The sequence below is a fragment of the Dokdonia sp. Asnod3-C12 genome (genome assembly GCF_045063975.1).
Lineage (GTDB): Bacteria > Bacteroidota > Bacteroidia > Flavobacteriales > Flavobacteriaceae > Dokdonia.
Window position 1 is genome coordinate 2,092,943 of record NZ_JBEFNY010000003.1, and the last position, 115,343, is coordinate 2,208,285.

A 115,343-nucleotide genomic window follows, 5' to 3' on the forward strand; every position below is an offset into this window, starting at 1 on the left:
ATATCAGCGAGTAGATGCAAAGCATCTAGAAGTAGATACAGATGCAACAAGCTTGTCTGGAACAGGTGGTAATCTTGCTATAGGTAGAGGGAGCGGTAAGTGGAGATACGAACTAGGAGGAAACTGGAGATCTCCAGGGTTAGAGCTCAACGACATAGGTTTCTTGCGTCGTGCAGATAGAATTGTACAGTTTGCGAGTGTAAGACGCTTCTGGAATAACTCAACTTCTTGGTATAGACAGGCAAATGTGGGTGTAGAGCAAACTACGCAATACGACTTTGATGGAAACTTTAACCGTATTCAATACGAAGGTAGAGCAGAGATTAACTGGAAAAATAACTGGTTTACAGAAGTAGGAGGTGCTCACAAGCCTCGCATATTTATTAACTCCTTCTTACGTGGTGGACCACGCTGGAGATTTAATGAAGAGAACTTTTACTTTGCTGCGGTAGGTACAGATCAACGTAAGAAATTAAGTGCTATCGCGATATATGTAAATTCTCAGGCAAAACAAGATAACTTCTCCTTAAATAGATATGAGTTGCGTCTCAACTACCAGCCACTTGATGCGTTGAGTTTATCACTTTCTACAGAATATGAGATGAACCCCAATAAAACACAATATGTGTCACAACAAGCTTATGCGCCTGCTACTTTTGGGACGAGATACATAACTGGAGAGATTGAGCAAGAAACGCTAAGTGCGACATTACGTATTAATTACAATATCAATCCTAACTTTACGATACAGTATTATGCGCAGCCATTTATTGCTAAAGGAACTTATACTAATTTCAATTTTGTAGCAGATAGTGATAATGAAAATCTAAACGAGCGAGTTACACTATTTAATCAGAATCAAATAAGTGAGATAGACGGAGGCTATGCCATAGATGAAGATGTAGATGGTACTGCAGACTATAGTTTTGGTAATCCAGATTTCAATTTTGTGCAGTTTCGTTCTAACCTTGTGGCAAGGTGGGAATACATCCCCGGCTCAGAAGTATTTTTAGTTTGGTCACAAGGAATAGAAGGAGGAGCGTCTTCTAGAGAAAATCTAACGGAAGCTTTTGATAGTCAGGTGCTAGGACAGCAAATTAGAAATACGTTTTTAGTGAAGTGGACGTACCGTTTTGTGTTGTAACTGTCTTTTGTCTGCTTGTTAAAGCCTTACGTCGAGTTCTTGGTTTTTTAAGTTTAAGAATTTCTTAATAAAAATTTCTATTAGTGTATAAACGTATAGCTTAGCATCAAAAGAACATTTATGAAATTCACCCCTTTATTTTTATTAATTGTTAGTTTACTAGTTAAAACTACTTATGCTCAAGTAGGTGTAGGGACAGTGTCACCTTATGCAGCTCTTGATATAACAAGTAGTAATAGTGGTCTTCTAATCCCGCGTGTGGATTTAAATTCCATTTCCGATGTTACGACTGTAGTAAATCCTAATGGACCTAATCTCATAGAAGGTACTATGGTGTACAATACAGGTCATGGTGCTTTAACTTCAAAAGGATTTTATTTTTGGCAAGATAGTCAGTGGAATCAAGTAGCACGAGTAAACCAAAGTTCGGTACGTTTTGGTAAGATTCTCATAGATGGCTCTGGAGTAATTAATGTTACAGGAGTAGGTTTTGAGCCTAGTTCTGTGGAATTTACAGCTGTAAATAGGGTGCAAGGTTTTGATGAAGGTACAGCTAGATCTGGCACCAATAATTCAAACGATATAAGAATGGCTGGAGGAATGACTACTGGTTATGCAATCAATGGAGCCTCTGGTATGATAGATCAACAAGTGATTTCTAATGCTTTTAGTGGTTCAAGTATTAATAACATAGGTACTTATGCTTCAGAAGACTATTGTATAGCAGCTTATTTTGTTAATAATAATGGATCGCCACTTTCTGATAATGGTACAAGTGGTGGGTCGAGCGGTACTAGCCAAGAAGGCTTTATAAGGGCTTCTCTAGATAGTTTTGATACAGATGGATTTACAATTAATGTAGATCGTTTTATTAGTGCAGCAACTGGCGATAGAACTAATCAGATAGTTGTGCTTTATAAAGCGTATCGATAAGTTGGACATTTAAATATTCTTTAAACAAAAACCCCAAATTCTTACTGATAAGAATTTGGGGTTTTTCTATTTATGCTTTCGCGAAAGCATAATTATTTTATGAGCACCTTTCTAGTTACAATAGTATTTTCAGATTGTAGCTTAACAACATAAATACCACTACTCCACGTCGAGGTAGGTAAGGTTGTAGCTTCAATAAACGAAGTGGAAACCACTATTTGGCCAACTAAATTATAAATGGTAAGGCTAACTTCCCTTTGTAAGTTTGCGTTCGTTTCAATGCTTAGTTGCTTTTCTTTAGCATTTGATGTAATAGAAACACTATTAGAAAAGTCATTATCATTTACACCTAAAGTTATATCGAGTGTAATAGTATTTCTAGTAAGTGTAAGGTTAGGTACCTCAATGTTTTTTACTTCACAGGTATATGCTCCAGAATCTTCAACTACAAGGCTATTTATTGTAAAATCTGCCTCTGCTGCACCATTAATTAGATTACCGTCTTTAAACCACTCATAAGTGTTTGTAGCGCTTGAAGTTCCAGTTAAAGAGAGTGTCACAGCTTCTCCTTCTGTGATTGCTAAAGTTTGCTCGTCATCAATGTTTGCTTGTCCTATATAATTGAAAATTAAAGGTCCTCCAGACGGATAGTAGTCTATTGCAGGTTCTAGGTTTTCAAAAATATACTCATTGTCATTAAGTGCAAAAAAGCTAAGTCTTGATAAATTTAATAATGGAATATCACCAGATAATTTATTGATAGCGACATCTAGTGTGCTTAAGAGCTCGAGCGCAGTTAGTGACTGTGGGATTACACCACTTATTTCATTATTACTTATCACCAAGTCTCTTAGAGCATCTAGGTCTGCTAATTCTGAAGGTATGGTACCTACAAGATTATTATCAGGTAAGTTTATGCGAGTTACTTTGTTTTGATCATCTGTAGTGATTCCAAACCAAGTATCATATCCTTGAGTCAAGTCCCAAGTAGTACTCCAGTTTTCTCCATCTGTTGCATTATATAAAGCGATGAGAGCTTCTCTGTCTGGTTCTGGTAAAGTACCTCCAGTAAGTGTTATGTTATTACGAGTAAGTATGAGGTCAGTAATTATTGAGTTACTAACCTCACATGTATAAATCCCCGCATCTAACGAGCTCGGATTTTCTATTGTAAATGAAGGAGATGTAGCGTCCTCAATAGGGGAGCCGTTTTTTAACCATTGAAATGTATTATTCATATTTGGCACCCCCGTTACAGATAGGGTAATGGGATCATTCATTATTGAGATCTCCTCTTCTTGATTTAATTTCTTTTGATTGCTGTAGGTTAGAGTTGTAGTTTCATTGTAATAATCTACTCCAGGAATTAAATCATCAAAAACATAATTATTTTCGCCTAGAGCTAGAAAATTGAAATTTGGACTCGCAATTTGCGGAATCACGCCACTTAAGTTATTCCCACTAAAAACAGCTATTTCTAAATTTGGTAAATCTTCAATGCTACTTGGTAGAGAACCTTGTAATGAAACTTCTCCTAGCCACAGCGATCTAATAATTTGCAAGTTTGAAAATGCGTCATCTGGTAAAGAAAAAGCTTCGAAATCATTGCCTGACATGTCGAGACTGAATAATTGTTCAAATTGAAATATATATTGAGGAAAAACACCAGTAAAATTATTACTTCGCAGTTTCAGTTGAGTGAGGGCGGTTAAGCTTGATAAATCAGGAACCACACCCTCTAAGTTATTTCTCTCTAAATCTAAATATTGTAATGATGTATAATTACCATAATCTTGAGGTAATGACCCTGTAAGATTATTGAAGCTCAAATCTAAACGAGCTATTTGAGCCCCATTTGTTATTGTTTCAGGTAACTCCCCTGTAAACCCACAGCCTTTTAAACTTATAAATGCTAGATTGGGCATCTCAAACAGGCCTAGAGGTAATTGTTCATTAAAATTTGCTGTATTGTCTAATGATAAGGCAATTAAATTTTGTAGTTCAAATATAGCCTGTGGAAAAGCTCCTGTAATATTCGAATTTCTACCTAAGTAGAGTTCTGATATAGCGTCAAGTTGTCCTATTTCTTCAGGGATTTCGCCAGAGAGATTATTGTTGAAAAGGGCAAGTCTTGTTACTTTATATGTTGTTTGATCATATGATACTCCGTACCATTGTGTGTAAGGAGCATCTAAATCCCATGTATTTGTCCAGTTAGGTCCATCTAATGCATTATATATTGCAATTAGTGCATCTCGATCTGGCTCTGGTATTACCTCTGTAAATGATATATTATCTATATATACCTCAAATGCCTCATCAATAAAATTACCGAGACTTATTTCAAACTGCCAGTCTTCAGTTTCTGTAACTTCTATTTCTACTTCTCTAGTATTCCAGTCAAAATTTTGAGGTATACGGCTACTTGAGGTGTAAGGAGAAAAGTCTGCTCCTCCATACTTAGTCCCGATAACCTGTTGTCCAAAATTACTAGATCCTGTTTTTACTTTAAAATCATAGCTCAAAGTATAGGTTTTTCCTGCCTCTACAGGGAAGTTTAATGCGAGAAGCCTGGGAGTAGTGTCGCCATCTACAAATAGGGCACTACTTGCGCCGCTAGTGAGTTCTACAAGTTCTTGAGAAATAGATCCCTCTTGACTTTGCCAATTGTCTAATGAAGTAGAAGACCAATTTTCTAAGTCTCCATTGGTAATTAGATTAGTTTGTGAATTTGCTAGCTGAAAGACTAACAAACAAATGATTAGTAAGTTGATTTTTTTCATGATTGATGTTTAGAAACGCTAAAGTATAATTTTATTGAGGAATTTACTTACGTATTTGAGGTTTTTGTTAGCTAGCTATTAAATGGTTTGCCGTAAGTCTTATTTTACGTAACTATGGGTTAGCATTTAAAACAAAAACCCCAAATTCTTAGTAATAAGAATTTGGGGTTTTTTCTTTTTACACTTTCGCGAAAGCGTAAAAAGAAAGCTAGTTCTTCTGATGATTAACTGGTTTTTAAAATTTATCAAGTTTTATAACTAACAGATTTGAGTAAAATGTTAAAATTATTCATGCTTACTTAATAATCTAACGATAGAACGCTATATATTTGAAATCGTAAATTTAATTATGAAACGGACTATTATTTTTTGCCTAGTATCTCTTTGCTTATCTAGCTGTGGTGATGATGATGTGAATAAGAAAGACAGCATTAAGGGAGGCGTGTACAGACAAATATCTTACGACCTTACGGTACCGTTAGACTTAAATAATGATGGTATTTTTTCTACCAACCTATTGGAAGAAAACGGAGCAGTTTTGAGTCCGCAACAGATTAATTTTAGCACAGATAACACGGTGATACCACCTTATCCTATTACTACCTGTGTTGACGATGATGGTAACGGACACCTGAATGAGTTTGTATGCTTAGTTGTAGTAAATTATGTAAGCCCTCCGTCATATATTCAAAACGAGAGAACAGTAACTATTAATAATGGTGTAGTAGGAACGCTTTCTGTAGATAGGGACACTTTAAGATTTGAAGAAACACTTACTAGGGATTTATTAAATAATGCACCTTCGGGAGGTTTTGACGATACAATGGCAATATCTACTTACGTGAGAGAGTAACTAGAAAATATAAAATAGTACAATGACAAAATCCCAAACATCGTAAGATGTTTGGGATTTTGTCATTGTAAAAAAATATTAATACTCTATTTTTCTAATATTGTAGACTAATCTATTCACTTTTTTTTAAACCTTTTAATAATTTTTCCGCATCAATAAATCCATAGGTTACAGCCTCTTTTAAATGTTTTCGGGCATTTAATGTGTCATTTAATTTGAGAAATGTTTGACCCAGCCAGCTGTGGCTATTCCCAATTTCAAATCCATATTTTATTGAGGTTTTTAAATCTTCTATGCCAGAATTATAATTATTGAGATATAAATGAGCTATTCCTCTTTCGTGTATTATTTCAAAATCTTTTACACGGTAGTCAGAATCACTGTCCCATCTACCTGCATAATTAATAAATAGTCTTATACTATCACTTTTTATGGCACCTTCTGTTTTAAGAGCTTCGTTATAATAATTTATCGCTATCTGATACTTTTCAAGGCGCTTAAAATTATTGCCAATATTGTTTAAGACCATAGTGTTTTTGGGATCAAATGCAAGAATAAGTTTGTAGTCCTCAATTGCGCCTTCAAAATCACCAATCATAGATTTGTCAGCACCGCGATTAATTAATGCTGGTCGAAAGTTTCGTCTTTTGTTAATAGCTTTATTCAGAAGCCCTATAGCTTCTTCATATTTGCCATCTTCTTCTAGATCAAAAGCCTCATCGAAGTAATCATCTGCACTTCTTATATCGCAAGAGCTGAAAACTAATAAGGTTAATAAAATAATTGAAAATCTTTGCATGTGACTTAACTCTAATGCGCCTCTAGCCAATTTTGTCCTAATCCAACCTCAACATCGAGCGGTACCGCCATTGTAAAGGCACTTTCCATTTCTGTCTTGATTAGCTCTTTAATGGCATCTAGTTCGTCATTAGGAACATCAAAAACAAGTTCATCATGTACTTGAAGAAGCATCTTTGTTTTGTAGTCGCTGTTTTCTAGTTTTTCAAAAATATTAATCATCGCGATTTTAATAATATCTGCAGCACTTCCTTGTATAGGTGCATTCACCGCATTTCGCTCGGCTGCGCCTCGCACAACTCCGTTGCTGGAGTTAATACCATTAAGGTAACGGCGACGGTCTAATACTGTTTTTACATAACCATTTTCTCTCGCAAACTCAACAAGCTCGCTCATGTAGTTGCGTAGTTTTGGGTATGATTTATAATAGTTATCTATAAGTTCTTTTGCCTCGCCACGAGATAAATCGGTCTGGTTAGAAAGTCCAAAGGCAGACACTCCGTATATAATCCCAAAGTTTACCGTCTTCGCATTACTACGTTGCTCGCGAGTAACTTCTTCTAGTGGCACATTAAAAACTTTGGCAGCCGTACTAGCGTGAATGTCTTCTCCGTCTGTAAATGCTTGGATCATGTTCTCCTCCTCACTTAACGCGGCAATAATGCGCAGTTCTATTTGAGAATAATCGGCAGCAAGTAGGGTGTGGTTTTCATCTCTAGGCACAAAAGCCTTACGCACTTGACGGCCACGTTCTGTACGAATTGGAATATTCTGTAAGTTAGGATTGTTTGAGCTCAAACGTCCCGTAGCTGCAACCGTTTGCATGTAATCTGTATGCACACGTCCATCATGAGCTACTTGCTCTGGTAGTGCGTCTACATAGGTAGATTTTAATTTTGATAAGCCGCGATAGTCTAGTACTTTCTGGATGATGTCGTGATCTTTTGCGAGGTACGATAGCACATCTTCGGCAGTAGAGTACTGCCCAGTTTTTGTCTTTTTAGGCTTGTCGACAAGTTTCATTTTGTCAAATAATATCTCACCCAACTGCTTAGGTGAACCTATATTAAATTCTTCTCCCGCTTCCGCGAAAATTTCTGATGTAAGACGCTCTATATCTGCATTGAGATCACCAGAAAGGCTTTGTAAGAAAGATACATCAAGATTGATTCCTTCTACTTCCATAGCCGCTAGCACACGTAATAACGGAATTTCAATATCATCAAATAGCTTTCGAGTACCAGCCTCATCTAGCTCTTTTTCAAAATGATGTTTAAGTTGTAAAGTAATATCTGCATCCTCTACTGCATATTCTGTTTGATCATCTATAGAAACATCGCGCATCGATTTCTGGTTCTTTCCTTTCTTCCCTATAAGTTCTGTGATAGAAACAGGTGTGTAGTTAAGATAGGTCTCCGCTAGCACGTCCATATTATGACGCATATCTGGATTGATGAGATAATGTGCTAGCATGGTGTCAAAGAGTTTTCCTCTTACCTTTACATTATACTTAGCAAGTACTTTGATATCGTATTTTAAATTCTGTCCTATCTTTTCAATTTCGGTATTTTCAAAGAAAGGTCTCAACTCTTCTATAAGTACCTGAGCTTCTTCTTTACTTTCCGGAAAAGGAATGTAGTATCCTTTTCCTGCTTCCCATGAAAAAGCAATCCCTACTAGTTCTGCAACAAGCGGATCGAGACCTGTAGTTTCTGTGTCAAAACAAACAGAAGACTGATTGTTGAGGTTTTGTATAAATAATTTTCGCGCAAGCGGACTATCAATTTTCTGATAAAAATGGTTCGTGTCTTTTATAGTCTTTCGTGTTGACGCATCTGAAACTGCCGCAGCAGTCGCTCCGCTATCACCACCAAATAATGAAAACTGACCAGCTCCAGCACTAGAAGCAACCGCTTTCTTAGCCGAAGGTGTAGAAGAAACTTGCGTTCCTTGATCTGCTTCTCCAGAAAATATTTTGATAAACTGATCCTTCATTCGGCGGAATTCAAGCTCTTCAAACTTTTTCCCCACTGCCTCGGCATCTGGTTCAGAAAGTTCGTAGTCTTTTGCGTTAAAAGTCACGTCGCAATCTAGCATGATAGTCGCTAGTTTTTTTGAAAGTAAGCCTAATTCGGCATTTTCTATAACTTTCTCCTTCATCTTACCCTTGAGCTTATCTGTATTTGCCAGTAAACCCTCCATAGATCCGTATGCAGCTATAAATTTCTTTGCCGTTTTATCACCTACACCTGGCAGTCCAGGTATATTGTCAGACGCGTCACCCATCATACCTAGGTAATCAATTACCTGTAGCGGGTTTTCTACTTCAAAACGTTTTTGCACCTCTGGAATACCCCAGATTTCTATACCGTTACCCATTCGGGCAGGCTTGTACATAAATATATTTTCAGATACTAGCTGTGCATAATCCTTATCTGGTGTGACCATGTACACCTTGAAACCTTCCTTTTCGGCTTGCTTAGATAGGGTTCCTATAAGGTCATCTGCTTCCACACCCTGACGCTCAATGATAGGTATATGCATAGCCTTAAGAATCTCTTGGATATGAGGAATCGCAATGCGTATTGCCTCTGGAGTTTCATCGCGGTTTGCTTTGTAATCTTCAAAAGCCTCAACACGTGCAGAGCTTCCACCTTTGTCAAAGGCCACTGCGAGGTGATCTGGACGTTCTCTTTTTATAACATCAAAGAGACTATTAGTAAATCCCATGATTGCACTTACATCCATTCCGGAGCTTGTGATACGTGGGTTTTTTATAAGCGCATAATATCCTCTAAAAATGAGCGCATATGCATCTAGTAGAAATAATCTCTTCTGGGTATTCTCGGTGGTATTGGTCACGTGAAGTTGTTTTGAATTACGCTTTCGCGAAAGCGTATTACGGCTAAAACTCAAATGTAAGAAGATGTGCTTAGATATAGCAGCGGTGTTGATAAATAGTAGCACCAAACTTTATTCGCTTTTAAGGAATAAAGAAAGCCAAGAAAGGAGAGTAATACATGAAACCGCTCGTTTATTGGGTGGTTGAAATTTGTAGATGCTATTTGAATTCGTCATTTTTAAGAATCAACATTTTATAGTTCGCAATTATTTTCAAAGACCTAAGCGAATTTTACGTAAAAAATGAAGTAAGTGTAGGGTTAAGCAAACTAGCGATAGCCTCACAATTATTATTTGCTAGTCATATTTCGAAGTCAGCAGAACAAGACAAAATCATCTATGGCTTTTAGTTTGCGCCGCAACGAAGGAAATTTTTAGTAAAGTTCGGTTAAGTCTAGACTTTTTTGGTTCGTTTTTTTTGTCAATGAAAAAAATGAACAACTTCTTTGAAAAGGACTCAATTAATGGAATGAAAACTATTGTTTTTAAAAACTACAATTGAATCCATAATTTTTTGAGAATTAAAATTTTAGTTCACAATTATTTTAAATGATCTAAGCGAATTTTACGTAAAAAAAATGAAGTAAGTGGAGGGTAAAGCAAACTAGCGATAGCCTCACAATTATTATTTGCTAGTCATATTTCGAAGTCAGCAGAATAAGACAAAATCATCAATGGCTTTTAGTTTGCGCCGCAACGAAAGAAATTTTTAGTAAAGTTCGATTAAGTCTAGACTTTTTTGGTTCGTTTTTTTTATCAATGAAAAAAATGAACGACTTCTTTGAAAAGGACTCAATTAATGGAATGAAAACTATTGTTTTTAAAACTACAATTGAATCCATAATTTTTGAGAATAAACATTTTAGTTCACAATCATTTTAAATGACCTAAGCGAATTTTACGTAAAAAAAATGAAGTAAGTGGAGGGTTAAGTAAACTAGCGACAGCCTCACAATTATTATTTACTAGTCATATTTCGAAGTTAGCAGAATATGACTAATTCTTTAATGGCTTTTAGTTTGCGCCGCAACGAAAGAAATTTTTAGTAAAGTTCGATTAAGTCTAGACTTTTTTGGTTCGTTTTTTTGTCAATGAAAAAAATGAACGTATCGGGTGTTGGAACTTAACCTTAATCACAGTAGAAGCCAAGCAAGATGAGTACAACATGAAACCGCTCGTTTAAAAAACGTACTAGCATTAGAGCTTGTCTACTCGCGACTCCGTTATGATTTGTTGTGAAAGCCAATCCTTGACTTTTGGGCATAAAGAAAGCCAAGCAAGAATGCTTGGCTTTCACCCCAAATCATAATTGATTATTTAAAGTCAATTACAACAGTCTTAAATATTTTTTGCCTTATAGGCTTGCGCAAATATATAACAATTCTTTAGATAGAATATTGTCTTGAAATAAAATGAAGTGCTGTTGCATGGTGTAACCTCCTGTTAATCAGTGATTGGTGAATTGTCATATTCAGCCTCAATTTTGTGATTCTTACTAAAATCACTGTAATTTGCGTAGTTCACCGAGAATAAAGGGCAATACATCTATTTTAACAAGTAGTCTAAAAATTTATGTTAATTCGTCTTGTTTTCATAATATGATGACGAAAAGTTCTCATTTTCACCATTTTGATATCTCATCATCGTAAATCCTTTATGAATGCAATGACTTCCAGTTTCGCCAGATTTATTCATAGCAATATATGCGATTTGAAAATCTTTATAACGAGCTCCCTTCTTTATTATTCTATGGATTGCCTCTTCGCAAGCAGCCTGTGGTGACATCCCGGAACGCATTAACTCTACAATTAAAAAGCTTCCTACTGTCTTGAGTACTTCTTCTCCCATTCCTGTTGCTACAGCACCACCCACTTCATTATCTACAAAAAGCCCAGATCCTATAATGGGAGAGTCTCCCACACGCCCTTTCATTTTATAACCTAATCCAGATGTAGTACAAGCGCCTGCAATATCACCACTGCTATCTATTGCTAGCATCCCTATGGTGTCGTGATTCTCAATGTTAATTTCAGGTTTGTAATTACTAGTTTTTAGCCATTCTTTCCAAGCTTCTTTGCGTTCTTCTGTGAGTAGTTTTTGTTTCGTGAACCCCTGCTCATAAGCAAATTCTTCGGCGCCTTTTCCTGCTAAGATTACGTGCGGCGTTTCTTCCATAACCTTGCGGGCTAAGGCAGCGACATTGACAATATTTTCAACTGCAAGCACAGCTCCACAGTCTCCATCAGAATTCATCACGCAGGCATCTAGCGTGACATTACCATCTCTGTCTGGTGTGGCTCCTATACCTACTGTAGTATTTTCTATATTTTCTTCTTCCACAGCAACGCCTGCTATAATTGCATCGAGTGCAGAGGTGCCATTGTCTAGCAGTTCGCCAGCTTTTGCTGTAGCTCCAGAAAAGCCCCATGTGCAAATGGCAATAGGAGATGGTTTTTTGATATTTTCTTTTTGCGCTTTCGCGAAAGCGGTATTATCCACATCACCAGTGCTTGTGCCTAGGTCATTGCATGCCATCAAACTTGCGCCTGTGGCAATCCCAGCTCCCGCAACTGCAGATTTATTTATAAATTTTCTTCTGTTCATAATGCAATATGTACTACAGTGATATTAAACAAATAGTTCTTGCTTTTCTGCCCATTCTGTCCATGAGCCATCATAAACACTGCGCTCTCTATCTGAAATTAAGGCCAAAGCAAATAAAATGATGCAGGCTGTAATTCCAGAACCGCAGCTAAAAATAATAGGCGTGTCTGCAAGATTAAGATTGTCGAAAGTGAGTTTTAATTCTTCCTTAGACTTAAACTTTCCATTATCTAAAACTTCTGTATACGGTAAGTTTAAGGAGTTTTTAATGTGGCCGCTTTGTATATGTGTCCTAGGTTCTGGATCAGTGCCATTAAACCTACCACTTGACCGAGCATCAATGAGTTGGCAGTTTGAGGTGGTGATATTTTGAACTACTTGTGCGTAGCTCTTAATAGCAGACTCATCAAGGTGAGCTTTAAAATTGCCTGGAGATCTTTTTACTTCAACAATTGTTGTAACCGGAAAATTATTTGCTATCCATTCTGGAAGGCCACCGTCTAAAATAGATACATTGTGATGCCCCATTGTTTTAAACATCCACCACACGCGCGGACTGGTAAAAATCCCTTTGTCATCATATATGATAACATGACTGTCACTATCTATGCTTAAGGTTTGGCATTCTTTTTCAAAATGTGCAGGCTGAGGAAATGTGTTAGGAAAAGCACTTTTTGTATCGCTAAAAGTGTTTTTAATATCAAAGTGTTGCGCTCCACGGATGTTTGAAGCAGTATTAAAATGAGCGCTTGCATCTAGTAATACAATATTGTCATCACTAAGATGTTTCTCAAGCCACTGTGCTGAAACTAATTGATCTACCATAATTATTCTGTTACTGAACTACAATCTCATCTACAAATACCCAGCTTTTTCCTTGATAAGGAAAACCTAAATGCCACTCTGGAAGATCTCCTAGTGTCTTTGCAATAAGCTTTATATAGCGCGCTTGTGTATCTTGTTGTTTCCCTTTAATACTTTTAATAGCAATGTCCTCATCGCGAGAAGCAGTATCAATTTGCTCTTGGTGATAGATTTCAAAATTTTCACCGTCCATAGATGTTAGGAATGTTACTTCTGTTGGGTAGAAAATCCAACTGCGTTGATCTTGTAAAAAAGCAGTTTCAATACTAGTGATGGTTTGTGCTTTACCTAGGTCTAGCGTAGCTACTGCATCCTGAGCATCATAACCCTGCCATGTTCCTGAACGGAATTCTTTTACTCCTCTTACTCCATCTATCAATGCATTATCTCCACCGGCATTATATGCATTTGCATAAGTTGCATCAAGTTTAAGAGAATAGTTTTCATTTAGTTTAAACAACGGAGTTTCTATGGTAGCACTTTGTCCATGACGACCCATCGCATAGGTGCGTAAGGTGTTGTGATCTTTAATCTTAATGGGTAGTCTGTATTTTTTGAAGTTATTACCATCTTCTTCTAATGCATAAAAAACATCCACATTTTTATCTGTGGTGGCGAGTGTGATTTCTGTGTCTTTTTTAAAGTTGGCTTCTCCTTTTGCTATAAAAGGCGCTACTGTAAATTTATTATCCTCAATACTTGTTTTAGGACTATGCGCGGGATGTTTTGCCCATCGGGAATGAGTAGCTGCCATATTAAATATGAGTTCACCGCCATCCATAATATCTTCATGTTTCAAGTATGAGTATGGGTAAGCCTTGTCGTCCATATACGCACTTTCTATGTGTATATTTTCTTCAGAAAGATTTTGTGCAACAATGGTAAAACTATTGCCATTTTCTAAATGTATGGTAGCCTTATCAAATAATGGCGTGCCAATAACATACTCATTACTTCCAGGGGTTACAGGGTAGAAGCCTAAAGAGCTTAGTACGTACCACGCGCTCATTTGCCCACAATCTTCATTGCCAGAAATTCCATCTGGAGAATTGGTGTATAATGTAGTGAGGATTTCGTGTACACGCTCTTGTGTTTTCCATGGTTTCTGGATGTAGTTGTATAAATATGCCATGTGATGACTTGGCTCGTTGCCATGAGCATATTGTCCTATTAATCCTGTGATATCTTGCTGGTGACGACCAGAAGTTGCAGTCTCGACCGTAAATAGTGTGTCTAGTTTTCTTTCAAAAGCCTTGTTTCCTCCGGTGAGATGAATAAGCCCACTTATGTCTTGAGGCGCATAGAGACTATATTGCCAGGCATTTGCTTCGGTATAGTTGAAATTTACTTCAAAGGGATCAAAAGGAGAGAACCATGTGTTGCGCATGCGACCTCGCATAAAACCAGAAGAAGGATCATATACATTTTTGTAAGACTGCGCGCGCTTTGTAAATTCTTGATAGATTTCATCATTGCCCATTTCTTGAGCCACCTGAGCGATGGTCCAGTCGTCATAAGCATATTCTAAGGTCTTTGATACAGACTCTGCTTCGTTATTTGCAGGGATAAAGCCGTATTTCTTGTAAGATGCAAGGCCAAGTTTGTCTTGTGAGGCACTATGAAGCATCGCTTCAAAAGCTTTGTCTACATCATAATCACGTATTCCTTTCATATAAGCGTCTGCAATTACGGGTACTGCATGATAACCTATCATACAGCCTGTATAATTGCCAGCTAGATCCCAAATAGGCATAATGCCACCTTCCTCATATTTGGCAAGAAAGGTGTTTATAAAATCGTTGGTACGTTCTTCTTCTATGATCGTGTATAAAGGGTGGGCTGCGCGATACGTGTCCCACAGTGAGAAAACAGTGTAGTAATCAAATGCGTCTGTTTGATGAATTTCTAGATCCATCCCTCGGTAGCGGCCATCCACATCTTGATAAAGGTTAGGGGCTAGCATGGTATGATATAGCGAAGTATAAAAATTAGTTTTGTAATCTGAGTTTTCACTTTCTACAACAATTTTTTCTAGCTGACTTTCCCAAGTACTTTGTGCTTCTTGCTTTACTTGGTCAAAGGTTTTGTTTCCTATTTCGGTTTCTAGGTTCTTTCGCGCCCCAGCTTCATCTACGGCAGATATTCCTATTTTAATGATGATTTCTTCATTCTTGGGATTGTCAAACTGCAACGCAGCTTTATGTGATGTCGCGCCATTCTTCGTCCCTTTTGGTTGTTTTAGATATTTGAAAGTATGAGATGTTTTGATATAATAAAACAACTTTTGATTGCTAGCCCAAGCCTTGGAATGTCTGTGTCCAGAGAGTTCTGTGCTAGAGAGTGTGTCTATTTTAGTACTTAGTACCTCATCACGATGCTCAAGATCTAAAATCACAAAGTTTTTTAAAGAGTCCGCTTTCGCGAAAGCGTACTTATGCACACCACTACGAGCAGCAACAGTAAGTGCTACATCTATATTTGAGTTGTCTAGATGTACGCTATAATATCCTGGTTGTGCTACTTCATTATCATGCGTAAAATGATCCCGATAACCAGGTTTTCCATCTGCACCATTATTAAACATTATGGAAGTAGAAGGCATCAAGAGGATGTCTCCATAGTCTGAAACTCCAGTGCCGCTTAGGTGTGTGTGACTAAAACCATAGATGAAATCATCATCATAATGATACCCAGAACAACCGTCCCAGCCATCTAATCGTGTGTCTGGACTAAGCTGCATCATACCAAAAGGCATGGTCGCCCCAGGGTAGGTATGACCGTGGCCACCGGTGCCAATAAATGGATTCACATAGCTTATGAGGTCTTGAGCTTTTTGAGCAGGAGTAACCTCCGTAATATGCTCGCAACTAGTGACTGTAAGTAGGAGAAGAAAAAGAGAGAGTAGGTAGCGCATTGATATGGTAGGTTTGTGTCTAAGATACAGAAAAGCAGTAATTCTTTAAACTGACTTTTGCATTAAAAGAAAGGGCACATATGGTTTAGTATCTTTAAAGGATGAAAGTAGAAATCTGTGCAAACTCGTTTGAAAGTGCGCTGGCTGCTCAAGATGCAGGAGCACATCGTATTGAACTTTGTCAAGAATTATCGCTAGGAGGGATTACTCCTAGTCATGGTTTGATAGAGAAAGTGATGCAAGAGCTTGAGATTCCTGTGTTTGTATTGATAAGGCCAAGGTCTGGAGATTTTATGTACTCGGAAGCCGATTTTGATGTGATGTTGCGAGATATCGCTTTCGCGAAAGCGCAAGGTGCACAAGGGATAGTTTCTGGAATATTAAACACAGATTTTACAATTGACGCAGAGAGGACTAAACGCTTAATAACCGAATGCGGCGAACTGCCTTTTACCTTTCATCGCGCTTTTGATTGGACGCCAGATGTTTTTGAAGCATTAGAGCTACTCATAGATATGGGCGCTCAGAGGGTTTTAACTTCTGGAATGAATGTTAATGTGAATGAAGGTTATGAAACCTTGGTGCAATTACTAGCTGCGGCTAGAAATCGTATAGGTATTTTACCTGGCGGAGGAATCTCTGTTGATAATGTTATGAAATTTAAGAACGCAGGTTTTAGCGAAGTGCATGGTAGTTTGAGTAGTAATGCGTTTGGATATAATCATCCTATAAAAATGCACTCGCTAGCAGGTCATGAAAATAACTTACTTCAAGCCTCTGATGTTTCCAAAATAAAAGCACTTTTAAATAGGCTATAAAAAAAAAGGGTGCAGTTTGTAAACTGCACCCTTTGATATTATCGTAGTTGATGATTAATCATTCAACTTTAGAACCGCCATAAACGCTTCTTGTGGGATCTCTACATTACCCACGGCGCGCATACGCTTCTTACCTTTCTTTTGTTTTTCTAGTAGCTTACGCTTACGAGAGATATCTCCACCATAACATTTAGCCGTTACATCCTTACGAAGTGCTTTTACCGTCTCACGAGAGATAATTTTAGCTCCAATAGCTGCTTGTATTGGAATATCAAACTGCTGGCGTGGTATTAACTCTCTTAGTTTTTCACACATACGTTTACCTATATCGTAAGCATTGTCTTGGTGTAATAATGCAGACAGAGCATCTACCGCTTGCCCGTTAAGAAGCACGTCAACTTTTACAAGTTTTGATGCGCGTAAACCTATAGGAGAATAATCAAAAGAAGCATATCCTTTTGATACTGTTTTAAGACGATCGTAAAAGTCAAAAACAATCTCTGCAAGTGGCATATCAAAATTGAGTTCTACTCTTTCTGTAGTAAGGTATGTCTGACTTACAATCTGCCCTCTTTTTTCAATACATAAAGACATAACAGGTCCTACAAAATCAGATTTTGTAATAATTGTTGCTTTAATAAAAGGCTCTTCTACTCGGTTTAATGAAGAAGGTTCTGGAAGATCTGAAGGGTTATTTACTAAAATAATCTCCTCAGGGTTTTTATGAGTAAAGGCATGGTAAGACACGTTAGGTACCGTAGTGATAACCGTCATGTCAAATTCACGCTCAAGACGTTCTTGTATGATTTCTAAGTGTAGCATTCCAAGGAATCCACAACGGAAACCAAAACCTAGTGCTGCAGAGCTTTCTGGTTCAAAAACTAGAGAAGCATCATTAAGTTGTAGTTTTTCCATAGAGTTACGAAGCTCTTCGTAGTCCTCCGTGTCTACTGGGTAGATACCGGCAAAAACCATTGGTTTTACATCTTCAAAACCTGCAACAGCATTTTGTGTTGGGTTTTTAGCATCTGTAATTGTATCACCCACTTTCACTTCGCGGGCATCTTTTATTCCAGTGATTAGGTAGCCTACATCACCAGTTTTTACTTCTTGTTTTGGGGCTTGCGTAAGTTTTAATGTACCTACCTCATCTGCGCCGTATGTGTTTCCTGTTGCAACAAACTTAATTTGTTGGTTTTTCTTGATACTTCCATTAATAACACGGAAGTAAGTCTCCACACCACGGAAGGGGTTGTAAACACTGTCAAAAATAAGTGCTTGAAGTGGCTCGTCTGGATTTCCTTTTGGTGCAGGAATACGATTTATTACCGCAGCAAGAATCTCCTTAATGCCAATTCCAGTTTTTGCAGAAGCAGGAATAATCTCAGAAGGATCACATCCCAAGAGATCAACAATATCATCTGTTACCTCCTCTGGATTTGCACTTGGAAGATCTATTTTATTAAGAACAGGTATGATTTCAAGATCATTTTCTAATGCTAGGTAAAGATTTGAAATTGTTTGTGCTTGTATACTTTGAGCAGCATCAACAACTAGTAAAGCTCCTTCACAAGCAGCGATACTTCGAGATACTTCATAAGAGAAATCCACGTGTCCAGGAGTATCTATGAGGTTGAGAATATAATTTTCTCCCTCATATACATATTCCATTTGTATAGCATGAGATTTGATCGTGATTCCACGCTCACGCTCTAGGTCCATACTGTCTAGCAGTTGTGCTTGAGACTCACGTTTTGTAACTGTTGCAGTCTCATCTAGTAGACGATCTGCAAGTGTACTTTTACCGTGATCAATATGGGCAATTATGCAAAAATTTCGGATGTTCTTCATAGTCTCTCAAATAGATTGCAAATATACGAGATATGAGACCATATTGTAAGTGTATTAAAGATTAGAATAATTATTATAAAAAAATGTTAAATACATTGCGCTCATTATTAGGTTTCTACCTATTTTTATCAACTTATGACAGAAATTAAGAACTCCCTCATTCTCATATTCATAGTGTTAACAGCGTTTTCCGCTTATTCTCAAGACTTTAACATTAGTGGTAAAGTGCAAGAAGTTAATGCACAACCTATTCCATTTGCAAACGTAGTGTTGCTAGATGCAGAAAAGGAAATTGTACAAGGTACTATTACAGAAGACAATGGGTCTTTTGTAATTTCTTCACTCAAAGGAGCTGATGAGTATTATATTAAAGTGAGTTTTGTAGGGTTTGAAGATGCTACAACTAGTGTGTTTTCCCTTTCGGGGAATAAAACGCTTCCTCCAATTATTTTACAAGCTAGTCAAGAAAGCTTAGATGAAGTCACAATTACTGCCAAGACACCTACTGTTGTTCGTAAGGCTGATAGACTTGTGTTTAATGTAGAAAATAGTATTCTCTCTACTGGAAGTACTCTTGATATTTTAAGGCGCACGCCAGCTGTGGTGGTAACTCAAGGAGGGATCAATGTAAGGAACCAGCCAGTCACTGTATATCTCAATGATAGAAAAGTGCAACTTAGTGTTGAAGAGATAAGAAGCCTACTAGAAAGCCTAGATGGAAATAATATAAAGTCTGTAGAGGTGATTACAAATCCTCCAGCCAAATATGATGCAGAGGGAGGAGCTATTTTAAATATCAATACTTCTAAGGCTGTTGCAGCTGGTTACAAAGGAAATGTAAGTGCTACAGGTACTTATGCGATTTACCCAAAACATACTTTTGGTACCAGCCATTTCTTTAAAAACGATAAGGTGAGCTTGTTTTTTAATTATAGTTATAATCCGCTTAAAGCTACAAAGCAGAGTGATAACTCAATTAATTATTTAGATCAAGGTATTAGTGCAATTTGGGATCAAGATTTTGAGCGCAAAACGTGGTCTAAGGCACATAATGCTAATCTTGTAGTCGATTACGAGCTAACGGAGAAGTCGCAGCTTAGCTTGTCTGTAATAGGTTTATTTTCTCCAGATGTTTTTGAATTTACAAGAGCAACGACAGATGTTGTGTCTCCCTCGCAAGATCCATTTTTTATAAGAACACAGAGTTCTATAGATAGCGATCGTAATAATATAGCTTTTGATTTAAAGCATACATATGCCCTAGAGAAAGGAGAACTTAGTACAAGCGCACACTTTACTAGCTTTAATCGCAATAAATTACAGCGACTAGGGTCAGTCTATACAAATGAAAGTGATGATGTGCTCAGTAACATAAGATTTGCAACAGATGCTACTCAAGATATTGAGATTTTTACTGGACAGGTAGATTACAATACAAGTTTTGGCGAGGTGCTTTTTGAATCAGGTGCCAAAGTTGCAATTATTGATTCTCAATCCAAAATTGATTTTTTTGATTTAAACAATGTAGAAAATACTGGACTTGAACAGGCCCAAAGCGATAACTTCTTGTATGATGAAAATGTATACGCTGCTTATGTTTCGTTTAATAAAGATTGGGAAAAATGGTCTATTAAAGGTGGTTTGAGAGCTGAGCAAACAAATAGCGTAGGGAATTCTATTGTTTTAAATACGAAGACGGAGTTAGATTATTTCGAACTATTCCCTAGTGCTTATGTGCAGTATAGTCCTTTCGAAAATCACAGCTTTGCGATAGATTATTCTCGCAGGTTAGAAAGACCACGTTATCAAGATCTTAACCCTTTTGCATATTTTATAAATGAGAATAACTTTATTATAGGGAACTCTGGGTTGCAACCATCTTTTAGCCATCAATTCAATGTGAACTATTCATTGAAAGATGAATACTTTTTTGATGTTTACTATAGAGATAATGGAGAGAACATTGTAACGGTAGCCACGCAAGATAACCAGAATCAAGTGTTAAGGTCAGACAGCCAGAATGCTTTGGGCAGTAAATCTTGGGGGCTAGATTTTAGCCATGGTCGCTCTGTAAATAGCTGGCTTTATACAAGTGTGTATCTAAGTGCTTTTCATGAGGAGGATTCATTCCTTATAAACAGATCTACAAACACTAGCTTTAAAAATGATGTAAATGGATTTTATGCCTACATAGGAAACTATCTCACGCTAGATAAGCAAAAAACCCTAACGGGTTTTGTGACCTTTGAGTATTTGTCTAGTTTTATAGTAGGTTCATACACGCAAGATGAAACTATTCAATTAGACCTTGGCCTTCGTAAATCTTTATGGAATAAGAGGGCTTCTTTGAGCTTATCGGTAGGTGATATTCTGAATAGAGCAAATGCTAACGTGAGCGCTAAGTATGAAGGGCTCGATAATCAATATTTTCCTGAATTGGAGACTCAGTTCCTTAGAGTGGGGTTCAAATATAATTTTGGCAACTATAAGTTGAAAGATAATAATCGAGATTTAGATAAGGCAGAGCGAGATAGGATTAACAATTAAGACAAGTATTCATCGATAATACTATTACAAAACCACTTCAACGAAGTGGTTTTGTTGTTTAGAGACAAATCCGTTTTACAATTACTTCTTGAGCGCTTCGTTTTATTCACTTAGAAAAAGAAAGTACCTTTGCGCTTGTTACGCTTTCGCGAAAGCGTACTAAAAAACATAATGCGTTTACAATAAAACAGTGGTGACATTTATTACCACACTTTTTAATACCGAATAATGGCAAAAATAGGAGATATAGATGTAGGAGATTTTCCGCTATTACTGGCGCCTATGGAGGATGTGAGTGATCCACCTTTTAGGGCGTTGTGTAAAGAGCAGGGGGCAGATGTGGTGTATACGGAGTTTATCTCTAGTGAGGGCTTGATAAGAGATGCTGCCAAAAGTGTCATGAAGCTTGATATTTATGAAAAAGAACGCCCTGTAGGGATTCAAATATTTGGTGCTGTAGAGGAGTCTATGCTGCGCAGTGTAGAGATTGTAGAAGCAAGTGGTCCAGATATTATAGATATCAACTTTGGATGTCCAGTGAAAAAAGTGGTTTCTAAGGGAGCTGGAGCTGGAATTTTGAAGGATATTGATTTGATGGTGAGTCTTACTAAAGCGATGGTGAATCATACCAAGCTACCAGTAACAGTAAAGACGCGTCTAGGCTGGGATCACGATAGTATAAAAATAGTTGAGGTTGCAGAGCGATTACAAGACGTAGGTTGTGCTGCCATATCTATTCATGGTCGTACGCGTGCTCAAATGTATAAAGGAGATGCAGACTGGGGTCCTATTGCAGAGGTGAAGAATAATCCTCGTATGCATATTCCTGTGTTTGGTAATGGTGATGTGAACACCCCAGAACGCGCTATAGAAATGCGTGATAAGTATGGACTAGATGGCGCGATGATAGGTCGTGCAAGTATAGGATATCCTTGGTTTTTTAATGAAGTAAAGCATTTCATGGAAACGGGAACGCACAAGGCGCCTCCTACTATGAAAGAACGTATAGAAGCCGCAAGGCGTCACTTACAGATGTCTATAGACTGGAAAGGTGAGGTGCTGGGTGTTTTTGAAACACGAAGACACTATACAAATTACTTTAGAGGAATTCCTCACTTTAAGGAATATCGTATGAAGCTTGTGACATCAGATCAGAGTGAAGATGTTTTTAGCGCACTTGATCTTATCGAAAAAGAATTTGGTGACTACCAGTTCGTTTAAGAGTCTTCTATAAGTTTTCTATTTATTCTAGTAGCTGCAAGTCTGGCTGCTAGAAAACCTAATATTAATATAGTGGCGTATACGAGCACAATATTAATTACCTCAAACTTTACAGGATAAGGAAGTTCTGCGGTGATTGGTATAAAGCCAAATTGTTGCTGCAGGACTATAAGTATTGCTCCTAGTAGAATACCAATAGCTCCACCTATCACAATCATGAGTGCGCCCTGAGTAAATATTATTTTTCTTATAGTAGGTAGTGTAGCGCCTAAGTCACTTAGTGTCTTGATGTGCTTGCGTTTATCTACAATAATCATAATTAGACTTCCTACGAAGCTAAAAAGAGCGATAATAAGCACGAGCGTACATATAAAGTATAAAGCCAGATTCTCTGTATTAAGCATTTTATAAAGAGCATCGTTAAGCTCTATTCTATTTTTAATAATAATATTATCATTAAAAATAACACTTAACTCATCTCGCAGATTATCTTCATCTGCATCTGGTTTTAGTTTAAACTCAATGGTGCTTATTTGGTTTACGGGATAATCAAGGAGAGAACCTACAAAATCAATATTACCAAAAACGTGATCGTTATCTAGTGCATCACCTGCTTGAAAGACGCCGCTTACCATCGCTTTAGAGGAGTTAAAGGCCTGTGCTGGGTCTGTAATTTGCCCTGTGCCTGGTTTTGGCGTCATGATAGTCACAAGGCTTCCATAGTCTCCTACGTTTATTGAGAGGCGCTTGCGCACGAGAAGTCCCATAGCAACCTCAGGTTCTCCTGGGCTAGGCCAGTAGCCTACAAATATGGTGCTGTCCATTTGAGTAACATCTAGGTAGTGCTCATCTACCCCTTTTAAGAACGCAAGAGAAGTCCTTCCGTCATACTCTAGATATGCACGTTCTTCAATAATTTTAGAATAAGAAGCTACGCCTTTTAAGGAGTTGAGCTGCTGTTCTTGATCTGGAGATAGGGTGATGGTCTTTCCTGAAGCTGGAGCAATTTTTAGATCTGGATCTATAATAGAAGTTATAGATAAATTAAACTCCTTAAGTCCAGAAAAAGCCGAAAGTACTATAAACAGCACTAAGGTTCCTAGTATAATGCTCACCACAGATACTAGTGTGATGATATTTACGGCATTCGTGCCGCTTTTAGAAATAAGATATCTCTTTGCAATATAATAGGGAAATTGCATTTATATCTTTTTACGTCGCGCTAGTAGGCTAGGATCTTCAAGTGGATTTTCCTCGCGTTTAAGAGAACGTTCAATACCGTCTAGATACTCTAGCGTGTCGTCTATAAAAAATTGTAACTCAGGCATACGGCGCAGCTGGTGGCGTGTGCGTTGAGATATATTGTGTCTTATGATAGGTTTTACTTGATTAACCTCTTTAAGTATATCGGCTGCTTTGTCGTTTGGGAAAACGCTTAGATATACTTTGGCAATAGAAAGATCTGTAGGAACTTTTACCTTAGTAACGGACACAATGATGCCTCCCTTACCACTGTCACGTAGTGCGTTCTGAAGAACTTCTGCAAGATCCTTCTGAAGAACTCCTGCTACTTTTTTCTGTCTGTTTGATTCCATAGACTGCAAAAATACGTTTTTTGAATTGTATTACTTTTGTGTAAGTAAGTTATCATTAAACTTTAGTAGTAATAATAGTTGTAATTACGCTTTCGCGAAAGCTAAACTTGCCTACACGATACTATTAGTATGAAACAACACATCATAAATTAAATAAACTATGAAAAAAATAGAGCATATAGGAATCGCAGTTAAAGATCTCGAGGCGGGAAATGATTTATATGAGAAGTTACTGGGTGTAGCTCATTATAAAATAGAAGAAGTAGCCTCAGAAGGAGTGCGCACATCTTTTTTTCAATCTGGGCCTAATAAGATAGAGCTTCTGGAAGCAACAACAGAGGATGGGCCTATTGCTAAATTTTTAGAAAAGAAAGGAGAAGGTATCCATCACATAGCCTTTGCAGTAGATAATATCGTAGAAGAAATGGAGCGATTAAAAAAAGGAGGCTTTATTTTATTAAATGAAAAACCAAAGAAAGGAGCTGATAATAAGCTGGTTGCCTTTGTGCATCCTAAGACTGCTGGAGGTGTTCTAGTAGAATTATGTCAAGAAATAAATAATTTGCAATAAAAACCTTTGGTTAGCTCAAGATTTGTTTTAAATTTGCAGCCGTTTTCAACCTCATCTGAGAAACATAGAAAACAACGGTCCCATAGCTCAGCTGGTTAGAGCATCTGACTCATAATCAGAGGGTCCTTGGTTCGAGCCCAAGTGGGACCACTTTTTTTAGTAAGAATACTAAATTCACAATCTTTATCGTTTTACTGTAATATATTAATTAGATAACCTATCTAATTGGTATTTCGGTATGTCCTTATATTAAATTAAAATTACAAGTAATTTGCTTGTAATTCCGTTTAAATGCGTATTATTGATGTCGAAATACACAAATACACCCAACCTAAACTTTTGAAGCTGATAAAATCAATTTACAGCCAAAGAGTATTACTTTTGAATTATTATGAGCCCCAATCTCAGAACTTTCATTGCAACTATCTTCCTGTCATTTATGGGATTATGCGCTTATGCGCAAGATGGACCGCCACCACCTGATACGCGAACTAGTTCGCTGCCAGGTCTTGTTATGCCTATAGACGATAATATTATTGTATTAGTGATTTTTGGTATTCTAGCAGGAGCTTTTTATGCTTACAAGAATAACAAAGCTAAGTCTAGTAGCCCTGCGTAAGTCGCTTTACGTATTTTCCTATCACGTCAAACTCTAAGTTTACCTCCGTTCCTACTTTAAAGTCTTTAAATACGGTGTTCTCATAGGTGTAAGGAATAATAGCTACGCTAAAACCTCCTTCTGTAGAGTCTACAACTGTTAAGCTTGTTCCATTTACAGTGATAGAACCCTTTTCAATAGTTACATTTCCAAGTGAGGTGTCATATTTAAATGTAAATCTCCAGCTTCCATCCTCTTCTTCAATGTTAGTGCAAGTTCCTACTTGATCTACATGGCCCTGTACAATATGCCCGTCAAGACGTGCACCTAGTTGCATAGCGCGCTCTAGATTTACAGTGTCGCTAGTAGCGAGGCTGTTAAGATTTGTTTTGTCAAGTGTTTCTTGTATGGCAGTAACTCTATAAGTGTCATCCTTTATGGCAACTACTGTGAGGCAAACACCATTGTGAGCAACACTTTGGTCAATTTTAAGTTGGCTAGTGATAGCGCTTCTTACGGTATAGTGTATATTTTCTTGGTCTTTTTCAATAGAAACTATGGTAGCAAGATCTTCGATAATACCTGTAAACATGAATGGATTTTATTTGGTTACTTTTGTGTTGTAAAAATACAAAACGCTAGAAGCATCACATGAATAAAGATCAAAAAGTACGTGTAGGGATTTCTATTGGAGATTTAAATGGAATAGGGGCAGAGGTTGTGATAAAGACATTTTCAGAAGTGATGATGTTTGATTTTTGTACGCCTATAATTTTTGCTTCGGCAAAGACACTTTCTTATATCAAGAAGTCTTTGAGTTTACAAGCAGAGTTTCATGGGATAGACGCTTTCGCGAAAGCGTTAGATAACAAGATAAACGTCTATAATTTATGGAAGGAGCCTGTAGAAATTAAATGGGGTGAGGCGACTGAAACAGCAGGCGATTATGCTTTGAAGTCTTTTGTGGAAGCTACCAAGGCGCTGAAAGATGGAGATATTGATGTGCTTGTAACCGCTCCTATAAATAAGGCTAATATCCAGAAAGAAGATTTTGCATTCCCGGGTCATACAGATTATCTAGCACAAGAGCTAGAGGGTGATGCGATGATGCTTATGATTACAGATACGCTTAAAGTAGGTTTACTAACGGATCATGTTCCTGTAAAAGATGTGGCTAGTGAGATAACGCCAGAGGTGATTGTTAAGAAGGTAAATACATTATATAATGCCTTGAAGCAAGATTTTGGTGTAGATAGGCCTAAAATTGCCTTACTGGGTATTAATCCACATGTGGGAGACAACGGAGTTATAGGAGATGATGATGATAAGGTATTGATACCTACGCTTGAAAAAATGCGTGCAAATGGTCAGTTAGTTTATGGGCCTTATGCTGCAGATAGCTTTTTTGGGTCAGGAAATTATAAAAATTTTGATGCTATCCTAGCTGCTTATCACGACCAAGGATTGATTCCTTTTAAGACATTGTCTTTTGGTAAAGGGGTAAATTATACTGCGGGATTAGATAAGGTTCGCACTTCTCCAGATCACGGCACAGCTTATGAGATTGCAGGAAAAGGCACTGCAGATGAAGGTTCTTTTAGGGAGGCTGTATTTTCTGCGGTAAAAATTTATAATAAAAGAAAAGAATATCAGGAGATTACAAAGGATGTACTTAAGGTTTCTCCTAGACGTGCTGGTAGAGAGCGATCAGGCAGGCCGCCAGCAAAAAGATAAGATACTAAAGAGCAATTTTAGTATTTGTAGAGAATTAAAATAAAATTGAGCTTGTGCTTTGTGATATAAAAAATTATGTATCTTTGCACGCTCCAAACGGCTGATGTGATGAAAGGATTGAAACCATACACCATACAATACGTAGGTTTAAAAGAAGGAGAGCATACATTTGATTACACGATTACAAAATCGTTCTTTGATCTTTTTGAATATGATGACTTTAATGACTCAAACATTGAGGCTACACTTCTCTTAACAAAGAAGTCTACTTTTATGGAGTTTGATTTTAAAATCTCAGGTACTATCAATGTGAATTGTGATGTTACTAATGAGCCTTATGATCAACCTGTAGAAGATGTCTACACTCTTGTAGTGAAGTTTGGTCAAGAGTTTAATAATGATATTGAAGATATTTTAATCTTGCCTTACGGTGAGTATGAAGTAAATGTCGCTCAGTATATTTATGAACTCATTATATTGGCACTGCCTAATAAGAGGGTTCACCCTGGTATTGAGGACGGGACATTGCAGTCAGATATATTAGATAAGCTGGAAGAATTAAGTATTCCAGATCAAAAAGTAAAAGAAGAAAAAGAAGATACAGATCCTAGATGGGATTCTTTAAAAAAACTATTAACAGATAAATAAGAGTACGTAATGGCACATCCTAAGAGAAAAATCTCCAAAACAAGAAGAGATAAAAGAAGAACGCATTACAAAGCTGCTATACCACAAATAGCTGTAGATCCAACAACTGGAGAGGCACACCTTTACCACAGAGCACACTGGTTTGAAGGGAAGTTGTACTATAGAGGTCAAGTAGTTATTGATAAGACGGAAGAAGTAGAGGCGTAAGCTTTGCTTTTATAAAATAGAACTCTCACGTTGTGAGAGTTTTTTTTATGCTCACAATTGATCAAAAAAAGTTAATTAAAGGCTGGTTTTGATCAATTTTTAGTATTTTTCCCCTCGTTTTTGACTATAATCGTCAATATTCGAAAAAATCTAACTGAAACAAATGAGTAAAATCTCAGCGGCAATTACAGCTGTAGGCGCTTACGTTCCAGACTATGTCTTGACCAATGAAATACTGGCAGGCATGGTAGATACTAATGATGAGTGGATAACCTCTCGCACTGGTATTAAAGAACGTAGAATCCTCAAGGAAAAGGGAAAGGGAACTTCGTTTCTAGCCATAAAGGCAGCCCAAGACCTTCTTGCAAAAAGACAACTTGACCCCTCAGAAATTGATATGGTCATAGTTGCGACTGCGACACCAGATATGCCAGTTGCATCCACAGCAGTATATACTGCAACTCAAATAGGAGCCGTAAATGCATTTGCATTTGATCTTTCGGCTGCATGTTCTAGCTTCCTTTATGGAATGTCTACAGCAGCGAGCTATATTGAGTCTGGTCGTTATAAAAAAATACTTCTTATCGGGGCAGATAAAATGTCCTCTATTATAGACTATACAGATAGAACAACCTGTATCATCTTTGGTGATGGTGCTGGTGCTGTTTTGTTTGAACCTAATCAAGAAGGATTGGGGTTACAAGACGAGCTATTAAGATCTGATGGAATAGGTAGAGAGTATCTTAAGATTGATGCCGGAGGAAGTATATTACCTCCTTCACAAGAAACTATAGATAATAAACAGCACACGGTTTTTCAAGATGGGAAGACTGTTTTTAAATTTGCAGTGTCTAATATGGCAGATGTAAGTGATAAAATAATGAAGCGTAATAACCTTACGGGTGACGACGTAGACTTCCTTATCGCACATCAAGCAAACAAGCGTATTATAGATGCTACTTCAAGACGAATGGGTCTTGATGATGATAAAGTACTTATTAATATACATAGGTATGGAAATACCACGTCAGCTACCTTACCTTTGCTGATGAGTGATTACGAAAACCAACTAAAAAAAGGAGATAATATTATATTTGCTGCCTTTGGTGGTGGATTCACTTGGGGTTCTATTTACTTCAAGTGGGCATATGACTCCAACTAAAACTAAACAAGCTAAATTCAAACACTTATGGATTTAAAAGAAATTCAAAACCTGATCAGATTTGTTGCAAAGTCTGGCGCGAGCGAAGTAAAACTTGAAATGGATGACGTAAAAATCACTATCAAGACTGGCGAAGATGATAAGGCACCTACTACTTTCTTACAGCAAATGCCTGCAATGCAAATGGCACCACAAGCGCCAGTAGCAGCAGCACCTGCTCAAGAAGCAGCGGCTCCTGTAGCACCAGCTGCTCCAGCAGAGGATGAAAATTCAAAATATATCACTATAAAGTCTCCTATTATTGGAACTTTTTATAGAAAGCCTGCACCAGACAAGCCTATGTTTGTTGAAGTAGGAAAACAAATCTCAGAAGGAGATGTACTTTGTGTTATTGAAGCGATGAAGCTTTTTAACGAGATCGAAAGTGAAGTATCTGGAACAATCGTAAAGATTCTTGTAGATGATTCTTCTCCTGTAGAGTTTGATCAACCATTATTCTTGGTAGATCCGTCATAATCCCCTACGGGTATTTTAATCATTGAGGAGGTATTGTGGTAGTATGCTTTCGCGAAAGCGTAATCTTACTGCTCATTTTTACGTACCACAATAAAAAATAAACACTATGTTTAAAAAGATACTTATAGCAAATCGTGGTGAGATCGCACTCCGTGTTATACGCACGTGTAAGGAGATGGGAATCAAAACCGTAGCGGTATACTCTACTGCAGATCGTGAGAGTTTACACGTGAAGTTTGCAGATGAGGCCGTATGTATAGGACCTGCGCCTAGTGCAGAGTCTTATCTTAAAATGTCTAATGTTATTGCTGCTGCAGAGATTACAAATGCAGATGCCATTCACCCAGGATATGGTTTCTTATCTGAAAACGCAAAGTTTTCAAAAATATGTGAGGAGCACGATATCAAATTTATAGGGGCATCTGCAGAGATGATTTCTAAAATGGGAGATAAGGCAACTGCAAAGAAAACAATGAAAGCAGCTGGTGTACCATGTGTGCCTGGATCTGACGGAATTATAAAAGACTTTGAAGAGTGCCAGAAACTAGCAGATGAAACTGGTTACCCTGTAATGCTTAAAGCTACTGCCGGTGGTGGTGGTAAAGGTATGCGTGCTGTATGGAAGAAAGAAGATCTTCTTAAAGCTTGGGAAGGTGCTCGTCAAGAAAGTGCTGCAGCATTTGGTAATGACGGGATGTATATGGAAAAGCTTATTGAAGAGCCACGCCATATCGAGATTCAGATTGTAGGAGACAGTAACGGTAAAGCGTGTCACCTTTCTGAAAGAGATTGCTCTGTACAAAGACGTCACCAAAAACTTACTGAGGAGACTCCGTCACCATTTATGACAGATGACCTTCGTGAGCGTATGGGAGAAGCTGCTGTAAAAGCTGCCGAATATATTAAGTATGAAGGAGCAGGTACGGTAGAGTTTCTTGTAGATAAGCATCGCAATTTCTACTTTATGGAGATGAATACTCGTATCCAAGTAGAGCACCCTATTACAGAGCAAGTAGTAGATTACGATTTAATACGTGAGCAAATACTTGTTGCTGCTGGAGTACCAGTATCAGGAAAGAATTATTACCCACAGTTACACTCTATCGAGTGTCGTATAAACGCAGAAGATCCTTATAACGGTTTTAGACCATCACCAGGGCGCATTACTAATTTACATGCACCAGGAGGTCACGGAGTACGTATAGATACTCACGTTTATAGTGGTTATATGATTCCTCCTAATTATGATTCTATGATTGCAAAGTTGATTACTACTGCGCAAACTAGAGAAGAGGCAATTAATAAAATGAAGCGTGCTCTTGATGAGTTTGTAATAGAAGGTATTAAAACAACAATTCCTTTTCACAGACAGTTAATGGATCACCCAGATTATATCGCTGGTAATTATACAACGAAGTTTATGGAAGACTTTGTTATGAAGCCAGAAGAACAAGAATAATTTTTAAAAAATCTCGATAGCAATATCGAGATTTTTTTGATTTAGATGGTAGCGGTAGATTACTTTAATTGGGCTCGCAATATTTTCTTTATAATCACCATTTGGCCAAAATGATAATGTGAGTGTTCTAGTAGGCCTACTAAGTTATGCTCATAACTGCCATATTTTTTCAACACAAATTCTTCTTTTAATTTCTCTTGAGGAAAACCTTTTGCTAGTTGTGCACAGCGATGTGTCGCCGCATAGAGTCGTTCTTTTTGTAATTGCCATGCTGCTTCCGTATTGATCAAGGGAGCATTAAAACTTAAAGAATCCTTAGCAAGAAGTGGTTTGCCTTCTAGTACATTTCCCACAGCATTTATGTAATAGTGAATATGAAATACTAGCTGCGCTATACTATTGAGTCCATAGAGACTCGTGATGGCTTCATCTACAGAAACATCATCTATGTGTTGCGATAGATGTGATCCCGTCAGATTAGGCCCTATAATGAGTTGCTGTAGGTGAACGCCTAGTAATTGTGAAGTAGTCATCTATGTAGTTTTATGACAAGATATTATTTATTACGCTTTCGCGAAAGCGTGCATGGTGATCATATCTTTTATGATATAAAATTTGGCTCTTATTTTGAAAACCTTGAATACAAGTTTCTCGTATACTTAGTATGAAGAATTTGTGTTATCTACTACTTATGTTATCGCTTTCAAGTCAGTATTCTTGGAGCCAAAAAATTGATAATACCACTTCTTATAGAGCAATAAACACAAATCACTATTTTAGATTTAGCTACGACAACGACTACTTTGCTGCAACAGATGAAAATTATACCCAAGGTTATAGTTTTGAATTGGTAGCACCATTCTTAGCTAAAAACCCCGTTAATAAGCTGTTTTATATACCTGAAAACACCGAGCGTCGCTATGGATTATCCATCGAGCATATAGGGTTTACACCTAATCATTATGAGCTCCCAGAAATACAAGTGGGCGACAGGCCATTTGCTGCAGCAATAATGCTCAAGAGCTCCATGATTGCGGTAGATGTTTCTGCAAAAAGTATATTTAGTAGTGGTTTAAGTATTGGAATTATAGGCCCGGGAGCGTTTGGAGAAGAAATGCAGCGAGGCATTCATGAGGCTACGGGAAATAAAATCCCGCTGGGGTGGAAAAACCAAATTAAAAATGATCTCGTACTTAACTACGAAGTAGGATATGAAAAGCAACTTTTGCGATATGAAGATCTATTTTCGCTTCAAGCGAGTGCAAATATAAAGGTAGGAACCCTTTTTACTAATGGATCACTAGGAGTAAATAGTACTGTGGGAATTATTAATAATTCATTTTCATCACTATCAGAGCGTAGCGGTTTCAAACTATATGTCTGTGCCGCTCCTATGGTGAGTGTCATTGGTTATGACGCTACATTACAAGGAGGATTGATTAATCGGGATAGTCCATACACCATTGAGTCTGGAGATGTACAAAGAGTAACGGGACAGTTTGATTATGGTCTTATTCTTAAAACAAAAACGCTCTATTTTGAATACACTCGCTCCGTAATCACAAAGGAATTTGCAACTGGTAGCTCTTATAAATGGGGAGGTATTAGGATTGGGTTTACGTTGTAATATTTTGATTAAACTATGAGTTAGGTCTCTTTTTATAAGTTCTTCCATACCATAGTAATATTCCAGTTATAGGTAAAGTGGCTGTAAGTGAACTTATTAAAAATGCTATTATTTTACCTGCGATACCGCCTATGGCACCTATATGTATGTCATAATTCATTCTCTGAATTTTATCTGCAACACTAGCATTTTTATACGTTCCATAAATACTTGGAGTAGTTAACTCTTCAAGAGTATGTTGATCAAAAAATCTAAAATCTGCATCATAATAGAGACCCTTACTGTTAGATACTTCCACATAAATACTTTCATGTGAGGCTTGAGGGTAATGTAGTTCAAAAGCTTCTGCTTCTGGATTTTCCTTAAGTAATTTTGCAATGAGTTTGTCTATAGGTAATAGTCCTACAGAGTCTTGACTACTATTTACGTTATCTGGAATTATAAACTGAACCTCCTTATCACCACCTGTTGATTTATAGACTACATATTTAAGCCAATTGTACGACATCATTGATCCTGTAAAAGCTAAAATTAATGCTAAGGAGCAAATGTAAAAACCTACGACTGTGTGTAAATCAAAGTTTTTGCGCTTCCATCTCGTTGTTTTTTTCCAGTCGAAACGTACGCGTTGTTTTATATTTTTACGCTTTTTAGGAATCCATAAGATAAAGCCCGAAATAACGATGGCAATAAATAGTAGTATGGATACCCCAACTACTTGCTCTCCTATATCTTTAGGTAGCCATAGGCGCATATGCCCTTTAAGTATAAAGGCAAAGAAACCTGTAAGGTGGTTGTCTACTTGAATGACGTTGCCAGAATAGGGGTTGAGAAATACACTTTGATAAAATTCTGGTTCGGCATCATAAAATATTACTTCTACAGCGTTACCAGCTTTTTTAAATACGGTTCCGTGCACTGTGTTTTCTGGAAATACTTCTTGTGCAAGCATCTTTGCCTCGGTGGGAGTAAGAATAGGCAAATCTTGAGGTGTGACCGTTTTATAATCATCATAAAGGTGCTCAATCTCTTCTCTAAAAGCCCAGCAACACCCTGTAATAGCAACTATAAAAACAACTAAGCCTGTAGCTAGACCAAGTATTTTATGAATTTGAAATATGATTTTTTTGTTAGTCATTATCAGAAATTTAAAAAAGAGGACATGACCAGATGGTCATATCCTCTTTAGTGGGCTAATTAAAAATTATATGAAATGTTTGCCATTACTGCTCTTGGCGTTTGTGGGTTGATGGTTGTCCAGCCTTTATAATATTCTTTATTAAAAGCATTATTAACCTTTAGACCTATCCTATATTTATCTGCCTGGTAGAAAATTGAGGCATTTGCAATGACATAACTTGGAAGTGTAAACGTTCCCGTTGATGCATAGTTTATTGCAAGTCGCTCACTAGCTCCATTAAATCCTAGGCCTATACCAAAGCCATCAAAACTTCCTTCATGAAATTCATAATTTGTCCAGAAGTTATAAAGTGTTTCGGGTCCAGCTTCTAGTGGTCTACGGTTGAGAATTTCGGCGTTATCAGAAGCTGTGGTTTCACTATCATTATTACTGTATCCGGCTCTTATATTTAATCCTTTTAGCGGATTTGCATTTATTTCAATTTCAAAACCACTACTTGTAACTTCTCCACCTTGAATTTTATTGAATGGCGAGGACGGATCAGTAATCACGCGGTCTTTTACCGTAATGTCATAGTAGCTTAGGGTAGCGTTAAGCTTATTATTAAAAAGGTTTGTTTTTAAACCAAACTCAACTTGATTAGCTTGTTCTGGGTCAAAAATTTGCAGAGTTTGCGGGCCATCTTCTGGATTTCCTACGAGTTGTGGAGCTACGTTTGTAAAACCATTCTGGTAGTTCCCAAATACGGAAAGAACATCTTTTATAGGTTGATACAATAGGCCGAACTTAGGCGAGAGCGTAGTTTGATTGTAATCATCATCTGCATTTGCCAGATCACCTTCATTATCAAAATGGTCTAATCGTAATCCCACCATCGCAGATAGCGATTCCGTTAGGTGAAGTACATCAGATGCGTATAGACTGTAGATGTGATATTTTGATTTGATGTTACTTACACCTTGAGTTGCAATAGCTGCATCTATGGCAGATGTAGATAATGGAAACGGAGTGTCTTCAACATCTGCCGTAAATGGATTGTCATTATTAATTCCGCCATCTGGAGTTACATTACCATAAAAAGCATAACCTGAGCTATTGTTAGTTTCGGTTGCATTGAAGTAATCAACACCTATTACCACTCTGTTTCTAAGAGATGCTACTTTAAAATCACCCACAAAATTCTGTTGTATATCTGTAGTTTGGGTGTTTGCATTTTGTTTATTGATAAATCGAGAGAATGTGTCATTACCAAGAATGCCAAAATCAAATAGGTATGAGTAATAGCCTTTTGTAGATGTGGCACTTTTTGATAAAAGTGTTTGGGATTGCCATGACTCAGATAACTTATAGTCCATCTCAACCCTATAGTTTTGTGTTGGGTTTTCTAGAGTAAGCTCATTACTCGTAAATGATAATTTGTTATTGTATTCTAATTCATCAAGATTAGATGCCTCGGTAGGAGCGCCTCTATTTAAGAATAGAAATGTTGGGTTTGTTTGTTCTGCTTGGGTGATTTCTCCATAGAATGAAAATGACAGTTTGTTATTTATCTTATATGATAGAGAAGGAGCAACAAAAAATGATTTTCTAAAACCTGCATCTTGAAAGCTTTGTTCAGTAGTATATGCTGTATTTAGTCTAAAGTATAGATTGTCATCCTTACTTAGAGGAGTATTAAAATCACCTACAATCTGATTGAGTCCGTAGCTTCCAGAAGTAAAAGATAATTCTCCACCAGTCCCTGCATATGGTTTTTTAGTAACTACGTTTATAAGACCTCCATAAGAGCTTACTGCATTGCCAAAAAGTGTAGCAGAGGGACCTTTTAAGACTTCTATGCGCTCTATGTTTGCAGGGTTTATAGTTCCATTTGTAAGACCCGGTAATCCATTAACTAACTGTGGTTGCACAGAAAAACCTCGTAAGGAAAAATAACCTGCACCGTCACCACCACGACCTGTAGAAGTCCATAATTGTTCGATACCTGTTGCATTTTTAAGGGCATCGTCAAAGTTTGTAATTACTTGAGATTTTAATAATTCATTTGTGATAGTACTATAAACTTGCGTGTTTTCAATGTCCTTTAGAGGTAGTTTGGAAACGTAAGCAGTTTTCTTTCTTGAAAATTTATTGCGTCGTTCACCCTCTAGAATTACTTCAGATAGGATTTCATTTCCTTCATACAGCGTGATCGTGTCTAAGTTAGTTGGTAGGTCATTAGCCACCGTAACTGTAAATTCCTTTGTTTTAAAACCTAGATATGAGATTGTAAGAACATGAGTTCCATCACTCACATTTTGAATAATAAAAGTTCCATCATTTCCTGTTTGTGCTCCTTGCTTAGATGTTTTGAGAGTAGCATTAACACCGTATAGATGAGATTTATTTGCATCTACTACAGTAGCGGTGATGGAGCCTTGTTGTGCAATAGACACATTAGTAAGCAATATGAGACTTAAGATTGGTAAAAATTGTTTCATTGTTTTTATTTAGACTTAATATAAATAGTAAATTTGATGCAAACATATCCATGTCTTTTTAAATGACCAAATTATTTATAATAATTCTAAATAGTATTTTTAGCGTCGATTTGCAATCGATGCTTTATCGAGTAATTTTAAAAGTTTATTTGCAATGATTTAAATCCAAAAATGTGCAAAGTAGGTGATAATTATCCTCTAAATATCAAGATAAGGGCATCAGGAATTTGCGTTACAAAATTGCCCGCCACTATTAAGAGTAGACGGTGATCAAGAAATATTCCCTCATGAATTATTTTGTCACAAGCTTAAAGCGAAAATGTTATAGTGTGCGCAAGATTTTTTCCATAGAACGACCTTTGGCCAGCTCATCAACTAGTTTGTCAAGGTATCTAACTTGTCGGGTAAGATCGTTCTCTATCTCTTCGACACGATAACCGCAAATAACTCCTTTGATAAGCTGAGCATTAGGATGAAGTGATGCATTTTTAAAAAATGTAGTAAATGTTGTTGTTGTGTTTATATGCTCGTCAAGCTCGGATTTACTATATCCCGTCAACCACATAATTACCATATGCAACTCTTCTTTGGACCTGCCTTTTTTCTCCACTTTAGCAACATAGTGAGGATATACAGATGAAAACGTCATGATTGCTATACGGTTATTATGTGCAGGTGTAGTTTTCATAATTTGCCGGAGATTTGAAAAAATATTAAAAAAGATTTGAAAATTTACATTACTGATACAACATATACCGTGGCGGTACTAAGCCATTAAGGCGCAATGCAACTAGCATTTGTGCCCTGTGGTGCGTAATGTGATCGGTGAGGATAAGTAACACTTGGCGCTTTGTGCGTTGCAGATTGCCGTAAGCTACTGTGTCATTTAAATGGGTTGTATCAAGCTCTTGGATTAATTTGACGGTGTGTTCAAAAGTCTTGTTTACAGCAGCAATCATTTCCTCCTTAGTTTTGGAAGCAACTTTAAGTTCGCTATCTGTCTCCCAGTTCCTTGCTGGACGCCCAATTAAAAGTGATTCACTATGCCAATCCATCGCCCATGCGATGTGCATTAAGTTTTCTTCAAAACTGCTAGATTCAGGCGTCACTCTGTAGCTGTAGTTCTCACTAGGCATTGCTTCTGCAACGAGATTGAGATATTCTTGGGAGTTTTCTAAACGCTGTATATAATCGTTTATGAAATTAGTTTCTTGAGCATGTAGCAAGGTGTCGCTGATACTAAAACATAAAATGATCGATAAGATAAAAAGGTGTCTCATAGTACTTACTATTTTTTACAATATAACCACCAATTCATATCCCTAGTAACCTCAAATCCTAATCTTTTATACAATGGAATCGCAAGGTTTCCTTTGTTGGTATGTAAAATGGGTGTTTTATTTTCTTTTAAAATCTCTTGAGCGTTGTGAGCAATGAGCTGACTAGCTAGTTTTTGCTTGGTGTAATCTGGATGGGTGACTACGGAGCTTATTTCTACAAAGAGATTGGTTTGCATGCGTTGTCCCGAGATGGCAACTAGTTTACCGTTTTTAATAATTCCATAGAAATTGCCCATTTCAAAACTGCGCTTTTGATAGAAACCAGGCATTACTAACCATACGAGCTCATAAATCTCATCAATATAAGACTCGTCCAATAATATGATATCTTCCTTGATTACAACGTCACTTAACTCTTTAAACACCATCTGACAGCCATCAATTTTTCTGTTTAGAACAATTTTTGTGTCATCTATTTGTGGAGTTTGGTTTTCTGTGACGAAGAAGAAATCTTTTCTGGTCTTTATATATTCCCTAGAAGCGCTTGCAGTCTTCGCCTCATCAAAGAAAGCCCCAAACGTGCATACCGCGGGGTTATAAAACAGAACGCCATCAAAAGTAACTGCAAACTTTTTATGTGTTTCACGTAAAGAATACCAGACAGGGTTTTCTAATTGTTGAGGTAGGGTTGTCATTGAGCTGAAGGAAGATTGAGTTTTATTAAAATTTTTACAGTTTTGTAGTCGTTTATAAAGTTGATTTTTTAGCCAAAAGTATACCTTTAAGAAAGCTTAAAATTATGACTTTATATGTGAATAGCTATTATTTGAATTCTTCTTCCAAGTTCGCTTCATATTGACGGCAAGCTTCTCTTCATAGGCAATCATGACATCTTCTGCACTTATCCCCATTCTAGCTGCTACGTCAAAAATGCACATGATAGCATCTGCATATTCGACTGGGTTTTTAATGTCATTGGTAATATCGTCTTCTATTTCTTTTATCTCTTCCTTAGCTTTTTGAAGCGATCCCATTGGGGTTGCTTCTGTAAATGTTCTAAGAGACCATTCTAGTCTTTTCTTTTCTAATGCGATGATATCCATGATTCGGTTGAATTAAGCGATTTACTAAATAGATTCTTGTTTTTCTAAACTTGAAATTTTCTCTTCTTTAGACGAATAGTTTTTGATAATAGTTACGGTCACGATAGCTAGGGGTATTCCTAATATTGACATGACCATGTCTGCAATAGTACTACTCATTAAAGTTTCAATAGTCTGTTCTTTAAAGATACTCTTAAGTACATAATTACCTATATAGTTAGACACAATCCATAATATCCACCAAATTCCGATAACTGTAGTATTGCTGTCTAAGTAGTTAGAGTCTTCAGCTTTTATTAAACGTGTCGTTTTTTTCCACATTTCCCTCATTAAAGTTTTCCAATGGATTAGCCGTTTTTTTTAAGGTTATATATTTGTATTTGGTATGTAGCCACCGAAAATACAACACCTTAGTGCTTTGTTTTTACGGATTTCCATATAATCATATTTTTTTTGAAATAAAGTTCATATCACCTTATCAGAAGCAAGCTTTAATACACAGTTTAAAACCCAAAAACCACCACAGTTTCCTGAGGTGGTTTTTGAAATATCACATTTTCGCGAAAGCGTTATAAAATAGTTACGCTACATCTTGATCATTATTAACATAGTCCATAAGGTCTACGTCATTACCTAATAATACTTGAGTAGGGTTGATACGACCTGCTTCTGGTCCGTTTTCTAATTTAAGTACGCCACGAGGACATACTGCGCTACATACACCACAACCTACACAGCTAGAACGTACGATGTTTTCTCCTTTCTGAGCATATGCACGTACATCAATTCCTTGCTCACAATAGGTAGAACAGTTACCACAAGAGATACATTGTCCTCCGTTTGTAGTGATTCTAAAACGAGATTTAAAACGTTGTACAAATCCTAAGTAGGCTGCTAGCGGGCATCCAAAACGACACCATACACGGTTACCAAAAATAGGGTAGAATCCAGTCCCAATTACTCCTGCAAACCAAGCGCCTATCAAGAAACTGTACGTATCCTTAATCCACTGCGTGTTAATACCTAGTAGCGACTCTGCTCCTGTAAAGTAGCAATATAAAGTAACCACGGTCATTACAAGTGAGAAAGCAAGTACAGAATGAATGAGCCAGCGCTCCAGCTTCCAAGCTTTCATCGTTTTATTAGAATGCTGGCGGTAAGGATCTCCAAGTGTTTCGGCAAGACCTCCACAACCACAAACCCAACTACAATACCATCTTTTTCCAAAGAAGTATACCATTACTGGTACTATCACGAGTGTAAGTACAACACCCCATACAAGGATGAAAATACCTAGGCCACCACTTTCTGTAAGTGTTTCTAGATTCCACTCAAAAAAGAAATCATAATCAAGTGGGAATGCATTTTTAAAATCATATCCTGGCTTTCCTAAGCTAGACATGATCTCTGGAATAAGGAAGGCAAATACTATCTGGAAGAATAATACAGAGGTAGTACGTACAATCTGGTATTTATTATGACGGTACTTTATATACATACGCATAGCCATCGTGAGCATAATGGTACAGTACAAGAAACCGTACACAAACCACTGGCTGGCATCTCCACCATTAAGCGCATTACTGATAGGGTCGAGTATAAATGTCCAGTTTACTACATAGTCTGCATTAAAATAAAGCACTAGGTAAAATAGCACGAGGTATATGAGTACTAACCAGGCAATCCAGCCGCGGTTTGTAGCTGCGTCGTGGTAGATGTGGTCGTTTTTAATTCCTGGTTTACCTAATAAAACAAGGTTAGGAAAAATAAACATAAGTGCTCCTAAGATGCTTAGTCCAAAAGTTAAGAACCACATGAGCCCTTTATTTTCAACGATGAAGCCTGTTCCTGCTTTTTTGGCTAGGGAGAAGCTAAAGGCTTGAAAGTCTTTATCATTAATGCGATACTGGTATTGTTCTCCTTTTTTATCCCATTCTTTTGCAGCGTCATATTTGGCTATTTGAGCATCATAATAGGTGTTGTTTTCGGCAAGGGCATTACGTATGGCACCTGTAAAAGCAAAGGTGCCTAGAGTTTTACCCACTACGTCTTCTGTTATTTTTTTAGTAATGAGTTCGCTTTTAATTCCTTTTTCAGAAACAAAAGCGTCTAGTTGATCTTGTTGTAATGTAAAGCCTCCCATAAACACAGAAGCAGTCCATATTGCTAGTCCAGTAAGAAAGATAACCAGGCCTAAGTTTTTAATAATTTTCATAAGTGTAAGTCGTAAGGTAGGTTATGCAAAGATTCTTTTCCAGCTCTTTTTCTTAGGAGCGAGAGAGGTTCCGTATTGTTTGTTATACTCAGCTAGGATTTCTTTTTCGTAATGAGTGTAGAGCTCTGGGTCAAAGTTTGCATCCTTAAGATGCTCTAGTACATAGTCTGTAGTTTGACCCTCGGTAAGCCAGCGGTCAAATAGTTCGTGACGCAGGCGTATCCCAAAATTATTTATCCCTATAAACTTGCGAGTACCTTCTTGCATCTCGATAGTGATACATTTATTATCATCCTTATGCATCCAGTGGAAGTGCGTATTACCTTCTTTAGGTTTTGAGAACACCCATCCGTAGGTCTGGTACTCTATATCCATAAACTTAGCACTATTAAACCAGTGTCCCGGGTTATATGCTGTAGGTTTTCCAGTAAGTGTCTGAGCAAGTGCCTCGCCCATCATTCTACCAGTATACCACACAGCCTCTATAGGACGACGGCCGTTTATCCCCTCGTGTTGCTCTGCACAATCACCTATGGCATAAATATCTTTTATATTAGTCTCTAGCATAGGATTGACCTTGATACCTCGTCCTATCTCAATACCGCTATCTTTTAAGAAAGCCACATTAGGAGACACACCAGCGGTAAGCCCTACAACGTTACAAGCAATCTCTTCGCCAGTCTCTTTTATAGTTATAGCGCGCACTTTACCATGATCATCTGCTAGAATACTGTCTAGATTAAAACCTAATCGTAAATCTACATGATGACTTTTTATGTGACGATTGAGCATCTGGCTTTCACCTATAGGGAGCACTCCATTCCAGAAGTTATTCTCGCGAACTAAAAAAGTCACAGGGATGTCACGAGTGAGTAACATCTCTACCATCTCAATACCTATAAGACCTCCACCTACTACCACAGCACGTTTACACGTTTTGTTATCTGGAGCATTTGCTTCTAGTTTATCTAAATCTTGTTTTGAATACAACCCTTGTACACCCTCGAGATCTTGACCTGGCCAGCCAAATTTATTAGGAGTAGATCCCACGGCAAGCACCAGCTTATCATAACTCATTTTTTCACCTCCAGAAAGTAGTAATTGTTTGTTTTCATGATCTACAGTCTCTACGAAAGCGCGTTTAAGATCAATGCGGTTTTTCTTCCAGAAATAATCTTCATACGGTTTTGTATGTTCATATTTCATGTGTCCCATATAGATATACATGAGTGCCGTACGAGAAAAGAAGTGATCCGTTTCGGTAGAGATGATGGTGATCTTTTTGTCAGAAGCTTTGCGGATGTGACGGGCGGTTGTAACGCCAGAAATCCCATTGCCTATAATGACGATATGTTCTTGCATAGAGGTTGTTTTTATATAATTTTCACCTAAGTAAAAATTAAGAAATGTATGGTTGTTGTTGTCCCGCTTTCGCGAAAAAATCTTTTTGTTACCCTTTCGCGAAAGCAAAATATATAGTAGTCTAAACAAGCATTTTAAAACTTGTTTCTATGAGATAACATATCCTTGGGTCGTTTTAAAGATAACAAACTTAACGCGATGCTGTCTATTTAGAATTTATCTAAATGCAGAAAGTGCTGTAAGGAAAATTTGATGCTCATTATGGAGCGTTACAGACTACATATTTTAAATTTTTAATGATCTGGCTGTAAGTCTCTTTATTTGAGCTCGACCGACTGTGCAGAAAAAAGTTTACTTATGAAATCAATTACCAACCTCGCACTACTTCTCGTAATCACTTTAACAAGTGTGCACATCCAAGCACAAGACACGGCATCATTTTTCACTAATGCAGATACTTTCTTTAAAGCAAACGTAAAAAATGGACTAGTGAATTATGCCGCTGTAAAGGCAAACCCACAAGCGCTAGATAAGCTATTAGAAAATGCAGCATCTATATCTGTAAGCACATCTGATGCGGCAACGTATCAATCTTTCTGGATTAACGCTTATAACCTAGCAGTAATTAAAGGAATCACAGGGAAGTATCCAGTAAAGCAACCACTATCTATAAAAGGTTTTTTTGATAAAAACACCTACAAGTTAGGCGGGACAAATATCACTTTAAACGATATAGAAAATAAGAAGTTAAGAGCGCAATTTCCAGGTGAACCTCGTTTTCACTTTGTGCTAGTATGTGCAGGACTAGGATGTCCACCTATCATCAATGAGGCATATACACCAGCCAAATTAAAATCACAATTACAACGCCAGACTACGCTTGCTGTAAATAATCCTAACTTCATTAAAGTGAAAGGAAATAAGGTGCAGATTTCTCAAATATTTGAGTGGTATAAAGAAGACTTTGTACGCAATGGTACAGAGATAGATTTTTTAAATAAATACCGCAAAGAGGCTATTTCTAGTGATGCAAAGCTGTCATACTACCCTTATGACTGGACACTTAATGACACTAAATAATAGTTTCTATTACATTATAGCTGGTATATATTACTTGCTATAACTCCATTAAAATTTACCTACTAGAACTACTCGACACTAGTCGAGGTAGATAATTATTGTCTTAAAAGCCGTTCTCACCAGATAGTATTAAACCCTAGCCGTCTGGTGCGTGACGCACAAATAAATAATTAAAAACAACTACAATGAAAAAAACAATCCTACTAGTCGCTTTAATGCTTATTGCAGCAACTTCTTTTGCACAAGATGATACAGAAAACTTTGAAGACGGAGGCTCTGTAATACAGACACTCACACCTTCTAAACTTATCTCAAAAGGGCAATTTGACATCAAATGGTTTAATAATCTGTACACAGAAACAAAAGATACCTTTGGCGAAAATGGTGAAGATCGTGATATCCCAAGAAATAATTTCTTTACCTCAACACTTGAAGTGTACACTGGTGTTTCAAATAACAACAGAGTAAATGTAGGATTGATTCTAGAGGCAAGATCTAGCACTATAGGCGGTCGTGATGCCTTTGATGTATTTAAATTTGATGGTGAACGAGGCACTGCTCGTAGCGGTCTTACTTCTGTAGCACCATCTGTAAAGTTTGTTCCGTTTAGTAAAGTAAATAACTTCTCTATCCAGAGTTCGTTTTTTATTCCTCTAGTAGATAATGAGACAGAAGAAGGTGTTTTTCTTGATCAAAAAGGATTTACATGGCAAAACAGATTTTTCTTTGATCATACTTTTGCAGGAGGAGACTGGCAACTATTTGCAGATTTGAATTCTGAGCTCAACTTTGGAGATGATGAGGATAGTTTTGCAAATGATAGTTTGCGTCTTACTCCTGGATTGTTTTTAAGTTATTTCCCAAGTTCGAAATTTACAGTATTAGGCCTTGTGCAGCACTCACAACTTCTTGACCTAGGAAACGAATTCTCACAAGACTTTACAGCTGTAGGTGGTGGGGCAAAATATCAACTTACAGACGCTCTTAACCTTGAGGCATTATATACAAACTTTGTAAGAGGAAACGATACTGGATTAGGGCAGACTTTTAACCTAGGGTTGAGAGCTGTTTTTTAACATATAGCTAGAGCGCTTAGGTTCCCCTAATCTAAGCTCTTTACGAGTGCAATGTATATTCATATACGTTAACTACAATGAGTATACAGCACACTATGATAGACCTTGAGAGCTACCCAGTTCTTAGGGTCTTATTGCTTTTAAGATCTTTCGTTATAACTCATATGCTTTTCAAATTTTAATCATAAACACATATCTTTAAATCAAAAAAATAAGTAGATGAAAAATATTATAGGATGTTTCTTTTTATTGATTTGTCTACAAGCATGTACTGCTCAAAAAACAGAAGAAAAGAAAATCAATGGGGTGAGTTTTGTTGCAAATCGTAATCCGGTAGATAGCACTCATGTAAGCCCTGTACAACTTGTAAATGCAAACTATGCTGCGGTAATGCCGTTTGGGTTTGTGCCACAAAAAGATAAACCACAAATTATATACAACACAGACAGGCAGTGGTATGGTGAGACCAGAGAAGGAGGTCGGAACTATGTGTCAGAATTGCACAAAGCAGGTATTGAGGTGATGGTAAAACCACAAATATGGATACGCAATGGCGAGTTTACTGGGTACCTTAAAATGCAAACAGAGTCAGAGTGGACAGCGCTTGAAGATTCATACCGCAACTTTATAATTGATTATGCCACACTTGCTCAAGAAGAAGGAGCAACCATCTTTTGCATAGGTACAGAGTTAGAACAATTTGTAACAAACAGACCAGATTTTTGGACGCAACTTATTATTGATATAAGAAAGGTGTACAATGGTAAACTTACGTATGCTGCAAACTGGGATGAGTATAAGAAGACTCCATTTTGGAGTCAGCTAGACTACATAGGGATTGATGCTTATTTTCCTGTTTGTGATGATCAAACACCATCTGTGGAGTGTGTTACAGCGGGATGGCAACGATGGAAGGAGGAGGTGTCCGCTTTCGCGAAAGCGGAAAACCGCAAAGTGATTTTCACAGAATTTGGGTACCGCTCTGTAGATTATACAGGCAAAGAACCTTGGAAGGCAGATAGATCTATGACCACCGTAAATCTTGAAGGACAGGCACAAGCGACGCAAGCTCTCTTTGATACAGTATGGGATGAAGAGTGGATGGCAGGAGGATTTATATGGAAGTGGTTCATTAAACATGATGAGGTAGGAGGTCCAGAAAACAACCAGTTTACACCCCAAAATAAACCAGCCGAAGCTGTAATAAGACAGCATTATGGTAAGTATTAAATAAGATGCTCATCATTTATTTAAGTAAATAATGGCGTGTTGCGCAATGATTGTGCATTACTTTCGACCAACGTTTTTAATATAGCTATAGCCTTTATGAAATATTTCTCCCTCGTCTGCGCTCTGTTGATGACTTCATTTCTTTTTTCACAAGAACCTATTATAGAAGAAATCACTTTTGAAGGATTAAAACGTGTAGATGAATCTTTATTGAGAAGGCTTATTAAAGTAAAATCACAAACGGCATATGACTCTATTAAAGTCGCAACAGATATTGAGCGTTTAAATAGACTACCAGCCATTGCAAATGCAACCGTTGTTCAAACTAAACTTACAGATAGCACGTACAAACTAACCTATAAGATTGTCGAAAATTTCACCATTATTCCAGGTTTGCGCATCTCTGAGGCAAACGATGGTAGTTTTGCTTTTCGCGTAAGCGCATTCGAATTTAATTTTCTTGGTCAAAGTCAGATACTTGGTGGCTTTTATCAGCGGGATGTTTTTGACTCTTATGGAGCTTACTGGGAAGCACCTTTCTTAATCACTAACAAATTAGGGTTAGGTGTCAACTATATTAAAAATGTGACTTTTGAACCTATTTACCTCGATGAAACTCCTATAAACTACAAGAAAGATGATGTAGGTGCAGAGATTTATGGTTTGTATGAAATAGATTTTCACAACAAGGCAGAGTTAGGAGTTAGAGTGTATAAAGAATCTTATGACATTGATGATACGGAGGTGCAAAGTGTACTGCCAGCGGGACTTGATGCAAATAAAGTATCCCTGCGCGGAGAGTATGAGACTAATTTTTTAAACATCACGTATCAATATGTAGAGGGAGTGCGTAACCTTCTTGATGTGCGTTATGTTTTAGGCGGTGATGGTCTCTTAGAAGAAGGGCTTGTAGCACAAAATGCAACAGAGTATTTTAAAAAAATAGGAACAAAGGGTAACTGGGCAAGTAGACTACAGCTAGGGTATGCTTCTTATAATGAATCTGAGTTTGCCCCTTTTACGGTTGATAATCAGTTTAATCTTAGAGGTGCAGGAAATGATATTGATAGAGGGACATCCTTTGTTTTTGTAAATACAGAATATAGACACACGCTTATAGAAAAGGATTGGTTTGTACTTCAAGGAAATGCTTTTGTAGATGCTGGATCAATAAGAAGCCCAAGAGAGGGATTTGATAATCTAGCGAGTATCAATAATGTGGAGTTGTACTCTGGTCTTGGAGTGCGTTTTATTCATAAACGTATTTTTAACGCTGTCATTAGGTTAGACTATGGAGTAGGACTGGGAGCTACTCAAAATCGCGGACTTGTATTCGGGATAGGGCAGTATTTTTAATGTAAGATGATTTTGTAGATTATGATATAATCTAATTATAAAGCATAGTAAATCCTACAGTACATGAAATACTTTTGGTTATACATTCTAGTCATGCTGTATTGCTCTATGAGTAATGCGCAAGAAGGCATTGTGAAGGATTTTACTATTCATGGCAATAAAAAACTTAAGACCTCTTTTATTAAATTAATTAGTGATTTGCGTGTAGATAGTCCTTTAGATTCTACATTACTAGAGGTAGATATTATAAGACTCAAAAGACTACCAGCAGTACGGCACGCATATTATCAAGTGATTCCTTCATATGATAATTATGAAGTTCGCTATTATATTGAAGAGAATATAACGATAAACCCTCAGCTCAATGTCTATACTACAAATGATGATGAATTTGCCTTTAGAGTAGGTCTATACGAGTTCAATACCTTAGGGAGAAATATAGCCTTTGGAGGATTTTATCAACGAGATATTTTTAATTCTTATGGGGTAAATCTCAGAGCTCCATTTTTATTTAATAATAAGCTAGGGGTTGCGATAAATATGCAGCGATTAACCACACAAGAGCCTGTTTTTCTAGACGAAGGTACCGCAGATTACAAGTACAGTAATACCTCTTTTGAAGTATTAGGATTATATGCCATAAACTTTAAACATCGGGTAGAGACAGGTGTAAATTTATTTAATGAAAAGTATGAATACCTAGCTGGTGCGACTTCTGCAGGGGTTCCTCAAGAATTTAATGTAGATAAGATTCTTTTAAAAGGTATCTATGAATATAACGCACTAGATTACTATTACCAGTATATATCTGGTTTTAAGAGCACATTTAATGTGCAGCATGTGATGGCAAATGATCGCAGATTACCCGACTTTACAATCTGGTGGAATGACTTTCAATATTTTACTAGAGTAGGTGATAAGGGTAACTGGGCAAACAGATTACGAGTAGGTCTAGCATCTAATGCAGACTCACCATTTGCACCATTTTCTGTAGATAATAATTTAAATATTAGAGGAGTAGGGAATACGATAGATCGTGGCACAGGAGTAATTGTAATAAACACGGAGTATAGACATACACTGGTTGATAAAGAATCATTTGTATTACAAGGTAATGCGTTTGTAGATGCTGGATCTTGGAGAAATCCAGGTGGGGATTTTGATGATTTTGGAGATGATCAAAACCTTAGAGTGTATCCCGGTTTAGGATTGCGTTTTACTCACAAAAAGATTTTTAATGCAACTTTTCGAATTGATTATGGATATGGAATAACCCCAAACTCCACTAGCGGATTCGTATTTGGAGTAGGGCAATACTTTTAATCAAGAGTGAATTACTATTAAACCTGCAGCTGACTATTAGCAGTAGGTTGTCCAGTATTTAAATGCTGCAAATTGCGCAAGATAGTACGCTTAAAAATAGTGATATCATAAGGCTTAACGATAATATCTGTAAGTCCAGCGTTGTAGATTTTATAACGCATTTCCTTTACCTCTACAGCTGTAAGCGCTATGATAGGGATTTTTTTATCAAAGAGTCTAATCTCTTTAGTAGCTTCTAATCCGTCTTTTACGGGCATATTAATATCCATAAGGATAAGGTCATATTCATTATCTCTAGCGCATTCTACAGCTTCATGACCATTATTTGCAATGCTGCAAGTAACTTCTAGTTTCTGTAGTATTTTCTTTGTCACTATTTGATTGATACGGTTATCATCTACAATAAGGATGCGTTTATTTTTGAGTTGTTTGTCATCTATAATAACTATGGGATCCACAATTAATGATTCATTTGACATCTCAAAGTCTAGCGTAAAGAAAAATGTAGAACCTTTTCCCACCTTACTTGATAAGTGTATTTCAGCTCCAGAAAGTGCTAGTAGCTTTTGTACAATAGGCAGTCCTAATCCAGTACCTTGATATGTGTAGTGTCTTGAGCTTACTTGAGAAAATTCATCAAATATACTTTGTTGTTTTTCTTCTGGAATCCCTATACCCGTATCTTGAATTGTAAAGTGAATACTAGCCTTTTGATCATTAAGACCAGACGCTTCAAGTAATATATAGATGTCCCCATTTTCTGTAAACTTACATGCATTCCCCACTAAGTTCATTAGTATTTGAGAAAGCCTAGTAGCATCACCCTTTACAAACTCTGGAACGTTGTCATCAATGTTAATATGAATGTTGTTCTTGTTTTGCTGGCGCATGTATTCAAAAGAAGAGACGATGTTCTTAATAAAATCTCTTGTATTAAAAACTTCATTATTTTCTATAACTGTATTTGAATCAATTTTATTGATTTGTAGTACATCATTTATGAGCGCAAGCAGGTAGTCTGCCGAGAATTTGAGAGACTTAAGATCTTGTTGATGAGATTTTAATTTTGGGTCATCCATCAGGATAGTACTGAGCCCTATAACACCATAGAGAGGAGTTCTTAACTCATGGCTCACCGTTGAGAAAAAGGCCGTCTTAGCTTTTGTAGACTGCTCAGATTCATTCTTTGCCGTAAGATATTCTATGTTCTTTTCAGTCAGGCTTTTTACATAATCTTTCTTACTTCTATACATTCTATAGAGTAGGATTAAGAGCAGAATACTTGATGCGGTAACAACAATTAGAAATTTATTCCAGTTTATCTGGCTTCTTACGATTTCTGCCTGAAGCCTGTTTTTTAATTCATTTCTCTCAATATTCTTTTTGTATTCGGCTACTTGAAAGTTTGCTGCTATTTTTTGAGATTCCTCATTCTGATATTCTTCTGTAGTTTCCTCATATAAATTTTGATATTTCACTCCATACTCATAAGCTTCCTTGTACCTTTTTTGACCATAAAGGCTCAAACTATAACTGAGGTAGCTATCTGCAAGTTCAAAGCTAGAAGATTGCAATAAGGTGTCTTTAAAAATCTTTGATAAATGATAATCTACTTTCTTGTAATTTTTCTCATGTAAATAGTAAATGGCCCATTGATTTTCAAGGTTTGCTTTCAGCCCATTTGATAGGTGGTCTTTAAGTTGATCGGCCTTCGTCAGGTACTTTAATGATTTATCAAATCGCTCATGTTCTTGTAGCGTAAGTACAGCGTTTAGATAAGCATTACTTAAGTTAAATGAATCTTTTAATTTTCTGAATACTATAATAGACTTGTCATGGTACTGAAGAGCTTTTTCCATTGAGGACTCTGAGTAACCATAAAGATTTGCAAGATCCATATAGGTCAGACCTAGCCCTAGACTATCTTGTGCGAGGCTAGCGTACTCTTGAGATCGCTCAAAGCTTTCTCTAGCTTGTATGGTATCTAGTAAAATCAAATAGTCATACCCTAGATATCTAAAGCCACTTTGTAAATAACCAGTATCATTTATTTTTTTTGCCTCTTCAATGATTCTAACATTAAGCTCGAGCGATTTACTATAGTTATTAGCCTCGTAATAGGTGGCCGAAGAGTCCATGAGACGCTGTAATCTTTCTTTTATTTTCAAGCTGTCAATCTGTGCAGTTCCTATAGAACTAGACATAATTAGGATTAAAAAAAAAGTAATTCTCTTCATTTCAGTGGTTTAATGTCCAGCAATATACAAAACATTAATAAAAATGGTATTTAATCGTGTGATTTGATATAAATGTTAAGAAAAATCCTACAAAAATAAGATTACTTAGTTAAGACTATCTCAATTAATAATGACTTAACGTTCTCAAACACTGATGCTCGATATATTTGTGGCTAACTAAAACCAAAAACAATGTCAATTCTAACCATCATTTTAAATATCATATTTCCACCACTTGCGGTTGCTTTAAACAAAGGCGTAGGTAAGGATTTAATCATAAATATTATCCTTACAATTCTAGGTATAATTCCAGGTATAATACATGCCTTTTATGTTAATAGTAAATAATTGAATATCAACATATAGTAGGGATGCATGAAAGTGCATCCCTTTTTTGTTTTATAGCAGTTCCTATCTATAAATTGACTAATAAAGTATTTATTTATACTACGCTTTCGCGAAAGCGTAACTATCCATCCCATTTAGGTTTTCCATTATTAGATAATTAGAATAAAAAGCAAACCTGCACGTTCAAATTTTCGTAAGTTCACAAACACTAACCAGTGACTCTTATGAATTACTTGCGCCAGCTAGCCATTGCGTTTTCTTGTATACTAACCATCACGATACATGCACAAGAGGAAAAAGTGCGTCCTTTTGACCTCGAGGCAGATTTTTTTTATGGTACGCTCTTAGAACATAATCCAGATATATCTCATCTTATAACAGAGCATCCGCAGGGAATAATGCTTGCCTATAACCGAAAGACTTACGGATATGAAGCATGGGAGCGACGTTATAATTTTCCAGATGTGGGTTACACCTTTGTGTATCAAGACATGAAAAATGAAAATCTAGGGGAATTGTATAGTGCTTATGCGCATTATAACTTTTACTACTGGAAGCGTAGATTACAGTTTAGAATAGGGCAAGGAGTTGCAATTGCCACAAATCCATATGATAGAGAGACTAACTTTATAAATAATGCTTACGGTACCACTGTGTTGAGTAGTACCATGCTTAAATTTGGTTTCAAGCAGGATAATATTTTCAAAAATATAGGAGTACACGCAGGGGTTACCATTATACACTACAGTAACGCAAACCTCAAAGCGCCTAATAACTCCACAAATACTTGGGCATTTACTGCAGGGATTAATTATTTTCCAAAAGCAAATGAGTTTCCAGATTACATCCCACTAGGAGAAAAAACAGCATACTCAGAGCCTATACATTATAATCTAGTAGTGAGTGGTGGTGCAAATCAAAGTGATATAAATAATTCTCCACGATACGGATTTTTAACCCTTACGGCATTTGCAGATATGCGCATAAATCATAAATCTAGTTTTACAGCAGGTGTAGATGCTTTTTTTGCAAATTTCTTAAAAGAGCTTATTCGTTATGAGTCTGTAGCTTTTCCTGAGGGCGAGGTTACTGGTGATGAAGACTGGAAACGCTTTGGAGTTTTTATAGGGCATGAGTTGCATTTTAACGAGCTCTCGTTTGTCTCTCAGTTAGGCTACTATGTGTACTATCCATACGATTTTGAAGGAAGGTTTTATAATCGATTAGGGCTCAAAAGAAAATTTGGAGATCACTTTTCTGGAAGTATGGTTGTAAAAGCTCACGGCGCAAAAGCAGAGGCAGTAGAATTTGGACTAGGATATAGATTTTAAAGATGAAAAATAAATATTTAATAGTAGTGTTGTTGCCAGTGATGATGTGGTTTGTATCATGCGATACTGAGGATACATTATCATGTCTTAAAACAAGTGGTTCTATAATTACTGAGGAATATGACCTAGCAAGCTTTGATAGTATCATAGTCTTTGAACGTGTACAGTTAGTCGTAAAAGACGCTCCAGAGATATCAGTTGTACTTGAGACTGGAGAAAACCTGCTAGAAGATTTTGAAGTGTATGTAGAGGATAATACGCTCATCGTAAAAAATAATGCCTCATGTAATCTAGTGAGGGATTATGATACTTCTATATTACGGGTGTCACATCCTAACCTTAGGCAGATTAGAAATAGTAGTGGCAGTACAGTTTTAGGAGATGGCTTGATAAGTTGGAACACCTTGAGACTAGTTTCTGATGATCTAATTGAGGAAGATTTTTATCATAAAGACGGAGATTTTGATATGGAGCTAGACTCAGAAAATGTATTCCTCCAATGTAACGGCTTGTCTAACTTTTTTATACGAGGAAGCGTAACCAATTTAGATATTAACTTGCTGGAGGGTGATAGTAGATTACCACTACAGGATCTAGCTGTGCAAAATGTTACCATTTTCCATAGAGGGACAAATGACGTGTTGATAGCTCCTCAACTATCCATAAGCGGGGAACTAAGAAGCACAGGTAATTTAATATTAAGTAATACACCTCCCGTTGTTGATGTGCAAGCATTCTTTACTGGCGAGGTTATTTTTGACTAGTTCTATACTTCAGGTTTAGGTTTTAAAAAAGGAGTCACTTTAAATAAGTAACTCCTTTTTTAATGATGCGCATTTAACAACCTTAGTGACTTAGATGCTTTCTACTACTTTTTCTAAAGCTATTCTTGACTTTGGCTTTTTACTAGGTTGATTAAAATCATCCTCATCGCGATATCCTATTGCCACAGCTACTAGCGTTGCGTAGCCTTTGTTATCTATAATCTTATCGTAATTTTCTGGCTCTATACCTTCCATTGGGGTTGCATCAATGTTCATTGCAGCACAGGCGCTTAATAATACTCCTAGCGATAAATACACTTGCTTGTCAAACCATGCCTTGATTTCTTGCTCTGGTAACGGTTTTAGATATTCTTTATAGTAATCTACTGCACCTTGAGGTAGTTCTTCTTCTATTTGTTTTTCAAAAGCTGCAAGATCATTAATCCTGCTAAAAACAACCACAGTATCACTATCTGTTACCTTCTCGGTATTAATCCACGATACTTTAGAAAGCTTTTCTTTGGTAGCCTCGTCAGAAACAAAAGTGAATTTCCATGGCTGGCTATTTATGGAAGACGGACTTAAGCGTAATATTTCCTTAAGCTCTTCTATATGTTTACTATCTATTTTTTTTGATGCGTTATACTTCTTTGTGGTATAACGTTCTTGCATTGCATTTATAAAGCTCATATCAATTTTTTTAATCATATAATGTATAGTAGCAAAATTAAGTATAGCAGTATCTTATTGCAATAACGGTCTAAAAGGATAGAGCTATTTTAAGAGAACTTTATGCGTTTAGTACGATAATTGGAGTTTTGAATTAAATTCCAATAGTAAAAAGTATAAAATGAAGTAGTATACTATACTTTTAGGTTAAGATATTTTCTTAAGGTAATATTTATGCAAATCTTCTGCACTTGCACCAAACCATTTACGCACATAAATACTCCAAAAGTGAAATTGTAGTTTCCAGACACCGTTTTCATCATAACGTCGTGCAGAGGTGGTAAGCCATTCTTGAATTACTACAAACTTACGCTTAGCATATAACTTATTGATAAGGTCATTATCTTCATAAATAATATAACGCTCGTCAAAAGTGCCTAGCTCCTTAAACAACTGTGCTGTGATAAACTGACTTTGATCTCCTCCTCTGCAGGCTCTCCACTTGAATTGTGTAAGCCATCCAGCAAGTCTTAACCACCAGTGATTAGAGTCAAATTTCATTTTAAAACACCCAGCAGGATTACCAGCAACCACTTGCTCCACGATATACTTATCATAGTCTTGAGGTGGGTAAGAATCTGCATGTAGAAAGTAGAGGATTGAACTTGTTGCGATGGCTGCTCCTGTGTTCATTTGTTTAGCTCTGCCCTTTGCAGATTTTACAACTGTGACCTGAGGATTGTGATCGCTATAGCTGCTTACGAGCTTGTAAGTATCATCCTTGCTTCCTCCATCTACTACAATTATTTGTGTCACATAATCACAAGAAAAAGCCTTCTCTTTCAAATGTGCTAGTAATTTAATAATCGTTTCAGATTCATTAAGTACCGGTATGACAATCGAAATAGAAGGCTTCATTAAATAATTTATGGTCATCAAATCTACGCAAAAAGAGTAGAGATGGTTTTGAATTACTGCTTATTTAATTCCCAGTTATATTCTTTAAACGTAACAGTCGCATCTCCTGCAACTTCTACCGTGCTGTATTTATTTATGTAAGGGATTAAGCTTTCATTAGATCCTCTATAAAAGTCCTTTGTATAAAATTTAAAAATAGAAGATAGCTCAGCTTTATTTGCTGTGACAGTATTCTTATCGCTGTTTATGAACTCCTTTGTTGCTCTCTCTAATTGCTCATTAATTTTTCCAGCAGTATATGCTTCTCTCAATAGCGGTGGACATGAAATAGAGGCGCAATTTATAGCAAAGTGTATTCTAGGTTCGTTCATCTTACGTAATACACCATTCTCAATTCCTCCTAGAGAAAGTTTACGGTTTTGCACAGTTACAATTCCCTTAGTCCATACACCGTCTATTTCTTTTATGCTCGTAACATTTGGGTTTTTAAGGATTTGATCTACGGTATACGCATTGTAAATATTGATGTAATAAGCCAGCAATTCTTGAACGCTCCAGTCATTATTAGGGTCTAGACTCGCAAGTTTATCTAAGTATGCATTAAGGGCTTCTTGATCTTTAGCAAATCCTTTATAATCTACCATTCCTTTTGAATCTACATGCTTTTTAAGAAGCTCGTCCCACGCAGAGTGATCTACATTTACAGTAGAGTTTGCAGTCGTTGAGGTTAGTGTTCCTTCTACTTGTTTAGTAGGCTGTCCTTGACTTGTAATTCCACCTGCAGCTAGCGTAGCACAACTTTGCAACGTGATTACAAAGGCACTTATGGTAAGTAATCGTAAGAAGTTTTTCATAATATATCTTATTGAGAGTACAATATCGCTTTCGCGAAAGCAAAATCAATACCCATTAACGTGTAGTTAAGTGAGTTTTGTGAAAACATTACTACTTATTCAAGGTCCAGTCATAATCACGATAACGCACCCTTGCATTCTCTGAAATTGAGGTCGTGGAGTAGCGGTTCAAGAAATCTATGAGAGAGCCGTCTGTTTTAAAATCTTTTGCAAACCAAGTGAAAATCTTTGAAACTTCGACGCGATCACTTGTGATAGTATTGCGGGTAGGATCATTAATAAATTTTCGAGAAAGCATATCTAGTTGTGCATCTACCTTGCTAGGTCTAAATGCCTCATTAAGTAGCGGCGGGCAAGAAAAAGAAGCGCAATTTATCCCGAAGTGTATGCGAGCATCTCCCATTTTACGTAGAATCTCATGCTCAATCTCATTGAGATTATACCACTTGTTACCTAATTTCCAAAAACGTTGATCCCACGGGTCTTTAATATCTTTTATGCTTTCAAGTGGATAGTTGCGTAATATAAGGTCTATCGTCATCGCATTGTACGCATTCATCCAGTAGGATAGCTTCTCTTCTTGCGACCAAGTAGCAGTAGGCAGCGATTGCCCTAGGGAAGCGATATATGCACGTAAACTACCCCAGTTAGATTTAATACCACTGTAGTTTACATTACCTTCTCTAGAAACGTATTTCTTTAAAATAGAGTCAAAAGCGTCATGATTAAAATTGGAAACTTCTTCTATAACTTCAACAACCTCTTCGGGTTCATTATTTGAGACGGCAACTTCAACGACTTCCTCTGGTTCGGAGATTGTAGTTTCTACTTCTTCTGATTCGGTAATTACCGTTTGCGGGATTTCAACGCGGGTTTCGGTAATAACCATTGGAGTCTCAGGTTCGGGGGGAGTTGTGACATTTTTAGAACTGCTACAGCTAGTGAGAAGTGTAATTGTCAGTATGAAGTAAGCTAATTTTTGCATCAGATTTTTTCTAAGATTAGTTCGCTTTCGCGAAAGCGTATGCAATAACCTACTTTTCCTTTTCAGAAAGAGGATAGGTGATTTGACCTACAAAGTCCGTTGGAAATGTTTCATCTCCATCAAACCCTAATTCGATATCACGGCCATCATGCGGAACATGACTAGTTCCAAAAAGATAATCCCATACACTCAACGTTAGTCCGAAGTTTACGCCATACTTTACACGCTCAGGTAATTCTTTTGCGTGATGCCAGATGTGCATCTTCGGGTTATTGAGAATATACTTAAGCGGGCCATAATCCCAGCCTATGTTTGCATGGTTGAGGTGACCAACAGTAAGTGCGGTAAAATGTATGATAGCCACATATGCAAGGTCAAAACCTCCTATAATCGCAATAGGAATGTATAAAAAGGACTTATACATAATAGGCTCTACCCAGTGATAGCGCATTTGTGCTGCAAAAGCCATCTCCTTTGTAGAGTGATGCACTTTATGAAAATTCCATAAAAACGGAACTCTGTGTAGTATTCTGTGCGTGTTCCACTGTACAAAGTCTGATATGATAAAAAAGATGAGCAACCCTACGCCAAAGGGTAGTGTGTCTACATCAAAAAGTTGGAAGTCACTTAATGCTAACCCTACCACACCTAGAACATCATCAAAAAACAGTGCTGCGGTATTTGTGAGTGCGATAAATACAATGAGATTGAGAAAGAAGAAATTAAAGAACATGTAAAATAAGTCCATCCAGAAGTCTTCACGAAAAATCTTCTGATTCTTACGCCACGGAAATGCAATTTCTAATCCCCAGACTACGAGAGACACAATGATCAATCCCCAGAAATAATTATCCCAGTTATTCTCAAAGAAAATCTCGCGCTTAAAATAACTCCAATAGTCGGAGTAAGATTGTAAGAAAGTATCTAAGTATTTGCGCATATTATATAGTGATAATAACAAATTTACAAAAATCAAAAGGCACAACATTAGTTGTGCCTTTTGTATTATCCTTACAAGGTTTCAATAGATTTGAATACTTACAAGTGTGCTAATTTTATAGTTATTCGCTTAACAACATCCACCACCATCATAGTGATACGTAGACTCGCTTATAAAGATGTCATCTCGACCTAAAGCAGCAAGTGCTCCTGCTGTCTTATCACAGATAGCCAGCGGCTGATTTTTAAGAAGGATGTGTCCGAGCTTATCATCAAAAAAGTCTTCTTCTCCATAATAAATGGCAGCTTTACCTGTAAAAATACAAGGTCCATCTGCTGGCATAGGATCTTTGATTGCTGCTACTTCAATAGACTCAATGTAAATGAGCTCATCTGTAGGATATGCTCCAGGATTAAGTATTCTATATGGCTTACGAGCTCTTATCTCAATAGTTCCAAAACCAGCATCTGTAAGTGCTTTTACATACTCGGCTATGGGTAGACTTCCAGAAAGACAAAGCGCACGTAAACGATCATCATTACGTAATTCCTCATTCATTTCCTGCTCACAAGTAGGGTCGCTCATTACAAGCTTGCCGTGAGGTTTAAGCACGCGATACATCTCTGCAATGGCACGTTTTAAATCTTCGGCTTTAAAGATGTTGAAGAGGCAGTTTTGTGCAGCTACGTCTATAGAGTTATCTGCTACATTGAGGTTAAGGGCATCTCCTTTTTGAAGATCTACAAATTCGCTCTTAAACCAAGGGTTCAACTTCTCTGCTTCTATAAAGTTTTTGCGAGACGCTTCTAGCATTTCATCTACCACATCTACACCTACTACGCCACCTTTATTACGATTAAAGTATGCAAACTGTAAAAGCTCCATACCACCACCTACACCTACATATAGCATCTTAGGCTCATTAGTAAGATCACGAGCATTTACAGTGCTTCCGCAACCGTAGTTCATCTCCTGCATAATCTTTGGGATCTTTAATCCTGGTAATTCCCATATAGGATTTGTAGTACAGCACAGTCCTACATCTGGTGTAAGTGCTGCTTCTTTATAAAGATCATTTGTAGCATTAAGGTAACTCATAACTTGTTGTTTGAATAGATAGTAGTTCGTTTGTAATAATGATATCTTTTGGTTTAGATTCCGCTTTCGCGAAAGCGTACTTTATAAAGATTTAATCAATCCTGTAAAGAGCGTAATCATCTCTGGCTCTGCCTTACCAGCCATTGCAATTATTTCTGGAATATCTACTGGCTTGAGGTTGTCTGGGTCACACTCATCTGTAAGAACAGATACTGCCACCACAGGAAGTTTTAAGTGATTTGCTACGATAATTTCTGGTACGGTACTCATCCCTACGGCATCTGCTCCTATAATTCTTAAGTAACGATACTCTGCGCGAGTTTCTAGCTGTGGGCCTACTACAGATGCATATACTCCCTCGTGTAAGTTTATGCCATTGTCTTTTGCAATAGTGCGTAGCGTATTGTTCATAGCAGCATCATAAGGTGCGCTCATATCTACAAAGCGCTCTCCCATTTTTTCTACTCCTTTAAAAGCTAGCGGTGATCCTCCTTGTAGATTAATGTGATCATCTATGAGCATTAATTCTCCTTTTTTAAAATCAAGGTTAATCGCTCCAGAAGCATTAGATACTAATAGGTGCTTGATACCTAAAGCGTGCATCACACGTACTGGGTAGGTTACATCTGTAAGTGAGTAGCCTTCATACACGTGAAAACGACCTTGCATAATGATAACCTTTTTGCCTTCTAGCGTACCGTAAATTAATTTACCGGTGTGGAACTCTACCGTTGCCGTTGGAAAATTAGGAATATGATTATAACTCGCAGTGTGTTCTATCTCAACACGATCAATAAGCTGCCCAAGGCCAGTACCTAAAATGATACCAACTTCAGGTTTCTCAAATCCTTTACCTTTTAAATATTCTGCTGTTTCTATGATGTATTTTTCCATAATATGTTTTTTTAAACGTATTAAATTTTCTTGTTATTGTAAATACTGAGCAAACTCAGCATATGGCTTTAAATCTTCGGCAAAGTCAATATCGTTAAGCGTTTCTAGTTGGTGTGTTTTTACCGTTGCTAGATTATCCATAGTGCTTTTAAATACGGTATCTCCGCCCCATTCTTTATTGTAAAATACTTCTTTTACAAGCTTGTTCATTCCTAATAAATAATAACCACCATCTTGGGCTGGACCTATTACTGCATCGTTAGATTGTAGCGCGTCAAAAGCCTCATTTATGTGAGAAGCGCGCAAGTCAAAAAGGTCACTACCTACAATGAGTACATTGTCATACCCATCAGTAAACGCTTGATCAAAGGCATTGTGCATACGCACCCCTAGATCTTCACCTTCTTGCTGGAATTTTTCAAAAATGGCATTATCCCACATATCATCTGGGCGCACTTGCACAGAGTAGCCTACGCGTTTTGTGCAGTTTAAAGTTGCAACTACGTCTTTAGTATGCGAGAGTAGGGTCTTGTAAATCTCAAGAGCATTTTCTTGACCTACGCCTTTTGCAAGCCTGCTTTTTACTTTGCCTAGCTCTGGGTTCCTGGTGAATATAAGTAGTAGGTTGTTGGTCATTTTAGTTTCTTGTAGTTTGCGATTACATAAAAAAACATGAGCGCCATCACGATAAGTTGCTGGTACATACTTGAATTATTTGCCCAGCTTAAATTGTCAAAATGTAATTTGCTTATAGTGACTACAATCAATAGTATTATCAGTATGATAAAGATGAAAAGAACTTTTTTTCTAGTCATTACTCGTCATCTTTTTTTGTCCACTGGTCACTTTTTTTAATGGCTATAAACATCCCAATATTTGCAATAATAATGAGAATACTAGAGAGATAGTCTTTCCAAGTGGATATCTCGTTAGTAAGATGATAAGCCAGTAAAACAAATCCTCCTATGGTGAGTCCTATAAAAATGAGTGGTATATATTTATTCATTTAGTAAACTTTATGTCCTGTTTTTAAATACTTTCCCCATACTTTGGAAAATACGTGAACAGAGTCGGTTGGTTGTTTTTTCTTGTTTTGGATTTCGTAGCCTTCATCTTTCCAAGCAAATATGCTTCCGTATAGATTTTTGACATTTGTAAACCCTTTCTTCTTCAGTCGCTCGCCAAAATCTTCAGAGCGTATGCCTACGGAGCAATAAACGATGATGGGTTGATCTTTTTTTGCTTTCGCGAAAGCGTAAATACTATCATTCACCTTCTCAGAAACCCACACCGCTCCAGGGATATGACTCACATCAAATTCTTCCTTTTTGCGGGTATCAAGTATGAGGTAATCTTTCATTTCCATCTTGAGTTCTTGCACAGAAATATAAGGAACAGAGCGCGTGTTGCACTGTTTTAAGAGCACATCCATATCCGACTGTCCAAATGAAACTGCCGAAACTAATAGAAGTAATATGTAAGCGATATTCTTAGTATTCACGTCTTATAGTTTTATACCAAATCCTTGTAAGCCACTCTCTACAGGTGGTAGTATTTCTGTGTTGTCCCAGATGCCAGTTACGATGGTACGCGCATACTCTTCTGGCAGTAAGCCGTTTTGCATTAACTGGCTCGTGAGCTTGTAATTATATGCAAAGGTATGATGTTCATAGCTAAGATTGCCAGAAGTGTCATCTAGAATGGCATACCAGACTTCGGTGGAGCCGTCATTTGCTGGCATCCCGATCACGCCAGGGTTGAGCCAGAGTTTATCTTCTTGCTCCGTATGAAAAGGCAAGCCACAATGTCCTGCAATAATTACATCACTTTGGGTTGTATCAAAATTTGAACCTTTTGATTCCCAAGGCGTAGATTTAAATATAAATTCAGAAATATGACTATATGAGCCGTGTACAACCGTAACCTTTTTACCAGCGTAGGTAAATGTAATATGGTCTGGAAGCGCCTCTAATGTCTCTAGCGAATTCTTAGAGAGTTTGCTTTGTGCATAGGGATACCACAGCTGGCTAAAACCATCACAACGCGATCCTTCTCTAAAGTCACATCCACAATCTTCTGCGCCCTCACTCAGTTGTTTTTCTACATTACCTGCAACACCGTGCGTTCCCCATATTTTATAGAGTTGTACGGTTTCTTCAGGCTGCGCACAATAACCCACGATATCTCCGGTGCAGATGCAATTTTCTGGAGCAATCCCTTGTTGCTCTGCAATAGATTTTAGTTTCTCTAGCGCTTGTAGATTGCTATACACACCGCCATAAAGGAGTACTTTGCCAGTGAGATTGCCTATGTTTTTTATCTTTTTATCCATCGTGGTATGAGGTATAATATGGTACAAGCCGTGATGCCCCAGACGTTGGTCCAAAGTAACGTAGCATAAGATCCTGTTGTAAATTGTAATGATAGTGGTAAGGCATCAAAAACTAATATGAAGCCAAAAATGATACCAGTTACTACACTCAAGTAATAACTAATTTTTGGGGCTGGCTTTCGCCAAAATAAAAATACTGGCGTTAGTCCAATTACCATCGTTCCAGATATGGTCGTGGCGCTTAAAATCTCTGCATTAAGAAATACGGGAATGGTTCCCAATATGGCAATCACAGCCATAAATAATCTCCCAAACGAAAGATTTTTACCCAAATTTAAATCGACTGAAAGTAATTTTGAAAAAGAGGAGAATGTACTATCTAGCGTAGATGCCGCCGAGGTAATCATAATAAAGTTGATGACTAGTAATATGACTACGCCAAAAGCTTTACCCACTTCTACCGCGGCTTGTCCTGCCATTCCTTGTGATTGAGCATACACACCTATAATGCTAAATAATATAATACAAGCAGCTCCTAACACGGAGGCAATTAGAAAGCTACGCAAAGTAACCTTCGGCGAACTTAAAAAAGCTCTGTCTGTCAATACTGGATCGTGAAAGGGATATGAGAATGACTGTAACAAGGCTGCAAAAAGTAAATTAAGACCAAGATCAAAACTCCACGTTCCAGAAGTCGCAACCTCCTTCACACTAAAATCATCTACCGAAAATATACTCCATAAAATCACACATAGCAATATGGAGAATAGTCCCATCTGTATCACATCTGTAAATATAGAACTGCTCAATCCGCCCTTGAGCGCATAAGCAAGAGTGAGTATCGTAAAGACCAGAATCGCCCAATAGTAGGGAGTGCTTCCCATTTCTCCAAAGTAAGAACCTATCACCATCGTGTTACTCCACACCTCATTAAAAAGCCTAATGGCAATGAGCACAGAAAATAAGCGCATCGCTCCTTTTCCAAATCGAGAAGTCAGAAACTGATGTATACTTGTAAATCCACCTTGCAGGCGCATCTGGTAGATAATCACACCAGCCACAGCAAAGGAGAGATAGTAACCCGCATAAGCCACACCACCCACGATCCCAAAACTCAGGCCTAAGTTGGCAGCATTGGTTATACTCTTTGCAAAAATCCACGAGATAATGAGACTACCCGTAAGCATCCACACATTAGGAGACTTCTTACGATGCGTAGCCTTAAAAAACTCATCAGGACTTTTGGCAAGTGGAGACAGCACAAACATCAACACACTCGATGCTATAATTAATCCCCATTGCCAGATTTCTACATTCATATAGTAATTACTTAACTAGTTGTAATCGCTTTTGCTTTGCAAAAGCTTGGTTCTTGTGTTCCCCTCTTTGAAGAGGGGCTAGGGGAGATGTCCGCAGTACCCTCCCACAATTCCTTAATCTACATCCCACCACACGCGCACATTAAGACTATTGCCATCTGTCGCATCAAATGCTGTCTGGTAATTATCTGCATTGAGCGCTTCTTCTTCAGATGGGTAAGGCATACGTACGGGAATTAAACCGTCATTAAGACTTGCTTGCACATCCATAAACTCAGGAAAACCGGTACGTCTATATTCTATCCAACCTTCATAGCCGTTTATGATGTTTGCAATCCATTTTTGAGTAAGTATTTGTTCTAGCGGCGAACTATCAGCGTTATTGAAAGCAGCATTACCAGTAAGATAATCTACTGGTAAAGGTGTTTGCCAGTATTCAAAAGCGAGTGTCACGCCGTTTTCATAAAGTGCCTGCGCATCTGCGGTGATAAGTCCGCGCTGAGCAGCTTCGGCGAGTGCAAGCGAAGTTTCCCAAGCTGTCATAAAGTTGGCATCTAGTACAGAGGTATCTTCTCTAAAGGCAGTGCCTGCAAGTGATAAATCTCCTAGCACAGCAGCCGTTGAGGTTGCATCTATTCCGTTTATAAGTCCGTTAAAATCGTCAGTATTTGATGCTGGTCTAAAGAACGTATTAAGTCTAGTGTCTTCAAGGTCTACAAGAATGGTTTCCATCGTTTCAGAAAGTACAAAGTTGTTAAAGTCGCCCACACGCAATTGTGCAAGTCTAAAACTATTTGGCTCTGTGTTGCTAAAGTTAAAAACAGCATTGTCACTATTACTTGATATAAAGTTATCCTCATTAACCAGCGCTTGTAAATCTGCACTTACATCTACACGATCTGAGATACGTAAAAGATGTTTGATTTTAAGACTGTTTGCAAAGCGTACCCAAGCTTGCAAATCACCACCATAAAGAATATCTCCTTCTAGCGGGATCACATCTTCATAAGCTTCTATTGCAGCAATTCCAGCATCTAGATTTGCTAGAATACCATCTGCTCCAGTATATATAGCCTCCTGCGTGTCATAAGCTGGTGTTACCGTTCCATCTATTCCATTAAACGCTTCTGAGTAAGGAACATCGCCAAAAAGATCTGTAAGCCCAGCTGCCATATATGCCTTGAGGATAAGTGCAGGACCTTCATACACGGCAAAAGTCACATTAGTTTGCGCCTGCTGTAAGATAATCTCGTTGTCTCTTAAATTCGTATAAAAAATGGGCCAAGGATTTCCACCTAGCTGCGGTGATTTTAAAGCGTGACGATCAAAAAGGTTAAAATCAAGAGCCGTTCTGTGCTGCGAGAGTAAATCTCCAGCCACAAAACCTTCATAACTCATTTGCTCTCCGTAGTCATAAATAACTTGTCGCAACAACAAGCTAGGTTGCACGCTTACGGGATCATTTGGGTTGGTATTTATTTCTTCAAAATCTTCTGTGCAACTGCTCATTCCAAGTAAAAGCAAGAGGGAAGTGATGTATAAAAATTGTTTCATTTGTAATGTTTTATGTTACGCTTTCGCGAAAGCGTTAAAAGTTAAATCCTGCCTTAAATCCGAAGCTTCTTGTTGTAGCATAGCTCAAATCTTCTACTCCGCTCACAAATCCTTGTCCCTGCACTGCGAGTTGCTCAGGGTCAAAATGTGGATTTTCTGTGATGGCAAAAAGATTGCGCCCTATAAGTGAAAGGTTTACGTCTACACCTTCTTTAAGACCGATAAATCCGTCTTTAAGCTTGAAAGAATATCCTATAGAAAACTGACGAAGTTTTAAGAACGAGGCGTCATAAATGTTGTTTTCTTCGTGGTTACGGTCATAAAACTGGCGGTAGTAACTCTCTGCTGAAACTGCTGTGGTGTTTGGAACAAAATTTGGATTTGCCGCAGTGCCTGTGTTTACAACCCCTTGTGCTATAATTCCCTCTTCTGGGCGGAAAGCTGTTTCTGCTAGTTGGCCTCCTACATTACCTAGCGCTCGTGTTCTAGAGACAATATCTCCACCTTGACGCCAGTCAAATAAGAAAGAAGCACTCCACTGCTTGTAGCGGAAATCATTGTTCCAGCCTAGGTTAAAATCTGCGGTGTAGTTTCCTATTTTCTTGAGGTTGTTATCTGCAATAAAGCGCCCGTTATTATCAATGATAAAATCACCATCGTCATTACGTAGGTAGCCTGTACCGTAAATATCGCCAACTTCGCCGCCTTCTTCTACTTGAAAAAATACGGTTTGGTTTGCGCTGTCATAAATACGGCTAAAGGCAAGCGTAAGACGACCATCAGATTGTGGTAAACTTTCAACCACAGATTTGTTTGTGCTGAAGTTAAAGGTCGTGTTCCATCTAAAGTTTTCATTTACGATAGGAGTGATGCCTGCAATGACCTCGATACCCGAAGTGCGCACCTCACCACCATTTACCACCTGCTGATTAAAGCCTGAAGAAATAGCAATAGGTAAGGAGATAATCTGGTCTTTAGTAAGCGCGTTGTAGTACGTGAAGTCTACATTAAACCTGTCTTTAAAGAAACGTATGTCTGTACCTATCTCGTATGATGTAGTTTGCTCTGGTTTAAGGTTTGCATTAGGGATGAAGTTTTGTGCACTAAAAGTAGGCTGCCCTTCAAAAGGAGTTTGTGCGATAAACGCACCAGAAGTTTGGAAAGGATTAGTATCATTACCTACTTGAGCAACACTTGCTCTTAGTTGTAAGTAGCTTATCGCTTCTGGAAGTTCCCACACATTAGATCCTATAAAACTCAAACTAGCCGAAGGATAGAAAAACGAAGTGTTATCTGCACTAAATGGCGTTGCCAGCGCACTTGACCAGTCATTGCGTCCTGTAACATCTAGGTATAAGAAATTCTTGTAGCCTAATTTTGCCACTCCGTAAAAAGAGTTGATACGCTTTTCAGATTCAAATTGGAATGCTTCTATAGGTGATGCGGCATTATTAAGGTTAAAGATGCCTGGTTGTGCAAGGTTTGTAGTTTGCACCTGTTTTGTAGAAGCTACTTGTGATAAGCGATTACCTCCAAGACTAACATCTAGCGAGAAGTCGCCAAACTTGTTATCATAGTTAAGTAAGAAGTCTGTGTTGATCTCACGATAAAAAACATCGTGCTCTGCATAGCCACCGTTCTGGAAACGGTTAGAACTAAAGTTCCTTAAAAACTGTCGTTTCTCACTACTGTAGTCCATCCCTGTGCGTATGGTAAGGTCAAGATTTTTGGCGAGTGTTTGTGTAAGGGCTATGTTACCAAAAACGCGATCACGATTAAAAGAGTTTCTGTTTTCTTCTAAAATAAAAAACGGATTATCAAAGAAGGTGTAGTTAAAAGAGTACTGCTGCACGCCTTCTAGACCTGGCTGCCAGTAATCACGTAGGCTGTCTATATTAAGAGAGCGAGGTCCCCAGGCTACGAGTGAGTAATTTACATTCTCACTTCCGTATCCGTTTGATGGGCGGTTATCACTACCAGAATTTACATAACTAATGCTCGCCTTAATTTTAGTTTTGTCTGTTGGCTTAAAATTGAGTTTTGTTGCGATGGTTTGTCTATCTAAGTTTACACCAGGGATGATAGACTCACTACGTAGATCTGTAAACGATATACGGAAATCACCTTTATCAAATCCGCTAGAGACAGATACATTATTTATGGTGGTTACACCAGTTTCATAAAAGTCTTTTAGGTTATCTGGGTTTGACCTAAATTCGGTAGGAGTGATGGCGAGTCCATTGTATAAAGCTGTATCTCCACCACGTACAATCGTCCCGTCTGCAAGCGTCACCGGACTATTAAATTGCGGAATTAAATTTCCAGCATCTAGTCTCGGTCCCCAAGAATAGGTGATGTTATCTGAGATTCCTGCTCCAAGACCATCTACATATTCAAAAACGCCTCCTTGTCCTTGTCCGTACTCGTTTTGAAAATCTGGAAGTTGGAAAGCACTGTCAAAAAAGATAGAAGAGTTAATACTTATGCCTAATCCTTTTTTCTTGCTACCATCTTTAGTCTCAATAACAATGACTCCGTTTGATGCACGCGTACCGTATAATGCAGCAGCACTTGGACCTTTGAGTACAGAAACAGAAGCAATGTCATCTGGATTTACTTCCATTGCGCCGTTCCCAAAATCTACTTCTTGGAAACCTGCGGCTGCTTCATTTGTGAAGTTAAAAACAGTGTTGTTATTAATAGGTACACCATCTACCACAAACAACGGATTATTATTAGAAAAAGAAGCTTCCCCACGTATGCTTATGCGTGATGAAGATCCTACTCCTGTTGCGCCTTGTGTGATGGTAACTCCCGCAAGCTTACCAGAAAGGTTGTCCAGAAAGTTTACAGACTTTACCTCGTCTATATCTTTTGCATTTATGGTTTGTACTGTATATCCTAGTTCTCTTGTGTTACGTTTTACACCTAGAGCAGTTACAACGACTTCGTCAAGTCCCTCCTGGGAGATGCTTAGTGCAACGTCTATTTGAGTTCTGCCAGCTACAGTGATTAATTGTGAGCTATAACCGAGCGAAGAGAATTTTAAAACGGATGCATCCGTAGGTATGGTAATGGAGTAAGCACCATTTTCGTCTGTAATGGTTCCTTGGTTTGTGCCTTCTACAAGGACATTTACAAATGGTATTGTAGTGTTATCTTCTGCGCTTGTAACGGTTCCGGTAACGGTAGTTTGAGCATACAAACTTGCTGTAAAAAGCAAGAGCATACTAAGATAAAATGATTTCATCTGAGTGTATTAGTTGGTAATTAAGAAAATCTAAGAATAACTGTAAGCTGTTGTGGCTTACAAGATTTAAATACTAACTAATGATGGTGATCCTTTATTAAAGTGGCTTTTAGTGAGCGACTCAAAGAATCGGTTTGTAGTGTGATAACCAAGAGAAAGACCTTGATTTACTATGTTTTGTATAAGTAGTAATAGTCTTTTTGATAATGTGGAAGTCTCTTTGAGCATCTGCTGCAAATCTGCAAATGTGTCAAGATCTGAAAGGGTCTCAAGGAGGTAAAGGTTTGTACGCTTTCGCGAAAGCGTATCAGAAATAATAGCACCCAATTTACTAGACTGCCACGGTAGATTTTTAAACTGCTCAGGCTTAAAATGGTTCTTTTTAATCCCCATTAGATAACAGCCGCCATCTGTACTTGGGCCAATAACAAGCGCAGACTGTTTGAGCTTTTCTTGTGCTAAAAGAATATGCCCCGCCGAAAGGTGCGGCGTGTCATTACCTATGGTTATAATTTGGTCATAACCACTGTCAAAAACCGAGGTAAGCGCATTTGTAAAACGCTCGCCAAAGGTGTTTCCTACCTGCTCATTTTCAGAAAAAATGACGTAGGGGATTCCCGTCTTGCGCGCGGTAGCAATAGTTTGCCTATTGAGCTCTTTAAATAAAGCCACAGACTGCCCGAGCTTCTTGCGAGAAGCTTCGGTAGTTGCTGTTTGAGCAAATATGAGTATGGCGGTTTTTGGTGTCGTGATTCTCTACGTATTAAGCGACGGTTCCTTGACAACTACTTCCTGCACCTGCAGTACAACCATAACAGTGCTGAGAGATCATAATGTTACGATCATTAAGTAAATCTTCATTATAATCTTTAATGTGCTTTACACTACTCGCCACTGGCAATTCTAGCATTTGATTAAAATCACAATCAAATAAATAACCATCCCAACTTATTGAAATTGTGTTTTTACACATCACATTCTCTACTGCTGCAGGGTTATATGCCTCTACGAGTTGATACATATAATCCTCATAGTTTTCTGATGCGATGAGGTAATCTAAAAATCGTGCTATAGGTAAGTTTGTGATTGCAAAAAGGTTGTGGAACTGGATATTAAAATCTTCCATCAATCCTTTTTTAAAGTCTTTTTCCATGCTTGCTTGGTCTCCCGGTAAGAAAGCTCCAGATGGATTGTAAACTAGGTCAAGTCTTAAGTCACTGCCTGGCATACCATACCCGCGCTCATTAAGTTCTTGAAGTGCCTTTATTGATTTATCAAAAACACCATCACCACGTTGCTTGTCTGTCTTTCCGCGAGTCCAGTGTGGCATAGATGAGATGACGTGTACGTTGTGTTTTTTAAAGAAATCAGGGAGGTCGTAGTACTTTTTATTTGCACGAATAATGGTAAGGTTAGAACGCACAATAAAGTCTTTAATTCCAGCCTTACTCGCTTCTTCTACAAAACGTCTAAAATGCGGATTCATCTCTGGCGCACCACCAGTAAGATCTAGCGTGTGAGCACCAGTATTGCGTATCACTTCTAGACATTGCTCCATAGTCTCCCAAGTCATAATCTCCTTGCGATCTGGGCCGGCATCTACGTGACAGTGATCACACACTTGATTACACATGTACCCCACGTTAATTTGGAGTATTTCTAGCTTGTTAGGGCGTAACGGTAGCTGATTAGTCTCCTTTATTTTCTTAGCAAACGTAGGTAGTTCATCTTTGAAAATACCATTAGATAAAATTTCTATCTGCTTGTTTGCTTGTGCGAGTTCGCTACCTTCTTTCTTCAGTGATTTTGTTGCTGACATTTAAAAATATTTGTCGTTTGTAGTGTTGATTTCTTTTGGTTGGAAATCTGTATGAGTACGCTTTCGCGAAAGCGTAAAACTACCCGTCTAGTTTATTTACTTTATTCATCATCATCACTCCGTGTACCAGCGTCGCACCACTTTTTATAGCGGCACCTACGTGCACAGCCTCCATCATCTCTTCCTTAGTGATTCCTTTCTGTAGGCCGTCTTTAGTATATGCGTCTATGCAATATGGGCACTGCTCTGTGTGGGCAACGGCAAGCGCGATGAGCGATTTCTCACGTGCAGTGAGTGCTCCCTCTTCAAAAACTTTACCGTAGTAGTCAAAAAACTTAGTTCCTAACTCTTCACTCCACTCTGTGATTTTTCCGAATTTTCTTAAATCTTTTGGGTCGTAATATTGATCTGCCATAATAAAATTGTTGTGTAAACACACGAATATACCTTTAATCGTAATCACTCACTATTACTTACGTAGAAAATTAGATTCAAGTTTTGATGTCTTGAAATTCTAGCAGTACATTAGCATACGAACCATTGATATGACTATAACTAAAACAACTTTTGGCTTCACATCGAGCGGTGAAGAAATTTTTAAATTTATTTTAAAAAACCATCGCGGACTGCAAGTAGAGGTGCTCACATACGGAGCAACTATACAGAAACTTTATGTTCCCAATGGGGATGGTGGAGTAGTGGATGTAGTTTTAGGTTTTGATACTTTACCAGAGTATGAGGCTGCACATCCGTATATAGGGAGTTTTATAGGGCGCAATGCAAATAGACTTAAAAAAGAGGTGGTTATCGCGGGTGAAAAAATAGCGTTAACTGTAAATGAAGGAGAGAGCCAACTTCACGGAGGTATTAAAGGTTTTGATAAACGTGTCTGGGATGCAGCAATAGTAGATGACAGCTTGGTGCTTTCTTTATACAGTAAAGATGGTGATGAGGGCTTTCCAGGTAATTTAAAAGTCCAAACTACTTTTAAGCTTGTAGACCTACGACTAGAAATGCAATTAAGTGCTACTACAGACCAGCCAACTATCGTAAACTTCACCAGGCATGATTATTTTAACCTGTGTAGTGGAGTAAAGAATTCTGTTGTAAGTCATAAGTTGCAAGTTCATGCAGGCTCGTATACTGAGCTGGATGGAAATATGATTACTACTGGTCGCTTAGTTCCAGTCGCGGGCACTCTATATGATTTTACTGAAGTGAGAGTCGTGGGAGATGCTGATGAAGGTTTTGATTTAAATTATGTATTAGATAAAACATCCAATAAACTCAAGTTAGCAGCTCAAGTGTGGGCTCCAGATAGCGATATTACTTTAAAAGTGTATTGCACGCAACCAGGATTACAGTTTTTTAGTGCAAAATCTATTTTGCTTGCAAGTGGTAAAGAGGACTATGAGCATGTAGGAAGTCCAGGATTGTGCTTAGAACCACAATATTTTCCAAATTCTCCTTCACATTCACATTTTCCTTCAACAATCCTTTTGCCATCGGAAGTGTATGAGGAACAGGTAGTTTATGATTTTGGGTAATGCTCTTGTGATTGTAAACAAGAAGTTAATTTCAAAAAAAATGAATTTTATTTGAAAAAATACTTGCCAGAGTTCAGAAAGGTTTTATATTTGCAACCGCTTACGAAAGCTACTAGAGGTTATCCTAATAATAATTAGAATACTCGAGTAACAAACATAAGCAACCTAAAAATATTTAGGTGCCTTAGCTCAGTTGGTAGAGCAATGGACTGAAAATCCATGTGTCCCTGGTTCGATTCCTGGAGGCACCACTAAAAACCCGATCTTTTGATCGGGTTTTTTGTTTTTACATCTCACGCTATCTCTAAGTTGTGATAATTATAATATTTGCTTACCATATGCTTAACACACAGTCGTGATATTCTAAAGTAGCTTCGCATAAAAAAATATGCGTCCATATATCTATATAGCAATTGCAATCTTAAGTGTGACTATGTTGAGCTGTTCAAGTACTAAGCATAAAAATATCTCTTATCTCGGTGAAGAAATTATAAGCACTAGTCAAGCAGAAAATCTTGAAGCACCTACCCTTAACATCTACGAGCCTTCTGGCGATCAAGAAAAAACACCCGTACTTATTTATGTGCACGGTGGTAACTGGAATCAAGGCAAAAAAGAAATATACTGGTGGTTGGGACGCAACTTTGCGCAAAAAGATGTTCTTGCTGTACTGCCAGGATACACGCTTAGTCCTAACGCTACTTATGATGATCAAGCTGCGCAAATTGCAAAAGCAATAGCGTGGACAAAGGAAAACGCTGCTCGATATGGCGGAGACCCTGAAAAGATTTTTGTTACGGGACATTCGGCTGGCGGGCACCTCGTGGCACTGGCGGTAATGAATCCAAAGTACAATATCAATCCTGATGATATTTCTGGGATTATCCTTAATGATGCAGCTGGACTTGATATGCATCATTACTTGAGTGAGAACCCTCCAAGTGCGAGTGATAATTACAATACCACATGGACGACTAATCCTAAGTTGTGGAAAGATGCCTCTCCTATATATTTCATTAATGATAAAACGCCACCTATACTCAGTTATTTAGGCAGTAAAACGTATCCTTCTATTACGGTGGCAAATAATCGCTTTAAAGAATCGCTAATTAAATTTCAGCCAAATGCACGCAGGATCACGCTAGACAAAAAGCATGTACCTATGATTACTCAATATATTTTTGGTTCAAATAATAGATATGACGAGATTATACAATTTATGAGCGAGCAAGAGTAGGATGATGTATTTTTAGCAAATGATTTTATTTATAGCTGGTGCAGCTCTTTTTATATTTATGGGCTACGGCCTTTTTACGCTTTCGCGAAAGCGTACCCCACAGCAATTTCCTGTAGCATGGGAGGAGATTTTAAGTAATGAGGTGCTATTTTACCAGAAATTATCTGCAGAGAAACAAGCATTTTTTAAAAAGCGCATGATGGCTTTCCTCGCGGAAGTAAATGTGGAGGCCGTGCAATTTGAAATTACAGATAGAGATAAGATTTTTGTCGCTGCAAGTGCTGTCATTCCCATTTTCAATTTTGGAGATTGGCATTATAATAACCTTGATACGGTTTTAATCTACCCAGATTATTTTAATACAGACTTGGAGTTTCACTCAGAAGGAGAGGATAGAAATATAGGCGGTATGGTGGGCTCTGGGCAGTTTGAAAATCATATGATTTTATCGCGCAAAGCACTGGTGTTTGGATTTGCAAACAAGACAGACAAGGGTAATACTGCCGTTCATGAATTTGTACACTTGCTGGATAAGATGGACGGAGAGACCGATGGGATACCAGAGTTTTTATTAGGAAAAGAAAATATAGCTCCTTGGTTAGACCTTATGTATAAGGAGATGGATGCTATAAATAATGATCAGTCAGACATAAGGAAATACGGAGGAACTAGTGAGATAGAATTCTTTGCGGTAGCCTCTGAGTATTTCTTTGAACGTCCAGAATTGTTCAAAAGGAAACATCCTGAACTTTATAAAATGCTAGAGCTCTGTTTTGTGACAGGTGTTTCGGCTTAGTTTTATCATTCCCTTAACACCCTAGGTGCTTTGCTTTTGTATTTTTGGTGCTTACTTTAATTTATGCAACTTATTATTGATGTTGGAAATACTAGGGTCAAGGCGGCTATCTTCCTTGATGATGTATTGCAGGCGCGACACCATTTTCTTTTAGAAAATTTTATAGAAGAGGTAGGGGAGTTTGCAGGTTTGTATCCTGTGAAGAAAGCTATAATTTCATCAGTAGGTAGATTATCTGAGGAGCAAGCGCGATCTGTGCAGCTGCGTTTTCCTACTATTATTCTTAGTCATAAAACATCGCTTCCATTTAAAAACGACTACGGCACTCCACATACACTTGGTGTAGATAGGATTGCGTTGGTAGCCGCTTTCGCGAAAGCGTACCCTCAAAAAAATGGACTCATAATAGATGCAGGTACGTGTATAACGTATGATTTTATTACTGCAGAAGGCTCTTACAAAGGAGGGGCGATATCACCAGGATTGCGATTGCGATATGAAACTTTAAACAATCTCACGGCAAATTTACCACTACTTGAAAAGCAAATGCCAGAGAGCATTGTGGGGACAAGTACTCATGAAGCAATACATTCTGGCGTTGTCCAAGGGGTTTTACTTGAAATTGATGGGGCAATAAATCATTATAAAGAGCATTATAATGTAGAAACCGTAATAATAACAGGGGGTGATGCCGAATTCTTGGCAAAACGATTAAAAAATAGCATCTTTGCGCACTCAAAATTTTTGTTAGAGGGCCTCAATTATATCTTAACATATCAGAATGATTAAAAAACTTTTTATAGTAGCAGTGTTGATGGTGGCCTTTAAGGGTCTTGCACAAGAGGGAGCTACGACATCTCCATATTCATTTTACGGAGTAGGTTTACAGCAGTTTAAAGGTACTGTTGAAAATAAATCTATGGGAGGAATACAGTCTTATAGTGATAGTTTACACTTGAATTTACTAAACCCAGCTTCATTAGGTAAACTGCGTTACACAACTTTTACTGTGGGAGGTAATCACCAAGAGGTTACAGCAAAAGATGCATTTACAGAAGAGGGTTCTTCAAAATCTACATTTGATTACCTAGCGATAGGTTTTCCGGTTTCTAAAAAAGTGGGGGTGAGTTTTGGACTCATGCCATATACTACTGTAGGTTATAAGCTTGATGATAGTGATGAGGATATTGTAAACGCCTTTAGTGGTCGTGGAGGTATCAATAGAGCATTTTTATCTGCTGGATATACAGTGGCGCCAGGTCTAACTGTAGGTGCTAGTGCAAATTATAACTTTGGTAATATTCAAAATGAGGCATTGAGATCTCAAGAAGGGGTGGAGCTAGCTACACGAGAAAGTAATCGTAGTGACTTTTCTGGATTTACATTTGATCTTGCAGCTCAGTATGAGCGTATGATATCAGATAAGCTTCAACTTACGTCATCTGTTAAATATTCGCCATCTTCAAGTATAGGTACAGAAAATTCACGTCAAGTGGCTTCTGTGATTTTTAATAGCACTGGTATAAGCGCAGATGTAGATTCTGAGCAAATTGATGTACAGGATACAGATTTTGATTTTCCTTCTACTTTGACGTTAGGATTAGGAATTGGAGCAGTAAATAAGTGGTTTGTAGGTGCAGAATATACATCTCAAAAATCAAGTAATTTTAGTAATAGAACATTTACACTGGATGATGTGGCTTTTGAAGATGCAAGCCAGATGCGTATTGGAGGATTTTATACTCCTAAATATAACTCTGTTACAAGTTACTGGGATCGTATTGCTTACAGGGCTGGTTTCAGATATGAAGAGAGCGGTATTATAGTGTCTAACGAGGACATAAGCGAGTTTGGCATATCTTTTGGAGTAGGACTACCTACAGGACGTAGAATAAGTAATTTGAATCTTATGTTTGAGATGGGCCAGCGAGGAACGACAAGTTCAGGTCTTATTCAAGAGAACTTTATTAATGTAGGAATAAGCTTATCAGTAAACGACTTATGGTTCGTCCAAAGTAAATTTAATTAATTGAAAAACCCAACACTATGAAAACTAAATTAACCACACTTTTTGTAGCTATAGTAATGACAGTAGGATTTACTGCTCAAGCTCAAATAAGTGAAGAATGTATGACCACAGGTTCTATATTCAACGAAGCTGCAAAAGTTAAGAACTGGGATGCTGCGAGAGCACCATTTGCAAAACTTAGAAAAGATTGTCCTAACTGGTCACTTGCATTATACCAGTATGGTGAGAAATTATTAAAAGCAGATCTTAAAGCCGCAAGCGGTGAGCAAGAGAAGGCAGTAGCTCAAGATTTAATCTTATTACTACAGCAAAGAGAGCAGTATTTCCCAGGAAAAACTGACAAAGGTGAAAATGCTGCAGATCAAGCTCAGATAATGTTTGATAGCAAAATAGGAACTAAGAAATCGCAGTTTGATGCATTTCAAAAAGCATTTCAACTAGACGCAGCTTCTATTTCAAGCGCAAAAAGCATCTATACTCGTTTTAAACTAGCTGTAGATTTATATAAAGAAGGAGAACAAATTCCATTACAAGATGTTTTTGACCTTTATGATGATACTCAAAGTAAATTAGGAAAAGAGGCAACTGTTCTTGATTCTAAGCTACAAGCTCTTTTAGATAAGGAAGAGGCTGGTACAGCACTTAGTGCTAAGGAGAAAAGAAGAGTAAAAGGTTATGAAACTAACCTAAGAGCTTTTGGAATCTTTGGAGGAAGTACTGATGGTGCAATGGGAGCTTTAGGTAACTGTGAGAACTTAGTGCCACTTTACCAAAAAGATTTTGAGTCTATGAAAAATGACAAAGAATGGATTAAGAAAGCTGCTGGACGTCTTGCTGGAAAAGATTGTACTGATACAGATTTATTTAAGCAAATGGTTGAAAGTTTACACAGACTTGAGCCTTCTGCAAAATCTGCAAAGTATTTAGGTATCTTAGCTGGAAACAGAGGAGATTCTGCAGCAGAGTCTAGATATTACCAAGAAGCAATTGATCTTGAAACAGATCCTACAGAAAGAGCAAATGCTTATTACAGACTTGCAGAAAAAGCAAGAAAATCTGGAAGCTATGGTAAAGCAAGAGGTCTTTATAATAAGGCGCTTAGTGAAGATGCTTCTTACGGAATCGCTTACTTGAGAATTGCAGCAATGTATGCAGCAAGTGCAAATAACTGTGGCGAGACTGCATTTGATAAGAGAGCGGTATACTGGTTAGCTGCTAGTACTGCAGAAAGAGCTGGACGTGTAAGTCCATCACTAGCAGGAACTGCAAATAAGACGGCTGCAAGTTATAGAGGAATAGCTCCTAGTAAAGCGGATATATTCCAGTCTGGAAAAGGTGGTCAAACTATCAAGATAGGATGTTGGATTGGATCAAGCGTAAGAGTTCCAAGTAACTAATGTATCTACTACATAGAAATATATTAAAATTCTTAGTCACGGCTTTTGCCGTGACTTTGTTTTTAGGTTGTGGTGATAAAGGAGAGGAGATACGTAAAATGAGTATCAAGTCTGATGGGCCTGTGACAGAAGGAAGAGGTATAAACTTAAAGTATACAGACTCTGGGAAGGTAACGGCTCATCTCAAAACACCATATATAAAGAATTATGCAAACTCGCCTTTTCCATACGAGGAGTTTCCAGAAGGGGTAGAGGTTATTTTTATAGATGACGATAAAGAGAATGTGATTACCTCAGATTATGCAATACGTTATAAATACACAAATCTCATAGATTTGCAACAAAACGTAACCCTTGTAACTAGTGATTCTGTTACACTTAAGGCAGAGCAGTTGTATTGGGATCAAACTAATAACTGGATTTTTACAGATCAACCATATACCATTATTACGAAAGACGGTTCCCGCAATGATGGAGACCTTTTTGATTCTAATGAAGACTTTACAAATTTTGTATCTTTAAACAACGTAAGTAAACAATACGTTAAAGAAAATAAAGAAGACTTATGATGCGATATATAAAATACACGGAGTACGTTTATATCATAGTAGCTGTGCTAGCGGGGTATAAGGTGGCGACACTTTGGGGGGAAGATCAGCCCAAGGCTTATTTCTTTTTGTTTTGCTTTGCTGTAAGTGTTGGTATGTATTTCTTTAGACGTCACTTCCGAAAGAAATTTGAAAACAGGAAAAACTCTTAATGGGCAGCTTTGAAGTCCAGGTTATTGTCGTTTGTTGCTCATTAATATTATCTGCATTCTTCTCAGGAATGGAGATTGCATACATTTCGGCAAATAAAATCCATATTGAAATAGAAAAAAAACAGAATGATTTTCTTTCTATTGTATTAACTCGCCTTACTGCGAGACCTTCAAAGTTTATCGCAACCATGTTGCTGGGTAATAATATTGCTTTGGTGGTTTATGGTTATTTTATGGGAGCACTCCTGCAAGGGTGGCTTGAGAGTTTGCCTTTCGGCGAAAACTTGAAGTGGTTAGCTACATTCGTCCAAGAATTTAGTCTATTAAGTCAGACTATTATTTCTACCATTGTCATTCTAATTACTGCAGAATTTTTACCCAAAGTATTTTTTCAGATTTATGCAAACAAGCTGTTGAAGTTTTTTGCAATACCTGCCTATATTTTCTACCTGCTGTTTTATTTTTTAAGTGCTTTTATAATCTGGGTTTCAGATTTAGTACTTAAATATTTGTTTAAAACAGATGGAGATGAAGTGCAGCTAGCTTTCACGAAAGTGGAATTAGGAAATTATATTTCTGAACAAATGGAATCTGTAAATGATCAAGATGATGTAGATACAGAAATTCAAATTTTTCAAAATGCACTAGAATTTTCTGAGGTGAAGTCTAGGGAAGTGATGCTTCCACGTACTGAAATTATCGCTGTCGATGAACGCACTACGCCAGCAGCGATTAATAAAATATTTATTGATACCGGTTTGTCTAAGATATTAGTCTATAAAGACACCATAGATGATATTATAGGGTATGTACACTCTTTTGAGTTGTTTAAAAAGCCTAAAACGATAAGTAGTGTCCTCATGCCTGTGGTGTATGTGCCAGAAACAATGCTTGTAAAAGACGTGTTGAATATGCTCACAAAGAAGCGCAAGAGTATTTGTGTCGTTATTGATGAGTATGGTGGTACTAGTGGTATGATGACCGTAGAGGATATTGTAGAAGAGCTTTTTGGAGAGATAGAGGATGAGCATGATACTGCAGAGCTTATAGAAGAGCAACTAGGAGAAGATCACTATAAACTTTCTGCTAGACATGAGGTAGATTACCTCAATGAAATGTATAAATTAAACCTTCCAGAGAGTGAAAACTATGAGACATTAGGAGGTTTAGTAGTGAGTCACGCAGAAGAAATACCACAAGAAGGAGAGAACATAGAGATAGACGGAATAATCTTTCATATCCTTGAGACTTCAAACACAAAAATTGAACTCTTGGAAGTCCGTATTTCTAAAGACTAAATTGGCTTATTTTTTTATTTTTTATTATGGGAGAAAATGGTATTTTCGCCCACTATTATAGCATAAACAACAGACAATGGCAATTTTAAATAAAATACGTAGCAAGAGCATCTTTTTGATAATCATTATTGCACTTGCGCTATTTGCATTCATTTTTTCTTCAATTTTAGATAGTGGAGGTTTTAATGCTGATAAGCAAAACCGAGTAGCTTCTATTAATGGAGTAAGTATTGATCGTGAAGCTTTTGCTTCAAAAGTAGAGGAGCAAACACGTAGATTAGGAGCAAATGCCTCGACTACACGTGCTGTAAATACAGTGTGGGAGCAAGAAATTAATCGTGTTGTCCTTGAAGAGCAGTATGAAGAATTAGGTATTGAAGTAGGTAGAGACCGTACTCAAGAATTATTAAAGCAAGCATTGCAAAACGATACACGTTTTCAAGATGGTGATGGTTTCTTTAGTGAGGGTAAGATGCAAGAATTTATCGCAACTCTTAAAGACAGCCAGAATCCTGGTGATTACCAAAACTGGTTAAATTTTGAAGAAAACTTAAGAAATCAAGAAAAGCAAAGTATATACTACAACCTTATTAAGGCAGGAGTAGGATCTACACTTAAAGATGGTGAGATTGCTTACAGACTTGATAACAATAATGTAGATATACAGTTTGTACAAGTTCCTTATACTTCAGTTCCGGATGAAGAGGCTACAGTAAGTAAGGAAGAAATTCAGAAATATGTAAATGAGCATAAAGAAGAATACAAAACAGACGAAACTCGTAGCATACGTTTTGTAAAGTTTTCAGAAGAGGCTTCTTTAGAAGATGAAAATGCACTTAAAGCTGAATTATCAAAACTTAGAAATGAGTACACATCTCGTAACGGTGCAACTGGAGTAACAGAAACACTTGCGGGATTTGATAAGACAGATAGAGTAGAAGATTTCTTACTAGACAATTCTGATATCCCTTATGTAAACCGTTGGTTCTTTAAAAATAACTTACCTGCAACTATTGCAGACACATTATTTGCTATTGGTAAAGGTGGCGTGTACGGTCCTTATAAGGATAACAATTACATGAACCTTTCTCGTGTGATGGATGTGAGAAAAATGCCAGACTCAGTAAAATCACGTCACATCTTAGTTGATTTTAAAGGAGCAGTAACAAATACACAGAGAGGACCAGTTCCTTCATCTGCTACTCGTTCTAAAGAAGATGCAAAGAAACTTGCAGATAGCTTACTTACGGTAATCAAAAGAAATAAAGGGACGTTTGAAGAACTTGCAAAAGAATTTTCTTCAGATAAAAATAACAGTGAAAAAGGAGGTGATCTTGATTACCAAAATCCAAATCTTTTCGCTGAAGGTTACAGAGACTTTATCGTAGATAACAGAACTGGATCTGTAGGCGTTGCCGAAACAAACTTTGGTTACCACGTGATTGAGATTACAGATCAAAAGAACCTTCAAGATGTAATTAAAGTTGCAACGGTAGTAAAAGAGATTGTACCATCAGATAAAACAATTTCTTCTATCTATAATACAACACAAAAATTTGAGCTAGCTGCTGCAGATGGAGATTTCCAAGAAGTAGCTACAGAAAATGGTTATACAGTAAGACCAGTACAACGTATACGTGCAATGGATGAGAATCTTCCTGGTGAGGGTGCTCAACGTTCAATCGTACAGTGGGCTTTTGAAGAAGAGGTTTCAGTAGGAGATATTAAGCGTTTCCCTGTAAACAATGGATACATTGTAGCACAAGTTACTCGTCGCACTCCTAAGGGAACAGAGCGTGTAGAAGATGTATCTACTCAAGTTACTCCTATACTTCGTAACATGAAGAAAGCAGCTATCATTAAAGGAAAGCTTTCTGGAGCTACCCTTGCAGAGATGGCACAGTCACAAAGCCAGACTGTAAAAACTGCATCTGCAATATCTATGAATGCACCAACGATTGCTGGAGCAGGTAATGAGCCTAAAGTTGTAGGAGCTGCATTTGGATTAAAAGAAGGAGAGATTTCTGATCCTATTGAAGGTTCTAGAGGGGTGTATGTGGTTCAAGTAACAAAAATTACGGAAGCACCAGCACTTGAAAACTACGCATCTTTTGCAACTCAAGAAGCTCAAAAGGCAAGAGTAGCAGTAAGTTCTAAAGTACTTAATGCACTTAAAGAAGCTGCAGAAATTGAAGATAACAGAGCTACTTTCTACTAGTAGATATTTTACACATATATTAAAAAGGCTCGAACGTAATGTTCGAGCCTTTTTAGTTTATCATCATGTTAGTTTGCTTTCGCGAAAGCGTAAAACTTACAGGTAAATCGTTCTTAGAAGTTTAGTATCATCTCGTTGTACGGGATGATAGTATGGAAGCCTTTGTTTTTAAAATACTCCATTTCTTGAGCTTCTCCGGTAACCATTACAAAATCACCTCCCCAACCTCCTAAACTCTTAATGAGGTGTGGATAGTCAGAAAATAGCTGACTTTTAATAGTAGGAGTTTTGATGATTTTAGAAAGTCTTTCCTCGTGTTCAGTAAGCAGTTTTTCAAAAGCTTGGAGTGTTTTGCATTCTTTGACTGCTGTGGTGAGTTGAGAAAAATGAGAAACCTCACTAAGCAATAGCTTGCTGTCTAGGCTTCTATAGTGCTTAATGCTTTCTCTACTATTCTGCTTCTTATTAAGGTGTATAAAGAAGATATTTTCTTTAAAGTCAGGGTCAAATGCTACACTTTTAATAATTGGATCGCTTTCAGCTCTCTGGTAAGTAATGGCGCCCTCTGAGGTGGCGCAGGCAATATCATAGCCACTTCCTCCAAAAGTCATTTCAAGTAGCTTATAAGGGTTAATCTGCGCCCATAAAGCAATATTTGCAATAAGAGTAGAAGAGGAGCCTAATCCCCAATCTCTAGGAAATTCCAAAGAACTCGTAACGCTATAACCTTTTTGCGTGTTTAAAAAATCAGAGTTGAGTTGTTGTGCTGCTTGTAATATGGTAAGTAAGCGCTGCGGGATATCCCCATTAGGAACTGCGCAGTCATTTATTGGTAATGTGAAATGGGTTTCAAACCATGTAGAGCCATCGTGTAGCTCGCTTTTCCAAAGTAAGCCGTGGTCCTGCGTTGTTGTGACTGTAAGTTTTTGACCTCTGGTAGTGGGAAGGGCAAGTGCTTCTGCTCCATCAAGGACCAGATATTCTGCGGTTAATAGTAACTTACCGTGGCTATAAAAAGATGGGTTCACTTGGTATATTGTTTTTATTAGCTGCTTATGAGCGTAGTGCTTCTATGAAAGAAACAACAGCACTATGAGTAACTGTGTTAGTCTTAAAATGAGTGACTGTTTCTTGTTTTTCGGCGTCTGTGGCTTCCATTTGATTAAGGATGTTCATGAGGTGCATTTTCATGTGGCCTTCTTGAATTCCTGTTGTAGTAAGTGATTTTAAGGCTGCAAAATTCTGTGCAAGTCCAGCGACAGCCACAATTTGCATAAGCTCTTGTGCAGATGGATTTTCCAGCAATTCCATAGACCACTTTACCAGCGGATGTAATTTTGTAAGTCCGCCTACGGTTCCTAGTGCGAGTGGTACCTCAATCCAGAATTTAAAAATCCCATCATCTACACTAGCATGTGTAAGACTTCTATATTGCCCGTCCCTAGCAGCATATGCGTGTACGCCAGCTTCTACAGCTCTAAAATCGTTTCCAGTGGCAAGAATTACGGCATCAATACCGTTCATAATCCCTTTGTTGTGAGTCACTGCGCGGTAGGGCTCTTCTTCGGCAATGGAAATTGCTTGTATGAATTTTTTAGCAAATTGTGCACCGTCTATGTTTTTTTCAGAAAGATCAGCTACTGGGCAATTTACCTCTGCTCGCACTACGCAATCTGGAACGTAGTTTGATAAGATAGACATGATTACAGAGAGATTTGCACCGCTTTCGCGAAAGCGTGCTTCTGCCTCAAAACCTGCTTTAAGCGTCGTTGCAAATTGTTCTAGACAACTATTTATAAAATTGGCTCCCATTGCATTTAGCGTTTCAAACGTGCAATGAAGTTGGTAGTAATCTGCTACTGCATGGGTTTTATTAACGAGCGTGATGTCTTTAATGCCACCTCCACGTTTCTCCATGTTTTTTGTAATAGCAGCGGTATCTGCAAGTAACTGTGGCTTGATGGATTCAAAAAATGAAGTCAAAAGCGACGCATCGCCATCATATGTGAAGTGTACCTGTCCTACTTTTGTAGTTCCTAAAACAGTAGTTTTAAAACCTCCTCTATCTTGCCAGAATTTTGCCGCTTTACTTGCGGCAGCCACCACAGAGCTCTCCTCAATGGCCATAGGGATGGTGTAAATACGGTCATTAATAACAAAGTTAGGAGCAACACCTAGCGGTAAGTAGTAGTTAGTAACGGTGTTTTCTATAAACTCGTCATGTAGCTGTTGTAGTTTTTTATCATCATTCCAGTAAGATGATAGTACTTGAGTTGCCTGTGTTGGATTTTCAAAATAGGTAGACGTGAGCCACGCTATTTTCTCCGTTTTTGAAAGTCTTGAAAATCCTGATATTGCCTTTATCATTAAGCTGTATTTATAAAAGTGTCAAAGATACTGAGAATGAGGTAAACCTAGCTTTGTGTAAGTAATCTAGTGATTTTATTTCTTAACAATATGGCGCTATTTAACAGCTTTTACGGGGGTTTTTGCGTTATTTTTAGTAAAATTGAGATACATTACTAGAATTAGCAATTATATATGAAAATACAACTCTTTTTGAGTGCCATTTTACTCATGGCAATCCAGAGCGCAACTGCGCAAAAAAAGCAAATCACCCTTGAAGATATATGGAAAGAAGGCACTTTTAGTGCAGAGAGACTCCAGTCTATTCACTCCATGGCAAACGGACAAGAGTATGCCGTTCAAAACTTTGATAGAGCAACACGTACAGGAAGCGTAGATATTTATAGCTATGCGACAGGAGAAAAAGTGCGTACAGCGGTAAGCAGTGCAGATATTGATGGCCTTGACTATTTTATTAGCTATGAGTTTAGCGGTGATGAAAAGCAAGTGTTACTAGCGACTAAGCTACAGTCAATCTTTAGAAGATCTACGCTAGGAGAGTTTTATGTTTGGAATACGCTTTCGCGAAAGCTAACAAAAGTTTCAGACGATCTTATCCAAGAGCCTACATTTTCTCCTGATGGGACAATGATTGCTTACGGAAAGGGTAACAACTTATATGTATTTAACATCGCAGAAGGTACAACGCAGCAACTTACTACAGATGGAAAGAAAAATAGTATTATAAACGGTATTACGGATTGGGTTTATGAAGAAGAATTTGGTTTTGTGCGCGCCTTTGATTGGAGTGCAGATAGCAAGAAGATAGCTTATATACGTTTTGACGAAACAGATGTGCCAGAATTCTCTATGGACATTTATGGCAAAGAATTATACCAGACGCAGTCAGTTTTTAAATACCCTAAAGCAGGTGAGGCAAATGCAAAAGTAACATTACGCCTTCACAACTTAGATAACGGAAATAGCCGTAAAGCAAAGGATGTTGAGATTAACCTAGGTGATAACGCTGGGTACTATATTCCACGTATATCTTGGTCAAAAGATCCAAACGTACTTTCTGTACAAACTTTAAATCGTCATCAAGACACATTGAAATTGTCGCTTTTTAATGCGGCTACCTATCAAACAAAACTCGCTGTTCTTGAAACGGATAAGGCTTACGTGGATGTAACAGATAATCTTACTTTTCTAGAAGATAACAGCTTTATCTGGACGAGTGAAAAAGATGGATGGAATCACGTGTATCACCACAATGCAGATGGAACTCTTAAAAGCCAAGTAACCTCAGGCGACTGGGAAGTGACAGGATATTACGGTTATGATGCAAAAACAAAAAGGATATTTTACCAAAGCTCAGAAAATGGTTCAATCAACCGAGGGGTTTACGCTATAGGTCTTAACGGTAAAAAGAAACAAGCACTCGCTGTAAAGGAAGGAACAAATGATGCCGATTTTAGTGCAAATTTTAGCAACTTCATCCATACATATTCAAATACGACAACGCCTTATCGTTTTACACTTAACGATGCTAAGGACGGAAAGCAAATACGTGTTATAAAAGATAATAATGATCTCAAGGAGCTTTATGCTACTTATGATATTTCTCCTAAAGAATTTTTTGAGATTGACGTAAACGGAGTTTCTCTTAATGCTTATATCATCAAGCCTACAAACTTTGATCCTAATAAAAAGTATCCGTTGTTTATGACGCAATACTCTGGACCTGGATCGCAGAGCGTGGCAAATAAATGGGATACATCTAATGATTACTGGTTCCAGATGCTTGCTCAAAACGATTATATCGTGGTTTGTGTAGATCCTAGAGGAACAGGATTAAAAGGGCGTGATTTTAAGAAAATCACTCAGAAGGAATTAGGGAAGTATGAAGTGCAAGATCAAATAGCAGCAGCTAAACAATTAAGTGAGCGTCCATATATAGATGAAAATCGCACAGGAATCTGGGGATGGAGTTATGGAGGTTTTATGGCATCTAACTGTCTTTTTCAAGGAGCAGATACTTTTGAAATGGCTATAGCTGTTGCACCAGTTACTTCATGGAGATTTTACGATTCTATTTATACAGAACGATACATGCAAACACCCCAAGAAAATGCAAGTGGGTATGATAACAACTCTCCTATGAGTCATGTAGATAAAATGGAAGGTGATTTATTACTTGTGCATGGAGGTGGGGATGATAATGTTCATGTGCAAAACTCTACACGTCTTGTAGAAGCTTTAGTACAAGCCAATAAGCAATTTGATTACTTCAATTATCCAGATAGAAACCACGGTATCTATGGTGGGAATACGCGTTTTCATTTATATACAATGATGACAGAATTCATAAAAGAGAAACTTTAGAGATAAACAACTTATATTAGCAGTAAATAAATAATACAATATGGAATATAGATTCGGTGGTTCTGAAACCAACCAAAAGACTGTGCTAGGGCATCCTTCAGGTCTTTTTGTTCTCTTTTTTACAGAAATGTGGGAGCGTTTTTCTTATTATGGAATGCGTGCATTACTTGTTTTATTTCTAGTGTCGGCTATCATTGATGGCGGCTGGGGCTGGGAAAGAGCAGAGGCTTTACAGCTGTATGCTTTTTATACTGGACTTGTTTATGTAACTCCTATTCTTGGAGGATTAATAGCAGATAAGATTACAGGTTATAGAAAAGCAGTTGTTATAGGGGCATTTTTAATGACTTTGGGTCATGCTTCCATGGCATTTGAGATAAGCTCAGACTTTTTCTTTTATGCTGGACTTGTACTACTTATTATAGGAAACGGTATGTTTAAGCCGAATATTTCTTCAATGGTAGGGCAGTTGTATAAAGATCAAGGTAAAGAAAAGGATGCTGGTTATACCATATTCTACATGGGTATCAACTCAGGAGCATTTTTAGGTATTTTACTTTGTGGTTATATTGGAGAATCTGTGGGATGGCATTACGGTTTTGGACTTGCTGGTATTTTTATGCTAGTAGGTATGCTTCAATTTCATTTTGCACAAGATATTTTTGGAAAGATAGGTCTAGCTCCTAAAAAAGCTGGTGATCTTGATGACGTGATTGAGGATGGTGTAGAAAATGCAGCAGATACTATTGAGGACGTAATAGATGAGGCCGAAAAGTCAAAAATTACTCGTGATAGACTTATTGTAATTAGTGTGCTAGCATTCTTTACTATATTCTTCTGGTGGGCTTTTGAGCAAGCAGGAGGGTCTATGACCATCTTTGCGGCAGACTATACAGATAGAGTTTTAGAAGGAAGTAGTGGTATGACTTTTAAAATAGTAAATACACTACTCACAGTAGTTCCTATGCTTATTATTACATGGGTTCTAGGAATGTTATTTAAACAAACCTATGCTAAGTTTGCACTCGCAAACATTATCTTAGGTTTAGGTTTCGTCATTATTTGGGCAATTGTAATCTGGATGTTATCTCGTCAGTTTGCAGATGATGCACCGGAGGTTCCTGCTTCTTGGTTTGGAATATTAAACTCATTCTTCATCATTGCATTTGCTCCTTTATTTTCAAAAATATGGAAGAGTAAATACAACCCTAGCGGACCAGTAAAGTTTGCTATTGGTCTTATTTTATTAGGTCTTGGATTTGGTATTCTTTCTTTTGGGTCTATGGGAATTCCATTAGGAGCAAAAACAGCTTCTGTGAGCATGGTATTTTTAGTACTTGCATATTTATTCCATACACTAGGAGAGTTATGTGTATCTCCAGTAGGACTTTCATATGTAAGTAAACTTGCACCAGCAAAACTTGTTGGTCTTATGTTCGGTATCTGGTTTGTAGCAAACTTTATTGCAAACTTTGCAGCAGGTATAACAGGGAGTTATATAGATCCTATAGTTGAAGAGCATGGAATGGCAATCTTCTTTTTGATATTTACAGTAATACCAGCAGCAGCAGGTGTAGTAATGTTATTATTGAACAGAACACTTATTAAAATGATGCATGGTATACGCTAAGCACATATAATAGTATAATTTAAAAACGTTCCCTATTTTGTGGAACGTTTTTTGTCTGTAAGAATTTGAAACATAAACAGACTATACCTAAAAGAAAGAATTCAATGAAAAAAGTATTATACCTTCTTCTATTTATTGCGACGGGAACTATGAGTGCCCAGAAGATTAACTGGATGACCATGGATGAGGCGCTTGCTGCCCAACAAAAAGAGCCTAAAAAGATTTTTATGGATGTTTATACTGTATGGTGTGGGCCTTGTAAAATGTTAGATAAAAACACCTTTGCAAATCCTGATGTAGCTGCTTTCATAAATGAAAACTACTACGCGGTAAAATTTAACGCAGAGGGTACAGAAGTAATTAATTACTTAGGTAACACATATACTAACCCGCGTCATGATCCTAAAAAATCAAGAGGGCGTAACAGTCAGCACGAACTTGCACAGGCTCTTAAGCTTCAGGGGTATCCAAGTATGGTATTCTTTGACGAAAAAGGTAATTATATCCAGCCTATTGTAGGTTATCACTCTCCTAAGCGTTTAGAAATATACGTGAAGATGGTGGGTAATGATGATTATAAAGAGATTACTACTCAAGAGAAGTGGGCAACCTATCAAGAAGAGTTTGAGTACTCATGGCCTAATTAGAAAAAAATCACTCAATTATATAAGCTCCCTTTTCATAAGTACTATGAAAAGGGATTTTTTTGTTTAAACAAGTCGTTTTCCATCGAGTGATGTAGCTTTTGTAATTTGATGCATCTGCAATGATTTGAGCTTTCGGAAATCTCTCTGTAAGTCTATTTATATTAATCTTTGGGGACTGGGTGAGAAGTATGTAATCTGGATTTGCATTAGCTAATTGGTATATACCAAGGCTATCTACAACGAGTATTTCTTTTCGCTTAAAGCGAAAATAGTTCTGCATGAATTCTACGGCCACTTCATCTATACGTAAGCCATCCTTATAGTTGCGTACTCTGCTATCTTGAATTATGGTGTGTAATGAGTCTGTGCTATGTATTTTAAGCGTGGAGTTGTGGAAAGTACCTATCATGGTAGATTTACTTTTGTTGAAAATAGTGAGATGCGTATCGGGAGGATTGCTTTTCTCATAAATAATAATAGAGGTCAACAATACCATTGATAGAGATGCCGCTACAAGTCTGGGGTTATTGTATTTCTTGAATAAAGAAATACTAAAAATAATGCAGAGGTATAAGCCTATAAGAAATGCAAAACTTATCGTGATGTGATTTGTGATAAAGGCCTCCTTACTAGCCACCCAAAAAATAAATCCATTCATTAGGTCTATAGCGTAGCCATACGTGGTTACTAAAGCATCTGGTAAGATGTTTAATACAGCAAGCAATGCAACTAGGATACCACCGCCTAATATGATTCCTAGAAATGGAATAATGATAACATTAGATAGAAAAAATAATCCAGGAAACTGGTGGAAGTAAAATAAACTCAAGGGTAGCACGCCTAACTGAGCAGCTACTGAAACCGTAGCTATACCCCAGATAAGCTTATCTATATAATACCGCGGAGTATAAAAAGAAGACAGCCATGGCTGAATCCATAAAATTCCAATAACAGCGAGATAACTAAGTTGGAAGCCTACTTGATGTATGAGAAATGGATTGTATATAAGTAATAGTACGGCAGAAGCCATAACGGCATCTGTAGTTTTTCTTTTTCCGCCTAGCTGTTGTCCTACCTCAAGAAAGCTAAACATAGTCGCTGCCCTCAATACAGAGGGTGATAATCCAGTGATAAAAGCAAAAGCCCAAATCATAGCAATAATAATTATAGACCGAAGCCATCGTAGTTTGTAGTCTGCTATTGGTTTGGTGATAAAGCGTAGCAATAAAAGTATAATTCCTACATGTAGGCCCGATACGGCGAGTATATGCATCATTCCAGCAGATGCATAATTAGTGCTCATTTGCTTATCTATACCATTTTTCTGCCCAAGAACGAGTGCATCTATAACTGCAATCTGGTTGCGAGTAAATGAATGAGAATGAATTGCTTTTAGTACGCTTTCGCGAAAGCGTGATGACCACACCCTCAATCCGCTAGAGGTGTATTGAGATATAAGTAACTCGTTTTTATTGATTGACAGCTGTCCGTGTATTTGTTTTCTTTTAAAATAGCTCCCGTAATTAAATTGATATGGGTTTTGGGGTTTGGGGACAGGTAAGAGTAAAGCTCTTGTGTAATACCAATCTCCTACCCGAAGACGATGCGATACACTATCTCTATTGACATTGAGAATTACCTTACCTGAAGTAGCTTCTTTATCTATTTTCTTTAATGCAACAACATACTTGTCTTGGTACATTGAGGGCTTTAGCACTTCGTCTATAGAGAATAAAAAGGTGCTAGGGTTGCTAGTGTTTGTGTGAGTAAAATGCGTCTCGTTGTTTAGAGCGTTTGCTCTTTCAGAGGTTAAGTAGCCTATGGTTATAAATACAATGGAAATACCTACGGTAAACGCTATGGCGTTCAAAGGTCTTTTAAAAGCAAGTCTGTGTAGTAGAAAAAGTAACGCAATAGCTAGTAATAAAATAATAGCTATCCAAAGCATGGGGGCGCGGTAGGCGTCATAACAAATTATCCCAACAATGAGGGCGAGAAGTATTACTAAAATGGGTGTGTTAATCCTATTCAATATATTACTAATTAACCTTTTGTAAGGTGTAACTGTCAGTAATATAACAAATTATAATTTACAAGACGCGTCTGGCCATGATATATGCGTCATTCCAGTAACGCTCATTGAGGTTAGAAGTAAGAACACCTTTTGAGGTAGTGGCGTGTATAAAGTAAATGTCATCGCCAGTAACTTTTGTGACGAGTCCCACATGATTTATGCGTTTGCTACTTTTGTTCGTTCTAAAAAATAATAAATCACCCTTAGAGATTTCTTTGTCTTTTATAGGCTGTCCTCTTTCTGCCATCTGTCTGGAGATACGAGGTAAGACTATATTTTCTTTTTGAAAAGCAGTATAAATCAATCCAGAGCAGTCCATTCCCTTTCTTGTAGTACCGCCAAATTTATAACGAGTACCACTAAAGGCTTGTGCTTGCTGGATAATGCGGTCTGTCTTTGATGAACTTATATCTTTAACCCTAGCAGTAGTTCTAGTTTTTGTTCTAGATGTTGTTGTTTTTGAACTTCCGCAAGAAGTCAGTAAAAAAAGTAAAGAAACTACTGTGACTATGTATTTCATATAAACGGGCTAGTGTGTTCTAATTGCTAAGCTGTGCTTTGGTAGTTGCAACAATGAGAGATGCAGTTTTTTGACTTGCTCCAGCTCCACCTAATTTTTTCTCAAGCGCAAAATAGTCCTCAAAAAGAGTGGCACGATAATCATCATTAGTAATCTTGTCAAGTTCCTTTTTTAATTGTGCTGTATTGAGATCCCCTTGAATTAATTCTTTTACCACCTCTCGGTCCATAATAAGATTTACTAGGGAGATGTATTTTGTTTTGATAATGCGTTTTGCAATACTGTATGAGACGGCATTTGCTTTGTAACAAACTACCTGTGGTACTTTAAAAATTGCCGCTTCTAGCGTTGCCGTACCAGAAGTGATTAAAGCTGCATTTGCAAAACTTAAGATGTCGTAGGTTTTATTCATCACTAGTTTTACCGGGTAATCTTTAAGGAAAGGTTGGTAAAAAGATACCTCTTGGCTCGGCGCTCCAGCGATTACAAATTGATAGTCTGGATAATCATTTACTACACTTAGCATGACATCTAGCATAGCGCTTATTTCTTGTTTACGACTTCCTGGAAGTAGGGCAATCATAGGTCGCTCATCAAGGTCGTGTTCTTTTGTAAAAGCAACTGGATCTGCTTGCTCACGACCAGCAACGGCATCCAGAAGTGGATGACCTACAAAATATACTTTGTAGTCATGCTCGTCATAAAAATCCTTTACAAAAGGTAATATCACATACATGTGATCTACATAGGCTTTGATCTTTTTAACACGACTAGCGCGTGATGCCCATACCTGCGGACTTATATAATAGTGCGTAGTAACACCTAATGGTTTTGCCCACTCTGCAATGCGCAAGTTAAAACCAGAGTTATCTATAAGTATGAGCGCATCTGGTTCAAAACGGGCAATATCTCTCTTACAATCTTTAATAAGACCTGTGATCTTACGCAAGTTTATGACAACCTCCATAAAGCCCATAAAAGCACGCTCTTTGTAATGTGTCACAAGAGTGCCACCTACTTCCTGCATGAGATCACCACCCCAAAAGCGTATATCTGCCTCTGGATCCTCTTTATACAATGATTTCATAAGGTTTGCACCATGTAAATCACCACTGGCCTCGCCTGCAAGAATGTAATATTTCATTAGGTAAACATTAATATCATTGTTACAAATGCAATAGTAATCGTAGCAAGAAGAACGCCTCTCGCTCTCGCATCTTGTCCTTGTCTAAGCATCATAAAAAACGCAAGCAGATTAAGAACGGCACCTATTGCCATAATTTTGCCTAAGCGACCTTCAGACACTGCAGTTTGAAGTACGTTTGTGATAGTTCGGTCTTGTGTGCTTCCTATGTACAGAGAAAACAACAGTACACCTATTGCGTTTGCAATGAGTCCAACTACAATCCCTATAATGATGTCTTTTTTCATATGTAATGTTTCGGCTTTCGCCAAAATTTGAATTCTTTACAAATATGCTTATCGTTTTAAAATTTTCGCGAAAGCGGAATTCTCAACCTCAAGCTATAGAAAGATATTGATGCGTTTCAAAGTTACGATTGCTTTGTAAACTTTAGACTAGTCTTCCCACTCATTTAATTCTTGTAAAAAGTGATGCGCCGTGAGGTCAAATTGCACTGGCACAACAGATACATATCCTTGAGATAGTGCCCACTCATCAGTGTCTTCTCCCTTGTCTTGATTTACAAACTCACCAGTGAGCCAGTAGTAATCTCTGCCCATAGGGTTAGTGCGCTTGTCAAAATCTTCTACCCATTGCGCTTTTGCTTGACGGCATACCTTAGTACCTTTAATTTCGGCTGCTGGTAGTTTTGGGATATTTACATTTAAAACAATTCCCTTAGGAAGTCCATTTTTTAATACTTGGCGAGTTATACGCTCCACATATTTTTTTGCAGGCTCAAAATCGGCATCGTGACTGTAGTCTAATAGTGAAAATCCTATTGCTGGGATGCCTTCTACACCAGCTTCTACTGCTGCGCTCATCGTACCACTATAAATTACATTGATGCTGGAGTTGCTGCCGTGATTTATGCCGCTCACACAGATGTCTGGCCTGCGAGGTACAATCTGCTGGTTTGCAAGTTTTACACAATCTGCTGGAGTTCCAGAGCATGTGTATTCTTTATGTGTCGCCGCAGAATCGAGTTTTACAGGGTCACAGTAAAGTGTATCGTTTATGGTAATGGCGTGTCCCATGCCACTCTGCGGGCTATCTGGCGCTACAACAATAACATCACCTATGGTAATCATTACATCTATAAGGTTGCGTATTCCGGGAGCGGTAATACCGTCATCGTTGGTAACAAGTATTAATGGTTTATTGTTCATAAGAGGAGTTGTAAACTAAGCACGAAAATACGTAAATTGTACTTCAATTCGAGCGACAGTCGGGTTTAACAAAAGATTACGAAGGTTAATCTTATCGTGGCACAATTTTTAATGTACATTGCTAGTTACATGCAAATAAAAGATTTTATGAAAAGGAATTTAAAATTAATCGCAGTAGTACTCCTCTTCTCGGTAGCGAGTTGCAGCTTTACTACAAAGTCATTTGATGATCCAGATAAGGATAAGACATTACTTGATCTTATTTCTTATTTACTTGAGAGAGGTCATTATGATGCAAAAGATATTAATGACGAATTCTCTGCAGCGGTGTTTGATGATTACATAGATGCATTAGATCCATATCGCCGTTTCTTTTACAAAAAAGATATTGAGGAATTTGAGAAGTATAAGGATAAAATAGATGATGCTATTAGAGATAAGGACTTGACGTTCTTTGATCTTACTTACTCACGTCTTATGGAGCGTACGAAGGAAGCAAATGAGATTCAAGCAGACTTGCTAGAAAAGCCATTTGACTTTACCGAAGATGAAATCTTAGATACAGATTATGAAAAGCAACCCTTTGCAAAAAATAAGAAAGAGCTTAAAAATCGCTGGAGACAGCAATTAAAACTCAATGCATTGAGTTCTTATTTTGACAAAAAGGAAGAGCAAGAAAAAACACCTGAAGAAGGTGAAGAAGAGGTTGCTGCAGATGAGCCAAAGGAGATTCTTAGTGACGAAGCATTAGAGCTAAAGGCTAGAAATGAAGTAAAGGATAATACAAAGGAGTTTTTTGAATTTACAGATGAACTAGAACGTCAAGATTACTTTGCAATATTCTTGAACGCAGTAGTGGAGGAATTTGATCCTCACACATATTACTTTGCTCCTGTAGCAAAAGATCGTTTTGATACTCAAATGAGTGGTCAGTTTCAAGGAATAGGTGCGAGACTTCAAAAGAAAAACGGAGAGATAAAAATTACAGATGTTATTTCTGGAGGTCCAGCATGGAGAGGTGATGAGCTGCGCGAGGGTGATGTTATTATGAAAGTGCGTCAAGAAGACGAGAAAGATGCTATTAGCATTGTGGGGATGCGTTTACAAGATGCAATAGAATATATCAAGGGGCCTAAAGGAACTAAGGTGATTCTTACTGTAAAAACAAAACTAGACGGAAGCACGCAGAATATTACTATAGAAAGAGATATTGTTGAGCTCGAAGAAACCTATGCAAAATCTGCCGAGGTTGAAAAAGATGGTAAAAAGTATGGTATTGTAAATCTTCCTAAGTTTTACTTTACGATGGATGATTACAAAGAGAAGAACGCTGCAAGTGATGTAAAGAAAGAAATAGAGCGTCTTAAAGAAGAAGGAATGGAAGGTCTAGTTATCGACCTTAGAAATAACGGAGGAGGATCTCTAAAAACAGTAGTAGACATTGCTGGATTATTTATTAAAGATGGACCTATTGTGCAAGTAGCTTCTAGTGGCGATGAGCCAGAAGTACTTGAAGATGCAGATTCTTCTATTTTATGGGATGGACCACTTGTGATTCTTGTAAATGAAATATCTGCTTCTGCAAGTGAGATTCTCGCAGCAGCAATGCAAGATTATAAACGAGCAATCATCATAGGAGGTAAACAAACATACGGGAAGGGAACTGTGCAAAATGTTGCAGACCTTAACCAGTACTTACGTAAAAACCCTTATGGAGATCTTGGAGCTCTTAAGTTGACTACGCAGAAATTCTACCGTGTAAATGGTGGGTCTACTCAGCTAGAAGGAGTGAAGAGTGATGTAGTGGTTCCGGATCGTTTTAAGTATATCGACATAGGAGAGCGTGATCAAGAAAACCCGCTTCCTTGGGATAAAATAAAAGCTGCAAGTTATGACGTGTGGGATGGTTATGTAGATTTTGATGAAACTATCGAAAACAGTGTACAACGTATGTCTAAAAGCGAGCATTTACAACTAGTAGATGATTATGCTAAGTGGATTAAAGATCGTAGAGATGATCAACAATGGTCACTTAATTATTCAAAATACAAGGAGCGTCTCGCGCAAAGTGAGGAGTTTGCAAAGAAATTTGATGCGATAGATGATTATGATACGAAGCTATCATACAAGTCACTTCCTTATGAGCAGAAGCTTTTTGAAAGTGATACTATTTTAAAGGAAAAGCGTGATCGCTGGCACAAGAATTTAGCCAAAGATGCTTATGTAGAAGAGGCATTAAATGTGCTTAAGGATCTCAAAATAAATAATATAAGAAAAGATAAACTTGCTGCGATAAAAGATTAATTAATGTCGCAACGAGCAAATTCTTTAACAGGCTTAGCGCTCCAAAAATTCAAAAAGAATTTTTGGGGCGTTTTGAGTTTACTATATATTGTGTTGTGTGGTCTTGCAGCATTGTTTGCCTATGTGATCGCACCAGATAGTAGTGAGAACGCAAATCAAATGCACCTCTCTATTCACTCTCAAGGCCCAGGATTTACGGTAGATATACTCACCATACCCGCTCAGGTTGATGCAAGTCAAAGTTTCTTTTCAAAATGGTTTTCTGGCAGTAAGAATGCGAGTACAGAGATTCCTGTTACTTCGTATACCATTTCAGAAAGTAGTATTTCTTACATCCAGTATGTAGGCGATGGAGTAGAAGGAATGCCTAAAACGCTGGAAGTAGATGGTATTAAGGATTATAACGCTTTCGCGAAAGCGAATATCTCCTCACGTACATTTTTGTTAGGTACAGATAAGTATGGTCGGGACTTACTAAGTCGTATGCTTATAGGTGCGCGTATTTCCTTCTCTATAGGATTTGTTGCTGTATTTATTTCGCTTCTCATAGGCTTACTTATGGGGTCACTTGCAGGGTATTTTGGAGGAAAGATTGATGCTGCAATCATGTGGGTGATTAACGTGACCTGGTCTATACCTACATTATTACTTGTAATTGCTATAACCCTAGCTTTAGGAAAGGGGTATTGGCAGGTTTTTATTGCTGTAGGCTTAACCATGTGGGTTGAGGTAGCCCGTGTAGTACGAGGTCAAGTAATGGGAGTAAAACAAATGCAATATGTAACCGCAGCGAGAGCGCTAGGTTATACAGATGGACGAATCATCATCAAGCATATATTGCCTAATGTGATCGCGCCACTTATCGTGATCTCTGCAGCAAATTTTGCTGGAGCCATCTTAATAGAAAGCGGTTTGAGCTTCCTCGGGATAGGTGCTCAACCGCCTACGCCTAGCTGGGGAGCGATGATTAAAGACCACTATAGCTACATCATTCTAGGGAAACCTTATCTTGCACTCATTCCCGGTGTAGCAATCATGCTACTCGTTATGGCTTTTATGCTCGTGGGGAATGCGCTAAGAGATGCGCTGGATGTGAAAAGTTAAAATTTTTATTTTTTTTGGGGTAAGATTTTCATTATTGAATAACATACTTGTATATCCAATGATAAAAGTATGACTGATCTTCTCTTGAAACTCCTGAAAAAAGCTGCAATTACCAGTGTTAATAAGCAAGATCTACATTTACAATTATTATCGCACACAGATTACCCAAGTCTTAAATCTATAACCGATTCTCTTGATTATTTTGGTATTGAAAATGTTGCTGCAAATGTCCCCCATGATGCATTAACTCAACTTCCCTCATCATTCTTGGCACTCATTCATTTAGAAGGTAATAATGAACTAGTACTAGTACATCAAGAAAGATCAAAAATTCATATAACCTTTGATTCAGGAAAAACAAAGAAATTTAAGGTTGATGAATTTAAAAATTTATGGACGGGGACTATCATAGCGATTGAAGTTCCTGAAAATATATCTTCAAAAAATCAATATCATGTGCCAAGAGAAAGGCTCTATGTAGTATTATTTATACTTCTTATTTTGGGAATTTATAGTTTTCAAGAAGTTAGTCTAGTATCTAATATCTATATAGCGTTAAGCCTTTGCGGTCTTGGAATTAGCTACTTAGTTGTTAAGGAGGTAGAAGGTGCGGGAAATCCAATTGTCGCAAAAGTTTGCGGTGCAATTACCTCTGATGTAAAGGGGTGTGGTACTGTTATAAATAGTACAAAAGGAAAATTTTATAGAGGTTTAGGACTAGGCGATTTATCATTAATGTACTTTTTAAGTATTACAGTTAGTAGTGCAATCTTAGGGGTAAGTACTAGTGCATTTTTTGTGATCGCCTTTTTGTCCTTACCAATAATCATATATACCCTATATACACAAGCGGTAGTTTTAAAAAGTTGGTGTTTGCTTTGCTTAGGCATAGCTGCGGTATTACTATTACAATTTACAGTTTTGGGTATTTCATTTTCAGGATGGGATTTTTCCTTATCGTACACGGTTAGTGGGTTACTCTTAACCACATTAGTCAGTATGGCTTGGCTTGGGGTAAAGCCAATACTTGAAAGTAAGAAGTTACTTAGTGAAGTTCAAAAAGACTATTTAATCCTTAAGCGTGATGTGTCAGTTTTAGACGCTATTATTAAAGAGAATAAAATTGAAGGTCTCGAGGTATTGAAAGAGGATTCTCAAATCTTTTTTGGTAATAGGGAGGGCATATTGCAGCTTACGGCATATACAAATCTTCTATGTGGTTTTTGTACTGAGGCGTTTGAAGCCTATGATACCTTATTGTCGCAATTTCCTGAGGATATTGGAGTGCAATTTATATTCAGTACACCTGATGATAGCACTAATCCAAGTACAATCATTTCAAAAAGAATTATAGAATTCTATAAAAAAGATCGCTCTAAAGCTTTTGAGGCTCTTAAGGATTGGTTTTCTATTAAAGATTTAGATCTATGGAAAGCGACTCATGGAGAAAGTAACTCGATGTTACATTCATTTGAAAGTATTCTTAATGAGCATCGCAGGCTAATAAGCTTGAATGGTATAAATTATACTCCAGAAACACTTATTAATGGCTCTAAGTTGTCTAGGAAACACTACAGGTATGAGGATGTCCCCCTATTTATAAATTACTTAAAGGAGCAAAAAGAAGAGGAGCCAGTCACGGTTTCTGTATAATTAAAATAAAAAAGAGCCCAGCGGTCACTGGACTCTCAAAACATTCTTGCAAGAATAGACACACACTGTGAGTGTCTCAAAATGTTCACGGTAAATTAATTATTAAATTTTATAGTATGTTAAAATCAATTCTAAATTTAGAAGGCGCTCAAGGCTTAACCAAGAATGAGCAGAAAGAGATTAATGGAGGTGTTGAAGTTTATATCCATATTACAAATGAAATAGCGTGTATCACCGTAGGCGGTTACTGGTCGGTAGGTGTTTGCTTCGAAGAGAACCCTACTGGAGGAGGTGGTGGTACTGGGCCAATAGGACCAGGAGATGGGGGTAGACCACCAATAATGAAATAATAATATCATTATAATTAAACAGGTCATTTCCAAAAATGACCTGTTTTTAATCTATCTCGTTTAAAAAAATGTCGAAATTCCCTTTTTACAAACAACCAGACACAAAAGATTGCGGCCCTACGTGCTTGCGTATTATCGCAAAACACTACGGTTATCAATTTTCTATTGGAGAGTTGCGAGGTCTTAGCGAGACCACACGCGAGGGAAGCTCATTATTAAATATTAGTAATACTGCTGAACATATTGGATTTAGAACCTTAGGGGTAAAACTCAATGTAGAAGTTCTAAAAAAAGCTGATCTGCCTAGTATTTTGCACTGGAACAATGATCACTACGTAGTTCTTTATAAAATTAAAAAGGACAAATACTATGTTTCAGATCCTGCACACGGTCTAATCACATACAACGAATCAGAGTTTCTAGAGCGTTGGATTGGGGTAAACGCAAAGCAAAAAGATGTAGAAGGAATTGCTTTACTTATAGAACCCACTCCAAAAATAAAAGAATACCAAAGCGAAGATCTAGAAGAGGAGAAAAAGAAGTTTGGATTTGCATTTCTTTTTCAATACCTCATTAGATATAAAAAATTTATAGTTCAACTCATCATTGGATTAGGTGCAGGAAGTTTGCTGCAGCTCGTAGTCCCATTTCTTACCCAGAGTATTGTAGATGTAGGGATACAAAATCAAGATATTAATTTCGTGTATCTTATTCTATTTGCACAAGTAGCCCTATTTATTGGGAGAAGTAGCATTGAGATTATACGAAGTTGGATACTCCTTCATCTAAGTACGCGTATCAATATCTCCTTAATATCAGATTTCTTTATTAAATTAATGAATCTTCCTATCGCATTTTTTGACACAAAAATGACTGGAGACATTATGCAGCGTATTAATGATCACCAGCGTATTGAGAGCTTACTCACTACTTCATCCCTAAACGTGCTATTTTCTGCAATTAACTTTATCGTGTTCAGTTTTGTGCTTGCATATTATAGTGGTCAGATATTTGGAATTTTCTTAGTAGGCAGTGTATTCTATTTTGGGTGGATATTAGTCTTTCTTAAAAAGAGAAAAGAGTTAGATTACAAAAGATTTTCACACGTAAGTGCAGAGCAAAGCAAGGTGATTGAGCTCATCAATGGAATGCAAGAGATTAAACTCCACAATGCAGAAAAGCAAAAACGCTGGCAATGGGAGCACGTACAGGCAAAATTATTTAATGTGTCCATAAAAAATCTAGCCTTAGAACAATATCAAAGTGTAGGTTCCGGACTTATTAATGAGCTTAAAAATATATTGATCACGGTCTTTTCTGCTACCTTAGTGATAAAGGGTGATATCACGCTAGGAATGATGCTAGCCATTACTTACATAGTAGGACAACTTAATAGCCCTATACAGCAGTTTATAAATTTTATACGCCAGGTACAAGATGCGAGAATTTCTATAGATAGACTAGCAGAGATTCATAACAAAGAAGAAGAGGATAAGATATCTGTTAATCAAATTACAAACCTAACAGGGACGTCTGGATTTGATTTAGACACTGTAGATTTTAGGTATGTTGGGACATCTGAACTTGTTCTTAAGGGGCTTACCTTAACAATACCTGCTAATAAAACGACAGCAATTGTAGGAACAAGTGGGAGTGGTAAAACTACTTTAATGAAACTTCTATTGAAGTTCTATGACCCTATTGCGGGAACGATTCATTTAGGATCACATAGCCTACAAGATGTGGCAAATAGAACGTGGAGATCTCACTGTGGAGTAGTGATGCAAGAAGGATATATTTTTAATGATACGATAGCTCATAATATCGCAGTAGGAGAAGATCAAATAGATCGTGAGAAATTAAAAAAAGCCATTCATCTAGCAAATATTCAAGATTATATTAATGGGCTCCCTCTTGGCTTAAATACTAAAATAGGGATGGAAGGTGTAGGTTTAAGCACAGGACAGAAGCAACGTTTACTTATTGCGCGGGCAATATATAAAGATCCAGATTATCTCTTCTTTGACGAGGCAACCTCCGCCTTAGATGCAAATAATGAAAAAGTAATAATGGAGAACCTCAATACTTTTTTAAAAGGGAAAACGGCCGTGGTGATTGCTCATAGATTGAGTACGGTAAAGAATGCAGATCAAATACTGGTACTAGATCAAGGAAAAATTGTAGAACAAGGTACACACCAGGAGCTAGTAAACCAGCGAGCAAACTATTTTCATTTAGTAAAAAACCAACTTGAACTAGGAAGTTAAGATGCCAGAGATACAATCAAACATACGAAGTGAAGCGGTTCAAGATATCTTGACAGCAGTACCTAACTGGATGATCAGATGGGGTAATACGCTTATGTTAATAGTATTACTTTTATTTTTTGTGCTGAGTTGGGTAATCAAGTATCCAGATGTTATAGAAGCTGGCGTATTAGTAACTACAGAAATGCCACCACAAAAGGAATATGCACAAGTAGGCGGTAAGCTCAAACACATATTAGTTTCAAATGCAGATACTGTAACTCAGTCTCAAGACCTCGCCGTAATTGAAAATACAGCAAATTATCAAGATATCTTATACATAAAAAGTATTATCGATACACTGTCATTTACAAAGGAGCGTTTTGATTTTCCCATTAATGAGATTCCATTGCTGTTCTTGGGAGAAGTAGATGGTAGATATGCCACTTTTGAAAATAATTATATTGCTTATGATCGTAATCGTACACTCAAGCCATTTAGTAATAAACAAGTAAACCAGCGATTAACTCAAGTAGAAATTAGATCTAGATTGTCAAATTTATATACGCAACAATCTATTCAGAAAAAGGAATTAAGGTACCAAGAATCAGATTACAAGCGTCATAAAGACCTTTTTAATAAAGGAGTTATTTCATTACAAGAATTTGAACAAAAGGAACTTGTGTACCTCCAGTCTAAGCGGAATTATAATGCTTTAAGAAATAGTATCTCACAATTGCGAGAAACGCAATCAACCACTATTAGTAGTTTTGAGATAGAAAAAACAAACCAATCGGGTGAAGATATAAGACTGTTAAGAAGCACTATTCAATCATTTAATCAACTTAAGAAAGCGATTTACGATTGGGAGTCCACCTATGTGTTGAGATCAGAAATAGAAGGTACTGTATCTTTTTTAGATTTCTGGAGTATTAATCAACAGGTGCGACCAGACGATTTGATTTTTACTATAATTCCGAGTGATAATAAAAGGCATATTGCTAAGCTGAAGATCCCAGCACTCAATTCAGGGAAGCTCGCCATTGGTCAAAAGGTGTTCTTGGAACTTGAGAAATTTCCAGAGAATGAATATGGGAAGTTAACTAGTTCTGTTGATAAAATCTCTGCAGTTACAGATAGAGAAGGTAATTACCTTGTAGATGTTATCTTAGAAGAAAAGCTTATAACTACGTATGGGAAAGAAATTCCATTCCAAAGTGAGATGAGAGGGACTGCAGCGGTGATAACAAAAGATCTAAGGCTATTAGAGCGTTTTTTTTATCAAATACGTGGAATCTTTCAAGGTTAATTTTTGTTGCGCTTTCGCGAAAGCATAACACTTATAACTACTGTAATTATAATACTACATAGCACATAATATCTCCAGTTATTGTTGCTTAATGGCACAGGATCAATAGCTCCAGTTAATATAAATGAGGACCAGTAATAGGGAGAAAGTTCTGATCCAGAGTGGGTAGCTAGGTATGTTAATTTTGCCTCTCGCAATGCCGAAGATTTTGTTTTTCCCTTACTTAGATGTTCATAAAAGGCATCCATTAATTGGTAGGTTGCTTTGTCATCTACTTTCCATAAAGAGGATAGTGTCCCTTGCGTTCCTCCATGAAAGAATCCTCTGGCAAGACTTAAAATGCCTTCTCCAGCAGCAATCTCTCCAGTAGTAGTCTCACAAGCGCTTAATACTACTAATGATGCATTATTAGGGAGTGCACTTAATTGGTCAAGATAAATCTTATCATCAGAAAACTGTATCCAAGGATCATCATTGTCTGAACTCGCGTGTGTAGCTAGGTGTAGTATTTTTGATTTGTCAACAGTGTTTATGAAATTTGTAGTAGATGCATTAGTTCCTGAAAACAATGTGCTATTTATATGATTGTCAATCATTTCAATTTCACGTTCAGAATTTTCAAGTGATGGCATATTTTGAAATCGTACGGGAGCAAACGCGTTAAGATTATCTGTCGTTGTAGGAGTATGGGCTTTTTCTCTATTCAGTTTGTTAAAAGCTACACTAAATAAGTAATGAATCTCGTTATCTTCTATGAGATACTGCACTGGTTGCTCTACCGGACTCGTCACTAGAGCCTCAAAGGGTAGCGTGTTCAAGTATCTGTCTGGAATGATGGTAAGATGTTTATCCTTTAGGTGAGTTCTTATTTGCTCAGGAATAATTTTATCATAAAGTGATATTGATACGTTTTGAAATTCTTTGAAATCGATTGTTGTTTGTTGTTTGACTCTTAATTTCTTCAAGAAGCTATTAGATAAATCCTTTAAAATACTAAGGTCATTAATTTCAAAGATGAGTTTTTCTTTACTCATGATAAGGATACCATACCCCGTTTCTGTATTTGGCGCTAGACCAAAACCATTATCTGCCGAAATATGATAAGTTAGTATTGCTTCATCCTTATTTAATGATTTTTGTGTTCCTGCAATCGTATAAAATGAAAAATTAGTAGTCAGACTATCCTTTGGATATAGATTGCTTTTAATAATCTCTTTATGAATCCAGTCTAGGCTGTCTTGCAATACAATCGTTTTTTTTAAGGAGTCTATTTGTATAGCTGTAGATCGTTCCAAACGGTTGATCTGTGATTTCCATAGTCTTCGCTTTTTTAAAATAAAATCTGGAATATTTGAAGATTGTAATTCCTTTAAATTTGCTCTTTCTTCATAAAGAAGCAAAGCTTTACTTTTCTCCATAAATAAAAAAGCGCTTTCTAGATCATTTGCTGTAAAGCAAGATCGTATGGCTCTGCTATAAATTAGTGCTGCTTGTTCTCTCCATAAAAGTTTTGATTGTATACTTACATCACTATTAAAATAGTTGTCAATAATGCGATCTGAGTATTTGAAGAACTGAATAGAGGTATTTAAATCTATTTTGTTTTTACTCTTTAAATATCTCAAATAGTATGTTTCTGCTAGATTAGAGAGGGTGGTCTTCAAATTAAAAGTAGATTTTTCAATAGAAAGTAAGTTGTAAATTTCTTTATTATCTAAATATTGAAGACTTTCATTTAAAGCCAATTCTATTGCTTTAACTTGTGATTTAATAGATTGGTCATAATTCCCTAACCTAGCTTGGTTGAGACCAAGATTTGCGTAAATAACACTGCGTTGATTGTAGTCATTTTGGTCTACGTATTTTAGAGCTTCCTCGAGGTTATGAATACTTTTTTCTGGTGACTCAATGTCTAAAATTGTACCATAACTCATATAAGCTTGGGCAATAAAACTAGAATCTTTTATTTTTTTTGCTAAATCAATTGCTTTTAATAAATAAGGTTCACCTTTCTGAATATTTCGGTTTTCGTAAGCGGTGTAAAAGTTACCAAGAACTAAATTTAGTCTATATAAATTCCTGGTAGAAGGTGTGTAGTGTATTGATAAAGAATCGGCTATGAGAAGTTTACGTTCAATTTCTGATCTTGCAGTTTCTCCGCTAATTTTATTATAAGTATAAGTAGAGTAAATAGTATTTTTTATTAATTTATCATAGTCACAAATGTTATGTAACTCTATTTCTGAAAGGTTATAATATATCATAGAAGTTTGGTAGTCTCCTATTTCATTATAATCATCAGCAATCCGATATAGTGCTTTTAAGTAATAGCCGTCATAATTTTTTTCTTTTATAATAGATTTCAGCGTAAGAATACTTGCATTATAATTTCCTGATCTCCTGTAAATCGTACTGCTTTGAAATCGTCTTTGTTCGAGTACTCTTTTATCAGAAGGCGGAGTGTTTTCGATTAATTTTAAAAGAGTTGATAAGCTTTTTTCTAATCTGTTTTTCCTGTAGAGCCAAACCACAAAAGAATCTGATATTCTAAAATAATCTGAACTTTCTTTATTTTTTGATTCAATCTGTACTAATGAATCTATTGACATTATTTTAATGTCAATAGATTTATTAGTGCCAATAATTTGTTTGTAAACTGCGAAATTTTGAGAGCTAACTTGTAGTGTTAACAGACAAAAAAGAGTAAATAAATATTTCAAATACAGTGATTTTTAATGGTCACCTTTACTAGAATCATATTCCACCTCTTCAATATCTCCATCTTCTTTGTCTTCTTCTAATTTGACAATAATTACTGTCGTCTTACACTGAGTTCCTGGCGGAATCATGCCGGGACTCATGTTGTCTAAGTTAAAATTCCAATACTCAATATTTGGATTTGATATACTTACTGGAATCATATTAGTATTTAAACCATATTGTATGTAACTATTACGTATACTTGTTTTTTGGAATTCTTTCAAAAATGGATTCCAAGTAACTGTTACCCCAAAATTTCCAGAATTACAATCATAGAAGGTGTTTGTAGTAAATACATTTCCAGTGATTTTGGGCTCCGTGTGATTTTTGATAAGTGAAATTGGCCTTAATAAAAAAGTAATCATAATCGTTGTGGTGATAATAAAAGTTTTCATGTTCATAATTTATTATTTGTTTAATTATGTAAATAAGTTCCTTGTTAACTAAAATCTTACCCGAAACTTCTTAGAATATTTATGTCACTCCTTTCTAATCAAGAATATTTAGACGGCCTTTTGTCTGGAGATCAATCTGTTATTCTTAGTATCTATGACAGAATTTTTTCTAAAGTAAGGTATTTCATTTTAAAAAATAATGGCTCGCAAGAAGAATGTGAAGAAATATTTCAAGAAGCTTTATATCAGCTCACTATTAAACTGAGAAATAGTGATATAGAAATTAAATCTTCATTTGAGGCTTACTTCTTTACTATTTGTAAAAATCTTTGGCGCAAAGCGCTTAATTCGAAAAAAAGATGGGTAAGAAACGATGAAGTTATAGCACTAACCAGAGAAGAAGATACAATTGCAGAGTCGTATGAGAATGAAGAACGTTGGAATTTGTTTGAAGAAAAAATTCAAGAACTTTCAGAAAACTGCAGAGAACTCTTAAAAGATTATTTCCAAAAGGTATCTTATGATGAGATTGTAAGGAAATTTAATTACTCATCAGAGAATGTAGCTTTTCAGCGTATGTTTAAGTGTAAGAAGAGACTCAAAGATCTTATTAAGAATGATGTGAGATTTAAAAATTTAAGTTAGTAATGGAAGAAAATCTAGAGCCTGAAATAGAACAATACTTAGGGGGAATGATGACTCCAGAACAGGAACTTGCATTTGAAAATAAAATGAGTGCAGATATAACCTTGTATGAAGAAGTGTTGTTAATAGAAGATATTAATCTCTATCTTAATGATAAATTCTACGATAACTCAAAATCTCAAGACATTGACTTAAATACAAACGTTTCACTATTATCGGAAAAAGAAATCCGAGAACGTATTGAAGAAGTTAATAGTCTTTACAAAGCCAAGAATTTTTCAAAAAATAGAAGTAGTAGGATTGCTTATTTCATAACGAGTACGGCAGCTATTATAATGCTATGTATGGGAATTTATTTTTTTTACTCTAAGAAAAGTAATCTCGATTTGTATACTGCTTTTTATAGTGAGAATGATCTTCCTTCATTTACAACGCGTTCTGTAGATGTGAATTTGCTTTCTCAGATAGAAAAAAGTTTTAAAGCTGGTGACATAGATATTGCTCTTGAAAACTTGAATGCCTACATAAACACTTCTGAGCATGTAGACCCCCTTAGCTACATTTATAAAGGACTTATCTATTCAGAGAAAGGTCAGCTATCTGAAGCTATAAAGCAGTTGGAAAAACTGAAAAATAGCGATTCTCTTGATGCAGAAAAAGCAACTTGGTTTGAGGCCTTAGTGTATTTAAAATTTGAAGATGAGAATAACGTGGAATTATTACTTAGAGATATTGCTTCAAATCCCTCACATTATAAATATTCAGAAGCTATTGCTCTACTTGATAAATTGTAAATCCATTACTTTGTAGTTCTATACTAATAAGAATGAAAAGAAAATACACCTATCCGTTACTAGTACTGTTATTTACACTAGGGTGGTACATATTTGAAAATTATGCTCATCAAGCTATTGATGCGCCAGTTGTGGAGGAAGGAAAGCAGCCTAAATCTACTACTAACACTTACTTTTTGCCTACGTCAACTACGGGGCAGATTGTACATCATAATTATTACTCCCTTAGTTATAGCGAGAAAGATGAACAAGCAGAGTGGGTGGCTTATGAGCTTAAAAAAGAGCACATCGTAAATGCCGATTTTAAACGCCCTTACTTTGAAGTAGATCCTAAGGTGGGAACAAAGTCTGCTCACTGGCGTAATTATAAGAAATCTGGCTATGATAGAGGGCACCTGTGTCCGGCTGGAGATAGAGAGTTTAGCAAGGCGGCTTATGACGAGACGTTCTTGACAAGTAATATAAGTCCGCAGCGACATGATTTTAATGCAGGTATATGGAACGAACTAGAGCAGCAAGTACGCTATTGGGCAAAAAAGTATGACGGTGTCTATGTGGTAACCGGAGGGATTCTGAAAGATAAAATGGGAGCTATAGGAACAGAAGAAGTGACTGTTCCAGAATCGTTTTATAAAATCGTCTATGATCAATCAGGAGGTGATGTAAAAATGATTGCTTTCTTAATGAACCACTCGGCATCAAAGAAGTCATTAAAAACATTTGTAACCTCTGTAGATCAGATTGAGCAACTCACAGGTATTAATTTCTTTCCTGAGCTTGAGGATGGAGTAGAGGATAGACTTGAAGCGAGTACAAGCACTAGTGGCTGGAAGCTTAGATAGTAAAGTGATATTATATAAAATAAAAAATGCGGCAATTGCCGCATTTTTTGTTGATCTATATTGGAAGATTTTATCCTTTGATAACTCCTCTTGAGATTACGATTTTTTGGATCTCACTTGTTCCTTCGTAAATCTGAGTAATCTTAGCATCACGCATAAGGCGCTCTACATGGTATTCTTTTACAAATCCGTTACCACCGTGTATTTGTACAGCTTCTACAGATTGTTCCATCGCTACTTTTGAAGCATAAAGCTTAGCCATTGCACTAGACATATCGTAGTTGTTCCCTTGATCTTTATCCCATGCAGCTTTCATCACTAGGTGACGTGCAGCTTCAATCTCCACATACATATCTGCTAGTTTAAAAGCGATAGCCTGGTGATTACAGATTTCTGTGCCAAAGGCTTTACGTTCCTTAGAGTATTTAAGAGCAAGCTCATAAGCTCCAGATGCAATACCTAATGCTTGTGCAGCAATACCGATACGTCCACCAGAAAGAGTTTTCATCGCAAATTTAAATCCAAAACCATCTTCTCCTATTCTATTTTCTTTAGGAACTTTCACGTCGTTAAACTGTAGTGTGTGTGTATCACTACCGCGTATTCCTAATTTATCTTCTTTAGGTCCTACTTCAAAACCTTCCATGCCTTTCTCTACGATAAAAGCATTGATTCCTCGGTGACCTTTTTCTCTATCCGTTTGTGCAATTACTAAGTAAACATCTGCGCGACCACCATTAGTGATCCAGTTTTTTGTACCGTTAATTACGTAGTGGTCTCCTTTATCTATTGCTGTAGTGGCTTGTGATGTTGCATCAGATCCAGCTTCTGGTTCAGAAAGACAAAAAGCACCTACCATCTCACCAGTAGCAAGTTTAGTTAAGTATTTTTGTTTTTGCTCTTCGCTAGCATAAGCTTCAAGACCGTAACAAACTAAAGAGTTGTTTACAGAAACTATAACAGAGGCAGAGGCGTCAATTTTAGATAATTCCTCCATAACAAGTACGTAAGAAGTAGCATCCATACCAGCTCCACCATATTTGGGATCTGTCATAATACCCATAAAACCTAAGTCACCCATTTTTTTAACGAGTTCATCAGGAAACTGCTGGATGTTATCACGTTCAATAACGCCAGGAAGTAATTCTGTACGGGCAAAATCGCGAGCCGCATCGCGTATCATTATATGTTCTTCTGTTAAGCTAAAATCCATCGTGTTTGAATTATTAAGAATTATCTAAAAAATCTATACAAAGATACTTGTTTCTTGCCTTTTTCTCAATAGATTTAGACCAATGGGACAAAAAAACTATAACGTTATAGGAGTGATGAGCGGCACAAGCTTAGATGGTATTGACTGTGCCTATGCAAAAATTGGTGTTTCTCCATCAAAAGATGACTCGATATATCCATTATTTACCAGTTATATCATCGTTGCAGAAACCATTCCCTATCCTAAAAAGTGGAAAGAAATACTTTCTACGGCTCATTTGCTTAGTAGAGAAGAGCTAGATGCTCTTAATGTAGATTATACCGCCCACCTAGCGCAAGTGATTACGAATTTTATTACCACTAATGGCCTTACGGATATCGATGTTGTCTGTTCTCATGGACATACGGTGCTCCATCAGCCGGATCAGGGAGTTACTTTGCAAATAGGAAACCTGCCAGAAATTGCCTCATTAATTAACCACCGCGTGGTTTGTGATTTTAGGGTGCAAGATGTAGAAATGGGTGGTCAGGGAGCGCCATTGGTGCCTATTGGCGACCAACTATTATTTGGCAATTATGATTATTGCCTAAATCTTGGTGGTTTTGCAAATGTTTCTAAAGATGAAAATGGTGTGAGAATTGCGTATGATATCTCTCCTGTAAACGTAGTGCTCAATAAATATGCACAAGAATTAGGTAAGGAGTATGATGATGGTGGCGCTTTCGCGAAAGCAGGAAAAATAAATCAACCTCTTCTAGAAAAACTCAATAAACTTCCATTTTATGCGCTACCAGCTCCAAAATCTCTTGGGATAGAATGGGTACACGCGCATATTTTTTCACTTATTGAGGCTGTTCAACTTTCTCCAGTAGATGTGCTGGCTACATTTACAGAGCATATTGCTATTCAGCTTGCGGCGCAGTTTAAAGAAGGCGCTACTGTACTCGTTACTGGTGGAGGTGCTTATAACACTTATTTATTGGAACGTGTCCGCTTTCGCGAAAGCGTAAAACTCATAGTGCCAGATGGTAAGCTGGTTGAATTTAAAGAAGCGCTTATTTTTGCATTATTAGGAGTGTTAAAACTTGAAAACCTCCCGAACTGTCTAGCAAGTGTGACGGGTGCAAGGCAGGATCACGCAAGCGGAATGTTATATCAATCTTAAATTATTAACACTTCTTCTACAAGGTGTTTCTAAATTGTATATTTGGGCTTACCAAATAGAAAGTATGAGAGCTCTTTTACAGCGTTACGAAGATAAATTACCAGAAATAGTTTTCCATTGGAATGACCCAGAAACAGAAGCAGAAGGCTGGGTTGTTATCAATTCACTACGTGGCGGTGCTGCGGGTGGAGGAACACGTATGCGTACGGGTCTGGATATGAATGAAGTATTGTCACTTGCCAAAACAATGGAAGTGAAGTTTACCGTCTCGGGACCTGCTATAGGTGGAGCGAAATCTGGAATCAATTTTGATCCTAAAGATCCACGTAAGAAAGGAGTTTTAGAGCGCTGGTATAAAGCAGTGTCACCATTACTAAAAAGTTATTACGGTACAGGAGGCGATCTTAATGTAGATGAAATACATGAAGTAATCCCAATTACCGAAGAAAGTGGAGTATGGCATCCTCAAGAAGGAGTCTTTACAGGTCACTTCCAACCTACAGAGGCAGATAAAATTAACCGCATCGGGCAATTACGTCAAGGTGTGATTAAAGTGATTGAAAATCCAGTTTACTCTCCAGACGTAACACGTAAGTATACGGTTGCAGATATGATTACTGGATATGGAGTTGCAGAAGCCGTACGTCATTATTATGATATTTATGGCGGTGATGTAAAAGGAAAAAGAGCCGTTGTACAAGGTTTTGGAAATGTAGGAGCAGCAGCAGCTTATTACCTTGCTCAAATGGGAGCAAAGGTGGTAGGAATCATTGATATAGTAGGAGGTTTTATTAACAAAGACGGTTTCTCTTTTGAAGAAATACGTGATATGTACCTCAATAAAACTGGAAATACACTCAACGCAAATGCAGAAGGATTAATTCCATTTGCAGATATGAATGAGCAAATATGGAATCTTGAGACTGAGATTTTTGCTCCATGTGCGGCGTCTAGACTTATTACAGAAGATCAAATCAATAGCATGATAGGCACTGGACTTGAGGTTATCTCTTGTGGTGCAAACGTGCCGTTTGCAGATAAAGAAATTTTCTTTGGCCCTATAATGGAGCATACAGATGCAAAAGTGAGTTTGATACCAGATTTTATTTCAAACTGTGGTATGGCTCGTGTATTTGCATACTTTATGGAGCGTCGCGTGCAAATGACAGATGATGCAATCTTTAACGATACATCTCAAACCATTAGAAACGCTATTGAAAATACATATAACAACAACAGTAGTAAGCAAAATATAAGCAAAACTGCTTTTGAGATTGCACTAAAAGAATTACTTTAATACTTACAATTAACCAGACAACTTATGGAATCAGTAATTATTCTCATTTTTATCATTGGGTATCTTTCTATAACCCTTGAACATCCTCTTAAATTAGACAAAACGGTACCTGCTTTAATTATGGCATCGCTTATATGGGCTTTCCTAGCGGTAGGTTTCCATTTAGGCTGGTTTGACGTAATTGATACGTATGAAAATTCATATAGCATTTTCCCTAATGGCACCGCGCTCACAGGAGATGCACTGCACGAAGCAGAGCACGGTTTTGATAACACACTCTTACACCACTTAGGTAAAACGGCCGAGATACTTATCTTCCTTATTGGAGCGATGACTATTGTGGAGATTATAGATTTACACCGTGGTTTTGAGGTGCTTAAAGGTGCTGTGCGTACTAAGAGCAAGAAAAAATTATTGTGGATTATAGGGATACTAGCTTTCATACTTTCTGCTATTATTGACAACCTTACAGCAACTATTGTACTTATTACTTTATTACGTAAGCTTATTGTAAATAGAGAGCAACGTTTATGGTTTGCAGCAATGGTGGTAATTGCAGCAAATGCCGGTGGTGCATGGTCACCTATTGGAGATGTTACAACGACAATGCTTTGGATTGCAGATAACGTAACTGCAATGGGACTTGTGAAGTTTGTAATTGTTCCTTCTGTGATTTGTTTTGTACTTCCATTTATAATTGCTTCTTATTTACCAGCATTTAAAGGGGAGATTATTGTAGACACCACAGAAGACGAAGAAGCAGGTAGACTACTTAGTAGTAAGACCATGCTATTCTTAGGTCTAGGTATGATTGTATCTGTGCCTATTTTTAAGACTATAACACACCTTCCTCCTTACATGGGAATGATGCTTGCACTTGGAGTAGTATGGTTAGTATCAGAATATATTCACCCAGAAGAAGATTTTACAAAAGAGCGTAAGCACTTATACAGTGCTCACAAAGCATTATCTCGTATCGAGATTTCTAGTATCCTGTTTTTCTTAGGAATCTTAATGGCGGTTGCTGGACTAGAGAGTTTAGTATATGGAGTATCAGAATCTGGGGACCCAGTGGGAACTTTACGTTACGTAGCCGAAATCTTAAATGGAGCAGTGCCTAATCAAGATGTTGTTGTAGTACTCCTTGGTATATTATCTGCAATTATTGATAACGTTCCTTTAGTAGCAGCATCAATGGGTATGTATGAAGCGCCTACAGATAGTTTATTATGGCACTTTATAGCATATTCTGCAGGAACAGGTGGTAGTATGCTTATTATAGGATCTGCGGCTGGTGTTGCAGCAATGGGAATGGAGCGTATCGATTTTATCTGGTACCTTAAAAAAATAACATGGTTAGCATTTATTGGATTTGCTGCAGGTGCAATTGCTTTTGTTCTTCTTACGGGAGGAACAATGGGATCTTAAGCTCATACAATTTAATACCATAACCATCGTTTCATATTAAAGTCACAACGACCTAATTTATGATTAATATCTTATTACAAGACGGCGCTCAGGATGCAGCAGACGTTCTTACAACAGATGAGCCTGTAGAGCAGACTTTATCAATTATAGACTTGCTTATCACAGGTGGTACAGCAGGAATCATCATAATAGCAGTACTTTTTGTACTGCTATTTGTTGCTATTTATATTTATTTTGAACGCTTATTTGCAATCAAAGCAGCGTCTAAGGTTGATAGCAACTTTATGAATCAAATACGCGATAATGTACAATCTGGGAATATAGAAGGAGCAAAAATATATTGCGCTCAGGCAAATTCTCCAGTTTCAAGACTTACGGCAAAAGGAATCTCACGTATAGGTAGCCCTCTAGAGGATATCAATACAGCAATAGAGAATCAGGGTAAACTTGAGGTGTATAAGCTAGAACGCAATGTAAGTGTTCTTGCTACCATAGCAGGAGCTGCACCTATGATTGGGTTTTTAGGAACCGTAATTGGGATGGTACTTGCTTTTCATACACTTGCTACTAGCTCAGGACAAGCAGAAATGGGAACACTAGCCGAAGGTATCTACACAGCAATGACCACAACTGTAGCGGGTCTTATTGTAGGTATTATTGCTTACATGGGATATAATCACTTAGTAGTGCGCACAGATAAAGTAGTGCATTCTATGGAAGCAAATGCTGTAGATTTCTTAGATCTTCTAAACGAGCCAAGCTAATATGAACCTGCGCGGAAGAAATAAAGTGAGTCCAGAGTTTAGTATGAGTAGTATGACAGATATTGTCTTTCTATTACTTGTATTCTTTCTCTTAACCTCGCCTGCCATTACGCCAGATGCTCTAGACCTAATTTTGCCTAAAGCAAAAGGGAAAACCAGTAACAAACAGAACCTCTCCGTAAGTATTACTAAAGACTTAGATTACTACGTAAATAAAGAACGTGTAACTGAGAATAGTATAGAAGGGTTTATTACAAGCCAACTTGTAGGAGTAGAAGATCCTACCATTATTTTAAGAGCAGAGGAGGGAGTTCCTATCGAGAATGCCGTTAAAATAATGGATATTGCAAACCGCAATAAATACAAAATTGTCCTTGCGGTACGTCCTAATTAATTAGTTGATATTTCTTTTTTATACGCTTTCGCGAAAGCTTAATTTTTAATTTTTTCTATTCATCACTTGGCATTCTTAGATACCATACATAAACGTAAATCCTTTACCATAAGCACTATTGTGATGGCTATCATACTATTGCTCATGTTTGTAGTGGGGATGAAATACCTCGATCCACCTGAAGAAGGAGGAATCGCTGTAAACTTTGGTACGTCTGAGGTAGGGTCTGGTAATGTACAACCAACAAAACCGGTGGCTTCTGCGCCTAAGAATACTGCTCCACAGCCTAAGCCTACAGTGCAAGAGCCGGAAATAAAGGATGAGGTAGTAACTCAAGATATTGAAGATGCTCCCGTTATTGAAGAAAAGCCAAAAGAGAAGCCTACGCCTAAGGTTGAAAAGCCAAAAGAAAAGCCTATTGAACAACCAGTAGAGGAGGCAAAGCCAGATCCAAAACCAGATAAATCTACTACGAGTGCTTTAGATGCATTAATTAACGGGCCAAAAAGCGACGGAGCTTCACAAGCAGGAGAAGGTGATGATAATCAAGCGGGAGATAAAGGTGATCCAAATGGAGACCCAAACGCCTCAAGTTACTATGGAACTGGAAAAGGCCTTGATGGAGATGGTAATTACCAGCTAGGAGGTCGTAAAGCACTTGGGAAGCCTAAGCGCCAGCAAGAGTGTAATGAAGCAGGTACTGTAGTTGTGAGTATCGAAGTAGATCGTAATGGAAAAGTAATTAAGGCAACTCCTGGAGTACGTGGAACTACTAATAATACACGCTGTCTTCTTGAGCCAGCAAAAGCCGCAGCGCTAGCAACAAAGTTCAATGCAGACTCTGGCGCACCGTCAAAACAAATAGGAAAAATAGTATATCGTTTTAGTCTCTCAGACTAATAGGTTTTCTCATTAATGGAGCGATATATAATGCTCTCAGTTTTCACGTCAATTATCTAGGTAATATCTACCTATCTTTACATACACTTAAAAGCGACGCACTATCACTTACCAAGAAACTTTAGATTGGCTATTTGCTCAATTACCAATGTATCAACGCAAAGGAGCAGCTGCTTATAAGGCAGATTTGGATAATATTAAATTATTATCAGAATACCTTGGCAATCCACACACTCAGTTTAAAGCTGTTCATGTAGCGGGAACTAATGGTAAGGGTTCTACAAGTCACATGATGGCGTCTGTGTTGCAAGAAGCTGGATACACTGTAGGTTTATATACGTCTCCACATCTCAAAGACTTTAGAGAGCGCATTAAGATTAACGGAGAGATGGCAAGTAAGCAATTTGTCATGGGGTTTGTAAAAAAGCACAAAGCCTTCTTTGAGGAGCACCAATTGTCATTTTTTGAAATGACGGTAGGAATGGCTTTCTCTTATTTCGCATCAAAAAAAGTAGATATTGCTATTATTGAAGTTGGCTTAGGAGGTAGGCTAGATGCAACAAACATTATAACTCCAGTATTGTCTGTTATTACTAATATAGGCATTGATCATACTCAATTTCTGGGCGACACATTACCGCTTATTGCCACCGAAAAAGCAGGAATTATAAAAGAAGGTGTTCCCGTAGTGATAGGAGAGTATCAGGAGGAGACAGAAGATGTTTTTAGTACGCTTTCGCGAAAGCGTAACGCAACACTATACAAAGCCTACGATTTTGATTTAATGTCAATGCAGTCAGATTTGATAGGTTCATACCAGAAACACAATATTAGAACCGTTCAAGTAGCATTTTCAGTATTGCAAGGTGCAGATTTCCATGTAGGAATACAGCACATTGCAAAAGGACTTAAAAATGTAGTTAAGAATACAGGACTTCTAGGTCGATGGCAAATATTACAAGAATTACCAAAGGTGATTTGTGATACGGGGCACAATAAAGAGGGACTGACTTATGTCATGGAACAGCTAAGTAAGGAGAAATATAAAAAATTACATATTGTACTAGGTGTTGTATCAGATAAGGATCTTGGAAGCATTTTGCCTCTTTTTCCAAGTTATGCAACTTATTATTTTTGCAAACCGGATGTACCGAGAGGAATGGAGGTGCAATTGTTAAGAAAAACTGCAGAGACTCACCGATTGAATGGAAAAGCGTATCCTAGTGTAAAAGAAGCTT

Annotated in this window: 99 protein-coding genes and 2 tRNA genes (2 of these 101 running past the window's edge); 53 read left to right on the plus strand and 48 right to left on the minus strand. The window is 37.4% G+C overall.

Annotated elements, in window-relative coordinates:
• A protein-coding gene (locus tag ACJJVW_RS09535) for a DUF5916 domain-containing protein (RefSeq protein WP_405251496.1) crosses the window boundary here: on the plus strand, window positions 1-1,144 show its end. The gene continues 1,550 nt to the left of window position 1, outside the view; only the last 1,144 of its 2,694 coding nucleotides appear in the window; the start codon falls outside the window, past its left edge; its stop codon occupies window positions 1,142-1,144.
• A gap of 120 nt (window positions 1,145-1,264) precedes the next feature.
• Entirely contained in the window at window positions 1,265-2,077 is an 813-nt protein-coding gene (locus ACJJVW_RS09540; RefSeq protein ID WP_405251498.1) for a hypothetical protein, read from the plus strand.
• A 92-nt stretch (window positions 2,078-2,169) separates the two neighbouring features.
• Here the strand turns inward: ACJJVW_RS09540 and ACJJVW_RS09545 are convergent, their stop codons facing one another.
• Window positions 2,170-4,860 carry an immunoglobulin domain-containing protein gene (locus ACJJVW_RS09545; protein WP_405251500.1) on the minus strand — a complete coding sequence of 897 codons (2,691 nt, stop codon included), beginning with the start codon at window positions 4,858-4,860 and terminating at the stop codon, window positions 2,170-2,172.
• 349 nt (window positions 4,861-5,209) lie between these two features.
• On the opposite strand from ACJJVW_RS09545, the gene ACJJVW_RS09550 reads away from it, so the two are divergent.
• Window positions 5,210-5,713 (plus strand): hypothetical protein, encoded by a 504-nt coding sequence (locus tag ACJJVW_RS09550; protein ID WP_405251502.1) that lies wholly within the window; start codon window positions 5,210-5,212, stop codon window positions 5,711-5,713.
• Window positions 5,714-5,825: 112 nt separating this feature from the next.
• Here ACJJVW_RS09550 and ACJJVW_RS09555 read toward each other — a convergent pair whose 3' ends face one another.
• The 5 genes from ACJJVW_RS09555 to ACJJVW_RS09575 all read right to left on the minus strand — a co-directional run bounded on the left by ACJJVW_RS09555 (window position 5,826) and on the right by ACJJVW_RS09575 (window position 15,794).
• Window positions 5,826-6,542, minus strand: a complete 717-nt coding sequence (locus ACJJVW_RS09555) for a tetratricopeptide repeat protein (protein ID WP_405251504.1) — start codon at window positions 6,540-6,542, stop codon at window positions 5,826-5,828.
• On the minus strand, window positions 6,524-9,373 hold the full coding sequence (polA, locus tag ACJJVW_RS09560) for a DNA polymerase I (RefSeq protein WP_405253092.1): 2,850 nt from the start codon (window positions 9,371-9,373) through the stop codon (window positions 6,524-6,526). Before polA ends, ACJJVW_RS09555 begins: the two co-directional genes overlap by 19 nt.
• 1,614 nt (window positions 9,374-10,987) lie before the next feature.
• Window positions 10,988-12,016, minus strand: a complete 1,029-nt coding sequence (locus tag ACJJVW_RS09565) for an isoaspartyl peptidase/L-asparaginase family protein (RefSeq protein WP_405251506.1) — start codon at window positions 12,014-12,016, stop codon at window positions 10,988-10,990.
• Between the two features lie 24 nt (window positions 12,017-12,040).
• Complete coding sequence (locus tag ACJJVW_RS09570) at window positions 12,041-12,841, minus strand: sulfurtransferase (RefSeq protein ID WP_405251508.1); 801 nt, start codon at window positions 12,839-12,841, stop codon at window positions 12,041-12,043.
• A gap of 10 nt (window positions 12,842-12,851) precedes the next feature.
• On the minus strand, window positions 12,852-15,794 hold the full coding sequence (locus ACJJVW_RS09575) for a GH92 family glycosyl hydrolase (RefSeq protein WP_405251509.1): 2,943 nt from the start codon (window positions 15,792-15,794) through the stop codon (window positions 12,852-12,854).
• A gap of 101 nt (window positions 15,795-15,895) precedes the next feature.
• Here ACJJVW_RS09575 and ACJJVW_RS09580 point away from each other — a divergent pair, with 101 nt between their 5' ends.
• The gene (locus ACJJVW_RS09580; RefSeq protein ID WP_405251511.1) at window positions 15,896-16,612 is read left to right on the plus strand and encodes a copper homeostasis protein CutC; all 717 of its coding nucleotides are present in this window, start codon (window positions 15,896-15,898) and stop codon (window positions 16,610-16,612) included.
• Window positions 16,613-16,666: 54 nt separating this feature from the next.
• Here ACJJVW_RS09580 and lepA read toward each other — a convergent pair whose 3' ends face one another.
• On the minus strand, window positions 16,667-18,463 hold the full coding sequence (lepA, locus tag ACJJVW_RS09585; RefSeq protein WP_405227113.1) for a translation elongation factor 4: 1,797 nt from the start codon (window positions 18,461-18,463) through the stop codon (window positions 16,667-16,669).
• Window positions 18,464-18,598: 135 nt separating this feature from the next.
• Between lepA and ACJJVW_RS09590 the strand changes: the two genes are divergently transcribed.
• The gene (locus tag ACJJVW_RS09590; RefSeq protein ID WP_405251513.1) at window positions 18,599-21,010 is read left to right on the plus strand and encodes an outer membrane beta-barrel protein; all 2,412 of its coding nucleotides are present in this window, start codon (window positions 18,599-18,601) and stop codon (window positions 21,008-21,010) included.
• Window positions 21,011-21,238: 228 nt separating this feature from the next.
• On the plus strand, window positions 21,239-22,231 hold the full coding sequence (gene dusB / locus ACJJVW_RS09595) for a tRNA dihydrouridine synthase DusB (protein WP_339849647.1): 993 nt from the start codon (window positions 21,239-21,241) through the stop codon (window positions 22,229-22,231).
• On the opposite strand, the gene ACJJVW_RS09600 is transcribed toward dusB, so the two are convergent.
• Window positions 22,228-23,433, minus strand: a complete 1,206-nt coding sequence (locus ACJJVW_RS09600; protein WP_405251515.1) for an ABC transporter permease — start codon at window positions 23,431-23,433, stop codon at window positions 22,228-22,230. The two genes, dusB and ACJJVW_RS09600, sit on opposite strands and share 4 nt — an antisense overlap.
• Entirely contained in the window at window positions 23,434-23,826 is a 393-nt protein-coding gene (rbfA, locus tag ACJJVW_RS09605; RefSeq protein WP_013750162.1) for a 30S ribosome-binding factor RbfA, read from the minus strand.
• Window positions 23,827-23,986: 160 nt separating this feature from the next.
• On the opposite strand from rbfA, the gene mce reads away from it, so the two are divergent.
• From mce to ACJJVW_RS09620, 3 genes are all read left to right on the plus strand, one after another.
• Complete coding sequence (gene mce / locus ACJJVW_RS09610; RefSeq protein ID WP_405251517.1) at window positions 23,987-24,397, plus strand: methylmalonyl-CoA epimerase; 411 nt, start codon at window positions 23,987-23,989, stop codon at window positions 24,395-24,397.
• Between the two features lie 76 nt (window positions 24,398-24,473).
• Window positions 24,474-24,547: transfer RNA gene (locus ACJJVW_RS09615), tRNA-Ile, on the plus strand.
• 241 nt (window positions 24,548-24,788) lie between these two features.
• A complete protein-coding gene (locus ACJJVW_RS09620) occupies window positions 24,789-25,016 on the plus strand; it encodes a hypothetical protein (RefSeq protein ID WP_298330044.1) in 228 nt (75 codons plus the stop codon).
• On the opposite strand, the gene ACJJVW_RS09625 is transcribed toward ACJJVW_RS09620, so the two are convergent.
• A complete protein-coding gene (locus tag ACJJVW_RS09625; RefSeq protein ID WP_405251520.1) occupies window positions 25,000-25,587 on the minus strand; it encodes a riboflavin synthase in 588 nt (195 codons plus the stop codon). The two genes, ACJJVW_RS09620 and ACJJVW_RS09625, sit on opposite strands and share 17 nt — an antisense overlap.
• 59 nt (window positions 25,588-25,646) lie before the next feature.
• Here ACJJVW_RS09625 and pdxA point away from each other — a divergent pair, with 59 nt between their 5' ends.
• The 6 genes from pdxA to accC all read left to right on the plus strand — a co-directional run bounded on the left by pdxA (window position 25,647) and on the right by accC (window position 30,721).
• Window positions 25,647-26,729, plus strand: a complete 1,083-nt coding sequence (gene pdxA, locus ACJJVW_RS09630; RefSeq protein WP_405251522.1) for a 4-hydroxythreonine-4-phosphate dehydrogenase PdxA — start codon at window positions 25,647-25,649, stop codon at window positions 26,727-26,729.
• A 108-nt stretch (window positions 26,730-26,837) separates the two neighbouring features.
• A complete protein-coding gene (locus tag ACJJVW_RS09635) occupies window positions 26,838-27,377 on the plus strand; it encodes a DUF177 domain-containing protein (protein WP_298330036.1) in 540 nt (179 codons plus the stop codon).
• A 9-nt stretch (window positions 27,378-27,386) separates the two neighbouring features.
• Window positions 27,387-27,584, plus strand: a complete 198-nt coding sequence (gene rpmF, locus ACJJVW_RS09640) for a 50S ribosomal protein L32 (protein ID WP_013750156.1) — start codon at window positions 27,387-27,389, stop codon at window positions 27,582-27,584.
• Between the two features lie 163 nt (window positions 27,585-27,747).
• The gene (locus ACJJVW_RS09645) at window positions 27,748-28,746 is read left to right on the plus strand and encodes a beta-ketoacyl-ACP synthase III (protein ID WP_013750155.1); all 999 of its coding nucleotides are present in this window, start codon (window positions 27,748-27,750) and stop codon (window positions 28,744-28,746) included.
• Window positions 28,747-28,773: 27 nt separating this feature from the next.
• Complete coding sequence (gene accB, locus ACJJVW_RS09650) at window positions 28,774-29,262, plus strand: acetyl-CoA carboxylase biotin carboxyl carrier protein (RefSeq protein WP_298330023.1); 489 nt, start codon at window positions 28,774-28,776, stop codon at window positions 29,260-29,262.
• A 106-nt stretch (window positions 29,263-29,368) separates the two neighbouring features.
• Window positions 29,369-30,721, plus strand: a complete 1,353-nt coding sequence (gene accC, locus ACJJVW_RS09655; RefSeq protein ID WP_298330020.1) for an acetyl-CoA carboxylase biotin carboxylase subunit — start codon at window positions 29,369-29,371, stop codon at window positions 30,719-30,721.
• Window positions 30,722-30,780: 59 nt separating this feature from the next.
• Here accC and ACJJVW_RS09660 read toward each other — a convergent pair whose 3' ends face one another.
• Complete coding sequence (locus tag ACJJVW_RS09660; protein ID WP_405251524.1) at window positions 30,781-31,254, minus strand: DUF1572 domain-containing protein; 474 nt, start codon at window positions 31,252-31,254, stop codon at window positions 30,781-30,783.
• 158 nt (window positions 31,255-31,412) lie between these two features.
• On the opposite strand from ACJJVW_RS09660, the gene ACJJVW_RS09665 reads away from it, so the two are divergent.
• On the plus strand, window positions 31,413-32,348 hold the full coding sequence (locus ACJJVW_RS09665) for a lipid A deacylase LpxR family protein (RefSeq protein WP_405251527.1): 936 nt from the start codon (window positions 31,413-31,415) through the stop codon (window positions 32,346-32,348).
• A gap of 13 nt (window positions 32,349-32,361) precedes the next feature.
• Here ACJJVW_RS09665 and ACJJVW_RS09670 read toward each other — a convergent pair whose 3' ends face one another.
• From ACJJVW_RS09670 to ACJJVW_RS09710, 9 genes are all read right to left on the minus strand, one after another.
• Entirely contained in the window at window positions 32,362-33,486 is a 1,125-nt protein-coding gene (locus ACJJVW_RS09670; protein ID WP_405251529.1) for a PepSY-associated TM helix domain-containing protein, read from the minus strand.
• A gap of 59 nt (window positions 33,487-33,545) precedes the next feature.
• Window positions 33,546-35,969, minus strand: coding sequence for a TonB-dependent siderophore receptor (locus ACJJVW_RS09675; RefSeq protein ID WP_405251531.1), 2,424 nt, complete (start codon window positions 35,967-35,969; stop codon window positions 33,546-33,548).
• 322 nt (window positions 35,970-36,291) lie between these two features.
• Entirely contained in the window at window positions 36,292-36,657 is a 366-nt protein-coding gene (locus ACJJVW_RS09680) for a DUF2200 domain-containing protein (RefSeq protein WP_405251533.1), read from the minus strand.
• Between the two features lie 49 nt (window positions 36,658-36,706).
• On the minus strand, window positions 36,707-37,249 hold the full coding sequence (locus tag ACJJVW_RS09685; protein WP_405251535.1) for a DinB family protein: 543 nt from the start codon (window positions 37,247-37,249) through the stop codon (window positions 36,707-36,709).
• 8 nt (window positions 37,250-37,257) lie between these two features.
• Window positions 37,258-37,944 (minus strand): GNAT family N-acetyltransferase, encoded by a 687-nt coding sequence (locus ACJJVW_RS09690; RefSeq protein ID WP_405251537.1) that lies wholly within the window; start codon window positions 37,942-37,944, stop codon window positions 37,258-37,260.
• Between the two features lie 102 nt (window positions 37,945-38,046).
• Complete coding sequence (locus ACJJVW_RS09695; protein WP_405251540.1) at window positions 38,047-38,352, minus strand: dATP/dGTP pyrophosphohydrolase domain-containing protein; 306 nt, start codon at window positions 38,350-38,352, stop codon at window positions 38,047-38,049.
• Window positions 38,353-38,376: 24 nt separating this feature from the next.
• A complete protein-coding gene (locus ACJJVW_RS09700) occupies window positions 38,377-38,682 on the minus strand; it encodes a DUF4328 domain-containing protein (protein ID WP_405251542.1) in 306 nt (101 codons plus the stop codon).
• A 250-nt stretch (window positions 38,683-38,932) separates the two neighbouring features.
• The gene (locus ACJJVW_RS09705; RefSeq protein ID WP_405251544.1) at window positions 38,933-40,567 is read right to left on the minus strand and encodes a 4Fe-4S binding protein; all 1,635 of its coding nucleotides are present in this window, start codon (window positions 40,565-40,567) and stop codon (window positions 38,933-38,935) included.
• A gap of 21 nt (window positions 40,568-40,588) precedes the next feature.
• Window positions 40,589-41,929, minus strand: coding sequence for an NAD(P)/FAD-dependent oxidoreductase (locus ACJJVW_RS09710; protein WP_405251546.1), 1,341 nt, complete (start codon window positions 41,927-41,929; stop codon window positions 40,589-40,591).
• A 357-nt stretch (window positions 41,930-42,286) separates the two neighbouring features.
• On the opposite strand from ACJJVW_RS09710, the gene ACJJVW_RS09715 reads away from it, so the two are divergent.
• The 5 genes from ACJJVW_RS09715 (at window position 42,287) to ACJJVW_RS09735 (ending at window position 47,994) form a co-directional block, all read left to right on the plus strand.
• The gene (locus ACJJVW_RS09715; protein ID WP_405251548.1) at window positions 42,287-43,009 is read left to right on the plus strand and encodes a DUF547 domain-containing protein; all 723 of its coding nucleotides are present in this window, start codon (window positions 42,287-42,289) and stop codon (window positions 43,007-43,009) included.
• A 185-nt stretch (window positions 43,010-43,194) separates the two neighbouring features.
• Window positions 43,195-44,085: a hypothetical protein gene (locus tag ACJJVW_RS09720; protein WP_405251550.1), complete on the plus strand. Its 891-nt coding sequence runs from the start codon at window positions 43,195-43,197 to the stop codon at window positions 44,083-44,085.
• Between the two features lie 219 nt (window positions 44,086-44,304).
• Entirely contained in the window at window positions 44,305-45,315 is a 1,011-nt protein-coding gene (locus ACJJVW_RS09725) for a glycoside hydrolase family 113 (protein ID WP_405251552.1), read from the plus strand.
• 129 nt (window positions 45,316-45,444) lie between these two features.
• The gene (locus ACJJVW_RS09730; RefSeq protein ID WP_405251554.1) at window positions 45,445-46,671 is read left to right on the plus strand and encodes a POTRA domain-containing protein; all 1,227 of its coding nucleotides are present in this window, start codon (window positions 45,445-45,447) and stop codon (window positions 46,669-46,671) included.
• Between the two features lie 63 nt (window positions 46,672-46,734).
• Window positions 46,735-47,994 carry an outer membrane protein assembly factor gene (locus ACJJVW_RS09735; RefSeq protein WP_405251557.1) on the plus strand — a complete coding sequence of 420 codons (1,260 nt, stop codon included), beginning with the start codon at window positions 46,735-46,737 and terminating at the stop codon, window positions 47,992-47,994.
• A gap of 17 nt (window positions 47,995-48,011) precedes the next feature.
• On the opposite strand, the gene ACJJVW_RS09740 is transcribed toward ACJJVW_RS09735, so the two are convergent.
• Window positions 48,012-50,198 (minus strand): ATP-binding protein, encoded by a 2,187-nt coding sequence (locus ACJJVW_RS09740; RefSeq protein WP_405251559.1) that lies wholly within the window; start codon window positions 50,196-50,198, stop codon window positions 48,012-48,014.
• A gap of 225 nt (window positions 50,199-50,423) precedes the next feature.
• On the opposite strand from ACJJVW_RS09740, the gene ACJJVW_RS09745 reads away from it, so the two are divergent.
• The 3 genes from ACJJVW_RS09745 to ACJJVW_RS09755 all read left to right on the plus strand — a co-directional run bounded on the left by ACJJVW_RS09745 (window position 50,424) and on the right by ACJJVW_RS09755 (window position 52,674).
• The gene (locus ACJJVW_RS09745; RefSeq protein ID WP_013750138.1) at window positions 50,424-50,579 is read left to right on the plus strand and encodes a YqaE/Pmp3 family membrane protein; all 156 of its coding nucleotides are present in this window, start codon (window positions 50,424-50,426) and stop codon (window positions 50,577-50,579) included.
• 224 nt (window positions 50,580-50,803) lie between these two features.
• Entirely contained in the window at window positions 50,804-51,910 is a 1,107-nt protein-coding gene (locus ACJJVW_RS09750) for an acyloxyacyl hydrolase (RefSeq protein WP_405251561.1), read from the plus strand.
• Window positions 51,911-51,912: 2 nt separating this feature from the next.
• A complete protein-coding gene (locus ACJJVW_RS09755) occupies window positions 51,913-52,674 on the plus strand; it encodes a head GIN domain-containing protein (protein WP_405251564.1) in 762 nt (253 codons plus the stop codon).
• Window positions 52,675-52,764: 90 nt separating this feature from the next.
• On the opposite strand, the gene ACJJVW_RS09760 is transcribed toward ACJJVW_RS09755, so the two are convergent.
• The 17 genes from ACJJVW_RS09760 to ACJJVW_RS09840 form a co-directional block, all read right to left on the minus strand.
• Complete coding sequence (locus ACJJVW_RS09760; protein ID WP_405227028.1) at window positions 52,765-53,364, minus strand: nitroreductase family protein; 600 nt, start codon at window positions 53,362-53,364, stop codon at window positions 52,765-52,767.
• Window positions 53,365-53,550: 186 nt separating this feature from the next.
• Window positions 53,551-54,261 carry a TIGR04283 family arsenosugar biosynthesis glycosyltransferase gene (locus tag ACJJVW_RS09765; protein WP_405251566.1) on the minus strand — a complete coding sequence of 237 codons (711 nt, stop codon included), beginning with the start codon at window positions 54,259-54,261 and terminating at the stop codon, window positions 53,551-53,553.
• A 53-nt stretch (window positions 54,262-54,314) separates the two neighbouring features.
• Window positions 54,315-55,115 carry a DUF547 domain-containing protein gene (locus ACJJVW_RS09770; protein WP_405251569.1) on the minus strand — a complete coding sequence of 267 codons (801 nt, stop codon included), beginning with the start codon at window positions 55,113-55,115 and terminating at the stop codon, window positions 54,315-54,317.
• A 91-nt stretch (window positions 55,116-55,206) separates the two neighbouring features.
• Entirely contained in the window at window positions 55,207-56,004 is a 798-nt protein-coding gene (locus tag ACJJVW_RS09775; protein ID WP_405251571.1) for a DUF547 domain-containing protein, read from the minus strand.
• A gap of 145 nt (window positions 56,005-56,149) precedes the next feature.
• Window positions 56,150-57,040: a sterol desaturase family protein gene (locus tag ACJJVW_RS09780; RefSeq protein ID WP_339849724.1), complete on the minus strand. Its 891-nt coding sequence runs from the start codon at window positions 57,038-57,040 to the stop codon at window positions 56,150-56,152.
• 129 nt (window positions 57,041-57,169) lie between these two features.
• Entirely contained in the window at window positions 57,170-58,138 is a 969-nt protein-coding gene (gene arsM, locus ACJJVW_RS09785) for an arsenosugar biosynthesis arsenite methyltransferase ArsM (protein ID WP_035334537.1), read from the minus strand.
• 81 nt (window positions 58,139-58,219) lie between these two features.
• Complete coding sequence (locus tag ACJJVW_RS09790) at window positions 58,220-59,032, minus strand: purine-nucleoside phosphorylase (RefSeq protein ID WP_339849728.1); 813 nt, start codon at window positions 59,030-59,032, stop codon at window positions 58,220-58,222.
• Window positions 59,033-59,065: 33 nt separating this feature from the next.
• Window positions 59,066-59,668 carry a TIGR04282 family arsenosugar biosynthesis glycosyltransferase gene (locus tag ACJJVW_RS09795; protein WP_405251573.1) on the minus strand — a complete coding sequence of 201 codons (603 nt, stop codon included), beginning with the start codon at window positions 59,666-59,668 and terminating at the stop codon, window positions 59,066-59,068.
• Window positions 59,669-59,846: 178 nt separating this feature from the next.
• A complete protein-coding gene (locus tag ACJJVW_RS09800; RefSeq protein ID WP_405251575.1) occupies window positions 59,847-60,038 on the minus strand; it encodes a hypothetical protein in 192 nt (63 codons plus the stop codon).
• Window positions 60,039-60,533 (minus strand): rhodanese-like domain-containing protein, encoded by a 495-nt coding sequence (locus ACJJVW_RS09805; RefSeq protein ID WP_405251577.1) that lies wholly within the window; start codon window positions 60,531-60,533, stop codon window positions 60,039-60,041. It lies immediately after the preceding gene.
• A 3-nt stretch (window positions 60,534-60,536) separates the two neighbouring features.
• On the minus strand, window positions 60,537-61,364 hold the full coding sequence (locus tag ACJJVW_RS09810; RefSeq protein ID WP_405251579.1) for a metallophosphoesterase family protein: 828 nt from the start codon (window positions 61,362-61,364) through the stop codon (window positions 60,537-60,539).
• Window positions 61,349-62,683, minus strand: coding sequence for a sodium:solute symporter family transporter (locus ACJJVW_RS09815; RefSeq protein ID WP_405251581.1), 1,335 nt, complete (start codon window positions 62,681-62,683; stop codon window positions 61,349-61,351). Before ACJJVW_RS09815 ends, ACJJVW_RS09810 begins: the two co-directional genes overlap by 16 nt.
• Window positions 62,684-62,797: 114 nt before the next feature.
• Window positions 62,798-64,237 carry a SusD/RagB family nutrient-binding outer membrane lipoprotein gene (locus tag ACJJVW_RS09820; protein ID WP_405251583.1) on the minus strand — a complete coding sequence of 480 codons (1,440 nt, stop codon included), beginning with the start codon at window positions 64,235-64,237 and terminating at the stop codon, window positions 62,798-62,800.
• Window positions 64,238-64,271: 34 nt separating this feature from the next.
• Window positions 64,272-67,487, minus strand: a complete 3,216-nt coding sequence (locus ACJJVW_RS09825; protein WP_405251585.1) for a SusC/RagA family TonB-linked outer membrane protein — start codon at window positions 67,485-67,487, stop codon at window positions 64,272-64,274.
• Window positions 67,488-67,553: 66 nt separating this feature from the next.
• Complete coding sequence (locus ACJJVW_RS09830; protein ID WP_405251587.1) at window positions 67,554-68,159, minus strand: DUF2064 domain-containing protein; 606 nt, start codon at window positions 68,157-68,159, stop codon at window positions 67,554-67,556.
• Window positions 68,160-68,250: 91 nt separating this feature from the next.
• A complete protein-coding gene (arsS, locus tag ACJJVW_RS09835) occupies window positions 68,251-69,306 on the minus strand; it encodes an arsenosugar biosynthesis radical SAM (seleno)protein ArsS (RefSeq protein ID WP_108877954.1) in 1,056 nt (351 codons plus the stop codon).
• A 79-nt stretch (window positions 69,307-69,385) separates the two neighbouring features.
• The gene (locus tag ACJJVW_RS09840) at window positions 69,386-69,721 is read right to left on the minus strand and encodes an arsenosugar biosynthesis-associated peroxidase-like protein (RefSeq protein WP_013750118.1); all 336 of its coding nucleotides are present in this window, start codon (window positions 69,719-69,721) and stop codon (window positions 69,386-69,388) included.
• 130 nt (window positions 69,722-69,851) lie between these two features.
• On the opposite strand from ACJJVW_RS09840, the gene ACJJVW_RS09845 reads away from it, so the two are divergent.
• From ACJJVW_RS09845 to ACJJVW_RS09890, 10 genes are all read left to right on the plus strand, one after another.
• Window positions 69,852-70,853 (plus strand): aldose epimerase family protein, encoded by a 1,002-nt coding sequence (locus tag ACJJVW_RS09845; protein ID WP_405251589.1) that lies wholly within the window; start codon window positions 69,852-69,854, stop codon window positions 70,851-70,853.
• A gap of 178 nt (window positions 70,854-71,031) precedes the next feature.
• A tRNA-Phe gene (locus tag ACJJVW_RS09850) sits at window positions 71,032-71,104 on the plus strand.
• Between the two features lie 137 nt (window positions 71,105-71,241).
• Window positions 71,242-72,090, plus strand: coding sequence for an alpha/beta hydrolase (locus ACJJVW_RS09855; protein ID WP_405251591.1), 849 nt, complete (start codon window positions 71,242-71,244; stop codon window positions 72,088-72,090).
• A 19-nt stretch (window positions 72,091-72,109) separates the two neighbouring features.
• The gene (locus tag ACJJVW_RS09860) at window positions 72,110-72,886 is read left to right on the plus strand and encodes a zinc-dependent peptidase (protein WP_405251593.1); all 777 of its coding nucleotides are present in this window, start codon (window positions 72,110-72,112) and stop codon (window positions 72,884-72,886) included.
• 63 nt (window positions 72,887-72,949) lie between these two features.
• Window positions 72,950-73,675, plus strand: a complete 726-nt coding sequence (locus ACJJVW_RS09865; RefSeq protein ID WP_405251595.1) for a type III pantothenate kinase — start codon at window positions 72,950-72,952, stop codon at window positions 73,673-73,675.
• The gene (locus ACJJVW_RS09870) at window positions 73,668-74,915 is read left to right on the plus strand and encodes a hypothetical protein (protein ID WP_405251597.1); all 1,248 of its coding nucleotides are present in this window, start codon (window positions 73,668-73,670) and stop codon (window positions 74,913-74,915) included. Before ACJJVW_RS09865 ends, ACJJVW_RS09870 begins: the two co-directional genes overlap by 8 nt.
• Before the next feature lie 17 nt (window positions 74,916-74,932).
• Window positions 74,933-76,312 carry a hypothetical protein gene (locus tag ACJJVW_RS09875; RefSeq protein ID WP_298329888.1) on the plus strand — a complete coding sequence of 460 codons (1,380 nt, stop codon included), beginning with the start codon at window positions 74,933-74,935 and terminating at the stop codon, window positions 76,310-76,312.
• Window positions 76,312-76,881: an LPS export ABC transporter periplasmic protein LptC gene (gene lptC / locus ACJJVW_RS09880; RefSeq protein ID WP_298329885.1), complete on the plus strand. Its 570-nt coding sequence runs from the start codon at window positions 76,312-76,314 to the stop codon at window positions 76,879-76,881. Before ACJJVW_RS09875 ends, lptC begins: the two co-directional genes overlap by 1 nt.
• Window positions 76,882-77,071: 190 nt before the next feature.
• Window positions 77,072-78,370 carry a hemolysin family protein gene (locus tag ACJJVW_RS09885; RefSeq protein ID WP_405251599.1) on the plus strand — a complete coding sequence of 433 codons (1,299 nt, stop codon included), beginning with the start codon at window positions 77,072-77,074 and terminating at the stop codon, window positions 78,368-78,370.
• A 76-nt stretch (window positions 78,371-78,446) separates the two neighbouring features.
• Window positions 78,447-80,588 (plus strand): peptidylprolyl isomerase, encoded by a 2,142-nt coding sequence (locus tag ACJJVW_RS09890; RefSeq protein ID WP_405251601.1) that lies wholly within the window; start codon window positions 78,447-78,449, stop codon window positions 80,586-80,588.
• A gap of 113 nt (window positions 80,589-80,701) precedes the next feature.
• Here ACJJVW_RS09890 and ACJJVW_RS09895 read toward each other — a convergent pair whose 3' ends face one another.
• The gene (locus tag ACJJVW_RS09895) at window positions 80,702-81,616 is read right to left on the minus strand and encodes a GYDIA family GHMP kinase (protein ID WP_405251604.1); all 915 of its coding nucleotides are present in this window, start codon (window positions 81,614-81,616) and stop codon (window positions 80,702-80,704) included.
• Window positions 81,617-81,641: 25 nt separating this feature from the next.
• A complete protein-coding gene (locus ACJJVW_RS09900) occupies window positions 81,642-82,955 on the minus strand; it encodes a hydroxymethylglutaryl-CoA reductase, degradative (RefSeq protein ID WP_405251606.1) in 1,314 nt (437 codons plus the stop codon).
• 174 nt (window positions 82,956-83,129) lie between these two features.
• Between ACJJVW_RS09900 and ACJJVW_RS09905 the strand changes: the two genes are divergently transcribed.
• The 3 genes from ACJJVW_RS09905 (at window position 83,130) to ACJJVW_RS09915 (ending at window position 87,596) form a co-directional block, all read left to right on the plus strand.
• Window positions 83,130-85,319, plus strand: a complete 2,190-nt coding sequence (locus ACJJVW_RS09905) for a S9 family peptidase (RefSeq protein WP_405251608.1) — start codon at window positions 83,130-83,132, stop codon at window positions 85,317-85,319.
• Window positions 85,320-85,359: 40 nt separating this feature from the next.
• Window positions 85,360-86,949: a peptide MFS transporter gene (locus ACJJVW_RS09910; RefSeq protein WP_298329867.1), complete on the plus strand. Its 1,590-nt coding sequence runs from the start codon at window positions 85,360-85,362 to the stop codon at window positions 86,947-86,949.
• A gap of 104 nt (window positions 86,950-87,053) precedes the next feature.
• On the plus strand, window positions 87,054-87,596 hold the full coding sequence (locus tag ACJJVW_RS09915; protein ID WP_013750102.1) for a thioredoxin fold domain-containing protein: 543 nt from the start codon (window positions 87,054-87,056) through the stop codon (window positions 87,594-87,596).
• A gap of 7 nt (window positions 87,597-87,603) precedes the next feature.
• Here the strand turns inward: ACJJVW_RS09915 and ACJJVW_RS09920 are convergent, their stop codons facing one another.
• From ACJJVW_RS09920 to surE, 5 genes are all read right to left on the minus strand, one after another.
• Complete coding sequence (locus ACJJVW_RS09920) at window positions 87,604-89,544, minus strand: ComEC/Rec2 family competence protein (RefSeq protein WP_405251610.1); 1,941 nt, start codon at window positions 89,542-89,544, stop codon at window positions 87,604-87,606.
• 142 nt (window positions 89,545-89,686) lie between these two features.
• A complete protein-coding gene (locus ACJJVW_RS09925; protein WP_339848913.1) occupies window positions 89,687-90,190 on the minus strand; it encodes a C40 family peptidase in 504 nt (167 codons plus the stop codon).
• Window positions 90,191-90,209: 19 nt separating this feature from the next.
• The gene (gene lpxB, locus ACJJVW_RS09930; RefSeq protein ID WP_405251612.1) at window positions 90,210-91,334 is read right to left on the minus strand and encodes a lipid-A-disaccharide synthase; all 1,125 of its coding nucleotides are present in this window, start codon (window positions 91,332-91,334) and stop codon (window positions 90,210-90,212) included.
• The gene (locus tag ACJJVW_RS09935; protein ID WP_396598079.1) at window positions 91,334-91,621 is read right to left on the minus strand and encodes a hypothetical protein; all 288 of its coding nucleotides are present in this window, start codon (window positions 91,619-91,621) and stop codon (window positions 91,334-91,336) included. Before ACJJVW_RS09935 ends, lpxB begins: the two co-directional genes overlap by 1 nt.
• Before the next feature lie 147 nt (window positions 91,622-91,768).
• Complete coding sequence (gene surE, locus ACJJVW_RS09940) at window positions 91,769-92,542, minus strand: 5'/3'-nucleotidase SurE (protein WP_405251615.1); 774 nt, start codon at window positions 92,540-92,542, stop codon at window positions 91,769-91,771.
• A gap of 147 nt (window positions 92,543-92,689) precedes the next feature.
• On the opposite strand from surE, the gene ACJJVW_RS09945 reads away from it, so the two are divergent.
• The 6 genes from ACJJVW_RS09945 (at window position 92,690) to ACJJVW_RS09970 (ending at window position 101,508) form a co-directional block, all read left to right on the plus strand.
• On the plus strand, window positions 92,690-94,846 hold the full coding sequence (locus tag ACJJVW_RS09945) for a carboxy terminal-processing peptidase (RefSeq protein ID WP_405251617.1): 2,157 nt from the start codon (window positions 92,690-92,692) through the stop codon (window positions 94,844-94,846).
• A gap of 3 nt (window positions 94,847-94,849) precedes the next feature.
• Window positions 94,850-95,950, plus strand: a complete 1,101-nt coding sequence (locus ACJJVW_RS09950; protein WP_405251619.1) for an ABC transporter permease — start codon at window positions 94,850-94,852, stop codon at window positions 95,948-95,950.
• A gap of 69 nt (window positions 95,951-96,019) precedes the next feature.
• A complete protein-coding gene (locus ACJJVW_RS09955; protein ID WP_405251621.1) occupies window positions 96,020-97,603 on the plus strand; it encodes a vitamin K epoxide reductase family protein in 1,584 nt (527 codons plus the stop codon).
• A 116-nt stretch (window positions 97,604-97,719) separates the two neighbouring features.
• Window positions 97,720-97,953, plus strand: coding sequence for a hypothetical protein (locus tag ACJJVW_RS09960; protein WP_405251624.1), 234 nt, complete (start codon window positions 97,720-97,722; stop codon window positions 97,951-97,953).
• A gap of 68 nt (window positions 97,954-98,021) precedes the next feature.
• Window positions 98,022-100,220, plus strand: coding sequence for a peptidase domain-containing ABC transporter (locus ACJJVW_RS09965; RefSeq protein ID WP_405251626.1), 2,199 nt, complete (start codon window positions 98,022-98,024; stop codon window positions 100,218-100,220).
• A 1-nt stretch (window position 100,221) separates the two neighbouring features.
• Window positions 100,222-101,508: an HlyD family secretion protein gene (locus ACJJVW_RS09970; RefSeq protein ID WP_405251629.1), complete on the plus strand. Its 1,287-nt coding sequence runs from the start codon at window positions 100,222-100,224 to the stop codon at window positions 101,506-101,508.
• Here the strand turns inward: ACJJVW_RS09970 and ACJJVW_RS09975 are convergent.
• Complete coding sequence (locus tag ACJJVW_RS09975) at window positions 101,505-104,117, minus strand: CHAT domain-containing protein (RefSeq protein WP_405251631.1); 2,613 nt, start codon at window positions 104,115-104,117, stop codon at window positions 101,505-101,507. The genes ACJJVW_RS09970 and ACJJVW_RS09975 overlap by 4 nt on opposite strands.
• A 123-nt stretch (window positions 104,118-104,240) precedes the next feature.
• The gene (locus ACJJVW_RS09980; RefSeq protein ID WP_298329830.1) at window positions 104,241-104,663 is read right to left on the minus strand and encodes a hypothetical protein; all 423 of its coding nucleotides are present in this window, start codon (window positions 104,661-104,663) and stop codon (window positions 104,241-104,243) included.
• Between the two features lie 81 nt (window positions 104,664-104,744).
• Between ACJJVW_RS09980 and ACJJVW_RS09985 the strand changes: the two genes are divergently transcribed.
• From ACJJVW_RS09985 to ACJJVW_RS09995, 3 genes are read left to right on the plus strand one after another with little or no spacing between them, the layout of a single operon-like run.
• Window positions 104,745-105,308 carry an RNA polymerase sigma factor gene (locus tag ACJJVW_RS09985; RefSeq protein WP_298329827.1) on the plus strand — a complete coding sequence of 188 codons (564 nt, stop codon included), beginning with the start codon at window positions 104,745-104,747 and terminating at the stop codon, window positions 105,306-105,308.
• A 2-nt stretch (window positions 105,309-105,310) separates the two neighbouring features.
• Window positions 105,311-106,102 (plus strand): tetratricopeptide repeat protein, encoded by a 792-nt coding sequence (locus ACJJVW_RS09990; RefSeq protein WP_405251633.1) that lies wholly within the window; start codon window positions 105,311-105,313, stop codon window positions 106,100-106,102.
• A 32-nt stretch (window positions 106,103-106,134) separates the two neighbouring features.
• The gene (locus tag ACJJVW_RS09995; protein ID WP_405251635.1) at window positions 106,135-106,944 is read left to right on the plus strand and encodes a DNA/RNA non-specific endonuclease; all 810 of its coding nucleotides are present in this window, start codon (window positions 106,135-106,137) and stop codon (window positions 106,942-106,944) included.
• A 70-nt stretch (window positions 106,945-107,014) separates the two neighbouring features.
• Here the strand turns inward: ACJJVW_RS09995 and ACJJVW_RS10000 are convergent, their stop codons facing one another.
• Window positions 107,015-108,157 carry an acyl-CoA dehydrogenase gene (locus tag ACJJVW_RS10000; RefSeq protein WP_339848897.1) on the minus strand — a complete coding sequence of 381 codons (1,143 nt, stop codon included), beginning with the start codon at window positions 108,155-108,157 and terminating at the stop codon, window positions 107,015-107,017.
• A gap of 82 nt (window positions 108,158-108,239) precedes the next feature.
• Between ACJJVW_RS10000 and ACJJVW_RS10005 the strand changes: the two genes are divergently transcribed.
• The 7 genes from ACJJVW_RS10005 to ACJJVW_RS10035 all read left to right on the plus strand — a co-directional run.
• Window positions 108,240-109,322 (plus strand): anhydro-N-acetylmuramic acid kinase, encoded by a 1,083-nt coding sequence (locus ACJJVW_RS10005; protein WP_405251637.1) that lies wholly within the window; start codon window positions 108,240-108,242, stop codon window positions 109,320-109,322.
• 64 nt (window positions 109,323-109,386) lie between these two features.
• The gene (locus tag ACJJVW_RS10010) at window positions 109,387-110,619 is read left to right on the plus strand and encodes a Glu/Leu/Phe/Val dehydrogenase dimerization domain-containing protein (protein WP_298329817.1); all 1,233 of its coding nucleotides are present in this window, start codon (window positions 109,387-109,389) and stop codon (window positions 110,617-110,619) included.
• Window positions 110,620-110,643: 24 nt separating this feature from the next.
• The gene (gene nhaD / locus ACJJVW_RS10015; RefSeq protein ID WP_405251639.1) at window positions 110,644-112,047 is read left to right on the plus strand and encodes a sodium:proton antiporter NhaD; all 1,404 of its coding nucleotides are present in this window, start codon (window positions 110,644-110,646) and stop codon (window positions 112,045-112,047) included.
• A 59-nt stretch (window positions 112,048-112,106) separates the two neighbouring features.
• The gene (locus ACJJVW_RS10020; RefSeq protein WP_035334504.1) at window positions 112,107-112,811 is read left to right on the plus strand and encodes a MotA/TolQ/ExbB proton channel family protein; all 705 of its coding nucleotides are present in this window, start codon (window positions 112,107-112,109) and stop codon (window positions 112,809-112,811) included.
• A 1-nt stretch (window position 112,812) separates the two neighbouring features.
• Window positions 112,813-113,205 carry a biopolymer transporter ExbD gene (locus ACJJVW_RS10025; RefSeq protein WP_035334503.1) on the plus strand — a complete coding sequence of 131 codons (393 nt, stop codon included), beginning with the start codon at window positions 112,813-112,815 and terminating at the stop codon, window positions 113,203-113,205.
• 66 nt (window positions 113,206-113,271) lie between these two features.
• Window positions 113,272-114,105 carry an energy transducer TonB gene (locus ACJJVW_RS10030; RefSeq protein WP_405251641.1) on the plus strand — a complete coding sequence of 278 codons (834 nt, stop codon included), beginning with the start codon at window positions 113,272-113,274 and terminating at the stop codon, window positions 114,103-114,105.
• Between the two features lie 103 nt (window positions 114,106-114,208).
• Window positions 114,209-115,343, plus strand: the 5' portion of a protein-coding gene (locus ACJJVW_RS10035) for a bifunctional folylpolyglutamate synthase/dihydrofolate synthase (RefSeq protein ID WP_405253094.1). 83 nt of this gene lie beyond the right edge of the window; the window shows 1,135 of its 1,218 coding nt (coding positions 1-1,135); the start codon lies at window positions 114,209-114,211; its stop codon lies beyond the right edge, outside the window.

Coding starts and splice junctions, on each gene's coding strand:
- ACJJVW_RS09540 (WP_405251498.1), top strand. CDS start 1,265: ATGAAATTCACCCCTTTATTTTTATTAATTGTTAGTTTACTAGTTAAA.
- ACJJVW_RS09545 (WP_405251500.1), bottom strand. CDS start 4,860: ATGAAAAAAATCAACTTACTAATCATTTGTTTGTTAGTCTTTCAGCTA.
- ACJJVW_RS09550 (WP_405251502.1), top strand. CDS start 5,210: ATGAAACGGACTATTATTTTTTGCCTAGTATCTCTTTGCTTATCTAGC.
- ACJJVW_RS09565 (WP_405251506.1), bottom strand. CDS start 12,016: ATGAACAGAAGAAAATTTATAAATAAATCTGCAGTTGCGGGAGCTGGG.
- ACJJVW_RS09570 (WP_405251508.1), bottom strand. CDS start 12,841: ATGGTAGATCAATTAGTTTCAGCACAGTGGCTTGAGAAACATCTTAGT.
- ACJJVW_RS09575 (WP_405251509.1), bottom strand. CDS start 15,794: ATGCGCTACCTACTCTCTCTTTTTCTTCTCCTACTTACAGTCACTAGT.
- ACJJVW_RS09580 (WP_405251511.1), top strand. CDS start 15,896: ATGAAAGTAGAAATCTGTGCAAACTCGTTTGAAAGTGCGCTGGCTGCT.
- lepA (WP_405227113.1), bottom strand. CDS start 18,463: ATGAAGAACATCCGAAATTTTTGCATAATTGCCCATATTGATCACGGT.
- ACJJVW_RS09590 (WP_405251513.1), top strand. CDS start 18,599: ATGACAGAAATTAAGAACTCCCTCATTCTCATATTCATAGTGTTAACA.
- dusB (WP_339849647.1), top strand. CDS start 21,239: ATGGCAAAAATAGGAGATATAGATGTAGGAGATTTTCCGCTATTACTG.
- ACJJVW_RS09600 (WP_405251515.1), bottom strand. CDS start 23,433: ATGCAATTTCCCTATTATATTGCAAAGAGATATCTTATTTCTAAAAGC.
- rbfA (WP_013750162.1), bottom strand. CDS start 23,826: ATGGAATCAAACAGACAGAAAAAAGTAGCAGGAGTTCTTCAGAAGGAT.
- mce (WP_405251517.1), top strand. CDS start 23,987: ATGAAAAAAATAGAGCATATAGGAATCGCAGTTAAAGATCTCGAGGCG.
- ACJJVW_RS09620 (WP_298330044.1), top strand. CDS start 24,789: ATGAGCCCCAATCTCAGAACTTTCATTGCAACTATCTTCCTGTCATTT.
- ACJJVW_RS09625 (WP_405251520.1), bottom strand. CDS start 25,587: ATGTTTACAGGTATTATCGAAGATCTTGCTACCATAGTTTCTATTGAA.
- pdxA (WP_405251522.1), top strand. CDS start 25,647: ATGAATAAAGATCAAAAAGTACGTGTAGGGATTTCTATTGGAGATTTA.
- ACJJVW_RS09635 (WP_298330036.1), top strand. CDS start 26,838: ATGAAAGGATTGAAACCATACACCATACAATACGTAGGTTTAAAAGAA.
- rpmF (WP_013750156.1), top strand. CDS start 27,387: ATGGCACATCCTAAGAGAAAAATCTCCAAAACAAGAAGAGATAAAAGA.
- ACJJVW_RS09645 (WP_013750155.1), top strand. CDS start 27,748: ATGAGTAAAATCTCAGCGGCAATTACAGCTGTAGGCGCTTACGTTCCA.
- accB (WP_298330023.1), top strand. CDS start 28,774: ATGGATTTAAAAGAAATTCAAAACCTGATCAGATTTGTTGCAAAGTCT.
- accC (WP_298330020.1), top strand. CDS start 29,369: ATGTTTAAAAAGATACTTATAGCAAATCGTGGTGAGATCGCACTCCGT.
- ACJJVW_RS09660 (WP_405251524.1), bottom strand. CDS start 31,254: ATGACTACTTCACAATTACTAGGCGTTCACCTACAGCAACTCATTATA.
- ACJJVW_RS09665 (WP_405251527.1), top strand. CDS start 31,413: ATGTTATCGCTTTCAAGTCAGTATTCTTGGAGCCAAAAAATTGATAAT.
- ACJJVW_RS09670 (WP_405251529.1), bottom strand. CDS start 33,486: ATGACTAACAAAAAAATCATATTTCAAATTCATAAAATACTTGGTCTA.
- ACJJVW_RS09675 (WP_405251531.1), bottom strand. CDS start 35,969: ATGAAACAATTTTTACCAATCTTAAGTCTCATATTGCTTACTAATGTG.
- ACJJVW_RS09680 (WP_405251533.1), bottom strand. CDS start 36,657: ATGAAAACTACACCTGCACATAATAACCGTATAGCAATCATGACGTTT.
- ACJJVW_RS09685 (WP_405251535.1), bottom strand. CDS start 37,249: ATGAGACACCTTTTTATCTTATCGATCATTTTATGTTTTAGTATCAGC.
- ACJJVW_RS09690 (WP_405251537.1), bottom strand. CDS start 37,944: ATGACAACCCTACCTCAACAATTAGAAAACCCTGTCTGGTATTCTTTA.
- ACJJVW_RS09695 (WP_405251540.1), bottom strand. CDS start 38,352: ATGGATATCATCGCATTAGAAAAGAAAAGACTAGAATGGTCTCTTAGA.
- ACJJVW_RS09700 (WP_405251542.1), bottom strand. CDS start 38,682: ATGAGGGAAATGTGGAAAAAAACGACACGTTTAATAAAAGCTGAAGAC.
- ACJJVW_RS09705 (WP_405251544.1), bottom strand. CDS start 40,567: ATGAAAATTATTAAAAACTTAGGCCTGGTTATCTTTCTTACTGGACTA.
- ACJJVW_RS09710 (WP_405251546.1), bottom strand. CDS start 41,929: ATGCAAGAACATATCGTCATTATAGGCAATGGGATTTCTGGCGTTACA.
- ACJJVW_RS09715 (WP_405251548.1), top strand. CDS start 42,287: ATGAAATCAATTACCAACCTCGCACTACTTCTCGTAATCACTTTAACA.
- ACJJVW_RS09720 (WP_405251550.1), top strand. CDS start 43,195: ATGAAAAAAACAATCCTACTAGTCGCTTTAATGCTTATTGCAGCAACT.
- ACJJVW_RS09725 (WP_405251552.1), top strand. CDS start 44,305: ATGAAAAATATTATAGGATGTTTCTTTTTATTGATTTGTCTACAAGCA.
- ACJJVW_RS09730 (WP_405251554.1), top strand. CDS start 45,445: ATGACTTCATTTCTTTTTTCACAAGAACCTATTATAGAAGAAATCACT.
- ACJJVW_RS09735 (WP_405251557.1), top strand. CDS start 46,735: ATGAAATACTTTTGGTTATACATTCTAGTCATGCTGTATTGCTCTATG.
- ACJJVW_RS09740 (WP_405251559.1), bottom strand. CDS start 50,198: ATGTCTAGTTCTATAGGAACTGCACAGATTGACAGCTTGAAAATAAAA.
- ACJJVW_RS09745 (WP_013750138.1), top strand. CDS start 50,424: ATGTCAATTCTAACCATCATTTTAAATATCATATTTCCACCACTTGCG.
- ACJJVW_RS09750 (WP_405251561.1), top strand. CDS start 50,804: ATGAATTACTTGCGCCAGCTAGCCATTGCGTTTTCTTGTATACTAACC.
- ACJJVW_RS09755 (WP_405251564.1), top strand. CDS start 51,913: ATGAAAAATAAATATTTAATAGTAGTGTTGTTGCCAGTGATGATGTGG.
- ACJJVW_RS09760 (WP_405227028.1), bottom strand. CDS start 53,364: ATGAGCTTTATAAATGCAATGCAAGAACGTTATACCACAAAGAAGTAT.
- ACJJVW_RS09765 (WP_405251566.1), bottom strand. CDS start 54,261: ATGAAGCCTTCTATTTCGATTGTCATACCGGTACTTAATGAATCTGAA.
- ACJJVW_RS09770 (WP_405251569.1), bottom strand. CDS start 55,115: ATGAAAAACTTCTTACGATTACTTACCATAAGTGCCTTTGTAATCACG.
- ACJJVW_RS09775 (WP_405251571.1), bottom strand. CDS start 56,004: ATGGTTATTACCGAAACCCGCGTTGAAATCCCGCAAACGGTAATTACC.
- ACJJVW_RS09780 (WP_339849724.1), bottom strand. CDS start 57,040: ATGCGCAAATACTTAGATACTTTCTTACAATCTTACTCCGACTATTGG.
- arsM (WP_035334537.1), bottom strand. CDS start 58,138: ATGAGTTACCTTAATGCTACAAATGATCTTTATAAAGAAGCAGCACTT.
- ACJJVW_RS09790 (WP_339849728.1), bottom strand. CDS start 59,032: ATGGAAAAATACATCATAGAAACAGCAGAATATTTAAAAGGTAAAGGA.
- ACJJVW_RS09795 (WP_405251573.1), bottom strand. CDS start 59,668: ATGACCAACAACCTACTACTTATATTCACCAGGAACCCAGAGCTAGGC.
- ACJJVW_RS09800 (WP_405251575.1), bottom strand. CDS start 60,038: ATGAATAAATATATACCACTCATTTTTATAGGACTCACCATAGGAGGA.
- ACJJVW_RS09810 (WP_405251579.1), bottom strand. CDS start 61,364: ATGGATAAAAAGATAAAAAACATAGGCAATCTCACTGGCAAAGTACTC.
- ACJJVW_RS09815 (WP_405251581.1), bottom strand. CDS start 62,683: ATGAATGTAGAAATCTGGCAATGGGGATTAATTATAGCATCGAGTGTG.
- ACJJVW_RS09820 (WP_405251583.1), bottom strand. CDS start 64,237: ATGAAACAATTTTTATACATCACTTCCCTCTTGCTTTTACTTGGAATG.
- ACJJVW_RS09825 (WP_405251585.1), bottom strand. CDS start 67,487: ATGAAATCATTTTATCTTAGTATGCTCTTGCTTTTTACAGCAAGTTTG.
- arsS (WP_108877954.1), bottom strand. CDS start 69,306: ATGTCAGCAACAAAATCACTGAAGAAAGAAGGTAGCGAACTCGCACAA.
- ACJJVW_RS09840 (WP_013750118.1), bottom strand. CDS start 69,721: ATGGCAGATCAATATTACGACCCAAAAGATTTAAGAAAATTCGGAAAA.
- ACJJVW_RS09845 (WP_405251589.1), top strand. CDS start 69,852: ATGACTATAACTAAAACAACTTTTGGCTTCACATCGAGCGGTGAAGAA.
- ACJJVW_RS09855 (WP_405251591.1), top strand. CDS start 71,242: ATGCGTCCATATATCTATATAGCAATTGCAATCTTAAGTGTGACTATG.
- ACJJVW_RS09860 (WP_405251593.1), top strand. CDS start 72,110: ATGATTTTATTTATAGCTGGTGCAGCTCTTTTTATATTTATGGGCTAC.
- ACJJVW_RS09865 (WP_405251595.1), top strand. CDS start 72,950: ATGCAACTTATTATTGATGTTGGAAATACTAGGGTCAAGGCGGCTATC.
- ACJJVW_RS09870 (WP_405251597.1), top strand. CDS start 73,668: ATGATTAAAAAACTTTTTATAGTAGCAGTGTTGATGGTGGCCTTTAAG.
- ACJJVW_RS09875 (WP_298329888.1), top strand. CDS start 74,933: ATGAAAACTAAATTAACCACACTTTTTGTAGCTATAGTAATGACAGTA.
- lptC (WP_298329885.1), top strand. CDS start 76,312: ATGTATCTACTACATAGAAATATATTAAAATTCTTAGTCACGGCTTTT.
- ACJJVW_RS09885 (WP_405251599.1), top strand. CDS start 77,072: ATGGGCAGCTTTGAAGTCCAGGTTATTGTCGTTTGTTGCTCATTAATA.
- ACJJVW_RS09890 (WP_405251601.1), top strand. CDS start 78,447: ATGGCAATTTTAAATAAAATACGTAGCAAGAGCATCTTTTTGATAATC.
- ACJJVW_RS09900 (WP_405251606.1), bottom strand. CDS start 82,955: ATGATAAAGGCAATATCAGGATTTTCAAGACTTTCAAAAACGGAGAAA.
- ACJJVW_RS09905 (WP_405251608.1), top strand. CDS start 83,130: ATGAAAATACAACTCTTTTTGAGTGCCATTTTACTCATGGCAATCCAG.
- ACJJVW_RS09910 (WP_298329867.1), top strand. CDS start 85,360: ATGGAATATAGATTCGGTGGTTCTGAAACCAACCAAAAGACTGTGCTA.
- ACJJVW_RS09915 (WP_013750102.1), top strand. CDS start 87,054: ATGAAAAAAGTATTATACCTTCTTCTATTTATTGCGACGGGAACTATG.
- ACJJVW_RS09920 (WP_405251610.1), bottom strand. CDS start 89,544: ATGCTTTGGATAGCTATTATTTTATTACTAGCTATTGCGTTACTTTTT.
- ACJJVW_RS09925 (WP_339848913.1), bottom strand. CDS start 90,190: ATGAAATACATAGTCACAGTAGTTTCTTTACTTTTTTTACTGACTTCT.
- lpxB (WP_405251612.1), bottom strand. CDS start 91,334: ATGAAATATTACATTCTTGCAGGCGAGGCCAGTGGTGATTTACATGGT.
- ACJJVW_RS09935 (WP_396598079.1), bottom strand. CDS start 91,621: ATGAAAAAAGACATCATTATAGGGATTGTAGTTGGACTCATTGCAAAC.
- surE (WP_405251615.1), bottom strand. CDS start 92,542: ATGAACAATAAACCATTAATACTTGTTACCAACGATGACGGTATTACC.
- ACJJVW_RS09945 (WP_405251617.1), top strand. CDS start 92,690: ATGAAAAGGAATTTAAAATTAATCGCAGTAGTACTCCTCTTCTCGGTA.
- ACJJVW_RS09950 (WP_405251619.1), top strand. CDS start 94,850: ATGTCGCAACGAGCAAATTCTTTAACAGGCTTAGCGCTCCAAAAATTC.
- ACJJVW_RS09955 (WP_405251621.1), top strand. CDS start 96,020: ATGACTGATCTTCTCTTGAAACTCCTGAAAAAAGCTGCAATTACCAGT.
- ACJJVW_RS09960 (WP_405251624.1), top strand. CDS start 97,720: ATGTTAAAATCAATTCTAAATTTAGAAGGCGCTCAAGGCTTAACCAAG.
- ACJJVW_RS09965 (WP_405251626.1), top strand. CDS start 98,022: ATGTCGAAATTCCCTTTTTACAAACAACCAGACACAAAAGATTGCGGC.
- ACJJVW_RS09970 (WP_405251629.1), top strand. CDS start 100,222: ATGCCAGAGATACAATCAAACATACGAAGTGAAGCGGTTCAAGATATC.
- ACJJVW_RS09975 (WP_405251631.1), bottom strand. CDS start 104,117: ATGTCAATAGATTCATTAGTACAGATTGAATCAAAAAATAAAGAAAGT.
- ACJJVW_RS09980 (WP_298329830.1), bottom strand. CDS start 104,663: ATGAAAACTTTTATTATCACCACAACGATTATGATTACTTTTTTATTA.
- ACJJVW_RS09985 (WP_298329827.1), top strand. CDS start 104,745: ATGTCACTCCTTTCTAATCAAGAATATTTAGACGGCCTTTTGTCTGGA.
- ACJJVW_RS09990 (WP_405251633.1), top strand. CDS start 105,311: ATGGAAGAAAATCTAGAGCCTGAAATAGAACAATACTTAGGGGGAATG.
- ACJJVW_RS09995 (WP_405251635.1), top strand. CDS start 106,135: ATGAAAAGAAAATACACCTATCCGTTACTAGTACTGTTATTTACACTA.
- ACJJVW_RS10000 (WP_339848897.1), bottom strand. CDS start 108,157: ATGGATTTTAGCTTAACAGAAGAACATATAATGATACGCGATGCGGCT.
- ACJJVW_RS10005 (WP_405251637.1), top strand. CDS start 108,240: ATGGGACAAAAAAACTATAACGTTATAGGAGTGATGAGCGGCACAAGC.
- ACJJVW_RS10010 (WP_298329817.1), top strand. CDS start 109,387: ATGAGAGCTCTTTTACAGCGTTACGAAGATAAATTACCAGAAATAGTT.
- nhaD (WP_405251639.1), top strand. CDS start 110,644: ATGGAATCAGTAATTATTCTCATTTTTATCATTGGGTATCTTTCTATA.
- ACJJVW_RS10020 (WP_035334504.1), top strand. CDS start 112,107: ATGATTAATATCTTATTACAAGACGGCGCTCAGGATGCAGCAGACGTT.
- ACJJVW_RS10025 (WP_035334503.1), top strand. CDS start 112,813: ATGAACCTGCGCGGAAGAAATAAAGTGAGTCCAGAGTTTAGTATGAGT.